The following is a 99,428-nucleotide window of genomic DNA, read 5'->3' on the forward strand; positions in this document are numbered from 1 at the left end:
CGGACTCGGCGCGGAGGCTTATACGGTCGGTTCCCACGAGTTTTACATGGGCTACGGCCTGCAGAACAATAAGCTCATCTGCCTTGACGCCGGCCACTTCCACCCGACCGAAGTCATCTCCGGCAAGCTGTCTTCCCTGTCGCTGTTCGCCGAAGGCATGCTGCTGCACGTGAGCCGTCCGGTTCGCTGGGACAGCGACCATGTCGTCATCCTCGACGACGAGCTGCAAGAGATCGGCAAAGAGCTCGTGCGCGGCGACCTGCTCGGCAAGACGCATATCGGCCTCGACTTCTTCGACGCCAGCATCAACCGCGTCGCAGCCTGGGTCATCGGCACGCGCAACACGATCAAGGCGCTGCTGCAGGCGCTGCTCGAGCCGACGGACGCGCTGCGCAAGGCGGAGCTCGCCGGCGACTTCACGACGCGCCTCGCGCTGACCGAGGAGTACAAGACTTATCCGTTCGGCGCGATCTGGGACTACTACTGCGATACGCAGGGCGTACCGGTCCGCGAGCGTTGGCTCGAAGAGGTCAAGGCGTACGAGCGCGACGTGCTCGCCGCGCGCGGCTGAAGCCGGACAGAGAACGGAGGTAGCTGAAGATGGCCGACATATTGGCTTACGATCTGGGAGCGAGCAGCGGCAGGGCGCTGCTCGGCAGGCTCCGCGGCGGACGGATCGAGACGGAGGAGCTGCACCGCTTCCCCAACGATCCCGTCCAGGTCGGCGGGCGTCTGCATTGGGACATCCTGCGGCTGCTGCACGAGATCAAGCAGGCGCTGCTTAAGGCCAAACAGAGAGGCACGGACATTCAGAGCATCGGCATTGACTCCTGGGGCGTCGACTTCGGGTTCATCGGCTCGGACGGCGAGCTGCTCGGCAATCCGTACCATTACCGCGACGGCCATACGGCGGGCATCATGCCTCGCGTGTTCGCGGAGATCCCCGAGGCCGAGCTGTTCGCGAGGACCGGCATTCAATTTCAGCCGTTCAACACGATCTTCCAGCTGTACGCGATGAAGCAAGCGAATAACCCGCTGCTCCGCGAGGCCCGGCGGATCCTCATGATCCCCGACCTGCTGCGGTACTTCCTGACGGGAGAGCTGCACGGGGAGTTCACCAACGCGACGACGACGCAGCTGTACAATGCCACCGCGAAGGCGTGGGACCGCGAGCTGCTGGCGAAGCTCGATCTGCCCGCGGACTGGTTCGGCCCCGTGCTCTCGCCGGGCGACCAAGCCGGCACACTCAGCGCAGCGGTGACCGAGGAGCTGGGCATGCCCGCGATTCCGGTCTACGCCGTCGCGGAGCATGATACCGGCTCGGCCGTCGTGGCCGTGCCCGCGCTCGAGGAGCACTTCGCCTATCTCAGCTGCGGCACCTGGTCGCTGATCGGCACCGAAGTGACCGAGCCGGTGCTCGCCGACCGCGCGCGCGAGCTGAACTTTACCAACGAAGGCGGCGCCTGCGGCACATATCGCTTCTTGAAGAACATCATGGGACTATGGATCGTCAACGAATCCCGCAGAGCCTGGGAGCGCGAAGGCCATGCCTATTCGTTTCCCGAGTTGGTCGGGATGGCGGAGGCCGCGCCCGCATTCGCCTCCTTCATCGATCCGGACGACGATCTGTTCATGCCGCCGGGCGACATGCCCGGACGCATCGCCGAGTACTGCCGCCGTACGGGGCAGCGGCCGCCTGCCGGCGTCGGAGAGACGATGCGCTGCATCCTCGAGAGCCTCGCGCTCAAGTATCGGTACGCGCTGGAGCGGATCGAGGAGCTGACCGGCCGGACGTACGGCGGGCTCTATATGGTCGGGGGAGGCATCCAGAATACGCTGCTGTGCCGCTGGACGGCGTCGGCGATCGGCAAGCCGGTCTGGGCGGGTCCGGCCGAAGGGAGCGCGATCGGCAACCTCGCCGTCCAGTGGATCGCCTCCGGCGAGCTGGCCGATCTGCGCGAGGCGCGCCGGGTCATCCGCGATTCCTTCGACGTCCTGACCTACGAGCCCGCGGCTGCGGATGCGTGGGAGGACGCCTACGGAAAATTCTTGCGGGCGACATCGCTTTAGACGTAGGATAGGAGGAAAGGAGGACGCCGAATGCTCGTCGCGGAACGTTATGAAAAAATCGTGGAGCTCGTTAACGAACGCGGCAGCATCCGCGTGTCCGAGCTGTCCGAGCTGTGCGGCGTGACGGAGGAGACGATCCGCCGGGACCTCGACCGGCTGGAGCAGGCGGGACGGCTGCGCCGGTCGCACGGCGGCGCCGTCAGCGTCAAGGACCTGGATGCGCACGCGCAGCCGGAGACGCCGTACTCGGAGCGGGAGATCATCCGCGCCGACGACAAGCGGCGGATCGCTCTGGAGGCGATCAAGCTCATCTCGCCCAAGGACCGGATCCTGCTGGACGCCAGCTCCACGACCTGGTACATGGCCCGCGAGATGCCCGACATTCCGCTGACCGTGCTGACCAATTCGATCAAGGTCGCGCTCGAGCTCGCCGGCAAGGAGAAGATCGAGGTCATCTCGACCGGCGGCCAGCTCGCCCGCAGGTCGCTGTCGTACGTCGGTCCGCTCGCCGAGCGCTCGCTCGACGCCTATCACGTCGACAAGCTGTTCCTCTCGTGCAAGGGCGTCCACCTGGAGCGGGGCATCAGCGAGTCCAACGAGCTTCAGGCGCGGATCAAGCACAAGATGATCGGAATGGCCGACCAGGTGCACGTGCTGGCGGACTCGAGCAAGTTCGGCGTGCAGGCGTTCACGCACGTGTCCGATCTGTCCGAGGTGGACCGGATCGTGACCGACCGGCGATTGCCGGGCGAGATCCTGCGCGAGCTGGAGTCGCGGGGCATCCGCGTTAGCACGGCCTGACATGATGCAGCGGCGCAGACTCGTCTGCGCCTTTAGCCACCCTTAACTTGTCTGACAACCTGACATATATCATGGACGCGAGGTGTCTAGCTATGAAGGTCTCATTGTTCATTACCTGCCTCGGAGACGCGATCTATCCGCGCGTCGGCGAGGCGATGGTCCGGGTGCTCTCGCAATACGGGGTATCGCTTGAATTTCCCCGGCTCCAGACCTGCTGCGGCCAGCCTGCCTTCAACAGCGGTTATTGGCAGGAGGCGAGGGCCAGCGCCAAGACGATTCTCGACGCGTTCGAGGACAGCGACTTCGTCATCTCTCCGTCCGGCTCCTGCACGGGCATGATCCATCATTACCCCAAGCTGTTCGAGTCCGATCCGTTCCAGCTCGCGCGGGCGGAGCGGCTGCGGGACAAGTCTTATGAATTCACGCAATTTCTCGTGAACGTACTCGGAGTGACGGACGTCGGCGCCCGTTTTCCGCACAAGGTGACCTATCATCCGTCCTGTCACGGCACGAGGCTGCTCGGCGTCAAGCACGAACCGATGACGCTCATGTCCAACGTCCGGGATCTTGAGTTCGTGCCGCTGCCGTTCGCGGAGGACTGCTGCGGCTTCGGCGGCACATTCGCCGTCAAAATGGCGGATATCTCCGGGGCGATGGTGACGGAGAAGGTCGATCACGTGAAGGAGACGGAGGCGGAGGTGCTCGTCGGACTCGATATGGCCTGCCTCATGAACATCGCGGGCAACCTGCGTTATCGCGGAGAACAGGTGCGCGTGATGCATCTGGCCGAGGTATTGGCGGAAGGGGCGGGACTGGCATGAGCGCGAATAAAGGGAAGTCTTCGGTCAAGGAACGGGCCGAGCTGGCGCTGAACGACGAATTTCTCGTCAAGGCGGTGAAGTTCACGACCGAGCGGCTTCGCAACGGGAAAAAGAATGCATCGGCGGAGCATGGGAACTGGGATGAATGGCGCGAACGGGGACGGCAAATCCGGCTGCATACGATCGCCCATCTCGACTATTATCTGAACCTGTTCGTCGACAATGCGAGAGCGAACGGCGTGCACGTGCACTTCGCCGACAAGGGCGAGGACGCGGTCGCCATCGCGATGGAGATCGCGCAGCGCAAGGCGGCCAAGACGGTCGTCAAGTCGAAGTCGATGGTGTCCGAGGAGCTGCACCTGAACCATGCGCTCGAGCAGATCGGCGTCGAGGCGATCGAGACGGACCTCGGCGAATATATAATCCAGCTGGCAGGCGAGATGCCTTCTCATATCGTCATTCCGGCGATTCACAAGAACCGGTACCAGATCGCGGACCTGCTCTCCGAGGTGGCGGGGGAGCGGCTCGAGGCGGATACGACCGTGCTGGCCGGCTTCGTGCGCAAGAAGCTGCGCGAGAAGTTCCTCGAGGCGGACATCGGCATGACCGGCTGCAACTTCGCTATCGCGGAGACCGGTTCGATGGTGTTGTTTGAGAACGAAGGCAACGCGCGCATGGTTACGACCGTGCCCAAGACGCAGATCACGCTCATGGGCATGGAGCGCATCATCCCTTCGTTCGAGGATCTCGAGGTGATGGCGACGCTGCTGCCGCGCTCTGCGACCGGCCAGAAGCTGACGATGTACATGTCGGCGATCACGGGACCCAAGCGGACGGCCGACGCGGACGGTCCCGAGGAGATGCATATCATCATCGTCGACAACGGACGCTCGCTGCAACTGGGCGATCCCGAGTTCCAGGAGCTGCTCAACTGCATCCGCTGCGGCGCCTGCCTGAATGCCTGTCCGGTCTATCGCCATATCGGCGGACACGCTTACGGCAGCACGTACAGCGGCCCGATCGGCGCGGTGCTCACGCCGGCGCTCAACAAGAACGTCGCCGAGTGGGACGATATCGCCAACGCATCGAGCCTGTGCGGCGCCTGCTACGAGGCTTGTCCGGTCAAGATCCCGCTGCACGATATGCTGATCTATCTGCGGCGCCGCAAGGTAGAGACGGGCAACGGCAAGGCGGTCGAGACGGCGGGCATGAAGGGATTCGCCGCGTTGACGGGATCGAGCGCGGCGATGAAGGCCGCGCTCGCGATCGGCAAGATCGGCCAGCGGCTCGTCGTCCGGGGCGGCGAGATCCGGACCAAGCTCGGCCCGCTCAAGGGCTGGAACAGCTACCGGGTCACGCCGAGTCTGCCCAGACGCTCCTTCCGCGACCGCTGGGAGAAGCTCGATCGCGAGATCGACGCCAAGCGGCCGCCGATGGCGCCGGATATGAAGCGCAGAATGGAACGGATCGTCCAAGAGCGGGAACAAGGAGGCGGCGGACATGGCGGACATTAAGCGGCAGGCAGTTGGCGAGAGTATCGGCGAAGGCAAGACTGCGGCTGGCGCGGCGCAGGCCGGACTCGCGGGCGCCGACGCGGAGCACGCAGCCTGGCTGGCGGAGATGGAGCGCGCGTCCCGGGCCAAGCAGGAGTCGTTCATGAACGGCATCTCCGCCAGGCTGCGCCACCCGCGCATGACGACGAATCCCCAGCAGCCGGCGCGGGGCGCGCCGGACTTCTGGCGGACGTTCGACTGGACGCCGGAGGAGCGGATCGAGCGATTCGAGGCCAATTGGCGCAGCGTAGGCGGACATACCGCGCGCGTCCGGGACCTGGACGAAGCAGGACGCTTCATCGCGGAGCGGGCGCAGGAGCTGAGCGCGCGGATCATCGTCCGGCAGGACCAGGATGAGTTGGCCGCGCTTGGCTTGGAGACGTCCGTGCCCGAGGCCGAGGTCTCGGTCTGGAATTCGGAAGCGGACGTCTCGTGGAAGGCGCGAGCGGCCGAAGCGGACATCGGCGTCGTGCTGGCCGACCAGGCGCTCGCTTATACCGGCACGGTCGTCGTGCGATCAGCGCCGGGCAAAGGCAGGTCGGTGTCCTTGCTGCCGACCGTGCTGTTCATCCTGGTCCCGGCGGAGCGTCTAGGCACGCGTCTCGGCGAAGCGCTCATTCCGATGGACGAGGGCGGCCGCGAGGCGCTGCCGGCCGGCGTCCACTTCATCACGGGACCGAGCCGGTCCTCGGACATCGAGAACGACCTGACGATCGGCGTGCACGGTCCCGGCGTCGTATACGCGCTGATCATCGGCTGAAGCGGATTACGGATGGGAGGCGAGACCGATCGAAGCGAAGCGTCTGACCAAGCGCAACCATTATGAAGAGATCGCGTTGCAGATCCGCCGTCAGATCGAGGACGGCCGGCTGCAGCCCGGCGACAAGCTCCCTTCGACGCGGGAGATCTCCGAGCAGTTCGGCGTCGGCCGCTCCACTACGCGCGAGGCGCTCAGCGCGCTCAAGGCGATGGGGCTCATCGATATCCGCCAGGGCGGCGGCTGCCGGGTGATCTCGGCGCTCCCGGCCGACCAGGCGCAGCGGTCCGCCGGAGCGGCAGTGCCGCCGGAGCTGCTGTCATTGCGCGACGGGCGCAAGACGCTGCTCGAGCTTCTCGAGGTGCGCCAGACGCTCGAGGTATCGATCGCGTCGATCGCCGCGTCCAAGCGGACGCCCGGCGATCTTGCCGCGCTGCGTTCGCTTCAGCTCGAGATGGAACGAGCGATCGGCGACGATATGGAGGGGGAGCGTACCGACCTCCAGTTCCATCTCCTGCTTGCCAAGGCGACGCGCAACGACATCATGATCTCGCTGTTCGCGTCGATCACGGGCCAGATGGAACGTGCGATCCGCGACATCCGCCGCGTGGAGCTTTATGCGAACCGTTCGGTCGCGCGCAGGCTGTTCGAGGAGCACTCGGCGATCCTCGATGCCGTCGCGGAGCAGGAGCCGCTCGCTGCGTCGCTGCGTATGAACGAGCACCTGGCGCACGTGGAGCGGATGCTGCTGCGGCATCTGTAAACTAAAGAAGGTACATTCCCCCTGTAGCTCCGGGGCTATGTACCTTCTTGCTTTTTCTTGCATTCTTAGCAACTCTCTAAGCTCATATTTTGCACCTACAGCCGCATTTCCGGCTGCCTCCGCGGCTCTAAGCTCACATTTTGCGCCTACAACATCAATTCCGGGCGCCTCCGTCGCTCTAGCTCTAAGCTCACATTTTGCGCCTACAGCCGCATTTTCGGCTGTCTCCAATGCTCTGAGCACCAGGCTTCAGCCCAGCAGATAGCCCATCAGCTTCTCCCCGGCAAATGCATACAAGGCCATCATCGGCAGCTTGCCGAGCGCGGTGCCCGCGATGTAAGGCAGCGGACGGATGCCGGCGGCTGCGGCGTACAGATTCACGAGCGGCTGAGGCAGGAAGGGGACGAGCCTGGCGACGAATACGAACCAGAACGGCCTGCGGCCGAGCCTCCCGGCGAACGCCTGCAGCCTGGGACTGCGGGCCAGCCAGCCCTCGGCCGCGTCCGCGAGGAACAGCCTTGCATAGAAGTACATGAGCACGGCCGCAAGCGTCGCGCCGAACCAGCTGATGGCGGCCCCTCCCGGCGCGCCGTACGCGTAGGCGGCAAGGGCGATGAAAAGCTTATAAGGAAGAACGGGAAAAAATGCGAGCGCCACGGCCAGCAGCAGCATCGTCCAGACCGATCCGGACCCGCTTTGCATGAGCGCGAGCAGCTCGTCTTTGTATAACCAAAGTCCGCATACGACAAGGCCGTATATCACGACGGCCCATCCGATTTTTTTCATCGCCGCACCTATAACGTCCGAACCGACGTATCCTCTCCCGATGGCACCGTTCGCCGGCTATATTTCTCCGACAAAATCATAGATTCAGACTACCGCATATCGCGGCCGGACCGCAACCGCCGGATCGGACGGATAAGCTGCCGCCAAGCTGACATCGCGCTTGCTTCCGCCACGGCTGGCGCATATACTATATCCCAATATCAACGCCGGTTGGACCAAGCATAGCCGTTCAGACCGTAGAGGAGCAAGAGGCCGATGACGCTGCAAAAAGGACACCCGAATCTTCGCAAAATGCGTTTGTTCGATACCGAAAACATCCATTCCGGCGAGGACCGCGACGAATACGAAAAGGATTACGCGCGGCTCATCCAATCTCCGTCGTTCAGGCGGCTGCAGGGCAAGTCCCAGGTGTTCGGCGCGGGCAGCGGCGACTACTACAGGACCCGTCTGACGCACTCCATCGAAGTGTCGCAGATCGCCCGGGAAGTCGCGCGAAGACTGGGCAAGCAATACGATTTTCTGGGCAAAAGGGAGCATCCCGGGCTCATGCTGGACCCGGAGGTCGTAGAGGTGGCTGCGCTCGCGCACGATCTCGGCCATCCGCCGTTCGGCCATAAGGGCGAAGAGGTGCTGAATGACGTATTGACGGAGGAGTTCGGCCTGAAGTACGAGGGCAATGCGCAGAATTACCGCATCCTGATGTTCCTCGAGAAGCGCGCGGGCAGCGACAGCGGACTCGACCTGAGCGCGTCGGTGCTGCTCGGCATCAACAAGTACCCGTACAATATCGACGAACCCGGACGGCTGAAGGGCGTCTATCATATGGAATGGGAGGGCATCCGCTACCTGCGCGATCTGTGGGGCATGCCCGAAGGCTGCGCGACGCTCGAGGCCCAGCTCATGGACCTGTGCGACGACATCGCATACTCGACGCACGATCTCGAGGACGGCATCCGCGCCGGGAAGATCCCGATGAGCCGCACGCTGTTCGAGGACGAGCGGATCGTGACCTCGCTCATTCAGGAGATTAATGACGATCCGGGCAACCACAGCATGAACTGGGAGCAGATCGATCTGCGTTCTATGGTTCGGACGGTGCTCAGCAGCTACCTGGAGCAATGGGAGCAGATTTACGTCGAATGCGGGGGCGAGCCCTCGCGGGCGAGACGCGAGATGAAGGCGCGCTGGGTGCGCAAGTTCGCCAACCAGGTCGGCATTCTGGACGATCCTGAGAAGAACTGGAAAAAGGTGACGTTCATCCGGGACGGCGCGCAGGATATCGAGCTGCTGCGGACGATGGAAATTCTCAAGAAGCTGGCTTGGGTGACGCTGATCAAGGATTTCCGCGTGCAGCGCCTGCACAAGCGTAGCGAAGTCATGATCCGAAGGCTGTGGGGCAGCTTTAAGGAGTACGAGACCGGCAAGCTCATCATCCCGCCGGACTGGCTAGAGAGCTTCGAGCAGCACAAGGGGCATTGGCCGTGGGAGCGGCTGGTGGCGGATTACTTGTCGGGCATGACGGACGCGTACGCGGAGAAAGTATACGGCGAGTTTTTCGCCAGCCGTTCGGGCTCGATCTACGAAAGGGATTGACCGCTTGAGCCCGCCGCTTGACCCTGACATTAATGGCAGGGTGTATGCTGGAGTCAACCTGGAGGAAGGGAGGCGCTTGGCATGAAAATCGGCGAGCTGTCGCGCAAGACCGGGGCGAGCATCCGGTCTCTCCGCTATTACGAATCGCAGGGACTGATCTCGCCGCTGCGCGAATCGAACGGCTACCGCGAATATTCGCCGCTGGCCGAGGAGCAGGTGCGCACGATCCGTTTCTATCTGCAGCTGGGGTTGACGACGGAGCAGATCGCAGGCTTTCTGCACTGCGTACTGAGCCGGCCGGAGGCGTTCTGTACCGAGGTCCTGCCGGTATACGAGAGCAAGCTGGCGGACATCGAGGCGCAGATCGCCCAGCTGACGCGCATCCGCGATAATCTCGTCGACCGCATCTCTTCATTCCGGGACGAATCCGAGCATGGCGAAGGAGAGTCGAAGCGAGATGAGAGAAGCGAACGATCTGGATTTTAAAAATGCGGTGAGGCCCTCGGGCGTGACGCTGGTGGACTTCGGAGCGACCTGGTGCCCGCCCTGCAAAGCGCTGCTGCCGGTCATCGAGTCGCTGGCTGCGGAGTATGGCGAGCGGGTATCGATCGTCAAGGTAGATACGGACGAGTCGCCCGAAACGGCGTCGAGCTTCGGCGTGATGTCGAACCCGACCGTCATCTTGTTCAACGACGGGGAGCCGGTGGAGAAGCTCGTCGGACTTCGCCCGATCGAGGTTTACAGAACGGCGTTGAACCGATACGTTTGATTCCGGCAGACGAACGAAAAGCCTTCAAGACCGAGCGATTCGGCTTGAGGGCTATTTGCGCTTGCATGAACGAGAGCCAAGAATCGGTATGATCTTGACATACCCTACGGGGGTATATTATATTATCATTATCAACTTCATTCAGAGGAGGTAGTAATGTTGAATACGACGTTAAAGGTAGAGGGCATGTCGTGCGGGCATTGCGTTAACAGCGTGGAAGGCGCGCTGAAGAAGCTGGGCGCAGAGGCGAAGGTGGATCTGGCGTCAGGGTCGGTCGCCGTGAATTACGATGAAGGCAAGCTCGGTCTCGCGGATATTAAAAGCGCGATCGAGGATCAGGGATACGAGGTCGTTTAGTTTAATGGGATTAATTATGTTTGCCGAGCAGGGAGCCATCCGCCGATGGCTCCCTTTTATATTGGGCAGCGGCAGTAGGGCCCGTTCAGAATCTGCCTCCGAGCTGCTGCTCGGCGATTTGTACGAGCCTTTTGGTGATATTGCCGCCGATCAAGCCGGCTTCGCGCGTCAGCAGATTGCCATAATAGCCGTCCTGCGAGAGCTGGATGCCCAGCTCTTGGGCGATTTCGAATTTCAATTGCTCTAGCGCGGCGCGGCATTCGGGTACGACGAGCTGGTTCCTTCTAGCCATATGTATCACCTCCGTTATTGGAGGTTATTATATCGATTGGCAGTTCCTTCTATACGGGCCGTTTAGGATACGAATTGTTTCACGTGAAGCAACATTTTATGCCATTAATCGACTTCAGGCGTCGTTAAACGCAATTAATGATTCGTATTTCGTTCGTTCATGAAGTGAGCTGGCGGGAAACCCGTCAGTTTTTTGAATATTCGGTGGAAATAAGACAGATCGCGGTAGCCGAGATATTCGGAGATCTCCCCGGCGGTGAGCAGCGACTCCTTCAGCATATAAACGGCGGTCTTCACCCGCACCGCATGCGCGTATTCGCTGATGGTCTGACCGGTAGCTCGCTTAAATAACGCAGCCGCGTGATTGGGCGTGCGGCCGATCGCGTCGCCAAGCTCTTCCTTCGTGATTTTCTCCCGGTAGTGGCCGGCGATATATGCCTTCATCCGTTCGGTCAGCAACAAGGAGGAGGGACTTGGCGGTTCTCTCAGCAACTCGCGGCACCATATGGCAACAAGCTCAAGCAGGATCCCCTCGCAGCGGATGACGGCGTAAGGCGCCTGTTCCTGCCAATCGCCGAGCAACGCCCGCAGCCGGTCGGCCATCCATTCGAAAGGCGCGTATCTCAAGACCCTGGGTACGCCATCATCGAGCAGCGGAAGTCCGACGGCGGTATCGCGTGGCGCGAGACGGGCGACGTACTTTTCATGAAAGGCGTTGGCCGCGTAATCCTCTTCATACGTTGAATGGGACGGCACGTATACAATATCGCCCTTGGAGGCGACGAGGGGCATGCCGTCGACCAGAATTTGCAGCTTGCCGTAGGTAACGACCGCCAGCAGATCGTGAGGCCGAGCATCGTGGTCCGCCTCGGTAAGCGGCAGGCCGCGGTCTTGCCGGAAGCCGGTCAATGCGATTCTGGTCATCGGCAAAGTTTCCTTTCCGATCGTACAATAATACGGTAATCATACTATAATTCATATTCAAGGGACAATTCCACGGCTAATATTAAAAGATAATGTCGAACAGAGGCAATGAAGAGAGGAAGAGCATCTTGAGAAAAACGAAAATCGTATGTACCATGGGACCGTCCTGCGACGCTGCCGAGACGCTGAAAAGAATGATCGGAGCCGGCATGAACGTCGCGCGGCTGAATATGGCGCACGGCGAATTGTCCGACCACAGCGGCCGCATCGCGCGCATCCGCGAGGCGGCGGCGGAGATGAAGGCGCTTGTGCCCGTGCTCATGGATATCAAAGGACCTGAAGTCCGGATCGGCAAGCTGGCGGAGCCGGGCGAACTGAAGGCCGGCGATACGCTCGCGCTGACGACCGAGACGATCGTCGGGGACCTGAAGCGGATCTCGGTGAACTACGGCGAACTGCCGCTCGTCGTGAAGCCGGGCAACCGCATCCTGATCGACGACGGCTTGATCGAACTGACCGTGACCGAGGTGACGGACACCGAGGTGATCACGAGCGTCGTGAACGGCGGCGTCATCAAGTCCAACAAGGGCGTCAACCTGCCCGGCATCAAGACGACGCTTCCCGGCGTCACCGAGCGGGATATCATGCATATCAAGTACGGCGTCGGCGAGAACGTCGACATCATCGCGCCGTCGTTCGTGCGCCGCGCCGAGGACATCCTGCAAATTCGCGGCCTGCTCGAGGAGCTCGGCGCCCCGCACATCCAGATCATCTCCAAGATCGAGAACGCGGAGGGCGTCGAGAACCTCGACGCGATCCTCGAAGTCTCCGACGGCATTATGGTCGCCCGCGGCGATCTCGGCGTCGAGATACCGGTCGAGGAAGTGCCGATGATCCAGCGCCAGATGATCGAGAAATGCAACCGGGCAGGCAAGCCGGTCATCGTCGCCACGCATATGCTGGATTCGATGCAGGTCAACCCGCGGCCGACGCGCGCAGAGGTGAGCGACGTCGCCAATGCGGTCATCCAAGGCGCGGACTCGGTCATGCTGTCGGGAGAGTCCGCGGCCGGCAAGTATCCGGTCGAGTCGGTCGCGACGATGTCGAACATCGCGCTGAAGGCCGAGTCGATGCTCGATTATAAGGAAGAATTCTTGCTGCGCGCGAAGGTTCAGCCGGCTACGACGACCGAGGTCATCAGCCAGGCGGTCGTCAGCTCGTCGCTCGAGCTTGGCGCAGCGGCGATCCTCACGCCGACGGAGAGCGGGTTCACCGCGCGGATGGTGTCCAAGTATCGCCCCAAGGCGCCTGTCATCGCCATCGCGTACGACGAAAAGGCGCTGATGCGGCTCTGCCTGCTATGGGGCGTCGTACCCGTAAAGGGCAGTCAGGAGCTATCCACGGACGATGTGATCGCGGCCGCCGTGCGGCACGGGCGGGACAGCGGCGCGATCGCTTCGGGCGACCACGTCGTCATAACGGCCGGCACGCCGATCGGCAAGTCCGGCACCACCAACTTGATCAAGATCGAGCAAGTTGTTTAAGTTCGTTAATTAACGTACGGAACGGACTTGCGATAAGATAGCGGGATCCAGCGGCATTCGACGCCGCGGATCCCGCTTTCCATTCATACGGCCCCGCGTCATTATGGATATCGCAGCCGCGTATGTTACAATCGGCACCAACGGCACGCGCCGCCGACTCATCAATGGCGAAGGCGAGGGAAGCAAGATGACCTATCGGATCGAAAGGGACTTCCTCGGGGAGAAAGAGGTTCCGCTCGACGCTTATTACGGTATTCAGACGATGCGGGCAGTGGAGAACTTTCCGATCACCGGCATCCCCGTGCATCATGAACTGATCATTGCGCTGGCGCACGTGAAAAAGGCGGCGGCGATCGCGAACGCATCCACCCACATGCTGCCCCGCCCGATCGCGGACGCGATCGTCCAGGCGGCCGACGAGATCATCCTGGGCGGACTGTCCGACCAGTTCATCGTCGACTCGATCCAGGGCGGCGCGGGCACGTCGATCAACATGAACATGAACGAGGTGCTCGCGAACCGGGCGCTGGAGGCGATGGGCAAGGAGAAGGGCGATTACTTCCACTGCAGCCCTAACAATCATGTCAACATGTCGCAGTCGACCAACGACGCGATCCCGACGGCGATCAAGATCGCGGCTTACCAACAGGCGCACCGCCTGCTGGAGACGCTCGAAGCGCTGCAGCGCGGATTCGCGGACAAGGCGTCGAGGTGGGACGGCATCATCAAGATGGGGCGCACGCACCTGCAGGACGCGGTCCCGATCCGGCTGGGCCAGGAATTCGGCGCGTATGCCGCCGTCATCGGCAGGGACGTGTCGCGCATCGGCAGCGCCACCGGCCACCTTCTGACGGTCAACATGGGCGCCACGGCCGTCGGCACCGGCCTGAACGCCAAGCCCGAATACATTGCCGAAGTCGTGCGCCTGATGGCGGAGGATCTCGGCATCGCGCTCGTATCGGCCGACAATCTCGTCGACGCGACGCAGAATACGGACGCTTATACGGAGCTGTCCGCCGCCTTGAAGGTGTGCGCGGTCAATCTATCCAAGATCTGCAACGACATCCGCATGATGGCCTCAGGGCCTCGCGCCGGGCTCGCCGAACTCGCGCTGCCTCCGAGGCAGCCGGGGTCGTCCATCATGCCGGGCAAGGTGAACCCGGTGATGGCCGAGGTCGTGAACCAGACCGCCTTCCAGGTGATCGGCAACGACCATACGATCTGCCTGGCGGCCGAGGCCGGTCAGTTCGAGCTGAACGTCATGGGGCCGGTCATCGCGATGAATCTGCTGCAGTCGCTGCGCATCCTTCGCAATGCCGTCGACGTGTTCATCCAGTTCGCGCTCGAGGGCATGGAAGCGAATATCGAGCGTTGCGAGAAATACGTGCGGGAGAGCTTCGGCATCGTAACCGCGCTCAATCCGCATCTCGGCTACGAGGTCGCGGCCGGCCTCGTCAAGGAAGCGCTCAAGACCGGTCTGCCGATCCGCGATATCATCCTGGAGCGCGGACTCCTGACGCCGGAAGAGATCGACGTCATCCTGGATCCGTACCATATGACGTCGCCGGGCATATCGGGGGAATGGCTGATCGGCAAGGGCGGGGACCCGCAAACTTAACCGGCGACACGATCTGTTCCTATGGGAGGGAAGCGCAATGAATTTACCAAAAAGAACGCTGGGCCGTACCGGACTTGAGGTCACGCCGATCGGATTCGGGTCGATGGAGCTGCGCGGGGATCGCGTATGGAGCGGCAGGCCGGTGGACGACGCCGAGGCGGGACGCGTCCTGAACGAGGTGCTCGACCAGGGCATTAATTTTGTCGATACGGCCTACTCCTACGGCATCGCGGAGTCGATGATCGGCAAGCATATCGCGCATCGGAGAGGCGAATACTTGCTCGCGACCAAGTGCGGACGCGAGGTCATCGACAATGGCGCATATGTCGACACGCCGCACTGCTGGGACCGGCGATTCCTCGCGGAGAGCTTCGACGAGAGCCTGCGGCGGATGAAAACGGATTACGTCGATCTGCTGCAGCTGCACGGACCGATGCCGGAGGAAGCGGAGCGAGAATCGCTAGTCGCGTTTTTACGCGGACTTCAAGAGACGGGCAAGGTGCGCTGGATCGGCATCTCCAGCTTTCTGCCGGCCGCGCCGCATTTCATCCGCTCCGGGGAGTTCGACACGATCCAGATGCCGTATTCGGCGTTGGAGCGCGCGCATGAGGCGCTGATCTCCGAGGCCGCCGCCCAAGGGGCGGGGGTCATCGTACGCGGCGGCGTCGGCAGAGGAGAGCCCGGCGCGGGACTCGGCCAGCAGGATCAGTGGGCCTACTGGGATAAGGCGCGCATGGACGAGCTGCTGGCGGAGGGCGAGAGCCGCACTGGGTTTATGCTCCGCTTCACGCTGAGCCATCCGGCGATTTCCACGATTATCATCGGGACTAAAAATCCGGCTCATCTGCGCGAGAACGTCGCTCAGGCCGGCCGGGGCATGCTGCCGCCAGACGTTTACGAAGAGGCGAAGCGCAGGTTGGCTGCCGTCGGATCCGAAGTCGCGGAGGCCTGATTCGCCATCGCCGCGCAGCCCGCGGGATTATACATACAACCAGAAGGGTAAGGAAGGATCATAGCTATCCATTCTGCCACCTGGGAGTGAATGACCATGCAAAAAACGAATCAAGTGCTGATCGTCGTGACGAACGGCAAACAGTTGGACGGCGGCGTGCTCGCCGGCGTATGGTGGTCGGAAGTCGCGGAGCCGATCGAGGCGTTCGCCGCGCGGGGCTATGAAGTCACGATCGCGAGTCCGAAGGGAGGCGAAGCCCTCGTCGATCCGGCCAGCATGAAGGACGCCGGCGAGAGCGCGGAGCATTCATATAGAAAATGGTTGTCGGACACGATGCCGCTGCGCAAAGCGAAGACGCAGGATTACCAGGCGATTTTCCTCGCTGGCGGCCACGGCGCCATGTTCGATTTTCCGCAAGACGTCCATCTGCAGAATCTGCTGACGGACTTCGTCACGGCCGGCAAGCCGATCGGCGCGGTCTGCCATGGCGTAGCGGGACTGGTCGGCGCCAAGCTCGACACGAGCAATCCGCTTGTCGAGAACAAGACGCTTACCGGGTTTACGAACGCCGAGGAAGCGCAGACGCCGCTCCAAGGGCGGCTGCCGTTCCTGCTGGAGACGAAGCTCAAGGAGCTCGAGGCGAAGTTCGTCGCCGGTCCCGATTATGCCGAGCATGTCGAGGTCGACGGAGGACTCGTGACCGGGCAGAACCCGGCTTCGTCCAGGGCTGCCGCGATAGCGGTCGCCGACCTGATCGCCGCCGGCAAGCCGCTCGAGCATCGCCAAGGACGCGTGCCTGGAGGTGTCGGACAATGAACGGACTGAACGAAAAGCAGTTAAGGCATCTTAAGGAGCTCCTGCTCGCGGAAAAGCACGATATCGACCGTCATTTCCTGCTGGACATCGGCGACGGGGAGACGTCGATCATGGACGACACCGGCGAGCTGTCGTCTTATGACAACCATCCGGCCGACCTCGGGACGGAGACGTTCGAGCGGGAGCGGGATGCCGCCATCGACGACCGGTACAAGGAGCGAAGAGCGGACGTCGAGCGCGCGCTCGCCAAGATGGAGGACGGCACGTACGGCCTCTGCGAGATCAGCGGAGAGCCCATCGGGTACGAACGGCTCGAGGCGCTCCCCGCGGTGCGGTACAGCATCGCGCACGCGCCGGCGGAAGCGATAGCCGATGGAGACTACCGGCCGGTGGAGGAAGACGTGATGACGCCGCCGCCATCGGGCGCCGGCGAGCACCGCCAGCGGCAGGCCGGACGCTTCGACGACGCGGATGCCTGGAAGACGCTGGAGGAATACGGCAACGCTTCGGATACGCGGACGACCGGTACGGATACGAGCGCGGATCGCTGACCGGCGACTGCGCGGATGACATCGACGCGGCGGATGAGAGCATTCTCATCGCGCCGCGTTTGTTTATTTAGCAACAATTGGCGGGGAATGTCGTCTATACACCATAGAGCGATCGAATATTAGACCGTATTTATGGGGTTTGGAGGCTGGAATTTGCAACGGTTAAGAATGATTTTTAAAACGGGGCTGCCGCTGTTCTGCGCTTTACTCGTGTGTCTGCCGTTTATGCAGCAGGCGGGGGCAGCCAAGCCGGCCGACATCTCCGTCTACCTGGACGGAGTGAAGCTGCCGGCGGACGTGCCGCCTTATATCGACCCGAAGCTTGGGTTCACCATGGTGCCGATCCGCACCGTCAGCGAAGGGATGGGGGCCCATATCGGCTGGGATCCCCGGACGCAGTCGGCTACGATTACGAAGGGTCCCGACACGATCATTCTCGAGAGCGGCAAGCGCAATGCCACCGTTAACGGCAGCGCCGTGCCGCTGGATGCGTCCGTTCAGAACAAGTCGGGCCGGATCATGGTGCCGCTGCGCTTCATCGGCGAGAACCTCGGATTGGACCTGGTCTGGGACCCGGTCGCCAGATCCGTCGTCATGCGCACGAAGGACGCGGGCGGAAATGGCGGGGGAGGCGATCAGGATGACGGATCTGCGGACCAAGGGTTGCGCGGCGTCTGGATATCTTCCGTCTTTAATCTCGATTGGCCGTCGACGGCGTCCTCGGGCAACGAAGTCAAGCAAAAGGCGGAGTACGTGACGATGCTGGACCAATTTCAGCGGATGGGCCTGAATGCCGTGTTCATGCAGGTACGCCCGGCGTCCGACGCGCTGTATCGCTCGTCGCTCGTACCGTGGTCCAAAGTACTGACGGGCACGCAGGGGCGCGATCCGGGCTATGATCCGCTGCAATTCCTCGTCGAGGAGACGCACAAGCGGGGCATGCAGTTCCACGCCTGGTTTAATCCGTTCCGTGCGAACACGGACACCAATACGTCCAAGCTGGCCGCTAATCACGTCGTCAACCAGCATCCGGAATGGATCGTAACGACGGGCACGATTAAATACATCAATCCGGGCATACCCGAGGCCAGACAGCACATTATCGATGCGATCATGGAGGTCGTGAACGGCTACGATATCGACGGCGTACACCTGGACGATTACTTCTATCCGTCGAGCGGCGTGTTCAGCGACGATGCGACGTTTGCGCTGCATAATCCGGAAGGGATCCTGCTCAAGGCGGATTGGAGGCGCAATAATATTAATGCGTTCGTGCGGGATCTCGGCGCCTCCGTTCATGCCGCCAAGCCCGGCGTATCGCTAGGCATCAGCCCCTTCGGCGTATGGCGCAACCGCTCGGCGGACCCGACCGGCTCCGATACGAAGGCGAGCGTAACGGCCTATGACAGCATGTACGCCGACGTGCGCACGTGGATCAGGCAAGGCTGGATCGACTATGTCGCCCCGCAGATCTACTGGAGCATGTCCTATAGCGCCGCCCGATACGACAAACTCGTAGATTGGTGGTCCGGCGAGGTCGCCGGCACGGAGGTGAAGCTGTACGTCGGCCATGCCGTCTACAAGCTGGGCACCCAGGAGGCCGGCTGGCAATCGGCGGGCGAGATCATTAATCAGCTTAATTACAATGCCGCGCATCCCGAGGTGCAGGGCGACATCTATTACAGCGCTTCCCCGTTGCTCAAGAATCCGCTTGGCATCGCGCAGGCGCTTCAGAATTATTACGGATCCGCCAACAATTAATTCTCCCCGATCCCCCGCGCGCAGGCGCGGGGGATTTATTGGTTAACGGGAGAATGTTACCGGCCCGATGTTAACGGGTAATAAGGGGCATTCGGCGAAAGGAGATCGTTGTCTATGATTGAGATGATAGCCATTAAGCTGACGATCGCGATCGTCGGTCTCTGGGTCATGACGCGCCTGCTCGGCAAAAAGGAGATCTCGCAGCTAACCGCCTTTGATTTCGTGTCCTCGCTGATGCTGAGCGAGCTGGTCGGGAATACGATCTACGATAAGGACGTCAAGCTGGGCCACCTGTTGTTCGCGCTGGCGCTGTGGACGTGCCTGTCCCTTGGACTCGAGAAGCTCAGCCTGTTGTTCCCGCGACTCGGCCGGCTGGCAAGCGGCAAGCCCGACTTAATCATACATAACCGCAAGATCTTGTATGGCGCTATGAGACGCAACAATCTGGATTTCGACCAATTGCACGCGATGCTGCGGCAAAACGGGGTGTTCGCCCTCAGCCAGGTGGAATACGCGGTCCTGGAGACGAACGGCAGTCTGAGCGTCATGCTGACGTCCGACGTCGAGGACGAGACGCGCAAGGATCTGCAGCCGCCTTCCGCCGAGGTCGTACTGCCCGTAGCCCTCATCGTTAACGGACGTATCGACGCCGAAGGCTTGCGCGATCTCGGCAAGGACGGGGGATGGTTGGTCGGAGAGATGCTCAACCAAGGCGTAGAGGATGTCAAAAAGGTGCTGTACGCCGAATGGAGCAACGGCGACGGCCTTCATATTCAGCTCAAAACATGACGGATGGCGGCGAATCCCGACTTGCTTGCCCGGCTTGATGTGAGTTATAATTTTGAAGCCAATTCTATTAAAGAGGAGTATGAAGATGGGAAAAGTATTGATCTTCGGTCACAAAAACCCGGATACGGATACGATCTGCTCCGCGATCGCCTATGCGGATCTTAAGAACAAGCTCGGCGTAGAAGCCGAAGCCGTCCGCCTCGGCAACGTCGCCGCGGAAACCCAGTTCGCTCTCGACAAGTTCGGCGCCAGCGCGCCCCGCCTCGTTGAGTCCGTCGCTTCCGAAGCGAAGCAGGTCATCCTGGTCGACCACAACGAACGCCAGCAGAGCGTCGGCGATATCGATCAGGTTCAAGTGATCGAAGTCATCGACCACCACCGGATCGCCAACTTCGAGACAAGCGCGCCTCTGTACTACCGCGCCGAGCCGGTCGGCTGCACGGCCACGATCCTGAACAAGCTGTACAAGGAAAACGGCGTCGCGATCGACAAGAATATCGCCGGTCTGATGCTCTCCGCCATCATCTCCGATTCCTTGCTTTTCAAGTCGCCGACCTGCACGCAGCAAGACATCGACGCCGCGCGCGAGCTGGCGGAGATCGCCGGCGTGGACGCGGACCAATACGGTCTCGACATGCTTAAGGCGGGCGCTAACCTGATCGACAAGTCCATCGACGAGCTCGTCAGCCTCGACGCCAAGGAATTTTCGATGGGATCGGCCAAGGTCGAGATCGCGCAAGTCAACGCCGTCGACGTGAACGACGTGCTGTCCCGCCAGAGCGAGCTGGAGGACAAGCTGAACGGCATCATCGCCGCCAAGGGCCTCGACCTGTTCCTGTTCGTCGTGACGGACATCCTGAACAACGATTCCGTAGGCGTTGCCCTGGGCAAGTCCGCGTCCGTCGTCGAGCAAGCATACGGCGTTAAGCTGGACGGCAACAAAGCGATCCTGAAGGGCGTCGTCTCCCGCAAGTCGCAGATCGTGCCGGTGCTGACGGACACGTTCAACAAGCAATAATCGAATCGCCTCCGACCCCTGGGTCGCAGGCACGCAAAGAAGCCGCCTTCCGAGGCGGCTTCTTTGCGTCGTTTATGCGGTCCGCCGTAGGCTCAATTAGGCGTCCTGGGGCGTTAGGCCGAAGGCTTCGGCAACGAGACGGTATGAGCGCAGTCGCGCCTCGAAGTCGTGCGTGACGGTGACGATCATCATCTCGTCGATGCCGAGCCGCTCCGACATGTCTTCGAGCTGCCGCTTCACCGCATCGGGCGTGCCGACGATGCGGCGGTGAGCGCCGGCGGCGATGCGCATGCGATCGTATTCGGTATACGGATAAGACTCCGCCGTATCGACGCTCGGGAAGCGATCGAGCAGGCGTCCGCTCTCGAGGGAGAGGAAAAAGAGCTCGGTGCTCGAGGCGAGCCGCCGGGCTTCCTCGTCCGTCTCGGCGCAGATGACGTAGACGGCCGCGAGGAGCTTCGGCGCGTCGTTCAAGGCGGAAGGCTTGAAGCGTTCCTTGTAATGCTGAACCGACACCTCGCTGTCCGGGACGCCGAAAAACTGGGCGTAGCCGTAGGCGGCGCCGATCTCGGCCGCGATCGAAGCGCTGCCGTAGCTCGAGCCGAGCAGCCACAGCTCGGGTACCGTCGGGATGGACGGAGAGGCGGTCAAGCCCTTGAAGCGATGCTGCTCCGGCAGGGCATCGTTCAAGTACCCGATCAGGTCCGCCACCTGCTGCGGATAATTGTCGATGTGGGTCATCTTGCCCTCCTGCAGCGCGCGCGTGGAGATCGGCATGCCGCCGGGGGCGCGTCCGAGACCGACGTCGATGCGGCCGGGATGAAGCGCTTCGAGCACCCGGAAGTTCTCGGCGACCTTGTACGCGCTGTAGTGGGACAGCATGACGCCGCCCGAACCGACCTTGATGCGGCGCGTGTTCGCGGCCAGATGGGCGATGAGCACCTCTGGACTCGACGAGGCGAGCGCGTGGGAGGCATGATGCTCCGCGACCCAATAACGATGGTAGCCGAGGCGGTCCGCCTCGCGGGCCAGTTCGGTCGTCTCGCGCAGCGCGTCGGTCGCCGTGCGGCCTTCGGCGATCTGGGATTGATCCAATATGCTTAATCTCATGGAGCCGTCACCTCTGCAAGCGAATTTGTGCGTTGCTCTTATCTGTGATTTATAATCGCACATTTAATGCGAAAATGCCAGCGCCGATGAAGGCAACGCTTGAAGCCTCGCTCGGTGCGCTGCCGGATGGACTTTTCAAATTCGGTGAACTAATATTATGAAAAGAAAAATGCAGCGCGGCCGACGGCGCCGGCCGCGAATGGGACGGGGTGCGGAGATGAAGCTGACGCTGCAGGATAAGCCGGACGACGCGAGCTGGCAGGAGGCGCTGTCGTTGTACCGCGAGGCCTTCCCGGCCGAAGGACGCAAGCCGGACGCGATCCTGGCGCGCATGTTCGACAAGCGCATCAGCCTGCTGGCCGCCGGCAGGGAAGAAGGCGCGATGAAGGCGATGGCGATCTGCGGCGTCCTGGACAAGCCGAAGCTGCTGCTGATCGATTATCTGGCGGTAAGGGAGCGAGACCGCGGAAAAGGCGCGGGCAAGCGATTCGTATCTCTCATCGCGGATTGGGCCAAGTCGCGGGGACTGGACGGCCTTTTGATCGAGGCCGAGGCCGAGGACACGCCGGAAAATGAAGCGCGCATCCGGTTCTGGGAGAAATGCGGCTTCGTGCGGACGGAATACGTCCACCAATATATATGGGTGCCGGAGCCTTACCGGGCGATGGTGCGTTACTTTGAGCCGGACGGTCGCGGTACGACGGACGGCACCGTGCTTATTCAACATATCAGCGAGTTTCACAGGAGGTCATTCAGATGACGGAGTCCGCATTCGATTCGCTAGACCGGACGTATATCATGAACTGGCTTGAGCGGCTGCTCGCCTGCCCGAGCCCGAGCGGCTATTGCATGGATATCGCCGCGATGCTGCATACGGAGGCGGCAAGGCTCGGGTACGCCAGCGAGACGACGCCCAAGGGCAATGTCATCGTGACCGTAGAGGGGCGGGAGACAGGGCCGGCGATCGGCCTGTCCGCGCATGTGGACACGCTCGGCGCGATGGTGCGCGCGGTCAAAGGCGCGGGCACGCTGCGGATCACGCCGATCGGCGGCTACGCGATGCAGACGGTAGAGGGCGAATACTGCACCGTGCACACGCGCGACGGCCGCAAGTACGAGGGGACCGTGCTGTCCACGAAGACCTCCGTTCACGTTTATCCGGACGCGCGGGAGTGGAAGCGCGAGGAGGAGAACATGGAGATCCGGCTCGACGAGGACGTCCGATCTAGGGAGGACGCGATCGCGCTCGGCATCGCACCAGGGGATTTCGTATCCTGGGAGCCGCGGACCCGGATGTACCCGAACGGCTGGATCAAGTCCCGTCATCTCGACGACAAGGCAAGCGTGGCCGCGCTCTTCGGACTGCTGGAGTGTTTGAAGCGGGAAGGCCGCACGCCGGTCCGGACGCTCAAGCTCGTATTCTCGACCTACGAAGAGGTAGGGCACGGCGCGGCATGGCTGCCGGCCGATATCGAGGAATTCATCGCCGTCGATATGGGTGCGCTAGGCGATGACCTGTCCGCGACGGAGCGCGACGTCTCGATCTGCGCCAAGGACTCCTCGGGGCCTTATGATTACGGGATGACCACGCGGCTCGTCGAGCTGGCCAAGCGCGACGGCATCGCGCATGCGGTCGATATCTATCCGCACTACGGTTCGGATGCGACCGCCGCGCTTCGCGGCGGCAGCAATATCCGCGCCGCGCTCATCGGCCCGGGCGTGCACGCGTCCCACGGCATGGAGCGCACGCATGCGGACGCCATCCTGGGAACGGCAGCGCTTCTGATCGCCTATGTCACGGACGAACGGTAGCCCGAAGGCGGCCGGGCCCGGCCCGGTCGTCGCAGGCATTCGATCGGAAGGGCGCGAACAGCGCCGGACGGAGGCTGTGGGCTTTGGGAGGAGGCTCCTGTCGGCTTCTTATGTCTGGTTCACGGTCCTGCTGCTTGCGAAAATGGCGCTGCTCCGCTACTTGTGCTTCGGCGAGGTCGCTTGGACGCGGCTTGGCTCGGATGCCGCGGCGGTAGCCGTCCTGACGAGCCTAACGGCGCTCGTCCTTCCCGGTCGCGGCCAGACCGCGGCATACTGGCTGCTAAATGCGGTCGTCTCGACGATTTTGTTCGCGTCGACGATCTATTTTGCGCATTTCGGCTCCATGCCGATCTATACCGCGCTGCTGGAGCTGAATCAGGTGCCGCAGGTCCAGGCGAGCGTTCAGTCGACGATGGACCCGATGTTTTACTTGTTTTTTGCCGACCTGCCGGTGCTGGCGCTCCTCGGGCTTTTGCTTCGGCGCGGCAGCCGGACCGTTAGTGACTACTCGCCATCTTACCGCAGAGGGCTGGCCGCCGTTGCGCTCGTCGCATGCGCAGGTATCGCAGCGGCCGGCATCCGCCAAGGACTCGCCATCGACAACGAGCTGGCCGCCGCCGAGAAGCAAGGCTTCCTCGGCTACCAGGTTATCGCCGCGATCAAGGCCGGGCGCGAGTCACGGATGGCATCGGCCGCCGACCTGTCCCAGACCGTCGGCGAGATCAAGTCGCTGCAGGCGGCTTACCCGTATCGCGCCCCCGGGCGTGCAGCAGCCGCGCCAGCGCACTCCGGCGAGGCGAAGGGCATGAACCTCATCGTTCTGCAGCTCGAGGCTTTTCAGAACTTCCCGATCCATCTCAAGATCGGCGGGCAAGAGGTGACGCCCGTCCTGAACGAGCTGGCGGACGGCGCGTATTATTTCCCGCGGGTGTACCAGCAGATCGGCCAGGGCAATACGTCGGACGCCGAATTCATGTCCAACACGTCGATCTATCCGACCGCCAAGATCGCGATGTCGACGGGCTACGGTGACCGGGCGCTGCCGAGTCTGCCCCGTTTGCTCCAACGGAGCGGCTACAAGGCGTACACGTTCCATGTCAACGACGTAAAGTTCTGGGACCGGAACCGGTTGTATCCGGCCTTGAACTTCGATCGGTATTTCGACAAGCCCTATTACAACAACGACCATTTCAACGATTTTGGCGCCTCGGACGAAGAGCTGTACCGCTTCGGCATCGAAGAACTGGCGAAGACAAGCGAAGAGGGAACTCCTTTCTACGCCCAATTCGTCACCGCGTCCAGCCACTTTCCGTTCAAGGTGCCGGCGGATCGGCAGAGGCTGCAGGTGCCAGAAGGGCTGCAGGACACGCAGCTCGGCGATTATCTGATCGCGGTTAACTATACGGACTATGCGATCGGTCAGCTCATTGAAGGTCTTAGGTCGAAGGGCATGTGGGAGAATACGGTGCTCGCCGTCTATGGGGACCACTACGGCCTGCAGCCGGACGATAACGATCCGGCTTGGGTGAGCGAAGCGCTGGGCATCAAGTACGATTCTCGCGTATCGAGATTGAACATCCCGTTTATCGTGCGCGTCCCGAATCAGCAAGGAGGCGTACGCGTAGAGCGGACCGGCGGCCAGCTGGACATGATGCCCACGATCGCCAACCTGCTCGGCGTGAAACCGGGGGACGCGGGTATCGTCCCCTTCGGCCAGGATCTGCTGAACGTCGACCGCAATATCGTCGGCAGCCGGTATTACCTGCCGACGGGCTCATTCTTCAATGACGAGGTGCTGTACATGCCGGGGACGGGCTTCGATGACGGTACGGCGATCTCCCTGGCTACGCTCGAACCGGTGAAGGATCTGTCGCCGTACCGCGGCGACTACGACTACATCATGAAGCTGATGGGACTGTCCGATCGCTATGTCCGGCTGCTGCCGAAGCGATAGGACGCCGTCCTGGCAGGCAGAATTAAAAGAAAGGCAGCTTGATGGACTTGCGGTAGATTGGATACAGCCACTTGACGCCGAGCGAAGTGAGCGTGTCCGCGACCAGGTGCGAGGCATAGCCCGCAGCGGCGACGACGGCGATGCCGGGAATGGCGCGCTCGGCCTCCAGCTCGCGGCCAAGCCAGTACCACAGGGCCAGGGCCCACACCGTATGCGTCATGCCCCGGTGCTTGAGCCAGGGCGCCCAGGCCGTATAGGCGCCCAGCCCGATCAGCCAGATCGAGCCGTTCTGAGCGCCGGCGACGGCCAGGCCGATGCCGACGAGGGAGACGAGTCCGTTGCGGATGGTGCCCGAGGAGACCGACATGAGTACGAGCATGAGCGGAATGCCGATCCAGGCGAGCAAGGCGGGCACGTGCTGGCCCGTCGCGTACAAGTACAAAGCGGCTGCGGCCGCGATCAATCCGCCTCCTAGCGCGCCGCGGTGAATCGAGCGGGATAGGCCTGTGAGCTTGGCGCTCAGCATATTGGTACCGTCGAGATCCGGCGCGAGCGCCGACAGTCCCGCCGCGGCGATATAAGCCGCGGATTGGACGGGGCCGGGCTGGTGATAGACCGCCGCGGCCGCGCCGATGACGAGGCCGATGACGAGATGGGTGGAGCCTTTCATGAATAAGTACCTCCGTCCGGCAGCATGCCGTAGTCGAATTGGAAAATAATGCGAACATTTGTTTGTCTATTATACCTTCGCTGCGCGTATTCCACAACCTCGAGATAACGATATAATGGAAGGCGAGGTGAACGAGATGGCCAAAAAAAAATCGGGGCCGCCGCGCACGCCCCGGCACCGGCAAGAGGAACCCGCATCGCCGCAGCAGACGCTGAAGGACCTGCTGAACGCCGATACGCTGCAGAAGCTGAAGGAGCGGTCGGACGCGATGAAGGAGGACGAGCGCAAGCGCGCCGAAGACAAGCGGGCGGCCGAAGCCGCGGCTAAAAAGGCGGAAGAGAAGCGTCTAGAGAGCGACTTCGGGCATCTGTTGGACAATAGCCGGCTCGACTGGAAGTCGTTCAAACGCTGATGCCGCGCCGCGCAAAAGGGACCGAACGCCGCGATGGCGGCGTTCGGTCCCTTTTTATGCGTGATATCGTCGTTACTCATAAGTCAGCGTGTCGATCATCGTGCCTACCGTATCCTGGAACTTGTCTACGCTGCCCGGCTCGGCCGTATACGTGACGATGTAGGCTTTATCATTCTCGATAATCGCGGCTTGCTGCCAATGCAGATCGTACTGGCCTTGTTGACCCGTATATTCGAGGTAGAAGGCATGGTCTTCGTCGGATTGCTCCGAGCTCACGAGCTTGAAGTTCGTGATCATCTTCTCGAGCGCCTTCTGCGTCTCGTCGGCGTACTGCTTGATCGAGCCCGTCGCTGCGCCGCTCAGGTCCTGTACGACCAGCGTCACATTTTCGTTGAATTGATCGCCGCTTCCTTCGGAAGGCGAGAGGAACGCGGCGTTTACGCCCTGGACGTCGGTCTGCACGGTCCAGTCCTTCGGATACTGGATGCTGTATCCCTTGTCCGCATCCGAGAAGAGCTCGTAGCCGTCCTTGAGTCCGGCTGCAGGCGATGCGCCGGCAGAAGCGCCGGCTTCAGGACTCGGGCTGGCGCTCGGACTTGCGGACGGACTGGCGCTCGGGCTCGCGGCTACGGACGCGCTCGGGCTCGCGCTAACCGTTGCCGTCGCTCCGGCGGATGCCGAAGCGCCACCGTTAGCGTTGCCGTCGTCGCTTCCGCAAGCGGCCAGCAGCAGCGCAAGCCCGAGCGGCGCGGACCACTTGAGCGGCGATTTGAATGGAAGGGTTTGATTTTGCTTCTTTTGGATCGTCATGATTTCTCTCTCTCCCTTTGTGTTTCCATTTAAATGATGGCAGCGGAAAAGCGTCGCCTTGTTGAATGTACACAGCAATGTGTTTTCGGAAACGCAAATGGCAAAATTAAGGTAAACTTTAGTTGAAAAGCCCGCAAGAAATAGGCACGACGGCCGTATCTATCGAACCGTCCTAGCGTATAATTTCTTTGCTTGAATCCCCTTTTCCATGGTAATGTACAATCATAACGCGCATATGCGGACGGACGTTTATTTAGAGAGAACGAGGGGGAACGGCGCTTTGGGCGACATGTTCAACAACGCCATCGACTGGCTGCTTGAGACGACGAACCTCCAAGGCTTTTATTTGCTGCTGCTCACCGTGCCTTTGGCGATCATACAGGGCTTTTTCGGCATCTTTCCTTTTTCCACGTTGATTTTCCTGCAAATATCCGCGCTCGGACTCGTCAACGGCCTGATCACGAGCTGGCTGGTAGGGATCGTGGCGTCGCTGGTGGTTTATTACGCATGCAAATATTTGTTCGCGGACTGGTTCGACCGCAAGATGAAGGCGAAGGCCGGCCGCTACGAGAAATGGCAGGGTTACTTTATGAAATATGGCGTATGGTCGATCATCTTCCTGCGCACGCTGCCGATCATGCCGAATAACGTCATCTCGTTTATGGCCTCGCTGTCCAAGATCTCGCATCGGTCGTACATGGTATCTTCGCTCGTCGGCGTCATGTCCCATATCTGGCTGTTCGGTATCGTCAGCTCGTCGATATTATTTCCCGAGACCGACCTCGGGCTGCTTATCGGTTCGTACTTATTGTTTTGCGTGGTTCTGACGGCCCTCTTCGTCGCGCAGCTGCTGCGCGAGCGCAGAAGAGAAAGAGGCGTATGAACGGCCACCGCCGCGAAGGAGCGACAGCCGCTTGAAGAAATTTAAAAAGTTTTATATAGAAGTGACGAGCGTATGCAATCTGTCCTGCTCGTTCTGTCCGCCGACCGAGCGCAAGGCGAAGTTTATTCGGGTCGAGGACTTCGCCCATACGCTCGATCAGGTCAAGCCGTTTACGGACCATATTTATCTGCACGTCAAAGGTGAACCGATGCTTCATCCGAAGCTCGATCAGTTGATGGACCTGAGCCACGAGAAAGGGTTCAAGGTGAACCTCACGACCAACGGCACGCTGCTGCACAAGGCCGGTCCCAAGCTGCTCGGCAAGCCGGCGCTCCGGCAGATCAATTTCTCGCTGCACAGCGAGGGTCCGCATATGGAGGAGTCCAACAAGGCGGAATACGTGCTGGGCATCCTGGCGTTCGCCAAGGAATCGGTGCGTACCGGCGGCGTCACGATCTCGCTGAGGCTGTGGAACCTGGAGATGGACAACGCGGAAAATGCGGCGCGCAGCCGCAACCGGGACATCCTCGCGCTGCTCGAGCGGGAATTCGGACTCGACCGTCCGATCGAGGAGAGCTGGGAGCGAGGCAAGGGGATGAAACTGGCCGAGAGAATCTACCTGAACCAGGACCACGAGTTCAAGTGGCCGGACCTGGCGGAGCCCGAGGACGAAGGCAGAGGCTTCTGCCACGGGCTGCGCAATCAGGCCGGCGTCCTGTCCGACGGCACGGTGATTCCTTGCTGCCTGGACGGCGAGGGCGTCATCAATCTCGGCAATATCCACGAGCGGCCGTTCGCCGACATTATCGAAGGTGATCGCGCGAAGCGCATGTACGATGGCTTCTCCCGGCGCGAAGTCGTCGAGGAGCTGTGCCGGAAATGCGGTTACCGGCAGCGGTTCGGTCTCCACAACGGAGCATAACGTTTTTAAAACCTCTCTTTCGGAACGTTCCGGAGAGAGGTTTTTTCGTATGCGATCTTTGTTTGCGTTTTTTATTAAAAACCTAGAATTTCCTTGAACATCGGACAGGGATGCGCCGTCTAATGTTTGAATGTCAAAAACGAAAGAAAATTGTCCGATTGGCGGGACAAGGGGAGGGATGCCGAAGCAGTCGCATAGTCGGATGTTAGACCGAACGCAGCGCTAGTCCTTGACACGCAAGTGACCGCTAGAACGCCGCATGATCAGGCACGCCCGGGCTATTCCGAGCCGGCAACGGCACCATCCCCGGCATCCGGGGAGTTACGCAAGACGGAGTTTGAGTTTTTAAATAATCAACAAGAGCAAGTGTCAAGAGCTGCACAAAGGAGTCCGCTAAGCATGCATACAACTAAATCCGAACCATCCCGCTACATGCCGGGTCTGGACGGTCTGAGAGCGATCGCGGTCATTGCGGTCATCGCTTACCACCTGGACTTCGACTGGGCCCAAGGAGGCCTTTTGGGCGTAGGCGTGTTCTTTGTGCTGTCCGGTTACCTCATTACGGACCAGATCGCTTCCGAGCTGCACCGCGGGGGGCGGCTGGACCTGAAGCGGTTCTGGCTGCGCCGCGCCAGGAGATTGCTGCCCGCCATGCTGCTCGTCATGGCCGCCGTATCGCTGTATCTTCTGTTATTCGACCGTGACCGGCTGCCGCCGCTGGCAGGCGACGTGTGGTCGGCCGTCACTTATACAAGCAATTGGTACTTAATCTATCATCACGTGTCTTACTTCGAGAGCTTCGGACCGCCTTCCCCGTTCGGGCACCTATGGTCGCTCGCGGTCGAGGAGCAGTTCTACTTGCTCTGGCCCTTGCTGCTGCCGGCGATGGCCCTGTTGCTAGGCAGGCGGGGCAAGACTACCCTGGCCGTGCTGATTGCGGCAGCCGCATCGGCCGCCGCGATGGCGATGCTGTACGTGCCCGGCGGCGATCCGAGCCGGATCTACTACGGAACCGATACTCGCGCGTTCGGACTGCTGATCGGCGCGGCGCTCGCGCTGATCTGGCCGAGCGGCCGGCTCTCCGCTGGGCTGCGCGGCCGATATCGCACCGGTCTCGATGCCGTTGGGATCGCCGCGCTGACCGCCGTGCTGCTCATGATGCATGACGCGAACGAGTACGACGGGTTTCTGTACCGAGGCGGACTCGTCCTGCTGTCGCTCTGCTCGGCGGCGCTCGTCGCATCGCTCGCCCATCCTGCGGGCCGTCTCGGAGCGTGGCTCGGCTGCGCGCCGCTGCGCTGGATCGGCAAGCGCTCGTATGGTATCTATCTATGGCACTATCCGGTCATCGTGCTGTCCCAGGGCCAGGTGAACGCGGACGGTCCGCAGCCGTTGCGGATCGCATTCCAGCTGGCGGCGAGCGTCGCGCTCGCCGCGCTTTCTTACCGATATGTGGAAAATCCAATCCGGCACCGCGGACTTGCCGCGGTATGGGAAGGACTCCTCGCAGCGGCGCCGGGACCAGGTCGCTACGCGCGTCCGGGGCGGCCGGGAGCGCCTAGCCGTCAGGCCGCCATATTGTCCGTCGCGGCGCTGATACTGCTGTGCGTATCCTGCACGGGCGGCGCGCAGCCGCTTGCGCAGGGCAGCGCGTCCGGAGGCGGCTCGGCGGTCGTCGATTCCGGCGCGCCCGCTGCCGGCGCCGGCGAATCGTCTTCGACGGATGGCGAAGAAGGCCATGCGCCGGCGGGATACGAGGGCGAGCAGGGACGCCCTGCGACGGATGCTGGCGGAGGCGGCGGCGGCGACGCATCGCCTGGGCCCTCGCAGGCCGCCGGCAAGCCGCCGTCGAATACGTCTACGCCGAACCCGGAGACTACGCCCGAGCCGTCATCCGATACTACGCCGTTGCCGTCATCCGAACCTTCGTCCACGCCATCGTCCGAGCCTTCTCCTACGCCGACGCCCGCTACAACGCCGGGCACCGGCGAGGCTGCCGAGCAAGGGGGGCAAGGAGCGCCGGGCCCTGGCGACGATGGCGCACAAAGCACGGCGCCTCCTGTCAGCGGCGAAGGCATCACCGTGATCGGCGACTCGGTCATGTTGAACGTCAAGCCATTCCTGGAACAACAGCTGCCCGGCATCGTCGTCGACGGCGAAGTCGGCCGGCAGATGCGCGAAGCAATCGCGACGATCGAGTCGCTCAAGGACCAAGGGCGGCTCGGCGACCGGATAGTCGTGGAGTTGGGCACGAACGGCTCGTTTACCAAGAAGCAGCTGAAAAAGCTGCTGGACACGTTGACCGACGCGGACGAAGTCATCCTGATGAATATCCGGGTCCCGCGCAAATGGCAGGATACCGTAAACGATATGCTTAGCGATGTCGGCGCCGATTATCCGAACGTCGCGGTCGGCGACTGGTACGGCGCCAGCGCGGGCCATGACGAATATTTCGGCAAGGACGGCGTCCATATGGGCAAGACCGGCTCCGAGGCATATGCGAAGCTGGTCGCGAACCTGCTCGCGCCGAAGCGTTGAGCGGACCTATATCATGGATTTGGCGTGATTCGACCGTATGCGTAACTGACAGCAACAAGCATCGCCGCGAGTGCCGGGAGGCATGCTGCGGCGATGCTTTTTATTTCATGTGGTCCTTTTCCGGCATATGGACCCCGCATACGCGACGGCGTAGATCATACGCCTTCACTACAAGAGGCGATTCGCCACGGATGGCCCGGACCATCCTCATTGCCTTCGCTACAAAAGGCGTTACGCCCCGGACGGCCCCGGCAAGCTCCATTGCCTTCACTACAAGAGGCGATTCGCCATGGGCGGCCCCGGCAAGCTCCATTGCCTTCACTACAGGAGGCGATTCGCCACGGACGGCCCGGACAAGCCTCATTGCCTTCACTACAAGAGGCGATTCGCCACGGGCGGCCCCGGCAAGTTCCATCGCCTTCACTACAAGAGGCGATTCGCCACGGACGGCCCTGGCAAGCTCCATCGCCTTCACCAGAAGAGGCGATTCGCCACGGACGGCCCCGGCAAGCTCCATCGCCTTCACCAGAAGAGGCGATTCGCCATTAACCGCGAAAGGTGCGGTCCCCAGCTTTCGAACCGATCGCATAACGGCCGCTCCCCAAGGGAAACGGCCGTTTCGAGCGCTTATTTGCCGAGAAAAGCGTTCAGCATCCAGATCGACTTCTGCAGGTCTGCGGTCTGGCCGATGAACAAGTCGGCCGTCGCTTCGTCGCCGGCCGCTTCCGCAGCCTCGATGCCCGCCGCGAGCTCGCCGACAAGTTTGGCATAGTCGGAGACGACCGCGCTCGCCATCTGAACGGCGGATTCGCCGCCTGCCGCTTCTTCCACCGTCGCCAGCGCCAGGCTCTCCTTCAGCGTCGAGACAGGCTTGCCGCCGATGGCGAGCAATCGTTCGGCGACGGCGTCCAGACGGTCCGCCGCGTCCGTGTATAGTTCCTCGAACTTGGCATGCAGCGTAAAGAACTCGGTTCCTTTCACATACCAGTGGAAGTGATGGAGCTTGGTGTAAAGGACGGTCCAGTTGGCGACCTGGCGGTTAAGTACGACGTTCAGCTGTTCGGTTTGTTTGGTTGCGCTCATTTGGAATCCCTCCATTATTATATTTAGACTTAATCTAAGTTCTGGAATGATAATATCACATTGCATAACCGCCCTGCATGAAGATTAGATGAAGAACCGAGAAGCCGGGACTGTTAATCCAGCTTTTGAACCGTATCGCCGCAAGTGCTATTCTTGGAAGTATGGTTGTTTAACATTCATTTTATGAGGAGCGATGCCAATTGAGCGTACGCAAGCATCTATGGATCGGCGGCGCCGATCGGGAGACCCGATCGTACGTCCCGCTAACGGCTCCTTATGACGGCGGTACGCTGGCCGAGATCGCGAACGCGGAGCCTGCTGACGTGGAATTGGCGATTGTGGCTGCGGCGGATGCCGCCTCTGTCATGCGGGCGCTGCCCGCGCACAGGCGCTCGGCGATTCTGGAGCGGCTGTCGGACCTGCTGACCGAGCGTAGGGAGGAGGCGGCTCGCATCGTCGCCCAGGAAGCGGCCAAGCCGCTAAAGGCAGCCTATGCGGAGATCGACCGGACGGCTGCGACATACAAGTTCGCGGCTGAGGAGGCGAAGAGGCTCCACGGAGAGACGGTGCCGATGGATGCGGCGCCAGGCGGCGAAGGCCGCGTCGCCTACACCAAGCGGGAGCCGATCGGCGTCGTGGGCGCGATCACCCCCTTCAACTTCCCGATGAACCTCGTCGCCCACAAGGTCGGGCCGGCGCTCGCCGCGGGCAATGCCGTCGTGCTGAAGCCCGCGACGCAGACGCCGCTGTCTGCGTTTTATATTGCGGAGCTGCTGCATGAAGCCGGCCTCCCCGCGGGGGCGCTTAACGTCGTGACGGGCGACGGCAAGCGCGTCGGCGAGCAGATCGTGGCCGATCCGCGCATCGGGGCCGTTTCGTTCACCGGCAGCGCCGCGGTCGGCGCCTCGATTCGCGCGCAGGCGGGACTGAAGCGGGTCACGCTGGAGCTCGGCTCGAACAGCGCCGTCATCGTGGACGACGACGCGGATCTTGATGCCGTCGCCCGCCGCTGCGCGGAAGGCGCGTTCGGCTATCAGGGCCAGGTGTGCATCTCGCTACAGCGTATCTACGCGATGGCGTCCGTCGCGGACGCGCTCGCCGCCCGGATTGCGGAGGCCGCGTCAAGGCTGGTGGTCGGCGATCCGCTGGATCCGCGTACGGACCTGTCCGCGATGATCGCGCCGCGAGAGGCATCGCGTGCGTCCGCGTGGATCGACGATGCCGTCCGGCGCGGCGCGACGCTGCTCGCGGGCGGCCCCGCGCATGGCGCGGTGCTGCCGCCGTCGGTGCTCACCGGCGTGCCGGACGATGCCGAGCTGTCGAGGAGAGAGGCGTTCGCGCCCGTCGTACTCGTGAACAAGGTGGATTCGATCGCGGAGGCCATCGCGCGCGCGAACGATTCCAGCTACGGGCTGCAGGTCGGCATCTATACGAACCGCCTGGATGTCGCCTTACGGGCGACTGAGGAACTCGCGGCCGGCACGGTGCTCGTGAACGACATCCCGACTTTCAGGCTGGATCATATGCCATACGGCGGCGTCAAGGAGAGCGGGCTCGGCCGCGAGGGCGTCCGGTATGCGATCGAGGCGCTCACCGAGCTGAAGCTCGTCATCTGGCGTTCGGCGATCAAATAGGACGATCGGGGAGGGTGCCGGGCGTGCACTATTTACGTAAATACGTTTCGAAATACGGACTGCTCTTTACCCTGTCGCTGTCGCTCGTCGCGCTCGAAGGCATCTGCGACCTGCTCCTGCCGACGCTGATGTCGCATATGATCGACCGCGGCGTCTTGAGCCGCGATCTGGACGTCGTCGCTAAGTACGGGATGTGGATGCTGGCCGTCACGGCGGCAGGCGCGCTGTCCGCGCTCGGACGCAACGTCGTGTCAAGCCGGGTGTCCCAGCGGTTCGGGGCAGATCTGCGCGGCGACCTGTTCCGCAGGATTCAGTATTTGTCGCTGGGAGACGCGGACCGCTTCGACCGCGCATCGCTCGTCACGCGGCTCACCAACGACGTAACCCAGGTGCAGAACTTCGCCAACGGCATGATGCGCATTTTCGCCAAGGCGCCGCTGCTGTGCATCGGAGGGTTAATCATGGCCGTGCGTCTCAACCCGCAGCTGTCGCTCGTATTCGTCGTCGCCGTGCCGATCGTCATTTTACTCATTCTCCTGAATATGCGCGTCGGATTTCCTCTATTCCTCAAGGTGCAGTCGGCGCTCGACAGGCTCAACGGCTCGATGCGGGAGTATTTGTCCGGCGTGCGGTCGGTCAAGGCATTCAACCGCTTCGACTATGAGGCCGACAAGTTCGAAGCGATCAACGGCGAATACCAGGCCCGCTCCGTTACGACGCTTCGTGCGATGTCGGGCTTCGGTCCGGCGATCATGCTCGTCGTGAATCTCGGGGTCGTCGCCATCATCTGGCTAGGCGGCATCCGCGTGGACGAGGGGCGGATGCAGGTAGGCAACATCATCGCATTCGTCAACTATATGACGCAGATTCTTTTCTCGCTGATGACGATCTCGTGGGTGTTCAACATGTTCATCCGCGCGCGGGCTTCGAGCGGGAGGATCGCAGAGGTGCTGGAGCTGCCCGAAGGAGAGTCCGCGCCAGGGCGAGCGACGGCGACTGCCGAGACCCGCGCCGGCGCGCCTGCGGCCATAGCGGGCGCTGCGCCCGGCTCACTGCCGGATCAGCAGGATGCCGCGCCTAGCGTTTCTTTTGATGACGTCGGATTCTCATACGACGGTCAGTCAGGCGAGCGCGCGCTGCGCGGCGTGACGCTGTCCTGCGAACCCGGCGAGACGCTCGCCGTCGTAGGCTCGACCGGATCGGGCAAGACGACGCTCGTGAGTCTCGTGCTGCGGCTCTATGATCAGACCGAGGGAGTCATCCGCATCGGCGGCGTCGACCACCGGCAGATGGACGTGTCGGCGCTGCGCGCGATCGTGGCGGTCGTGCCGCAGCGAACGGTGCTCTTCTCCGGCACGATCGCGGACAATCTGCGTTGGGGCGACGAATCGGCGACGCAAGCCGAGCTGGAGGCCGCGGCCGCCGCCGCGAGCGCCCACGACTTTATCTTGGCGCTGCCGGACGGCTACGACACGATGCTGGGACAGAGCGGCGTTAACCTGTCCGGCGGCCAGAAGCAGCGGCTGTCCATTGCCCGCGCCTTGATCCGCAAGCCCCGGATCCTCATCTTGGACGACTGTACGAGCGCGCTGGACGCCGTCACCGAGAGCAAGGTCAAGGCTGCGCTCAAGGCTTACGGTGCGAAGCTCACCTGCCTGCTCATCGCCCAGCGCGTCTCCTCGGTCGTCGACGCCGATCGCATCGCCGTGCTGGACGACGGCGAGGTAGTCGGTCTCGGCACGCATGCCGAGCTGCTGCGCGGCTGCGAGGTCTACCGCGACATCTGCCGCTCGCAGTTCGGAGAGGAGGCGATACCCCATGCCTCTGGCATCTGAGCGAGACGCCGCCAAGCCGTCGGCCCCCCCGGCAGCGGCGCGGGGGCCGGTAGTCGCCGGCGGTCGGGGCCGCGGGCCCGTCCAGAAGCCCAAGGCGTTCGGCGCCACCGTGCGGCGGCTCCTCTCTTATCTCGGTGAGGAGCGGGGACGCCTTGCGGTCGTATTCCTGTTCGTCCTAGCCGGGGCCGGCGCCTCGCTCGCCGGTCCGTATCTGATCGGTCTGGCCGTCGACGCGATGGAAGGCGAGGGGGGCGTCGCGTTCGGGACGCTGCATACGCTGATCTTCCTGCTGGCGGCGGCTTACGCGATGGACGCTTCGCTCGGCTTCGTGCAGAGCTGGCTTATGGCCGGCGTCTCCCAACGGGCGGTGCGCAAGCTGCGCGGCGCGCTGTTCGCCAAGCTCCACGGATTGCCGCTGTCATACTTCGACACGCGCAGACATGGAGAGATCATGAGCCGGCTGTCCAACGACATCGACAACGTGAGCACCAGCCTGTCGCAGACGGTCGTACAGCTCATGGCCGGCGGCGTGGCCATCCTAGGCTCCCTCGTCATGATGCTCGTCCTGAGCCCGCTATTGACGCTGGCGGGTCTCGTGACCGTGCCGCTCGTATACGTGCTGGCGCGCATCGTCACGCGCCGTACGGGCAAGCTGTTCAAGACGCAGCAGGCGTACCTCGGCAGGCTGAACGGCCAGATCGAGGAGAACGTCACCGGGCTCGCGCTCGTGAAGGCGTTCGGCAGAGAGCGGCGATCCGTCGCCGAATTCGACGAGGTCAACCGGCGCCTGAGCGAGGTCGGGATCAAAGCGCAGATCTGGTCGGGCCTGCTGATGCCGCTGCTCAGCGTCATCAACAACATCGGCTTCGCGACCGTGGCCGTCGTCGGCAGCGTGCTCGCCGTCAAGGGACATATCTCGGTCGGCGTCATCGCCAGCTTCTTGAGCTATTCTCGGCAGTTCGCCCGTCCGCTGAGCGATATCGCCAACGTCTATAACGTGCTGCAGTCCGGCGTAGCCGGAGCCGAGCGCGTATTCGAGGTGCTGGACGAGACGGAGGAAACGAAGGACCGCAAGGGCGCGGCAGAGCTCGCTCCAGGCGCGCTGGACGTCGTTTTCGAGGATGTCTCGTTCGGCTATGATCCAACGAGGCGCATCTTGAAGCACGTCGGATTTACGGCGGAGGCGGGCACGAGCGTGGCGCTCGTCGGGCCGACCGGCGCGGGCAAGACGACGATCGTGCAGCTGCTGAACCGGTTTTACGACGTGACGGATGGCGCTATCCTTATCGCGGGACGCGATATCCGCGAGTATACGCGCAGCAGTCTTCGCAGCGCGTTCGGCGTCGTTTTGCAGGATACGTACTTGTTTTCGGGCACGATCCGCGACAATATCAAGTACGGCAATCCGGGGGCGAGCGACGAGGAGATGGCAGAGGCGGCGAGTCTCGTAGGCGCGGATGCCTTTATCAGGCGACTGCCCAAGCGATACGATACGACGCTCGCCGAGAACGGCGGCAGCCTCAGCCAGGGGCAGAAGCAGCTGCTGGCCATCGCGCGCGTGATGCTCGCGCGTCCGTCGATCCTGATCCTGGACGAGGCGACGAGCAGCATCGATACGCGCACCGAGCTGCAGATTCAGGAGGCGCTGCTGACGGTCATGAAGGGACGCACGAGCTTCGTCATCGCCCACAGGCTCAATACGATCCGGGGCGCCGATCAGATCCTCGTGATCGCGGACGGAGGCATTGCCGAGTCGGGGACGCACGAGGCGTTGATGGCGCGCCGCGGGGCATATTATCGCATGTTCGAGAGCCAGTTCGGAGCCGGGGCGGCGCTTGGCCCGTCGGGCGAAGACGAGGCGTCCGGAACTTGACTCATGCAGCCGTACGGCCTATAGTAGGTCAGTTGACTTTAAACGGGTTCTGAAAGGAAGGCATCGAGATTGACATCGCAAGACGAAGGCAGCAAACTGTTTTTGACGAAGATCTGGAAGTGCAAAAGTTCGGACTGCAAGGCGTGGGTCCGCGAGGAATTCGCGACGGAAGCGCAGAAGTGTCCCATGTGCAAGGGAGATATGCTGCGCACGATGAAGCATCTGCCGGCGCTGGTCAAAAAGGTGAAATCCAAGCCGCGCTGACCGATGGCGTATCGGTTGTCCCCTCCACGGTGTAATAAGCTATAATAGCTTTATTGGCAGCCGCCGCCGTATCGGCGCGCCGCAGAGCCGAGAGAAGGGAGACCGCCGTCATGTCCATACTCGCGAACTTTCCGCTCGTCGCCGCGATCGTCTCCATTCTGTCGGCGCAGGCCGTCAAGGCGCCGATCCAGTTCGTCGGCAGGCGCTCTTGGCAGTCCGGCATGGCCTTCAGCACGGGCGGCATGCCGAGCTCGCACTCCGCCGCCATGGCTGCGCTTGCGACTGCGCTCGGCATCGAGGACGGATTGGATTCCCCCGTATTCGCGGTCGCTGCCGTCGTCGGCATGATCATCATGTTCGACGCCGCCGGCGTCCGCCGCCATGCGGGGCTGCAGGCATCCGTCCTGAACCGCTTTTTGCGCAAAATGCCCGATCTGCACGGCGAACTGCATCCGATCAAGGAATTGAAGGAGCTGCTCGGCCATCGGCCGATCGAGGTGTTCGCGGGCGCGGTGTGGGGAATCGGGATCAGCATCGCCCTCTATTTTTTGTTCTACGCCTAACCATGAACGGCACGAAAAGAGGCTTGGGACGCGAAGCGGGAACGCTTGCGGCCAAGCCTCTTTTCTGCATTCCGATTAAAGCTCGAGTCGTTCTCCGGGCTTCAGCACGGTGCCCTTGATGCCCTTTTGTTCGAGCGCACGGGCGAAGGCGACCGGATCCTGCTTGATCAGCGGCAGCGTGTCGTAGTGAACGGGCACGACGTGCTTGGCGTTCAGCCATTCGGCGGCCGTCAGCGCGTCCCCGGGCCCCATCGTGAAGTGGTCGCCGATCGGAAGGAACGCGAGGTCGATGGCGTGGCGCTCTCCGATCATTTTCATATCCCCGAACAAGCCGGTATCGCCTGCATGCAAGATCGTCCATCCGCCCCAGGTAATGAGGAGGCCGGTCGGCATGCCCATATAGACGATGCGCTGCTCGTCCTGCAGCGGATAGCCGGAACTGTGGAACGCCTGCACCATCTTGACCTTCGCGTAGCCCAGATCGAACGTGCCGCCGATGTTCATGCCGACCGTGTTCTCTACGCCCTGCCATTCGAGGAAGGTCGCCAGTTCAGGCGTGCCGACGACCTGCGCGCCGGTGCGCTTCGCGATGGCGACGGTATCGCCGACATGGTCGCCGTGGCCGTGCGTGAGCAGGATGTGCTCCGCGTCGATCTCGGCGGCGGAAGCCGCGGCCAGCGGATTGCCGGTCAGGAACGGATCGACGAGGAGCGTATGTCCTTCGTGCTCTAGTTTTATGCAGGCATGTCCCAGAAAAGTAACGATCATGCTGAATCCCTTCTTTCCGATAAAAGTGAAGACGGCGTGCGCCAATGCTAAACCTAACCGCGCGGACCTTTGCAGAACGCCAGGCTTAAGGAGCGAGCCCTTTGACCAAAAAAGCGACCGTGGCCTCGCGCTCCGCCGCGTCGTCCCAGCCGGGCGACTCCGCCGCCATCAGCCTCGGTAGAATATAGCCGATCAAGGTCGACGCGATCAGCCGCGCGACCGTCGGTGCCGGCAGCGGCGCGATCTTGCCTTCCCTCTGGAACCGCTCAATGACGACCGTGATGCGCGCCATCACCTGGGTGAGCAGGATGGACTTGAATTGCTCGCGCACCTCGGGATGAAAGGGAAGCTCCTGGGCGATGATGCGGAAGAGACGTTTGTTGCGGCTGACGAAGTCGATTCGGTTGTCGATCATGCGCCTAACGAATTGCTCGAGGCTGTCGTACTCGCCCTCGAGCACGCTGCCGAAGCCGCGAATGACGAAGGGAGCCATCATTCGCATCATCGCCGGGGTGACGATGGAGACGAGCAGGTCCTTTTTCGTGCGGTAGTGCCTGAAGATCGTGCCTTCGGCCACCCCGGCCCGCTGCGCGATCTCGCTCGTGGAGGAGCCGGCATATCCCTTCGCTGCGAACACCTCGATCGCGGCCGCGAGGATTCGGGCCTGCTTCTCCGTTTTTACGGCCGAGCCGTCCAGTCCGGCGCCTTCGCGCAGCAGCTCTTCCATCCAAGGCTCCATCGAGCCGTCATTCGCGTTCATGCGGGTGTCGCTCCTTCGTTCGCTTTAAGCCGGGTCCGCGCGTCGTACGGCAGCGCGCTCATCCTATTTCCATCGTACCATACGATGCGTCGCCGCGCTAAATGGCGCGCTGCTTCCTCAGCGCGACGACGTTCAGCGCGGCGAACGACAGGGAGAAGACGACGAGCACGGCGATGTCGGCCGCGATGCCGCCGAAGCCTTCGCCCCGGATCATAATTCCCCGCAGCGCATCTCCGCCATAGTAGAGCGGCATGAGGTAGGTCAGTTTATGCAGCCAGGGCGACATGCCGTCGAGCGGGAAGAGACCGGAGAAAAACGCCTGCGGCACGATGACGATCGGCACGAACTGGATGATCTGAAACTCGGAGCCCGCAAAGGCCGACAGCAGCGTGCCCAGCGTCAGCGCGGTCAGCGTCAGCAACAGGTTGACGAGCAGGATAAGCCAGATCGACCCGGTCATGTACATGCCCAAGACATATACGGCGAAGCAGGCGATCAGCGCCGCCTGCGCGAGCGCGAAGACGCCGAAGCCGCATAAATAACCGAGCACGACCTCTTGCCGCCTGATCGGCGTCGCCAGCAGCCGTTCCATCGTGCCTGTCGTGCGTTCTCTCAGAAAAGCGACGCCGGCGAGCAGGAAGACGAAGAAAAAGGAGAAAAATCCGATCATGACCGGTCCGAAGGAGTCGAAGGAGGACATGCCGGCCTTCCCATGTAGGTAGGAGATCTCAGGCTGGAGTGCCTGCGATGCGGACTGGCGCTGCAGCGCGGAGACCGCGAGCAGGACCGCGCGGCTGCGCGACGGATCGCTGCCCTCTAACAGCAGGGCGGGCTTGCCGCTTCGCAGCGCCAGCACGGCATCCAGGTCCTGACCGCGCAGGTCCTCCAGCGCTTCGTCCCAGGAACCGTAGTCAACGACGTCCGCCGAAGCCTCAAGGCCGCTGACGATCGCATTCGGCAAGCCGACGGCGCCGATCTTGGGCGGGCTGCCGCTTCCTCCGAAGATGAAGTAGACGAGCGTCAAAATAAATAACGGCGCGACGAACAAGAGCGCAAGCGTACGCTTATCGCGGATAAACTGTCGGCAGATGCGGAGTGTTAAGGCGCGGACTCTCATCGTTTTTCACCTCCGAGCCGGATAAAGGCTTCTTCGATCGTGCTCGCGCCTGACTCGGCTTTGAGTTCGGCGGGGCTGCCGACGGCGGTGAGCGTCCCTTCCCGGATCAGTCCGATCCGGTCGCAGCGGTCGGCCTCGTCCATGACATGCGTCGTGAGCAGGATGGTCGTGCCCCGCTCGCGAAGCGCGAGCAGCGACGACCAGATCGATACCCGGAGCACCGGATCGATGCCGACCGTCGGCTCGTCGAGGATGAGCAGCTCGGGCTCGTGCAGAAGCGCGATAGCGAGCGAGAGCCGGCGTTTCATGCCGCCGGAAAAGCGGGCGACCGGCTTGCCCGCGTCCGAGGACAGGCCGACGGTAGACAGCGCCGCCTCGAGACGCTCGGCCAGACGGGCGCCCGGCAGTTTGAACATGGCGCCGAAAAATTGCAGGTTTTCCTTCGCCGACAGCTCGCCGTACAGCGCGTCCGACTGCGCCATATACCCGATATTGGACAGCAGGGCGAGCGAAGGTACCTGACGGCCGAGCACGCGGATCCGACCGCCTTCCGGCTTGTCAATGCCCGCGATCAGCTTGATCAGCGTCGACTTCCCGGAGCCTGAGGGACCGAGCAGTCCGAACAGCTCGCCGCGGCCGATCCGCAGGTTCACATCCTTCAAAATGGACCGGCCGTCGAAGCTGCGGCCGACACGCTCGAGGTCGATCGCGGGTTCGCCGGCATCGCTCATGCGCCCTCCGCCGTCGCCCATGCCGGAGTTCACTATACGAGTCATGGAATTCACTCCTCATGAGTGAGTGTTTACTCACTTTATTTGATTCCATCATAGCAAATAAGGCAGAGAAGGGGAAGCCCGAATTAGCGCCTCCCGATCGCTGGCCATTATTCGTTATGTTAATATCGTGAACGCGCTCAACGCCTGCCTTGGAGGGTTCGACGCAAGTCCGCGACCCATTGTTCAGGGATCTCCCATGGGATGAAATGCCCGCCATGCTCGTGAACCGTAACGTTTACATGGTTATACCAAGCCGCGCGATCGCCTTCGAGGAAGTTTTGAACGCGGGCGTCCGTTGCGATGCCCGGCGGATTTTCGTAGCCGACGAAGGTGACCCCCGTTGGCGCCTGGATGACGGGCCATCGATCGTGCGATGGCTTCCATGGATAGCGGTTATTGTTCGCATAAATGCGCATGGAGGTTTCGATGGCGTTGTTCGCCCAAAATATCGTAGCGTGCGTAAGGATATCGTCTTTGGAAAACACATTTTCCACGTCGCCCCGGCTGTCGCTCCATCGGGACCAGCGTTCCAGGATCCACGCGAGCATGCCGACCGGCGAGTCGCTAAGTCCGTACGCAAGAGTGCCGGGATCCAATACATGCACCGCGAGGTGCGAGGCAAACCGCCGGTCCAGCTCCAATATCCGCTTTAGGTCGGCCTCCGGCAGATGGTCGGGGATAGGCCGGCCGCCGGACAGATCCCAAGCGCGATCTCCGTTAAACAAGGTTAGCTTTTGCGCGGACCCGATATGAATGGCATATAGGTGTTCGGGGTATTTGTGACCCAATTGTCCGGTTACGAGCGCACCTACGTCGCAGCCCGCCGCAGCATATTTTGTGTATCCGAGCGTTTCAGTCATGAGCTTATGCCACAGATCGGCGATCTTCCAGAAGTTCATGTCCGGATGATCGGGCAGCGGCGCAGAAAAACCGAAGCCGGGAAGCGAGGGGACGATGACGTCGAATGCCTCGGCCGGGTCGCCCCCGAATGCAGCGGGATCCGCAAGCGGATCGACGACCTTGGACCAATGCCAGAACGTCCACGGCCATCCATGCGACAATATCAATGGCGTCGGATTCGGTCCGGCGCCAGCTTTATACATAAAGTGCACGGGAACGCCGTCCACCTTAACCGTGTAGTGACGATAAGCGTTGATCGCTTTTTCCGCATGCCGCCAATCGAATCCGTCCATCCAGTATTCGGCCAATTGCTGGAGTTCTTTTCGTCTTACGCCGTAATATCCATCGTCGTTACCGACGTCCATCGGCCAACGCGTGGCTTTCAGACGGTGTCTAAGATCGGCTAGCGCTGCATCGGGTATTTCGATAGGATGCGGTTCTAGGTTAATTAAGCGCTCTGCCATCCCTGTTCCTCCTTTGATCATCTTAAAATTTGACCGCTTATTAGGTTGCGGATCGGTTGCCTAATTCGGCAAGGCGTTTGATGGCGGATATCGCCAAGGCAATGGATTGCCTTTCTTCCGGCTGGAGTCCTTCCATAAAAGTGGTGAGCAGCAAGATACGATCCTTGCGGCGGGACTCGATGATACGGACGCCCTGTTCGGTAATATGGACTTGCACGACGCGGCCGTCTCCGGGGTCCGGTCTGCGCTCCACAAGACCGTCTTGTTCAAGGCGGGTGACGAGCTGCGTCATGCCCGACTGCGTCAACTGCTCATGGGTCGTCAGTTCCGTGAGCCGCATCGGACTTTTCCGGGACAACGTGTGCAGGACGGACAGCGTCGTAAAGCTTAATTTGTCCTTGGCGGGCAATCGAATGATGATGCGGGTTAATTCTTCGAAAGCAAGGGCGAAATCGGCAACGTCAAAGTCCGTGTTTTGAATTTTTGGTTTCATGCCCTCAATTATATTAACAAATTATATAAATATCAAATATAAATTTTGGCGTAAAAAAAGATGAACCTGCAGGAATCCAGGGTCATCTCAAAAACGAGAGGAAATTGAAAAGGGAGATTGAACGAAAAATAACGCTATGATATAATCAATAGCGCTTCTGTAAATGAAAATAGGAGGTTATTCGGTTTTATTCCCATCTTAATTGTAAGCCGGCAGCTTTGTTTTGTCAAGCCTCGATTTCACTCAACCCAGCTCGTACTGCGAGCAGAAAGCAGGGATCTATGTCAGCAGCTAAGCAACCCCAAGCCAGAACGGCCGGCGGAGACGAATTCTCGCTGAAGGCCATCTTGCCGCCGCTCATGGCGATTATCGTCGGCATGATCATGGTCATCCTGGACAGTACCGTCGTCAACAATGCGATACCCAAGCTCGTGGATTACTTCCATACCGACCTGAAGACGATCCAGTGGACCGTCACCGGCTATACGCTGGCTCTGTCCGCCGTGATCCCGCTCGCGGGCTGGATGACCGATAAATTCGGCGCCAAGCGAATATTCCTGATTACGATCGCCTTGTTCACGATGGGCTCCGTCTTATGCGGCATCGCCCAAACGCCCGAACAACTAATCTTGTATCGCGTCATTCAAGGCTTGGGGGGCGGGATGGTGGCTCCGATCGGGATGGCGATGGTGTTCAAGCTCGCGCCGCCGGAGCGCCGCGGCTCGATCATGGGCGTACTCGGCATCCCGATGCTGATGGCGCCGGCATTCGGACCGGTACTCTCCGGCTGGCTGGTCGATTCCGTCAGCTGGCACTGGATCTTCATCATTAATCTGCCGATCGGCATTCTCGCCATGATCCTCGGGTATAAGTATCTGCCGCGTTCGGACCGGCATGCGGCGCCGCATCTGGACGTCGTAGGCATGTGCCTCGCGCCTGTCGCGTTCGCCATGCTGGCCTATGGCGTGAGCGAGGGCGGCTCCGGCTGGTCCCAGGCTTCGACGATCACGGGCCTTGTCGTCGGCGGCATCGCGCTTATTCTTTTCATCTTCGTGGAGCTCAACCAGAAGCAGCCGCTGCTGGAGCTGAAAGTGTTCAAGTCGTCCGACTTTACGCGCAGCATCGTGCTGACATGGATCGTGCAGCTCGCGCTGTTCGGCGCGATGCTGATCGTGCCGCTCTATTTGCAGGGCGTCATGCATTACTCCGCGCTGGAGACAGGCTGGATTCTGATGCCGCAGGCGCTCTGCGCGGGCATTGCGATGCCGATTAGCGGCCGCCTGTTCGATAAGATCGGCGCGCGACCGCTCGCATTCTCCGGTCTTGCGGTGATATCGGTCTCCCTGTTCGTCTTGTCCGGCATCACGGTGGAGACGCCGTTGTGGACGATTATTCTCTGCATCTGCTTCATCGGTCTGGGCATGGGCTTCTCGATGATGCCGCTCAACACGCATGTGCTCAACACTGCGCCGCGGCACTTGGTCGGCCGGGTCACGCCGCTTACGACGGCTGCGCAGCAGGTTGTCGTCTCTTTTGCAGTCGCCGGTCTAACGGGATATCTGACGTCGCAGATCGCTTCCCATACGGCCGGAGCGCCTGCGGACGCGAATCCGCTGAGCGCTACCGTGGCCGGATATGGTGATACGTTTTTCCTGTCCGCATGCATCGTGACCGCAGGCGTCGCGCTGACGCTTCTGCTTCGCAAGCCGAAGCGGCAGGAGCAAGGCGCCGCCGAAGGCGACATGCCGGACCCGGCGATGACGATGGGGCATTGAGGGGAAATAACGGTTATCGTATATTAAATGCAAAAAGCCTTGGCCGATAGCGGACCAAGGCTTTTTGCTGCATGCCTAACCGATAATTCGGTAGGCGACGAACGCCAAATCTTCGATATCTACGACGTTGTCTCCGTTGATATCCGCGATTCTGGCCGCCGCCCAATCCGGGCTGAGCGGATCCTTTCCATAATGAGTCGATACCTTCACGAAGTCCGCAATGTTGAAGAGCGGGTTATCGTCCATGTTGCCGGTCGCGTCGGTAATGCGATGGGACTCGAAGGCGGCGATCGCTTCGGACAGATCCGTCCGCGCCGCTTGCACCTCCGCCTCGGTCGTGTCGGTCCGATTGAATACGGCCTTAGCCGCATCGATGGCCGACGTCAGCGCGGACTTCAAGCCTGCAAGCGCGGAGCTGAAGAAGGTGCCGGCAGCATTTCCCGCAACCGCCTGGTCGCGAACCGCTTCAGCCTGCGCGATCAACGCGCCGAGCGACGCTTTTCCCGAGAGGACGACTTGCGCCGAGCTACCCGCTAGCGCCGTGATCGCGCCGGATTCCGAAGATGCCGATACGGCAGAAGCCGTGAAGCTCGCCGCACCCGGATCCGCATCCGGCTTCGCCTGGAAGCGCAGCGTCAGGAAGGCATCGTCCGCAGGCAGCGTTCCGGTACCGGTCCTCGCCGACAGAATGCGCAGCTTGCCTGCAGCTTCGTCGTTCGTGACGATGACCGCTTGCTGCTCGTAATCCTTCGCATATCCGGTATAGGAGAACCTGCCCGGATCGTAAGACAGCGTGACATCGACCCCCGCAGCCGATTCGATCTGCTTCAGCGCCAGTTGAACCTCAAACGGCTGGCCCGGTCCCACGGTACTGGCGCTCGGTGTCGCCTTGATCGTCGGTTCGGCTGCCTCATCGGTCTTGACCAAGCCGATCCAGTCCATGTTCATCGGCCCTCTGACGTTCCACATCTTGAGCTGAACCTGGCCCGCGGGCAGGGGGGCGTCGGCGTGGACGGTCAGCGCTTTCCAATATTCCGGCAGCGTTCCGAAGTCGTACGTCGTTTCCGCTTCGGCCGTATAGAATTTATTGCCCAGTTGAATCAGGCGGGCGGGCAGGCCGCTCGTCGCCTCCCACGCGACGTACTTGATGACGATGTCGTAGTTGCCGGCTTCCGGCACGTTCAGATTCCACGTCATATTTTGACCGACGGTCGCCCAATTGCTGACGCCTTTTCCGCCCGACAGCCAGGGCCGCGAGCTATACACATTAAACGTACCGCCGTCGGTATCGACGAAGCTCTCGGCTTCCGCGAACACGTCCAGACTTTCCTTGACGGTATCGTAGTCGCTCGTTGCCGCCGTAGGCGTGATTCCGCCGGCTCCTGCGCTGCGCAGCTTCAACGTGCCGGTGATCTCGGGCAGTATAAACTTCGCGTTTGCCCCGATGAAGAGGACGGGTTGTACGGCTCCCAGCCCTTCGAAGATGAGGCCCGGCGGCGCTTCGACGACCTCGTATAGCGCGGCCGAATTGGTTAAGGCTCCCCAAGCTGCCGTTCCGCCTTTTCCGTCGCCATAGGCGGACAGCGTCACCGACGATGCGACGCCGTCGATCTCGACCGGATAGGAGACCGTTCCCATCGGCGCCGGTGCAGGAATGTCGCCGAGCAGCAGCTGATGCTGGCCGGGCTCGACATTCAGCGTTAAGGCGCTGCCTGCCGTATCCCAATGCACGCCGCGCGTATACACGGCTTCCGTCACGCTGCCGCCCTTGGGCAGGCTGCGGTGCGATTCGTCGAGTACGGTCGTGACGCCGGATTTATGCAGGCTGACCTGCGAGCCCTGCGTTCCCGTAATCGACAGCTCGTCGCCCGACAGCGCGATCGTCGCCGGCTGCGTACTGTCGATCATCGTGACGCCGTTCATGATCATTCGGGTACCGCCGACCAGAAGGATGGAATCGCCCTTGACGGTGGCCGCTATGCCTTCAAACTGTATGCTTCCGGCATCTACGACGCCGCTGTGGGCGGAACGTACATAGACATCCGTACCGTCAGAGAAATGCAGCTTGCGGTACGTTCCGTGATCCTCGGAGACAATGTCCTGCGGCGTAGAACCGACTTTGTAGGGGACATAGGTGGACACCAGCGTCGCATTCTCGGTTTTCGGCGTTTCGAATTTGGCATGAATCCGTTTGACGCCCGCATATTTTTGTCCGGTTGGCAGCCATTCCGTGCCGTTCACGTCCAGGTACTGATCGGTTTTGGATGCTGTCAATCCCGGATAATACAGCCGCATTTTCAAAGCCGCTTTATTTTTGACGATGGTCGCGCCGCTTTGATCCGCGTCGATCGTCAAGCTTTTATCGGCTTGCAGCCAATATTCGAAGCTCGAGCCCCCCGGGGCCCGCGCATCCAGATTATCGACGACGACCATGGCGCCCGGCTTGACGTAGATGACGCTGCGCCTGGCCAGATCGAGTCCGGCTTGGCTGCCGGTGTTATAGGCCTGCGTAGCGTCGCCTACCGCGGCGTCGAAGTCTTTGTTGGTGGCGAAGCCTGTAATTTGCCCCGTCGCCGTCATGTCGAAGATTTTCTGGCCTTGCTTGTTATCATAGGTAATCGCGTTATGGGCAAAGGTTTGCTTGGCGTATTTTTGGAAGTGATCGCTCTCATAATTGTCGTAAAAACCGCCATCGACCGTCAGATCCTCGCCAAACGCTTTGATCATAATGCCGTTCTGATCGGCATGGCTATGATTGTAGCTGCCGAACGGACTGGATTTGAAATAGAACGATACCCGTTTCGGATCGAGCAGACTGGAATGCATGGCGACCGTGCCGATATTTTCGAAGTACTTGGCGGTCGGCATCTCTACTGGCGGACGCGCAGACAAGCTGCTGTCTTCGTACAGGTAAGTGATGAAGTTGGCATAATCGTAGGGGTCCCGCTGCGCATACCACTGCATGACCTCGTTTTGCTGCATCTGCGCGCTTCGCGTTACGCTCGCCGCGACGAATGACCGGGAGATATTCTCGTTGTCGTCCCCGAATGGCCCGTTTTTCTGACCGTAAGGCAGCATGTACATCGGGTACGAAGGTTCATTGCGCAAAAATGCCTTGTTATACAGGCTAAAGCCCGTAGCTGCATACAGGGTATCGATAAACTGTTTGTTGCTCATCGTGGACCATTGCCAGTAGCCTTCGCCATTGCCCCAACTGCCGTCTTCGCCGCCCCAAGGAGGCAATAAATTAATGTAGGCGGGCACGATCAGATTGAACCATTCCTGCGCGTCTTCCGACACGACGGCGTCGTTCACGCTGATCTCGTCATGCAGCAAGGCCGTCGAGATGATGCCCAGGAAGCCGAACACGGTCCAGCCATGCGAGTCGTATGGTTTACTGGAGATCGGTTTGCTGTCGTACAGGACATCGTCCGCAATTATTTTGGCGCGTTTATGCACCATCGTCAACACGTCTTCGCGCTCCGCGGGACTGAGGAGATCATAGATCCAGTCGTAAGCCATCGCGCCCGTGATCGCGATCTCCCGGTGAGCCTGATCGTCTTTTTTATAGTAGGTTGGACTCTCGGTACCCGTGCTCCACGAAGAAATATGCAGCAGCCGCCTTTTGGCGAATTCGCCGTAAGCGGGATCCTGGGTGATCAAGTAAATAAATGCGGCGTCCAGCAATGGATTCGTGATGGCTGACGTCTGATCGAGAATTTTGGGCTTCGGATTTTCAGCCGTAGACAGAACGGGCTCGCCCGGCATCGGCTCCGGATGATTCGCCTCGGCCTCGACTCTTGCTTGCACGCGTCCCTTTACGACATCGAACGTCTTTTTGCCGTCGCCGTCTTTTCTCGCGCGGAAGTCTTCCAGCGTATCCGGCGTCGTCAGAATGCGCGGATGAGCGGCCGGTACGGCATTGAACAGATCTGAAAGGGGCGGCACTGGAAACGGTACGTTGTCCGCGTCGATGCGGAACCGGCGAACATCGCTCCAGGCTGACCAGCCCTCCGTCTTATGGAATCTGACTTTCCAGAAGTAGCTCTGACCGCCTGCGAAAATATGGGGGAAATTATAATAGTTTGCGGCGATATCGCTCTTCTGGTATGAAATCGTCTGGAAGGCGTTGTCCGTAGACACCTGCAATTCGTACGCATCGGCATGATCGATAAAAGGCCAGCCGAAGTCGGGCGGATTCTGCGTCGTTACGAGATGATCGATCGGCTGGAATTTCCTTGTAGTTGCCGGATCCTGTCCGATGGGCCAATCCAGCGAACCTGCGGGGGGAGGCGTAGGCGTCGGGGAAGCCGTAGGGCCAGGCGTCGAACTGGATACCGTCAGCGAGGCCTGATCGAAGTAAATGTCGGCGGTTCCGGCGCCGGAGGTGGACAATTCGATCTGTACGCCGGTGGCCCCGGCCGGAGGCTCGGCGGTTAGCGTCAACGACTCCCATCCGCCGGTTCCTGCGGTTTGCGCTTCAATAAATTGTTGTTCGGTCGCGCCGAGGAAGCGTAGGATCAGACTTCCGCCTCCGGACGCTGCCTTCGCTTTGACGAAAGCCGTATACGACTTGCCGGATACGGTCGGCGCTATCGCGCTTTTTGCGCTGTATGCATCCGCAACGGATGGATCGACGATGCGCAGCGAGTAGTTGCCATGTGCCGAATAGACGGCTCCGTTAACGGTAGCGACGCTAGAGGACGAACCATGATCCGCAAGCGTCCAGCCGTTCGGCTTGGTGCCCGTCACCGCTTCGAAGCTAGGATTCAGGATCAGTTCGGTCGTCTTAAACGATGCGTCATCCACATAGACCGTGCCGATCTGATGGCTGCTCGGGACGACGAGGATCATCTGGACAGTTACCGTATCGGCTGGCGGCGTATCGCTATATTCAAGCGATTGCCATTGCGGACCGGTACCGCTGCTGCCGACGACTTTTTGCGTATTGTCTCCGTTTGCCTTGTAGTATCGGATGATCATGGAGACGCCGCCGACTTCGACTCTTGCTTTAGCGCTGGCATTGTAAGTCGTTCCGGGAGAATAGGGAATCTTGGCGCTTGAGACGCCCGCCGCAAGCGTGCTGGACGTATCCGTGAGCTTGACGCTGTACGTCCCTTCCGATGCTTGATCCGTAACCGACTCGACGGTCACGCCTGCCGGCGTACCTGTCGCATATTTCGACCACCCTGTCGGCAACCCGCCGGACACTTGCTCGAAGCCCGGGTTCGCGAGCAACTCAGGTCCCAGGGCGGCGACGTCGACCTGGGCGCTCGCGTGCCGCGGCGCAAGTAGATTTAAGAACAGGCTTAAACCCATAATCAGGGCCATCGCTGCCGAGATTTTGCTATAACGCATACGGTTATACAAGTTTATCCGCCTCCTGTGTAATGAGATAGCCGATTCGTAAAATGCTTTCGATCGTTCGCCTCCCTTTCATTCGTAAGCTTGAGAACGCTTACAACTCAGCTCTACTCCTACTGCTTCGCCATCTTACCGCTAGGCAGGCGATAGCGTAAATCAGCAGATATTCCGGATTTTCGGACGATTTATGGTTTTTATCGAAAAAAGACCAGCCTCTGAAAAAAGGACCAGTCCGCTAGGCGACGGAGCGTCGCCGAAAATAAGGATGTTTGGCTGCTTTCATTTGCCGGGTAAGGAGGAGTCGAATCAAGAGCAGGAGGGAGGGAAGGCGAAGGCAATCTCTTCGCCGAACGATGAGCGTCGTAAAAACGGAAAAATACGAGCAAAACATAAATATTAGACATCGGACGGGCACGAAAACGCGGGAGGCGCTGCATGAAGCGGAGCCTGCGATCGATAAATTCGCAAAAGCCGGCTACTTGGCTAAAGGAACGGTATACATCCTGATCGGCGTATTGGCGATGTTGACCGCGATCGGGCATCGAAGGGAAACGACGGATACGAAGGGCGCCATCGAGACGATCGGCGCGCAGCCTTTAGGCGGCGTTCTGCTGCTCGTTCTTGCAGCCGGACTGGCCGGATTCGCGGCATGGCGGTTCGTACAGGCCTTCGCTGATCCGGACGGCGAGGGCCGGGGCGGTAAAGGCATGCTGGTGCGCGCCTCTTATTTTGGCGGGGGTATTTTCTACGGGGTACTTACCTATCATGCGGCGAAGACGATCTTTGGCGCCCGGGCGTCTTCGGAAGACAGCGAACAAACGTTGACGGCCGTGCTTCTCCGGCAGCCGCTTGGCGCGGCTATCATTGCGGCAGTCGGCCTCGGCTTTGCCATATACGGAATGATTCAATTCGTCCAAGCGATACGCAATTCCTTTACGGATACATTCAAAATGGATGAAATACAGCCTGCTATGTATCGGCCTCTCGTGGCAGCTGCGAAGTTCGGACTTTGCGCAAGAGGAATCGTATTCGGCCTCATCGGCTATTTCCTCGTACGCACCGCCATTTTTTCCGACCCGGAAGAAACGAAAGGCTTGGACGACGCGCTGGCCGAGCTCGCCAGGCAGCCGCTCGGCCGTTGGCAGCTGGGCGCCGCGGCGCTCGGATTGATCGCGTACGGGCTCTATATGTTCGGATTGGCCCGCTACCGGAAGACGATCGGCAAGCAGCGCGAATCATGAACCGGCGATATCGCGCATAAAACCGGCTCCCGGCGATCAAGCTATCGCTTAGCGCGCATAGGCGCGACAATGAACAGGAGGCGACTATCGATGGCCAAGCCGGATAACCGCGAGGATAACGTCGTTCACTTGCAACAACATATCCAAGATACCGAGGAGAACCTGATCGAAGCGGAGAGCTACTTGAACGAATTCGCTAGCGAGATCAGCGACAAAGAGCGCAGCCAGATCGAAGCGAAAAACGAACGCCGCAAAGACAGCCTCGCCAGCTTCCGCGAGGAAGTCAAGGACGAAGCTGCCCACTCCAAAGAATAAGAACCGCATAGAAACAAGCTAAACCACCGCGAGGTGGTTTTTTCTTTTGCTATTCTTGGGCATTACGTTCGGCGGGGCGATCGTACGCCTCGGCCTCGGAACGCATATATAGCGTCAACCCGGCGATGACACAGGCTCCGCCCGCGAGCTGCCATACGCCGATCGCTTCTCCGAAAAGAAACAGGCCCAGTATGCTCGCGCCGACCGGTTCGGCCAGCACGGACATGGAGATCGTCGCAGGCTTAACATAGCGGAGCAGCCAGTTGAAGATCAGATGGCCTAATACCGTTGGGACGATGGCCAAGCCGGCGAATACGAGCCATTCGCGCGGGGGATAGCCCGTCATGTCCGCACCCGTCGCGACGTTGTACAGGAAGAAGCATACGGCGGTAACGGCGAATACGACCAGACTGTACAGAAAGGAAGGCACCCGCTCCAGAATCCGCTTGGCCAGCAGCATATTGACCGCGACCGCGATCGTGCCGAGCAGGGACAGCAGATCTCCCGTGAGCGCATCCCCGGAGAGCCCCGAATCGCCGGCGCCTACGATCGCGATACCGATCAGCGCGGCGCCGAGTCCGGCGAGCGCTTTGCGCGCGAGCCGGTCCTTGAACAAGAAATAAGCGCCGATCATGACGAACACCGGCTCGAGCGACAGGATCAATGTCGAGCTGGCGATGGAGGTGTAGCTAAGAGACGCCATCCAGAGCAGGAAATGCAGCGCCAGAAAAAAGCCCGCGCCGAGCAGCAGCCACCAGTCGGACGGCTTGATCGCGCGCATGGCGCGAAGCCGCTCGCCTCCTGCGAAAGGCAGCATGAGCGCGAGCGTGAACAGCATGCGCCACATGCCTTGTACGGAAACGGGAGCGTCCGAATAGCGGACGAGAATGGGCGCGAACGATATGGCGATCATGCCGACGAGCAGCGGGATGGCAGGGGCGACAGGCGGTTTTTGCGACAACGGATTCAATGAAGGCACGTTCCTTTCGGCAATTACGCATAAATTAAATCATTTTAATGGCCGGCGGCAGCGTACGCAACTGGAAGTTAAAGCCAGCATCCGCGCCGCTGCGAGCCGCGGATACGGAATCTGGACGTTTGCTATTTCGTGCAGAATATCCATAATTAAAGTATCGGCTTTATCATTCCTCTCATCGGAAGTGATCGCGGCGTGACTTCGTTCCTGCAGTTAAATACGATCTTTATTAGCATGATTATGGAAGCCATCCCGTTCGTATTGATCGGCGTGCTCGTCTCCGGGGTCATACAGACGTTCGTGACGGAGGCTTGGATCGCACGGATCATGCCCCGCAACGTGCTGCTCCGGACCTGCTTCGGGTGCGGCATCGGCGTGTTGTTCCCGTCGTGCGAATGCGGAATCGTGCCGATCACGCGCAGGCTGGTCATGAAGGGGATGCCGCTGAACGCAGGCGTCGCCTTCATGCTCTCCGGCCCGATCGTCAATCCGATCGTCCTGTTCGCGACGTTCATCGCCTTCGGCAACGATTGGCGGATGGTCGGCATCCGCGCCGGGCTCGCGATCGCGGTCGCCTTTTGCGTTTCCCTGACCATCGCTTTGATATTTAAGGACGATCAGCTTCGCCATGCGGGACCGGCCGAATCCGCCGCCGTCGCGCCGGTCGCCGCCGCGCTCGAGCCTGCGCTTGCGACGCCGGGCAGGCCGTCCATCGGCGCGCGGTTGTCGTCCGTCGTATCGCACGGCATCGACGAATTTTTCGACGTCGGCAAATATCTGGTTATCGGCGCTCTTCTGGCGGCCGCGATGCAGACCTATATTCCGACCTCATATCTGCTCGAGCTGGGCAGCGATCCGCTCAAGGCTTCCCTCGTCATGATCGTGCTGGCGTTCGTCATGTCGGTATGCTCGGAGGCGGACGCCTTCATCGCTTCGTCGTTCCGCAGCAGCTTCACGGTCGGATCGCTGTCCGCTTTCATGGTGTTCGGACCGATGATCGACATTAAGAATACGCTCATGCTGCTGAGCGCCTTCCGCACCCGGTTCGTCGTCTCGCTCATCGCGCTCGTCGCCTTGTTCACGCTCGTCGGTTCGCTGCTCGTGGGGAGGTTATTCGGATGATCAGATTCGCGATTTTGTTCGGTCTCGCCTTCATGTTCCTGCTGCTGCATCGAACGGGAGATCTCGACAAGTACATTAACATGAGGTATGCCTATCTGTCGGTCAGCGCGATCGTACTGCTGGCGCTGCTCAGCCTTTATCAGTTCGTCAAGGTATACCGCGCGGAAAAGAAAGCGGAGGAAGCGGCGAGCGCCGCTATAGGCGTATCGGCCGATGGTGAACGGCGTGCCGTCGATGTTGACCATAACCACGATCATGAACATAACCGCGTTCATGACCATAGCCATGACCACGGGCATGGGCACGGGCACGACGCGCATACCCATACCCATGAAGATCATTTTCACGCGCATGGCGATCACGATCATTTCGGCCATCGGCACGGCGGCCGCACTAGATGGCGGCGAGGCTTCACGTACCTGGTGCTTGCCGTACCCATCTTTACCGGCATATTCCTCCCCGTCGCCACGCTCGATTCGAGCTTCGTGAAGGCGAAGGGCTTCTCGTTCCCGGAACTTGACGAGCGCCGCAAGGATGCGGGCTTCCATCAGTTTCTGCGGCCGGATACCAGCGTGTTCTACAGCGCCGAGAACTATGACAGGGTGAAGCAAAAAGACATGACCGACTTTGCCGGCCTTCAGACCGTCGAACTGGACGATACGAACTATTTGAAAGGCATGGAAGTCCTCTATAACTATACCGACGAGTTTATGGATCAAACGATCTCGTTCGAGGGCTTCGCTTACAAAGGGGAAGAGGTGGCCGCATCGTCGTATTTTTTATTCCGCTTCGGATTTATCCATTGCGTCGCGGATTCCGGCGTCTTCGGCATGCTGGTCCAGATGCCTGCGGGCACGCTGCTGTCCAACGACGACTGGCTGCGCGTCAGCGGCAAGCTGACCCGCGAATATTACCAGCCGTTCAAGCAGATGATCCCCGTTCTCAAGGTGAAGGAATGGGAGCGGATCGACAAGCCCGACGATCCCTACGTGTACCGGAATTTCTGAAGAAGAGCGCTTTCGCTTCGCCGCTCGGAATGCTATCATGGTAGCAAGGCAAGGAGATGAGAACATGACAACCGACAACGAACTCAAAGAAGAGCAGCAGAACCCGGACACCGGCGCGAACGGAGCGGACAAGGCCGAAGGCGAAAAGGCCCAGGAGCTGATCGCAGCCGTTCACTGGAACGGCCTTCAGGCACTGAAGATGGAGTTCGGCGAGCAGCAGGTCGAAGGCCAGGTGATGAACCATGAAGTTTACGGTCCGATCTTTACGTATATGGTGAAGTCGCCGGAGGACAAGCCTTACGTGAGCGGATTTTTCCTGCGGGAGATGATCGCGGGCTTCCAGCAGAAGCAGGATCCTTCGCAGTGGTTGTCGTCCTTTTACGTAGATCTGATGAAGTCGCCCGATGGCCGGCTGCTGCCGATGCCGCCCCAGTCGGAGGACGAGGCCAAGGCATTGATCGACAAGATCATCGTGCCGCATTGCGTGAACGCGGTACGCGCGGAGTTCGCGCCCGAGCCGGTGCACGCGGACCTCGAGCTTCATCAGGAGCACGGCCCCGTGGTGGAGGCGGGTTTCCCGTCCATTACGGAGGGGAACAACGTGTGCGCGATGCCGCTTCATTTCCTGATGGCGCATTATCTGCTTAATCGCGATCCCGCCGATCTGTTGATCCAAGGTTTGTACCGCATCCGCGAAGAGCACGGGCTCGATTGATTAGGCGGCATGCCAAGCCGGCGCCCCCTTCGATTAGCGAAGAGGGCGCCTTCTTATTGCGGCCTGCAGCGAGATATCCTGCGCACTCGCGGGCCGTACGGTTCATACGGAAGGGAGAATGTACGTGAACGGCACGATTCAATGGCCCTCGGGCGCAAGGCAGATCGTGGAGGAGAGCGCGCAGGAGGCCGCACCAGCGGGCTTCTCGCTTGCCGCCACCATCGTATTCGGCATCGGACTGGTCATCACCGTGCTGATCGTCGTCTCGATCTACAAGCGGCGAAGGAAATAAAGCGGACGAAGGTCCAACGATTGGCCGAAAGGAGTGGGGGGCATGGAACGAACGACGACGCTGTCGTGCGAGGACAACTGCAAAGGCACCGAAGCCGATCTCGATGCCGTACGCGGCGCGATGCTGGACGGCGAGTCGATCCGGGAGATGGCCGATTGGTTCAAGGCGCTGGGGGATCCGACCCGGGTGCGCATCATCGACGCCCTGACGCACGGCGAGCTGTGCGTGCACGATCTGTCGGTGCTGCTGGACATGGGCCAATCCGCGGTCTCGCACCAGCTCCGCTACTTGCGCGACGTGCGGATGGTCAAGCGCCGCAAGGCAGGCAAGACGGTCTATTACTCGTTGGATGACGACCACATCGGGCAGGTGTTCCAGGTTACGCATGCGCACGTGAAGCACAAGTAACGGCGACACGCGGGTACGACGCCTATGCATACCGAGCCGTCCAAGGGATTATGTATAAGGATAGAAGGTTGGTCGGCCCGGCATGCGACACGCACCGAAAGGCCAAGATTGCATCGCGACGGAGGTATGAGGATGGCGCAGCTCGGCGGGCGTCGGATAAAGCGCGGGTGGGTTGCCGCGCTGCTCTTTTTTTTCGCATGCGCGGGCACCGCTTCGGCGGACGGCGCCGCGGCGCCGACGGCGCGCAGCGAAGCCGCGATCCTCATCGAGCAGCATACGGGCAAGGTCCTCTATGTCAAGAACGGAGAAGAGCGTCTCTACCCCGCCAGCATCGCGAAGATCGCGACGGCGATCATCGCGCTGGAGCATTCGTCCCCCGACGATATCGCGACCGTGTCCAAGGCCGCGCGAGGCGAAGAAGGGACGCGCGTCTATCTTGCCGAAGGCGAGAAGGTCACGATGGAGAAGCTGCTGTACGGCATGATGCTCAACTCGGGCAACGACGCGGCCACCGCGATCGCCGAGCAGATCGACGGTACCAAGGAGAGGTTCGCCGTCCGCATGAACGATTTTATGCGCGAGACGGTCGGGGCCTTCGATTCGAACTTCGTCAATCCGTCCGGGCTGCCGGACCCCGACCAATATACGACGGCCTCGGATATGGCCAAGCTGGCCAGGTACGCGATGGGAAACGAGACGTTCCGACGGATCGTGTCGACGCGCAAGCTTCCTTGGACGGGGCTGGAATGGACGTCCACGCTCGTGAACCACAACCGGCTGCTCTTCGACTACCCTGGCGCGACCGGCATGAAAAACGGGTATACGATCGCTGCGGGCAATACGCTGGTGGGATCGGCGGAGCGCGACGGCATGTCGCTCATCGGCGTCGTGCTGAAGGCCGGCTCCAAGCATATCGCCTACGCGGACATGACGGCGATGTTCGATTACGGATTCGCCAACTATGCCGTCCGGCTCCTCTTCGCCTCAGGGGAACGTTATGAACGGCTGGACGAATCGACGGGGATCTCGAGCGAATGGATCGCGGACGACGCGATCTGGTGCGTCTATCCCAAGGGGGCGGCGCCTGTAATCCATATCGGCTCCGACGGCGTCGTGACCATTGATAGCCAGCTGGGCAGCTATCCGGCAGGACGTCTGTCTCCGGTTAAAAAAGAGGTGACGATCTCCGCCTTCTCCGGACAGGATATCCAACCTGTCGTGCAGGAAGGCAAGGCCCAGGAGCGTAACGGAAGCGGATCTCCTGCGCGAGGCGCGGGTATCGGAGCCGCCTTCCTGCTCGCCGCCGGCGCGATCCTCGCGCTGAGGCTGCGCAGGAACAAGCGCCGCGCTTATCCGCCAGCGCCGTTAGGCCGGCATGACACCGAATAAAACAAAGAGAGCCGGCTAGGCCAGCTCTCCTTCGAGCACGCTGGCCTCCGCGTAGCTGATCGTCTTCCGCAGCGCGTTGGCCATATCCCGCTTGATCTCCCCGCGTTCGTACATCGCCTGAATCTCGTCCCGTTCCACCTGATACGCCCTCAGCTGGATTTCCTGCCGCTGCTTCCGCTGCGTCAATTCGTCCTCCGGGTCTTCTCCCTTGCGCGAGATCGCGCGGATAATCTCCCGATATTGCCCGATGACGTTAAGCGAAGCCTTGCGATTCTCCTTCGCGATCTGCGAGCGAATCGCGCCGATCGCCGCCTGACAGGTCTTGAGCTTCGTCTTCCGTATGATGCTCTTGTCGAATCGCGGCTCCAGCTCCTTCGGTTTAATGATGAACGCGCTCAGTTTCCTTAGCCCTTTGGTCAGCAGCAGGAGCCTCATTCTGGACCGACGGGACAGCGCCTCCTCCAGCGAAGCGAACGAATCGTTGAACCGGTTGGCCACATAATCGGGGATCTCGCCGGCCTTGAACATCCGCGCGATTTCCTTGCGTTCCGCCTGCAGTCCGAGCAGCCTGACCTGATTCTCCGCGATCGCGAGCTCGATGCCCTCGGATTGCTCCTCCTCGTGGAGCGAGAGACGCCGCATCCGGGCTTCGTATTGGGCGATGACCGCGTGCGACGCATGCCGGTTGTCGTCGCTCATCGACTCGGACACGAACCGGAGGGCGGCCTTGATCGTGGAGATTCGCGCCGCGTTCAGCTTTTCCTCCTCGTCGGTCAACTCCGTATCCGCACTGCGCGTGAGGAGGGGAAGGCTGATGCTGGCCACGATCAGGCTGATCAGGATAACGCCGGCGGCCAAGAACAGGATGAGATCCCGTTCAGGGAACGGATCGCCGTTGTTCAGCAGAAGAGGGATCGAAAATGCGCCGGCCAGCGTGACGGCGCCCCGGACGCCCGAGAGGGACGTCAGCACCGACATGCCGAGCCCTTCGCGCATGGTGCGTCCGTTGATCCGGGAGAAGCGGTTTTCCCAGAAAAAGTACACCCACAAAAATCGGATCACGATCAGAGAAACGAAAATGACGGCGATATAACCGACCACGATGCCGTTGTTGATCGGATTCTCGAAAAAGATGACGTTGACGACATCCGGCACTTGAAGACCGAGCAATAAAAAGACGAGACCGTTCAGCACGTACAGAATGACCGACCAGGTGCTCTTGGAGACGATCTGGAGCTTCACCATGCGCGATTCCATGCGGTCCTTCTCCACGGCGTGGACGACGCCGCCCGCGACGACGGCGAGAATCCCGGACAATCCGAGTTCCTCCGCGACGAGATAGATAATGAATGGCGTCAAGATCAATATAAGCATATGTACGGTAACGTCCTCCATGCCCCAGCGGCGAAGGAACAAGCGGAACCGGATGAGAAGCGCGGCTGCCAGCGTGCCGATCAGCAGACCGCCGATCGAGATCAAGAGGAAGCTGCCCGCCGCGTGAATCAGGGAAAACGAGCCCGTGACAGCCGCGGCGATCGCGAACTTGAAGGCAACGAGGCCCGAGGCGTCATTCATGAGCGCTTCGCCTTCAAGGAGCCGCATGATCCGCTTAGGGAGCGCTACGCGTCCCGCCATCGAGGTCACGGCGACCGCATCGGTCGGCGAGAGGATGGCCGCCAGACCGAAGGCGACGGGAAGCGGGATCGACGGGATCATGGCATGGACGATGTAGCCGACGATAAACGTGGTGGCGAACACGAGACCGAGCGCCATGAGCAGAATCGGTACACGGAGCTTCCATAATTCGTCGCGCGGCGTTCGCTGACCGTCGTTGAACAGCAGCGGCGCGATGAAGAGGACGAAAAACAATTCCGGATTAAGGGTCAGATGATGCCCGAGCGGCAGCACCGCCAGCACCATGCCCAGCGCGATCTGCACGAGCGGCAGCGGTACGACGGGCAGCAACCGGTTTAGGACATTCGACAGGGCGATGACCGCGAGCATAAACAATATCATTTCGAAGACTTCCATGCATCCACCCTCCGCGCGCGAAATCGCCCGAATAACCACTAACCTATATTACCCGCAAAAGCGCAAACGGATCAATTTCAAGCACGTCAAAAGGACCGCCAGGCGGGCGGTCCTTAAGCTACATATAAGGCTGATGGTTGAACCTGCGATTATTTCGACTCGCCGTTCAGATAATTGTAGAAGGGCACGTCGGTCCAGAAATCGTAGCGCTCGACGACGACCTTAGGATCGACATCGCGGAATCCCGCGGCCACCGCATCCGACGCGCTGCGAAGCGAGAACGATTGCGCATAATAATGTCCGTGTTCGATCTTGTTGTTCGTGATCTTCTCGTAACCCTGGAGCTCTGTCAGGGAATAATACAGCGGCTGCCACCAAGAACCGTACAGCAGGCCTTGTTGGTCGTCCTCGTTCTTCTTCGCGTAGGCGGACACGATGGCGTCGAACCGCGCTTTGTCCGCGGCGGTCGAGAATTCGAGCGCGAGATCGTATTCCTTGGCGTACTCGATGTAGTTGCCGTTCGCGATCTGCTTGACCGTGTACAGGTCGGACTCGCCCGGCTCGCCCCATTCCTTCAGATAGATGAAGGCCGACGTCTTGGGCTCGAATTGGATCTTGGCTTCGATCCCTTCGCTGCGGAGCAGGCCGATGAGCTGCAAGCCGTGCTTCAGATCGGAGTGCCCGTACACGAGCGAGAGGCTGTCCACGAAGTTGGCTTCGTAACGACTGTCCTTCAGGTTGTAGCCGGTGACGATGTTGCGTTCGAGCGCGGCGTCTACGACGGCTTGCAGCTCCGGAGATTGGATGATATCGGATTGCGTAAATGCATCCTGCAGCTTGGCGTAGATGTCGGCGTCGGACGCATAGCCGAGGAAATGCTTGTACAGTCCTTGTACGCTGAGCGTCTGCCCGATCAGGACCTCGGCCAAATCCCGCGAAGCGCTGCCCTTAAGCTTGATCTCGGCATAGTAGGAAGCAGGGAGCAGGCCGGTATCGATCGCGGCCGCCAGCTCTTGCGACGCCGCGGTACCCAGGGAGGCGGGCTTCAGGTTCACCTTGGCAAGCGCGGCCGCGGTCTTGGCGGCCGGATACGTGTAGGCCAGCTCCTTGAGGCCTGCGGCCTTGACGGCGATCTGAACCGCGTTGATCGCGGAAAGGCGCTGGCCGGCGTTCACGGCATCGCTCGTGATGACGCCGAGCGCATAGAGCGAAGCCGCGTCCGCATACAGCGGATCGTCCGACCGGAGGTCCGTGAAGGTATGGGGCGCCTCGGCGGGAGGCGCCTTCAAGGCGTCCGCGAAGGCAGAGAGGAACTCGCCCTTGGAGATTCCCGCGGTTAGCGCGATGGCGAACTTGTCCTTAAGGAACAGCGCATACTCGGAAGCTGGTACGTCATGAGCGGCGGTCCGCGCGGCGGCAGCCGGCGTCGCGGCCGGCGCCGCCAGCGCGTGAGAACTGCCGGCGAGCGCGGCGGCGACCAGCGCGGCAAGCAGGATCTTGCGGGAGTCGATGGATAGTACGTTCATGTTCATTCTCCTTTGGAATAATATCTGATAAAATATGTAGGAATAATTTGTTTAAAATCGTAGCAATCCCGAGCCCGCTTGTCAATCGGTATTTGAACAATAATCCGGACTGTTTAACGTTACATCCGATCGGGTATGGGATAAAAATCGGATTTTTTTGAATCGAATCGACCCTTGAACGCGTATTATTGAATTAGATCAATTTAGGACAATCCATCTTGGAGCAGGAGGAGACAATCGTACGTGGACACAGAATCTGATTTACGCAGCTGCTCACCGCAGGTCTTAAGCTTGGCAGCCATCGCCGGACGGGCGAATCTCGAAGGAGGTGACTGCAGATGCTAGGACTAAATCTGGTGTGGGTTGCGTTGCTCATTCTGCTTACTGCCTTCTTCGTCGCTACCGAATTCGCCATCATCCGGATCCGTTCGAGCCGCGTAGAACAGATGGTGATGGAGAAGAAGAAAAACGCCCTTGCCGTCCAACGCGTCGTGACGAATCTGGACGGATATCTGTCAGCATGTCAGCTGGGCATCACGATTACCGCGCTGGGACTTGGTTGGCTCGGCGAGCCTACCGTAGAAGCACTGCTGGAACCTTTGTTCCACTCCCTGCATGTCGGGGAGAGCGTCTCTCATGTGCTTTCGTTCATTATCGCGTTTGCGCTCATTACGTATTTGCACGTCGTGCTGGGCGAGCTGGCGCCGAAGACGCTCGCCATTCAGAAGGCCGAAGCGATCTCGCTGTACGTCGCTCCGATCATCGTCTGGTTTTACAAGATCATGTATCCGTTCATCTGGGCGCTCAACGGCTCGGCCAACAGCCTCATCCGCCTGTTCGGCATGAAGCCGGCCAGCGAGCACGAGGAGGCGCACTCGGAGGAGGAGATCAGACTCATCCTGTCGGAGAGCTACGAGAGCGGCAAGATCAACGTGGACGAGCTCGGCTACGTCAACCGCATCTTCCAGTTCGACAGACTCTTGGCCCGGGATATCATGATCCCGCGGACCGACATGGTGTGCCTGCACCGCCATAAGTCTCTCGCAGAGAATCTGGCTACGATCAAGCGGGAGCAGTACACCCGATTCATGGTCGCAGGAGAGAGCAAGGACGACATCATCGGTTTCGTGAATACGAAGCAGTTTTTCTTGAGCTACGACAACAACCCGGACTTCGACTTCGGGGCGTTGCTGCAGCCCGTGCTGTCGGTGCCGGATGCGATGCCGGTCAAGGATCTGCTCATCAGAATGCAGGCCGAGCGCAAGCATATCGCGCTGCTGCACGACGAATACGGCGGTACGGCGGGTCTCGTGACGATCGAGGACATCTTGGAGGAGATCGTCGGCGAGATCCGCGACGAATTCGACGAGGACGAGATCCAGCCGATCGAGGAGATCGGCGCGGACAAGTACCTGGTGGACGGCAAGACGCTTGTCGACGAAGTCGGGCGGCTCTTCGAAGTGCAGCTGCCTAGCGACGAGGTCAACACGATCGGCGGCTGGCTGTTCGCGATGCAGCCCGATTTGCCCAAGAACGTGCCTTGGATCTACGAGGAAGAGGACTTGGCGTTCATCATCCGCGAGAAAGACCGCAACCGCATCCGCAAGCTGGAGATCGCGAGACGGCAAGAGGGACAGGCGCGCCTGTCCTTGGTGGAGAGTTAAATAGCGAAAAGACCCCTTCCGCGCGGAGGGGTTTTTATTTGGCTGTGTAAACTTTGTTGTTGATATTAACCATACATGACTTAACTTTGTTATCATGAACTGCGAAGGTTATAAATTTGTATAAATATGGAGGAAAAACGATGGCAGAAAATAAGTTACTAAGGATGGACAATGTCGGCATCGTCGTAGAATCGCTCGATGAAGCCATCTCTTTCTTCGAGGAGATTGGCTTGAAGCTCGAAGGGCGAGCGACCATCGAAGGGGAATGGGCTGGGCGCGTAACCGGACTGGGTTCGCAGCACGTAGAGATAGCTATGATGGTTACCCCGGACGGCCACAGCCGACTTGAACTGTCGCGATTTCTGACCCCGCCTCCGATATCGGACCACCGAACCGCTCCTGTGAATGCCCTCGGTTATCTACGCGTCATGTTCGCAGTCGAAGACATTGACGAATTGGTATCCAGACTCACTGAGCGCGGTGCTCAGCTCGTTGGGGAAATGGTTCAGTACGAGAACTCGTACCGGCTCTGCTACATTCGTGGATGCGAAGGAATTCTAATCGGTCTGGCGGAACAAATCGGGAATAAATAGTTTATGTTAAATCTCATCGCGGCCTTCAGCAAGCTGCCTTAACGCGGCGGGACTTCGCGAGTACAATTAGCCGCCTTTGCATGAGGCGGTTTTCATATCGAAACGATTAACACAAGGACGTTTGAAATCAGCGCGTTCATGTTTTATTGTTATGGACAGGACCATCTTGAAGAGCCTTGTCAATAAAGATGAATGCGCGCATACGATATGAAAAGCGCCTGTCGCACCGCTTTGTTCCGGAAGGAGAAATGGCTATTGGAAACCGCGCTGGTGGGCAGCTTCATCTCTGCGATGGCTACGGTGCTCGGCGCCGTTCCGATTCTATTCATCAAGCGGCTGTCCGAAAAATGGAAGGACATGCTCGTCGCGTTCACGGCCGGCATCATGGTGTCCGCGTCGATGTTCGGGCTTATCCCGCAGTCGATGAACGAGTCGAACATCGTGCTGATGTCGCTCGGCCTGCTGATCGGCATCGTGTCCCTGGATCTGATCGAGAAAAACATCCCGCACGTCGACGTAGAAAACGGCGCCCGCGTGAGCGGCTTCGACAACAAGGCGCTGCTCGTATTGGTTGCCCTTTTTATACACAATATACCGGAAGGTCTCAGCACGGGCTTCAGCTACGCCAGCGCCAGCGAGGGACTCGGCACGATGGTCGCTGTCGCGATCGGCGCGCAGAACATGCCGGAAGGGCTAGTGCTGGCGGTGTTCCTGCTGCGGTCCAAGGTAGGCAAGCTGAGGCTGCTGGCGCTCGTAACGTTGACGGGACTCATGGAGGTCGTATCCGCGGTCGTCGGTTACTTCACGGCCAGTTACGTGCAATCGCTGATCGGGATCGGGCTCGCCTTCGCGGCGGGCGCCATGCTTTTTATCGCCTACAAGGAACTGATCCCGGAGAGCCACGGTCACGGCTACGAACGCCCTTCGACCTATTCGTTCATTATCGGCCTGCTCGTCATGATCTATATCGCTTATTGGTTCGGATAGGATGGAGGGAGTCGCATGACCTTCGGATGGCCGGGCTACGATCCGGCCGGATACGATCGCAGTCAAACGCTGTTGGAGGCCGCGGGCGAACGGCTTGACAGCCTGCGGGGCGCGCGAATCTGCAGCGTTTATACGGCGTGGGATATCGAGGACGAGCGATGGTGCGCGTCGTCTCCCATCGTATTCGAGCTGGAAGACATGCGTCTGGAGATCGGATTCAAACTTAAATGTCAGATGACGCTTACGTTCGGTGAATTAAGCTTAGAATCCGTTTCCGGAGCCGGGTTCCGCGGACCGGGTCCGTCAGCCGAGCGCCGGCTGCCTTACCAATGGCGGACGGATCGGGCGGAGCTGGCGCCGTTCGTCGGCCGATTCATACTCGGGGCGGACCTGCTCGAGAAAAGGGGCGGCAGGCAAGGCCTACTGGGGATCTGCTTCCGTACGGACGGCGGCGCGTTGGAACTCGTCAACAGGGCCACGACGGGCGGTGCTGAGATTACGATCAATCCGGCCGATTACGACAGGGCGGCGGTCAGACGCGTCATCGCGATCTAGATCCGCCGCTTAGCGTCAGAATCGACTGAACGTCCGGCCGCCGCGCCGGATTTTTTGCGTCCCCTGTCGGAATAAGGCCGTAAGCCAATCGGGCTATCATATATGATATAATAAATGCTTCTGCGTTTTTTGCGGCAATTAACGTTACAAAGTTGGAGGCTACTCAGCTTGAGCAATCGCTATCCGTTTGAAGTCGTCAGCGGCAGACCCTTCGTCGAGCAGGTGGGGGAATGGGTCGCCGACGTTTTTTACGATATATTGCCCGAGGCCGGATTCGAGGTTCGGGACGAACAGATTTATATGGCTTACCAGGTCGAGCGGGCCTATGCGGATAAAAAAACGATATTCGCCGAAGCCGGAGTAGGCACGGGCAAGACGCTCGTGTACCTGCTGTACGCGGTATGTTATGCGCGCTATACCGGCAAGCCGGCCGTCGTCGCATGCGCGGACGAGTCCCTGATCGAGCAGTTGGCCAAGCCGGAGGGAGACCTGGCGAAGCTGGCGCGGCATCTGGACCTCACGGTCGACGCGAGGCTCGGCAAGTCGCAGGACCGGTATCTGTGCCTGCAAAAGCTGGACGACGCGCGGCTCGGATATGCCGATACGGAGCTTTACAAGGACATTTACGAGAGCCTGCCGCCATTCGTCTTGAAGACGGAGGCTCTCCAATCGTTCCACGCCTACGGGGACCGCAAGGAATACCCGGATCTGGACGATGCGCAGTGGGGGCGTATCGGATGGGACAGCTTCCGCGACTGCTTCGTCTGCGACAAGCGCCACCGCTGCGGCATGACGTTGTCTAGAGAGCATTACCGCAAGGCGGCCGACATCGTCATTTGCTCCCACGACTTTTATATGGAGCATGTGTGGACGTACGAGAGCCGCAAGCGGGAGGGGCAGCTGCCGCTGCTCCCGGAGCATAGCTCGGTCGTGTTCGACGAGGGCCATCTCCTGGAATCCGCGGCTCAGAAGGCGCTCACTTACAGGATCAAGCATGCTGCGTTCGAGGAGCTCGTCACGCGGCTGCTCAAGAATGAGATCCGCGAGTCGCTGGCCGTGCAGATCGATCTGGCCATCGAGTACAGCGAGCTGCTGTTCGAGGCGCTGGCTGCGCGAAGCACGAAGGTCGCCGGATCGGACCGCATGGAGATCGCGGCGGACGCCGCGCTGCTCCGAGCGGTATCTCAGCTGGACGTCGTCCTGGAGCGAATCGAAGAAGATCTCGTTTTCGAGAGCGAGCTGTTTAACCTGGACGGCTATCAGCTGCGGATCGTAGAGGAACATTTGGAGATGATGCGGACCGCGCTCGGATTGTTCGCCGGCCCCACGCCGCCGATCTGCTGGACGCACGACAGCCCGACAGGGCTGACGCTCGTAATCATGCCGCGTACCGTACGCGAGGTGCTGGGCGAGCGCGTATTCGCGAAGCCGATGCCGATCGTATTCTCGTCCGCGACGCTGTCGTCGGGCGATTCGTTCGGCTACATCGCGGACAGTCTCGGCGGCGCGAGCTATTTATCGTTCAGCGTGCCTTCTCCGTACGACTATCCGGAGCGCATGAAGGTGACGATCCCGCGGGCGAATCAGGCTTCTATATTAGAAGAAAGCGCAAGAACGTCTTGGAAAACGGAAGCGGCGCTCGCCGCCGTCAAGCGTACGGACGGCGGGGCGCTGATGCTGTTCCCGACGCGAGAGGAGCTGGCTGCGTTTAAAGCGGCTTATGAACGTACCGGCGGCCTCTCGGAGCGGAAATTCCTGTTCGAGGGCGACCGGGAGATCACGGTGCTGATCTCCGAGTTCCAGCGCGACAGAGACAGCGTATTGTGCGCAGTCACGTTATGGGAAGGCTTGGATGTCCCGGGACCGTCGCTATCCGCGGCGATTATGTGGTCCTTGCCTTATCCGCCTGGAGATCCGGTATTCGGCGCGAAGCGCAAGGAGGCGGCAGACCCTTATCAGGAGGTGGACTTGCCCTATATGCTGCTGCGGTTCAGGCAAGGCATTGGCCGGTTGATCCGCTCGCGCGAGGATAGGGGAGAGATCGTCGTGCTGGAGCCCGCGCTGCAGACGGACGAAGCGCTCGCGGCGCACCTTCGGGCGGCGCTCCCGCTAGGCGTCGAACTGGGCTTCGAGTAACGGGCGACATGAGAATGGAGTAATATGAAGTCATTAGAGCGGCCTAAAACGGGCTGCTTTTTTGATATAAAACCGGCTTTCCAATAAGTGAACATGAAATAAGTTATGTAAACAATGCTAGATATTTTCGTTTCCGCATACGTGCTTCCGCATCCTTAAAAAAATGTATAAAAAGCCAATCGTCGAGCGTTTCAGACAAAGGCCGCGTGGGTATATAACCATGTCAGGTGCGTGATGAATCCGCCATATGAAATATGCTCGGATATCCTATCGAAATCAAGGAGGAGCGGAATGGAAGATGCCGCCCATATCTTGCTTGTTGACGACCGTCCGGAAAACCTGATGGCCATCGAAGCGATACTGGCCGGAGAGCCTTACGTCTGCGTGAGGGCGTATTCGGGGATCGAGGCGCTGCGCTGTCTGCTCGAAAAGGAATTCGCAGTGATCGTCATGGACATTCACATGCCGGACATGGACGGGTTCGAGACCGCGGCCATGATCCGCGCCCGCGAGAAATCGCGTGTCGTTCCGATCATATTCGTTTCGCAGGATGCGCACGAGGGCCAATACGATTTCGACGGACATGCCGGCGGAGCCATCGATTATCTGACCAGACCGCTCGCGCCACATATTTTCAGATCTAAGATCGCAGGCTACGTCAGCATGTACGAAACGAACAAAGCGCTCCAAATGCAGAGCGAGCTTCTGCAGCAGCAAACCCGGCAGCTCGAGCGGACGAACCAAGCGCTCGTGCAGGCTAAGGAGACGGCGGAGATCGCGCTTCGGGTCAAGTCCGAATTTCTGGCGGTCATGAGCCATGAGATCCGTACGCCGCTCAACGGCATCATCGGTATGTCGGACCTGTTGCTATCGTCGGATCTGCCCGAGGAATACGCGAGCATGGTCGGCATCATACATACGAGCGGCAACGTACTGCTGTCGGTCATCAATCATATTCTCGATTTCTCTAAGATCGAGTCGGGCAAGATGGAGCTGGAGGAAGCGGAGTTCGATCTCCGGTTATGCCTGATGGAGACGATCGATCTGTTCACCGCCTCGTCGCGGGAGCGCCGGCTGGAGCTCATCGTCGTGCTGGACCCGGAGCTCCCTGCGACGCTCGTCGGGGACAAGAATCGGCTGCGCCAGGTGCTGATTAACATCGTGGGCAATGCCGTGAAGTTCACCCAGGTAGGCGGCGTCTATATATTCGTTAAGCGATTGTCGGAGGCGGACGATTCGTTGATCGTCGAGTTCACCGTCCTGGACACGGGAATCGGCATACCGGCGGACAAGATCGACCTTCTTTTCCACCCTTTCGCGCAGCTCGATACGGCGATGAACCGCAAGTTCGACGGCACGGGCCTCGGGCTGTCGATCAGCAAGTCGCTGGTCGAGCTGATGGGCGGCGAGATCCGAATCGAAGATACCCCCGAACAGGGAGCGATGTTCGTATTCACCATCCGCGCCTTAAGCGGGTCGGCGGCAGCCGGAGACCCGATGCGGCCGGAGGAGCTCGCGGTGCTGCCCGAGAGACCGGATGACGAAGTGCCTTTCGTTCCCGGAGACTTGCGCATCTTAATCGGGGAGCCGTGCCCGATCTACGGCGATCTGCTCGTACATATGCTGGACATGCTCGGGCTTAACGCCACGGTCGCCAAGGATGCGGCGGCGATGCGGGAAGCGCTGCTCGGCAGCGTCTATGATCTGGTGTTCGTGGACGAGGATTTGCTCGCGACGGCCGTGCCGCCTGGAGGCGCCGAGCGGCGCGGACGCACCAAGCGGGAGGCCAGGGAACCGCCATTCGTCGTAGCGCTGCGCTCTCGTGACGAGGAGGCGTCCGCCGGATCCGGCGAAGCGCCGTCAGCCGAAGGTATCGACGAATATATACAGAAACCGATATCCCTGGAGCGTCTTAAGCGATTAATCCGCAACAATTTTAAGTAACCATATTGTGCTTCATGGGGGATGAGGAGACAATGACGGATCGGAATATCGAGCAGCTGGCGGCGGACGGAATGCCGGACAGCGGGGAACTGCTGAATGCGCTCATGGCGTGGAAAAAAGGCAATTTCGCATATCGTATGCCCTATCACTATACGGGCGTGGCCGGCAAGGTCGCGGACACGTTCAACGAGATCATGGACATCCAAGAGTCCATGGTCACGGAGATTCAGCAGCTTGCCCGCGTGGTGGGCAAGGAGGGCAACCTGTCCCGCAGATTCGCGCTTCAGCACCAAGGGGGGGCATGGGACCAGACGGTCGAATCGCTGAACGGGCTGATCGACGATCTCACGCAGCCTACCAGCGCGATGGTCCGCGTGATCAACGCGGTCGCGCAAGGCGATCTGTCGCAGAAGGTGGAGCTCGAATTCGAAGGGAGGCCGCTGACGGGCGAATTCCAACGCACGGCCGCAAACATCAACACGATGGTCGACCAGCTGTCGATGTTCTCGTCCGAGGTCACCCGCGTTGCGCGCGAAGTCGGCACCGAGGGCAAGCTGGGCGGACAGGCCGACGTCAAAGGCGTATCGGGCACATGGAAGGATCTGACCGAGAGCGTCAACAATATGGCGAGCAATCTGACCGATCAGGTGCGCAACATCGCGGCCGTGACGACGGCGGTCGCGAAGGGCGACTTGTCCAAGCAGATTACGGTTAACGCCAAGGGCGAGATTCTCGAGTTGAAAAACACGATCAATACGATGGTCGACCAGCTGTCGATGTTCTCGTCCGAGGTCACGCGCGTGGCGCGCGAGGTCGGCACCGAGGGCAAGCTCGGCGGGCAAGCCGACGTCAAGGGCGTCTCCGGTACATGGCGCGACTTGACCGAGAGCGTTAACTACATGGCTTCGAATTTAACCAATCAGGTGCGCAATATCGCGGTCGTCACGACGGCCGTCGCGAACGGAGATTTATCGAAGCAGATCACGATGGACGTTCAGGGCGAGATCCTCGAGCTGAAGGTCACGATTAACACCATGGTCGGCCAGCTATCGACGTTCGCCTCGGAAGTCACGCGGATGGCGCGCGAGGTCGGCACCGAGGGGATTCTCGGCGGACAAGCGGAGGTCAGCGGCGTCGCGGGCACCTGGCGCGACTTGACCGAGAGCGTTAACTACATGGCTTCGAATCTGACCAATCAGGTACGGAACATCGCGGAAGTCACCACGGCGGTCGCCAAAGGCGACCTGTCGAAGAAGATCACCGTCGACGCGAAGGGCGAGATTCTCGAGCTCAAGAGCACGATCAACACGATGGTCGATCAGCTCGGCAACTTCGCCTCGGAGGTCACGCGCGTGGCGCGCGAGGTTTCCAACGACGGCATCCTCGGCGGCCAGGCGGACGTCAAGGACGTATCCGGCACCTGGAAGGACTTGACCGACAGCGTTAACTTCATGGCGGGCACGCTCACCGACCAGGTGCGCAACATCGCGGAGGTCACGACGGCCGTCGCGAAGGGCGACTTGACCAAGCAAATCACGGTTAATGCGAAGGGCGAGATCCTGGAGCTTAAAAATACGATCAACACGATGGTGGATCAGCTGTCCACGTTCGCATCGGAAGTTACGCGCGTGGCCCGCGAGGTCGGCACCGAAGGGATGCTCGGCGGGCAGGCGCAAGTAAAAGGCGTGGCGGGCACCTGGCGCGATCTGACCGAATCGGTCAACGACATGGCGTCCAACCTGACGGACCAGGTGCGGAACATCGCCGTCGTCACGACGGCTGTCGCCAACGGCGATCTGTCCAAGAAGATCACGGCTGACGTTCAGGGCGAGATCCTCGAGCTGAAAAATACGATCAATACGATGGTGGATCAGCTGTCGACGTTCGCGTCCGAGGTTACGCGGGTGGCGCGGGAGGTCGGCACGGACGGCAAGCTCGGCGGCCAGGCGCAGGTCAAGGGCGTAGGCGGCACGTGGAAGGATCTCACCGAGTCGGTCAACAACATGGCCCGCAACCTGACCGACCAGGTGCGCAACATCGCGGACGTGACCACCGCCGTCGCGCGGGGCGATCTATCCAAGAAGATCACCGTCGACGTCAAGGGCGAGATTCTCGAGCTGAAGAACACGATGAATACGATGGTGGACCAGCTCGGCAACTTCGCGTCCGAAGTCACGAGGGTGGCCCGCGAGGTCGGCACCGAGGGCAAGCTGGGCGTGCAGGCGGACGTCAAGGACGTATCCGGCATGTGGAAGGACTTGACCGACACGGTCAACTACATGGCGAGCAACCTGACGATCCAGATGCGCAACATCGCCGGCGTGACGACGGCGGTCGCGAACGGCGACCTGTCCAAGAAGATCACCGTCGACGTCAAGGGCGAGCTGCTCGAACTGAAGAATACGATCAATACGATGGTGGATCAGCTCAACTCGTTCGCCTCCGAAGTTACGCGCGTGGCGCGGGAGGTCGGCACGGACGGCAAGCTCGGCGGGCAGGCGCAGGTGCGTGGGGTCGGCGGCATCTGGAAGGATCTTACAGACAACGTTAATATCATGGCCGCCAATCTGACCGACCAGGTGCGCGGCATCGCCAAGGTCGTGACCGCGGTCGCGAACGGCAACCTGAAGCTCAAGCTGACCGTGGACGCCAAGGGCGAGATCGCCGAGTTGACCGAGACGATCAACAATATGACCGATACGCTCGCGATCTTCGCCGACCAGGTCACCACCGTATCCCGCGAGGTCGGCGCGGAGGGCAAGCTGGGCGGTCAGGCGAGCGTGCCGGGAGCCGCCGGCACCTGGCGCGACTTGACCGACAACGTTAACTACATGGCGAGCACGCTGACGACGCAGGTGCGCGCGATCACGAACGTCGCCACCGCGGTGACGAACGGGGATCTGTCCCGGACGATCGACGTGGCCGCCGCCGGCGAGGTCGAGACGCTCAAGGACAATATCAACGAGATGATCCGGAACCTCAAGGAGACGACGCGGATCAACACCGAGCAGGACTGGCTCAAGACGAATCTCGCCAAGATCTCCAGGCTCATGCAGGGCCAGCGGGATCTGTACGCGGTCTGCCGCATGATCCTGTCGGAGCTCGCGCCGCTCGTCTCGATGCAGCATGGCGTCTTCTATATGAACGAAGCCGTGAACGGCCACTCCGTCCTGAAGCTGTTCGCCAGCTACGCCTTCCACAACCGCAAGCATCTGGCGAGCGAATTCCGCGCGGGCGAGGGGCTGGTGGGGCAGTGCCTGATCGAGAAGCAGCGCATCCTGCTGACGAACGTGCCGGGCGATTATGTGGTCGTCTCCTCCGCGCTGGGCGAAGCGACGCCGCTCAATATCGTGCTGCTGCCGATCATCTTCGAGGATCAGGTGCTCGCCGTGCTGGAGCTCGCTTCGTTCAGATCGTTCAGCGAGATCGACATCGCGCTGCTGGATCAGCTGACCGACTCGATCGGCATCGTCATCAATACGATGCAGGCGAACCAGCGTACCGAAGAGCTGCTCATCCAGTCCCAGTCGCTCACGGAGGAGCTGCAGAAGCAGCAGCTCGAGCTGCAGAATACGAACGAGGAGCTCGAGGACAAGGCAAAGCTGCTCGTCATTCAGAAGGCCGAGGTGGAGAGCAAGAACAACGAGGTCGAGGTGGCCAGGCGCTTCCTGGAGGAAAAAGCCGAGCAGCTGGCGCTCACGTCGCGCTACAAATCCGAGTTCCTCGCGAACATGTCGCACGAGCTGCGCACGCCGCTCAACTCGCTGCTGCTGCTCGCCGAACAGCTCGCGGACAACCTGGACGGCAATCTCGCGGAGCATCAGGTGAAGTTCGCCAAGACGATCCAGGACTCCGGCCATGAGCTGCTGAACCTGATCAACGATATTCTCGATCTGTCCAAGATCGAATCAGGCACCGTATCGGCGGAGTACAGCGAGCTCAACCTGCGAGAGCTGACCGACGGGCTCGACCGTTCCTTCCGGCATATGGTGGACGAGCGCTTGCTCGCGTTCCGCATCCGGATCGAACCCGAGGTGCCGACACGCATCGTCAGCGATCCGAAGCGTCTTCAGCAGATCCTGAAGAATCTGTTGTCCAACGCCTTCAAGTTCACGGAGAAGGGCGAGATCATGCTCCGGGTACGCAAAGCGACGGAAGGATGGAGCGAAAGCGCGGAGCGTCTCAGCCGCGCCGCGTCGGTGCTGTGCTTCACGGTGAGCGACACGGGCATCGGCATTCCGAAGGACAAGCAGCAGATTATATTCGAGGCGTTCCAGCAGGCGGACGGCAGCACGAACCGGGTATACGGAGGCACCGGCCTCGGCCTCACGATCTCGACCGAGATCGCGGAGATGCTCGGCGGCGAGATCACCTTGTTCAGCGAACCGGGCAGCGGCAGCGTGTTCAACCTATATCTGCCGATCGACGCATGGGACGTTCAGCCGGAGCCCAAGGTCCGGCACGTGCCGGAGGTCATCGACGTCGCGCCGCCTAAGCGCATTCGGCTAACGCCGCCGAGCCAGGGCGAAGAGCTGCGCGACGACCGTGACGACTTGCAGCCCGGCGATTCCGTCTTCCTGATCGTGGAGGACGATCTGAAGTTCTGCGAGATCGTGCAGGACGCGCTCGCGCGCAAGGGCATCAAGACGGTCGTCACGTCGAAGGGGATGCAGGCGCTGGAGCTGGCCAAGCGGTACAACCCGATGGCGATCACGCTCGATCTGCACCTCGGAGACACGGACGGCTGGCTCGTGCTCGAGCATCTCAAGAACGACATGGCGGTCCGCCATATTCCCGTCTGCGTCATTACCGTCGACGAGGACAAGACCGAGCTGCTCCGCAAGGGCGTATACGATTATCTATGCAAGCCCGTCACCAACGACGAACTGGACATCGCGCTCGAGAGCCTTAATTCGTTCGCCACCCGCAGCGACCGGCAGCTGCTCGTCGCCGTGAAGGATCAGGAGCGCAGGCAACAGATCGTGGAGTCGCTCGCGGGAGGCAGGCTCCGGATCACCGCGGTCGATACCGCGCGCAAAGCGCTCAACCAGATCGGCGGGAAGCCGTTCGACTGCGTCGTGACCGACGGAGAGCTCGCGGACATGTCGATCCCGAAGTTCGTGCGCGAGATTCAGAAAAAGTCCGCGGGAAGGCGCATACCGATCGTCGTGGAAGGCGGCATCAAGCTGGCAGGCGAAGAGCAGGAGGAATGGGAAGAGATCCTGAGATCCTCCGTCGTAAAAGAGGCGCGCACGGCCGTACAGCTGATGGACGAGACGACGCTGTTCCTCCATCGCAAGTCGGAAGAACTGCCGGAAGGCTCGCGGGAAGCGCTCGAGCGCATCTATGAGTCCGACGCGGCCATCCAGTCCCGCAAGGTGCTCGTCGTCGACGATGACGTTCGCAACATTTTCGCCTTGACGACGATATTGGAGCGTCATCAGATGACCGTACTTCCCGCGGAGAACGGCCAGGCCGCGATCGACATCCTGGAGCGGACGCCGGATATCAGCATCGTCCTGATGGACATCATGATGCCGGTCATGGACGGCTATGAGACGACGCGCGCGATCCGGGCGAATCCGGCGTTCGCGGATCTGCCGATCATCGCCCTCACCGCCAAGGCGATGAAAGGCGACCGCGAGCTGTGCATCGAGGCAGGCGCCTCCGACTATATCACCAAACCGGTCAACAGCGCGCAGCTGCTCGCGATGATGAGGAGCTGGCTGGACCGAGGGGAAACGCAGTAAGGAGAAGCCATTCCCGTTCATTAAATCAAGCAGGAAAGCATCCGCAGCCATCCGGGCGATGGCGGGGTGCTTTCCTGCTTTTTTGCCGTATGGTATCGCCCGCGACCGTGCCTTGATGCGCAATGAAATCCGCAGCATCAATCGACACATCACGTCACCCGGAACGGAGCCGTGCAGGATTCCGTTGAATGTTCACCCCGGGGAAGGGGGAAGATGCGCTTTCATTCGCTTCGTCGACAAAGGAAATCTAAATATTCGTTGACCGTTTGACATGTTTTTCAAGGGGCCGTCTGTACAATCTATCCTATATTCACGATTCGCTCGTCCTTCAACAATCGAAGAGAGGTGCTGTTATGCGTGGAGATAAGAAGAGATACCCCCTTGTCGTACTGCTCGTCGCGACGCTGTTCGCGACGCTTGGCCTGACCTCGCTCGCTAGCCTGCAAGACGCGGTTCCCGCCGCGATAGCCGCTCCGGCCCTGTCTCCTCTGCCAGCCCCGGCTCCAGCCGATGTACCGCGCCCGCAGTCGGGCGCTGCGATACCGCTCCGTCTGCCGGATCCGATCCCGGCTCCCGCTCCGGCGGATGATGCGTTTCCGCTTGCCTACGAGGATGGTCCATCATCCGTCAACCCCAACGATCTCCCGCCGGATAACCGGAAAAAGCCGCTTAAATTCACGCTGGACGAGGAGCTTCGCGCCAGCGGGAACGGTTCGCTCGCCAACAACGGCGAACCTGACGGAACGCCTGAGGCAGCGCCTAAGCCGCCGGCGGTCGCCCCATACATAGTAACGGCTTATTATCTGAACGTGCGCGCCAATCCGTACAACGGTTCTAAGGTGCTCCGCGTAGTCAAGCAGGGGACGCAGCTCGAAGTCCTGTCGCGGACGGATAAAGGCTGGCTTCGCTTAAAGGACGGCGGGTACGTGCACGGCGGATACGCCGAACCCGCTGGCGAGGCGGCGTCAGGCTCCGCAACCGGCGCTAAGGCGGAGACGCAGCCCCTCCCCGAACCTGCCTCCGAAGGGAAGCCGCCGTCCTCCGCCGCGAGAGAAGGCGCAGTCCAAGCCGCTGATCCTAAGCCGGAATGGACGCCGCAGGAGGCGTCTCCCGACGAAGACGCGGACCCGGCCCGTCCGACGAACCGGGTGCGATCGGACTCGGGACTGACCGAGGCGCATATCGCGAAGCTGTTCAAAGACACTGCGCTCGCCGGGCACGGCATCGAGGACGTGGTGCTCGAGATCGAGGAGAAATACGGCATCAACGCCTTCTTCACGATCGCGGTGATGAAACTCGAGAGCGGCAACGGCAAGAGCAAGCTGTCCCGGACCAAAAACAATCTGTTCGGCCTGAACGCGACGTCCGGAACCGCCAAGGCGTTCAGCTTCAAGACGAAGGCGGATTCGGTCCGCAAGTTCGGACAGCTCCTCTCGGATAAATACGTGGACAAAGGGCTGACGACCGTCGACAAGGTGGCGGCCAAATACTGTCCTGCAAGCTCGAGCTGGGCCGGGAAAGTAATGGGAATCATGAAAAGCGATTTTCGCAAGCTATAATCCTAAGTTATAATATGAAGAGGCTTGAGACTGTCGATCATCCGACAGTCTTTTTGCATAACGACTTCGTTCTACAGGATGTTTCAAAATAAATAGCCTAGGGTATAGACAGTCCGTATAGACTTGAAACAGATCGGCGGACATGCGAAAGGAGATCAACGCAATGTCGAGCTTGCCGCAACTTTTAACCGAAATAGGAGAAAACTGGATACGATCGTCGCGACACGGCATCGGCGTCTCGGATTCCGGCGGTCGCTGGCTGTACGTCAACGACGCGATGTCCCGATTGCTCGGATGCGGAGCGTCGGAAGCGCTTGGAAGGCCGGTAGATTCTTTTCTTTACCCGGACGGACGGGGAGTCTCGGATCTTGCGGGGATCGCGAACGGACTGTCGCAGGATACGCGCTGCGTTAGACTGAAGGACCTGGCGGGCGAACCCGTATGGGTCGATGCGGCGAGCAGCAGGATCGTGCCCGGCGACGGCGGAGAGCCGCTCTCGCTCTGGCAATTTTACGATGCGTCGGACAAAAAGCGGATCGAAGACCGGCTGGAATGGTCGTTGGAGCTGAAGCGGGTCATCGGCGAGAATATCGTAGATCTATATTACATATGCGGCGAGGACGGGAAGATCGTCGAAGCCGGCCCCAATGCGCATGCGCTGCTCGGATTCCAGCCGGGCGAGCTGGCCGGCATGGACGAGCATCTGCTTTTCGACGGGGAGGATCTGGAGCACTACAAGGGGCAGTGCCCCTTGAACGGATCGCTCAAGGAATACCGGCTGAATCACAAGAACGGGAGGACGCTGTGGTTCGAGGCCAGCGTGAAGACGGTTCGCGACAAGAGCGGCCGCTGCTTCAAGCTGTTCATCGGGCGCGAGGTCTCGGGTCGCAAGAAGCACGAGAGCATGTCGGCCGAGGCCGAGCGGATCGCCGCGATCGGCAGCTGGGAGTGGGAGGCGGCGAGCGAGCGCTTCTCCTATTCGACGAATCTGGCGCTGATCTACCAAGATGCGCCCGACCGCGCGGGCGGAGGGCAGTTGAACCTGCTTAATCTGGTCGCGCCAGAGGAGCGCGAAGCCTTCGCGAACCTGGCGAGGGAAGCCGCGAAGGGCGGCGAGCTGAGCTTCGAGTCGCGCGTGCCGCTGCCGGACGGATCGTTCAAGTATCTGCACATCCGCGGAATGGCCCTCTATACGGAGACGGGCGAGCTGGCGGGACTCGTTGGCACGGTGCAGGATATTACGGACCGCAAGCTCGTCGAGCTCAAGCTGCAGGAGAGCGTCGAGCGGTACACGTCCCTCAAGAAGTACAATCACGACGCCGTCATCTCCATCGATCTGCAGGGGCGCGTCATCAACGGCAACCGGGTCGCGCAGGAGCTGACGGGCTACACGACGGCCGAGATGATCGGCAACCCGATCTCCAGATTCACCGGCTGGAAGCAATTTATGCCGCTGAGCGGCGCTGCGAACGCGTCGGATGCGGAGATCCAGCTGAGCGACAAGATCACGCATAAGGACGGCAGCACGCGCGAGGTGCTGACGACACTGGCGCCGATCATCATCCACGGCGACAATGTCGGCTATTATCTGATCATCAAGGATATTACCGAACAGAAGAAGCTCATGATCGAGAAGGAAACCGCCGAATCGACGAACAAGGCAAAAAGCGAATTTCTCGCGATGATGAGCCACGAGATCCGCACGCCGATGAACGGGATCATCGGCATGACCGATCTCCTGCTGGACGGGGACAATCTGACCGACACACAGCGCAGTTACCTCGACGTCGTGCGCAAGAGCGGGGAGACGCTGCTCAATATCATCGGGGAGATTCTCGACTTCTCCAAGATCGATTCGGGAAAAACGGAACTCATCCTGGAGCCGTTCGATATCCGCGCCTGCGTCAGCGAGTCGGTGGACGTGGTCTCCGCCAAAGCGCTGGACAAGGGGCTTAAGATCGAGGTCGCGGTCGATCGCCGCGTGCCCAAGTCGGCGGTAGGCGACGCCAGCCGCCTGAAGCAGGTGCTGATGAACCTGCTCAGCAATGCCGTCAAGTTCACGTCGTCGGGCGGCGTGCACGTATCGGTCGCGCGCGACGGATCGGAGCATGGCAAGGTCGGCTTGAGGTTCACGGTGAAGGATACCGGGATCGGCATTCCGAAGGACAAGGCGTACAGGCTCTTCCAGCCGTTCTATCAGATCAACAATCAGATCACCAGGGAGACGGAAGGGACCGGTCTGGGGCTCGCCATCAGCAAAAAACTCGTGGTCCTGATGGGCGGCGATATCTGGCTCGAGCAGCGGGAGGAGCCGGGCGCGGCCTTCTCGTTCACGGTCGTGCTGGAACCCGCCGAAGACGTCGAGGAAGCGTCCGAGCAGACGCTTGTTACGCAGGAGCAAGACCCCTCGAGGCCGCTGCGTATTCTGGTGGCGGAGGACAACAAGATCAATCAGCTCGTCATGCTCAAGATTCTCGAGAAGCAAGGTCACCGCGTATCGATCGCTTCGCACGGCATCGAAGCCGTGGAAGCGGCCACGCGGGATACGTACGATCTTATTTTCATGGACGTGCAGATGCCGGGCATCGACGGCCTCGAAGCGACCCGGATGATCCGCGACCGGCTGCCCGCGGATGCGTGCCCGGTCATCGTGGCGGTGACGGCCAACGCGCTCAAGGGCGACCGGGAGCGATTCATGGCCGCCGGCATGGACGAGTATATGAGCAAGCCTATTTACACCGGGATTGTGAGAGAGATGATCGGGAAGTTTTTTAACCGCTCCTAAAGATCGCCCGCGGGGCATCCTTTAAAATAAAGGATACTGAAAGAAGAGATTCCATTGACTGAGGTCAGCAAGCTGCCGTTTCACCCCGTGCTGTCTGCATGGTTCGGATCAACGTTCGGGGCGCCCACGGATATCCAGGAGCGGGCATGGGCTTCGATCGGCGCCGGCGCGCATACGCTGATCGCCGCGCCCACCGGCTCCGGGAAGACGCTGGCCGCCCTGCTTCCTTGTCTGGACAGGATCGTCGGCCGCGATGCGGGCGGGGACGCGCGAAGATCTGCCGTGCGCACGTTGTATATTACGCCGCTTAAGGCGCTGAATAACGATATACATCATCACGTGAGCGATTTTGCCAGGCAGCTGGACGCTTGGGCGGCCGAGCACGGCGCGCGTTGGGCGGGCATACGGAGCGAAGTGCGGACCGGAGACACGACCTCGGCCAAGCGGGCATCCATGCTGCGCAATCCGCCGGATCTGCTGGTGACGACGCCCGAGTCGTTTTATTTGCTGCTGACTTCGGTCAAGGGACGGGACATGCTATCCACGGTGGAACAAGTGATCGTCGACGAGATTCACGATCTGGCCGCGGATAAGCGCGGCTCTCATCTGTCGCTCTCGCTGGAGCGACTGGAGGCCTTATGCCCGCATCCCGTACAGCGGATAGGCGTATCTGCGACGCAGAAGCCGCTGTCCAGAGTCGCCCGGTTTCTGGGCGGCTGGCAGGAGGCGCAGCCGGGCGACGCGGACGTCGGCGCGGAAGCTTCCGCGCCGGATGCGATGCGCCCGCGGCCGGTGACGATCGTCGAGAGCGGGATGATCAAGCGTCTGAGCGTGAAGGTCACCGTACCCGAGCCTTCGGCGCCGTCTGCCGGACGCGAAGCGGTATGGAAGCCGCTGCTCGACAGGATCATGCAGGCGATCGAGGGGAGCCGCTCCGTGCTCCTGTTCGTGAACAGCAGGCGGCTATCTGAAAGGCTAGTGCTGCGCCTGAACGACCACGTAGGGTATGAGATGGCGCGCTCCCACCATGGCAGTCTATCCCGCGAGCGCAGACTCGAGGCCGAGCGGCTGCTCAAGAGCGGCGAGCTCCGCTGCATCGTCGCGACCTCGTCGCTCGAGCTCGGCATCGATATCGGCCATATCGATCTGGTCGTCCAGATCGATACGCCGCTGGCCTCCGACCGGGGCATCCAGCGGATCGGACGCGCCGGACATGCCGTCGGCGAGGAGAGCCGCGGGCTCATGATCGTGCGCGCCAAGGCGCTGCTGCCCGAGGCTGCCGTGCTGAGCCGGCTCGTCGCGCGCCGCGAGATCGAGGACATCGTCATCCCCTACGGGCCGATGGACGTCCTCTCTCAGCAGACCGTCGCGATCGTTGCCATGGACGATTGGCAGGCGGACGATCTGCTGCGCCTGGTGCGTCGGAGCGACAGCTATCGGGGCTATGACGAGCGGCGATTCCAAGAGATGCTTAAGGTGCTATCCGGCTTCTATCCCTTTTTCCGTCCGCTGCTCGACTGGGATTCGCGGACCGGGGCTCTGACAGGCAGGCCGGTCGGCAGGGCGGCCGCAGTCCGCGGCGCGGGCACGATCCCCCAGAGCGGCGGATATCCCGTCCATCATATGGACAGCCGGGCGCATCTGGGCGAGCTGGACGAGGAGTTCATTCAGGAGAGCCGGGTCGGCGATGTCTTCCAGCTCGGCGCGGGCTCCTGGATGATCCGCGAGATCAAGAACGACCGCGTCTACGTCGCCGAAGCCGCCAACCGGTTCAGCGAGGTTCCGTTCTGGCGCAACGAAGCGGGAGGGCGCTCGTACGAGCTGGGTCTTAAGATCGGCGCGTTCTGGCGGGAGATCGCCGCGCGGCTCGGTCTTGGGGAAGCGTTCGCGGATCGGAGAGCAGCCGGCGGGGACGTCGCCGGAGAGCGAGAGGCGGACGATACGGTCTCGGCCTGGCTGCAGGACGAATATGGCATGGACGCTGCCGCCGCGGAGGAGCTGATCGGCCACGTGCGCGCTCAGCATCGGGCTTGCGGCGTGCCGACCGACGCGCGGATCGTCGTCGAGCACTATCGGGACGTAATGAACCAGACGCATATGGTCATTCACAACTTTTTCGGCCGCAGCGTCAATCGGGCCTGGCTGCTCGCGCTGCAGCGGCAATTCGAGCTGATCATGCCATATCGGCTGTACGGCAACGCCAAGGACAACGGCATCGAGATCGTGCTGCCGGAGTGGGACGCTTCGTGGCTGCGCATCGTGAGCCAGGTCTCGGCGTCGAACGTCGAGACGCTGCTGTCCGAGGCGGTGACCGGCTCTCCGCTGCTTGCCGTGGCCTTCCGCAAGATCGCGGAGACGTCGCTCCTGCTCTCGCGCAGCTTCACGCGCACTCCGATGTGGCAGAAGCGGCTGCGCAGCGAGGAGCTGCTGAGGAAGGCGCTGCCGTACGGCGCGCAGTTTCCGTATCTCGCGGAGGCGATGCGCGAGGCGCTTCATGAATACTTGAGCTACGGCGATCTGCGCCGCATGCTCGAAGGGATCGAAGAAGGCCGGATCGAAGTCGTCGTGCGCGAGACGCCGTATCCTTCGCCGCTCGCCTCTCAGTTCATGGCCGACTACGTGAACATGCGCATCTACGAGGGGGACGGCCTGGATGAATCGACGCGGAATCAGATTCTACAGATTAACCAGGAGCTGGCCCGAGATCTGTTCGGCGGGAGAGAAGCGGGCGCCGCCGTATCCGACGAGGCGTTCGCCAGCATGGAGGCCAGCCTCGCGTCGCCTGCGCGCGAGCCGGGCGGTCCAGGAGATCTATCGGCGCTGCTCAAGGCGAGAGGAGATCTGACGGCGGCCGAGATCGCCAAGGCTGCCGGCGAACGCAGCCTCGTCTGGCTCCGGCAGCTTCAGGAGAGCGGCGGCGCTGCTGCGCTGCTCATGCCCGGCGACGAGGAGACGCGATATATTGCGGCAGACGAAGCGGACCTGTACGCGCGGTTCCCGCAAGACCCCGCCTCCGTCGTGTTCGTGCTCGGCCGGTATGCGGATCACCGCATGTCCTTCACCGAAGCGGATCTGATGGAGCGCTATCCGGCGCTCGACCGGAGAACGGCAGCCGATGCGGTGAATCTGCTGCTCGACCGGAACATGATCCAGCGGGCTCCGCATGCGGCGGGCGAAGATGAACGTCTCTGGACGAGCGTGCAGGTCGCCTCCAAGCTCGTCCGGTGGTCCGTGCGGCATGCCCGCTCCCTGGCCGAGCCTGCCGACGCGATCCGTTGGTGCAGCCAGATCGCGCTTCTGCAGCATGCGCTGCCGGGCACCCAGATGCAGGGCGCCGAAGGCTTGCTCGCCGCCATCGACAAGCTTCAGGGCATCTTCCTGCCGCTGTCGCATTGGGAGACATTGATTCTGCCCGCGCGCGTGCCGGGCTATCGCAAGGAAGATCTCGACATGCTCTGCGCGACGGGCGAGGTGATCTGGATCGGAAGGCGCGAGGAGGAGGAGCGAGAAGGGAAGGTCGCCTTTTTCCTTGCGGACAACAAGGCGCTCTACGCGCCCTACGCCGAAGCCGCGGTCCGGCAGGAGCCGAAGACGGCCCACCCGCGCCTCGTCCGGCTGATCCGGGAGAGCGGGGCGAGCTTCCTGACGAAGCTCTCCCGCGAGTCGGATATGCTACCCTCGGAGCTGTTGCCCGCGCTCATCGACCTGGCATGGGAGGGCCTCGTCTCGAACGACCAGTTCGCGCCGCTGCGCCTTCATGCCGACGCGGCGAGGTCCAAGCGGCAAGCGCATGGACGAACAGGCTCGGGTCTCGGTCGTTGGTACGCCGTGACGAGCCTGCTCGACGCCGAACGCGAGACGGAGCCGGACGGCGGCTTGCCGGGCGGACGAGAAGCCGGAGGAGGACCGGCGCCGGCGCTCGTATGGACCAAGCATCTGCTGGATACGTACGGCATGGTGAACCGGGAGCTGGTAGCCAGGGTTTCTCCGTATCCTTGGGATGTGCTGGTCCGGGTGCTGCGGCAGCTGGAAGATTGGGGGATGGTCACCCGGGGCGCCTTCATCCGCGGCCTCGATGCCCTGCAGTTCGCTACGCCCGCCTTCAGGGACGCCGTCAAGCGGCCGCCGGTCGCCGGCGAAGGTCAGCTGGCCGTCCTGTCGGCGGCCGATCCGGCCAATCCGTTCGGGCTGATCGCCGAATGGCCAGACGGCGGGAAGGGCGTGTCCTATGCCCGCAAGCCCGGCAACTTCCTGCTGCTGGACGGCGACAAGTGGCTGTATTGGGTGGAGAACAACGGCAAGCGCGTCTTCAGCCTCCAGCCGGAGGCCGACGACCTGAAGACCCGCGGCGAGGCGGAACGGCTGCAAGCCGCTTTTCAGACGATCATCCGCAGGCAGAAGCTGGTCAAGCTCAAGCTGGACGAGTGGAACGGCGCAGCGGCGGCGGAGACGGAGGCGGGGCGCACGCTGTTGTCCGCCGGCGCGGAGAAGCAAATGCGGTCGCTCGTGCTCTGGCTGCGGACGTGAGCGTATAATTAAATAAAATCGAATGTTCATATTTTTAGTATATAATATATATTGGTTTATAAAATGAGACGTGATCCACATCCGGAAGAATGCGTGTCTGCAACCGGATCTTGCTCCTCTAACTGAAAGGTGTGGACGAATGAAAACCGATTATGTCGACGTCCTCGCAAAAATTTCGGATCAATTATACAACTCCGGCATTGACGTGATGCAGACGGCAAGCCGCTTAATCCCGGCCAATACATTCTGCATCGCCAATCTGGACCGCGTCTCCACCGTCGTTCTGAACGCCTTTAACCGCGATAAAGTCATCCTGACGGAAGGCTTGGTCGTCGCCAACGAGGAGTCTTACTGCGCCCTCGTCACGGAAAAGGCGCAGGGTCCGCTCATTATCGAAAATAATATGACGCATCCGCTCACCAAGGACATGCCGGCGACCCAATTCGTCGGAGGCTGTTCCTTCCTCGGAGTGCCGGTGCTTACGCCGAGCGGCCAGATTTTCGGCTCGCTGTGCGCTTTCGACGACCGCTTCTATGCGTTCGAGGAGCGGGACGTCGAGCTGCTGCTGTCGTTGTCCCGGTTCTTCACGAACATGCTCGCGCTCGATGAATCCGTCGAGCAGCTGAAGTCTGCGCAGGCGCAGGCGATATGCGTGCTCGAGGAAAAAGCCAACCTGCTTGCCGTGCTGAGCCACGAGATCCGCAACCCGATGAACGGCGTACTCGGCATGGCCAGCCTGCTGCACTCGACGGCGCTGACGGAGGAGCAGAAAAGCTATGTGGAGGTCATCGAGGAGTGCGGAGAAGGACTGATGGCCATGCTGAACCAGATTCTCGAGCACTCCAAGGTCGAGGCGGGACGCATGCCGGTAGAGACCGGTCCGTTCGATCTGGCCGACTGCGCCGAGCAGGTCATGCAGATGCACGCGTTCGCAGCCGGGAAAAAAGGCATCGTACTGCGGCTCTCCATCGACGACAAGCTGCTCGGGGGATACGAGGGGGACGGCTTGAAGCTTCGGCAGATTCTCGTCAACCTGGTGAGCAATGCGGTCAAGTTCACCGAAACAGGAGAAGTCGTGTTGTCGGTTAGGAAGGAAGACAGGGCGGTATCCGATGGGAAGATATGGCTGTCCTTCAGCGTGAAGGACACGGGGATCGGCATCTCGCCCGAGCGCAAGGACCAGCTGTTCCGTTCGTTCTCCCAAGTTCACGATAAATCGTTCAAGGACAACTATGGCGGCATCGGACTCGGCCTGTCGATCTGCCGACAATACGCCGAGCTGATGGGCGGTACCGTCGAACTCACGGATACCGGCCCGTCCGGCACGTGCTTCACGCTCACCGTTCCTTTATATGCGCTGCACGGCCGTCATGCATCGCACGCAGGCTGAACCGCACGCAAGCGACTGCCGCCTGCGCGCGGTTCTCTACTGTCGACGGCGATCCGCCGCGCCTCGATTATCCCCACTTAATCCCGGTCTTGATGCCCGCGCCATGCCCGGCCGCATGTCCGCCGAGCTGCATGCCTACGCCTTGCGGCCCCAGGTGCGCACCGGCTTCGAGACCTAATCCGTACTTGCCTCCCACATGACCGCCGGCATTAGCCTCCAATCCATCGCCCTTGCTCAGATTGCCTTGGGCATGCAATCCGGCGCCATGCGGGCCTCCGAGCTGGGCGCCGGCCTTTAAGCCGGTTCCTTCGCCTCCGCCGACCTGCGCTCCGGCCTGAATGCCCGCGCCGTACGTTCCGCCCAACTGGCCGCCGATCTTTGCATGGATGCCATGACCGCCGCCGATTCCGCCGCCAGCCTGCAATCCGAGACCATGCTCGCCTCCGACATAGGTGCCGGCATGAACGCCCGCGCCATGGCCGCCCCCATAATAACCTTGCGCATGCATGCCCGCTTGGAGCGGACCGATATGACTCTGCGCCTGGACGCCGGCCTGATGCGCCGGAGCATGCGAGTCCTGCGGCTGGTTAGGCGCGATCGGCATCGGCATCTGCTCTAGACCGGGATACCCTTGGCCCGGCTGATACGGATCGGCATAATACGGACGAGACGCATGGGCGACGGAATAAGGACCGCCCGGATATCCATAATAAGCAGGTGCGACGCCGTTAAAAGGTTGAACGTAACCGTAGCCGAAGCCTTGGCCGTAGGATCCACGTGGGTTGACGTACATAGAGCCCGCCTCCATCTTCTTGTTTTGATGAGATAGCCTATTCCGCTCGCGCCCTGCGTGATACCCGCCCGGGACAAAATGGGCGCATCCGTAGGCAAGCGCCGCCGTACGGGGTATATGGACTTCGAAGGCCTTAATAAGCGCAGCCAAAGAAGGGAGGAGCCGATATGCCAGCATCGCTCGCGGATGTCACGCAATGGCTCGAATCGCAAGTGGGGAAGGTACTGGTCGTATCCAAGCATGAGGATGACGATCTCGATGAAGTCAGAATACGGCTCGAGCGGGTCGAAGGGAGAGGCGAACGCACGGACGCCCTCGACGACTACACCAACAGTCCCGCGCTGCTGCTCCGGGGCCACGGAACCGTCGTCACGGAAGGCAGGGAAGAAGCGCTGCCTACGGACACGTTCGAGATTCCGCTGGAGGGACTCAGCCTGACGGAGACCGCGGACGGGACCGCCCTGCTCGTGACGGAGCGCGCCCGCTATTCGATCAAGGTCGGCGAATGAACATCAAACGCCCGCAACCGAAAAGGCCGCGGGCGTTTTGCCGATTAATGGAGCGGGAAGGCGTTCAATCGCCAGCGTCGATGGCGCTCTTGCCGCCGTAGACAACGATGCCGCCGCCGACGAACATGCAGACGATCAGGATAATCGCATAGACCATTGCCAACACCTCCGAATTTGGTTACCCTTATCGTAACTTACTATTACCCGCTGCGGGTACCGACGAATTCGTGACAAGATCCGCCGGGAGGGGCATAGCGCTCGGCTGCGGCTGTCTTGGCGAATCGCTTCCTTGGAGGGATGGGCATGACCGTCTATATCGCATTGCTGCGTGGCATCAATGTCGGGGGCAACAACAAAGTCAAGATGGCGGAGCTCAAGAGCGCTTGCGAAGAGCTCGGCTTGCGCGACGTGCGAACATACATTCAGAGCGGCAATATCGTGTTTCGTTCGGAGCGCTCCGAATCCGAGCTGCGCGAACTTCTCGAGGAGTTGCTTCGAGGCGGCTTCGGCGTCAAGAAATCGGTGGTGCTGCTGCGTACGAACGCCGAGCTGCAGCGGATTCTAAGCGACTGTCCGTTCACGCAGGCGCAGATCGAGGCCGCGAGCCAGCTGTACGTGCATATGCTGGACAAACCGCTGGATGAGGAGCAAGCCGCGCGGATCGGCGAGCTTGCGGCCGAGGGCGAACAGTGCGTCGTCAGGGGCAGAGAGCTGTATCTGCTCCTCACGCCGGGCATACTCGATTCCGTCTTCGCGATATTATTCCAAAAGATGAAGCTGCCGCTCACCGCCCGCAACTGGAACACGATGAACAAGCTCGGCGAGCTGGCCGCCCAAGCCGAAGTTTGACGGGGCTTATGGCTGCGTCGCGATGACCCGGTCCACGATGCCGTAAGCGACCGCTTCCTCGGCGCTCATGAACGTATCGCGATCCATGTCCTTCTCCACGCGTTCCAGCGGTTGACCGGTGCGTTCGACCGTTATCTGGTTCAGTCGTTCCCGGATAAGCAGAATGCGCTTCGCGCTGATGGCGATATCGCTCGCCTGGCCCTGGACGCCGCCGTGCGGCTGATGGATCATGATCTCGCTGTTCGGCAGCGCGAAGCGCTTGCCCTTCTCGCCGGACAGCAGCAGGATCGCCGCGAACGAAGCGGCCATGCCCGTGCAGATCGTATGCACCTCCGGCTTGATGAACTGCATCGTGTCGTAGATCGCCATCCCGGCCGTCGTAGAGCCGCCCGGACTGTTGATGTACATGCTGATCGGCTTCTCCGGGTCTTCCGCGGCGAGGAACAGCATCTGCGCGACGATCGAGTTGGCCATCATGTCGTCGATCGCGGCGCCGAGAAATACGATGCGGTCTCTCAGCAGGCGCGAGTAGATGTCATACGAACGCTCTCCGCGCGCCGTCTGGTCGATAACATAGGGAATGTAGCCGTTCATGGTTTTGCCTCCCGTTTGCGTGATTGGCGATTCGTCTCGGTAAACGCCGGAAGGCTCGAAGAAGGTACGCGAGGAAAAATGTTTTTTGTTGTTGAAAGGCGCGTATCCTTTTGGTCCGGATGATCGTCTACGTAAGCAAACGGGAGCCGCGTAATCATGCGTTGGCACCTATGGTATGAAACAAAGAGGGAGGGAGGGAATTCCATGATCGATTCAGCCCGAGATGTGCAGCGGTTGACGGCCAGCGTCAACCGGTTCAGTCTATCGCTCGCGCGGTCGCTGCCCGCGGCCGAGGACCTGGCCCAGGAGAGCTGGAGCCGGGCGCTGCCGGCGCTGAGCGGCGGCGGCCATGCCAATCCCGAGGCGCTGCTCCTTCGCGTGGCGAGGAACGTATGGATAGACGGCCTGCGGCGCGACGCGCGCAAGGCGAAGTGGCTGCAGGAGTCGGCATCCGCCGATGTCGTGCACGACCGGCCGCTTCAGGGGATGGAGCTGGCGCCGGTATTCGCGGCGCTGAACGCGCAGCTGCCGAAGCTGCAGCGCACGGTCTTCCTCATGCGCGACGTGCTCGGCTATTCGATCCGGGAGACGGCCGACCGGCTCGGCACGTCCGAGGGCGCCGTCAAGGCCGCGCATCACCGCGCGCGCCGGGCGCTGTCCGGCGTGCGCGAGGCGCTCGCGGGAGAGGACGGACCCGAGCTGCCATCGGACGAGGCCGAGCGGATCGAGGCGCACCTGATGGCCGAAGCCTATGCGCGAGGCGATATCGGCACGCTCGTCGCGCTCGCCAACGGCGAGGCGCGCATGCAGGCGAGGCAGCTGCCGATGCAGGGCGCTGCGCCGCTGGAGAACGGCGATCGCCGACCGGCTGGGCCTACCGTCATGCAGATGAGCGCTGCTTGGCTGGCTGCATAGCGGCGGCGGGGCTGAGCGTCAACCGAAAACCGGACCTTCTCGCCTGAAATAGGCGCGGAGGGGCCGGTTTTTTTCGTTTGAAACCAATCTCGCCTTTTATTCTTAATTTCCCTTAAAGTCATGTCCGACGGATTGACAACCCAAGTGTATGGAGGGCATAATACACTTTAGGTGTATGAACCACTTAGTACACACACTACGAATACAAGGCGAGGCAGAGCGATGGATAATCACGGCGGCTGGATGGAGACGGCGTTCAATACGCGAGATCCGGTATACCTGCAGGTCGTCCGGCTGTTTAAGGAAAGGATCGTCACGGGCCGGCTATCGGCTGGCGAAGCGATTCCGTCTAGGCGGGAGATCGCATCGCTGCTCAAGATGAACCCCAATACCGCCCAGCGAGCATACAAAGAAATGGAGGAACAAGGCTTGATCGTCACGGAGGGCAATTCGCCAAGCCGGATCACGAGAGACGAAGAGGTGCTGCGGCATATCCGCTCGGAGCTGCTGGGCGAGGCGGTCCGGACATTCATAGGCTCGATTCGCAACATGAAGGTGCCGCTGACAGAGATCGTAGAGCTGGTCAAAGGAGAATATGAAGCGGACGTTACGGGTGGGCGGAATAACGGAGGTGGGGACGCATGATCCATATCCAGGACGCGCACAAACGCTATCGCGGGCGCAAGGTGCTCGACGGCGTGACATTCAAAGCTGAGAAAGGTCAGATTACTTGCCTCGTCGGGATGAACGGAGCAGGGAAGTCGACGTTGCTGAAGGCGATCATGGGTCTTGTACCGCTGTCCCGCGGGACCATTAAAGTGGACGGCGTGCAAACGAAACGCGAGCTCTATGAGAAAGTTTCCTTCATCCCGGACCATGCAGCGATGCCCGGCGGTTACCGGCTCGAGGAAGGACTTCAGTTTATGGACGATTATTACGCATCCTGGAACCCCACGCGGGCGGACGAGCTGATGGCCTTTTTCCAGCTGAACGCTAGAGACCGCGTCGGCAATCTGTCCAAGGGAACGGCTGCGAAGTTCGGCCTGGTGCTGGGTCTCGCGGCGGATACCGAGTTCGTGCTGATGGACGAGCCGTTCTCCGGGATCGACGTGTTCAGCAGGGAGATGATCGGAGAAGTGTTCTCGAGCCGGCTCGTCGAGGAACGCGGCGTGCTCGTGACGACCCATGAGATCGGCGAGATCGAATATTTGCTAGACCGCGCTGTGCTGCTGAAGGATGGTAAAGTCGCAAGAGATATCGACTGCGAGCAAGTGCGGGACGAGGATGGGAAGTCGGTGCTGGACGTGATGCGGGAGGTGTATCGGACATGAGCCAGTACTTCAAGCTGCTAGCGCTGGAGGTTCGCAGATTCCGGTATGTATTGGCCGGTATTATGGTGTATACGTTGATTGTGGAGTGCGTGGCCGTAGCGTTAGACATTAATAATCACAGTCGGCTGTTTGAATGGAACAATGACTCAAGACACTCTTTCGCGGAAGTAATACGTAATACGCAGTCGGGATTTCAGCTTGCGATCGTAATCCCCGTAGCCGTACTGCTCGCTTATGCGTTGCTAATCTGGTACCGGGATTGGTTCGGTCGCCATCCGTTTATTTATCGTCAGATGACGATACCCGGGGGACGCGCACCATTATACTTTTCCAAGCTCACCGCTATATTGCTATTTGTATTTTCGATGGTTGCTTGGCAATTGGTGCTTATGTCGGTGCTTAGAATCGAATATGTATGGCTTACTCCGGATGCTATGCAAGAAGCGGTCGATTTTACGGAAGCTATGACATCTAACGAAGTCTTTAATACCTTCCTACTGCCGCCGAGCTTCAAAGCATTTGCTTTAAACTATGGCCTTGGTATCCTCCTAATCCTCATACTATTTACAGGCGTATTGATGGAAAGGAGTTATCGTATCATGGGGATCGTCGCCGGCCTTATTTACGCCGCTCTAAATGTTACCCTACTTATCTTGCCTACTACATTCGGCTTGTACTTGTATTCTTCCGAAATATGGGCCATTTGTCTCATCGTGTTCGGATTGGAGGTTGCGGCAGCACTATGGATAAGTTTAATACTGGTCAGCAAAAAAGTATCGGCTTAAAGCAAAAAAGAATTAGTAGATACATTCTCGTCTGTATATTGACCGCGATTTCAGTCGTCACGTTGAGCGCTCATTATGGATATGATCCGGACGCGCGAATACCCCGGTTTCGACTGGAGACGGCGGAAGGCGACGATGCTATCGGACAATCGATTCAAATTACAGGGAATTATTATATAGGTGCCACAGGGCATTTTATTAAGGTTTTCCCAGAAGGTACGGAATTTAAAGACCGATTGCCATTAGACACCTTTATGCAAGGTTTGTCCTTTCGTGGGTACCGCGCGGGTTTCGAAGGTCTAACCGATGATTTTCCAAGCTTTATGCGAGGAAAAAGTTACGGTGAATTCGATCAAACGCAGGAATGGTTGGCGTATGTAGAGCTATCGAACGCGAAGGGTCGGACCCGCATTAAATTATCTCTATTGAATAAAGCGGCGGGCAAGTCCACTGTGCACTACCTTGAAGCCGGCGGCTGGCCGAAAAACGAAAATATTCTCCTCGAGGACGTACAGGTTGAAGATAAAAACATACACTTTTTGCTGAGGCGCTGGAAACCGGATAGCGCTGGTTATTCGACAAATTCGCAGCTGACCGATTACGTCGTCGATCTCTCCTCCGGCAATATTCTTAATGAAAGAGAAATTGCGATCCCGGGGACCGAGGTATCTTCACAGAGTCATCAGATCAGACTCGTCAAGGACTGGAGCGGTGATACGGCGTCGCCTTATACTTTAATCATTTCTTCTAATGCAGAACCGGAAAAAAGGAGCACGGAGAAATTGCCACAAAATGCCGATCTCCGGCCGGTTCGATCTTATGATTTATTCGCGTATCGGTACGCCGACGGTAAGTTAGAGGCTCTAAATGACCTCTGGCCTAATACCGTCGAAGACGCCGGCAATGCCAACTATTTTTTAAACGGCGACGACCTATATGCCATCCGGGGCGACGCAGGGAGAAAGAACTCGACCTTTTCAACGTTCATCGACGTTAAAGGGATTAATTTGGCGCGTCATGCTCATTTTACCGCCTATTCAATAGGCGCATCGGAGCTCGGCAGTCAGACTATGGGCTCTCCAGTCTTATTTAAAAACGGCTTGATTCATGTAATATTGAACCAAGACAGCCGCCCTATGGTTGCGGTGATAGACGCCGTTACGGGCAAGCTTGTTTATAAAGGCAAGGTCGTGTTAGAAAAATCAGCGAACGATGAAGAGAAAGTGTTTAATAAGACACGACTTGACACTCTGGAGATACGTTCTTGATCCGCCGCATCGACATCCTGCGAAGCTTGGAGCTCGAGGCCTACCGGATGGCGTATTATTTACTCGAAGCGGAAAAGCCGGCTTGCGAAGCGGCCAAACAGGCGCTGCTGGCGCTATACGCATGCAGCGAGCTGCCTGAGCTGTCGCCAGCGGACAGACGCGCGGCGCTGAAGCGTCTGGTCATGCACGCGGCCGTCGCTCGCTTCGCCCGTCGGAAGCTCGAAGCCAATGAAGAAGCGAACAATCAACGCACCGCACGACGTCAATAAAGCAAACAAGGACGTGTCCGAATCCGGACACGTCCTTGTTACCGTCTGCGGCGCGGCCCGATGCTCCTTCGGTGCGATCCGCGCACGGCGGCGTTCTTCCGTGCCGGCGGGATGCGGCCCAGCGCACGGGCATAGCGCATGACTTTGCGATGCGTCGATTGATCCGGCAGATGCCGGAAAAGGTAAGGATCCGGCGACGTATTCAGCTCGATGATCCAAGGCCGCATCTCGCGGTCGAGGCCGATGTCGGCGCCGACCATATTAACCCTGGGATAAGCGCGGGCCAGCGCCTTGGCGGACCTCAGGCCGAGCGCCCGCAGCCGTTCCTCCGCATACTTCGCGCCCGTGTGGCCGAGCTTGGGGCGGAGCAGCCGGCTCAGTGCGACGGGCCTGCCGCCGTTGTGATAGTTCGTAACGACTTTGCCCTTCTGGGCGACCCGCGCGATGACGCCGGTCGGCTCCCAATGTCCCGCCGGATTAATCTGCACCATGACGCGGACGTCGAAGCGCCTGCCGCCCGACTTGAGCAGGTGCACGCCGCGCTGCACGAGATACGGACGGCGCCGCTTCGTGCGGCCGATATGACGGTACAGCGCATCGAGCGTTGCGAAGCGCTTTTTGCTAAGGCCCGCATGACTGCTGTAAGGCCGTGCGGACCCTCGCGCCTTCTCCAACCGCATCACGCCCTGTCCGAACGTGCCGGATACGGGTTTGACGTAGACCATGCCGTACCGCTCCAGCATGCGGGCCAGCGTTTTTTTATTCATTCTTCGCGTCTCGGGGACGTGGGGAGCGACGGCGGGATCCCGCAGCGCCGCGATCGTCTTGGTCCATTTGCTCGTGACATGCATGCCTTTGCGGTTGATCAAAGCGCCTCCTCCTCCAATCGCCATACCATATGCGACTCCCCGCGGCGCCCGACACGGACAAGAGTTGGAAGATTCACGGCCCGCCGGCTTCGGTTAATGAATGATACCGGTTCGATAGCGGATACAATGTGAAGGGGGAGTGCGAGATGCAAACGATATGGAAGGGCGCGGTCAGCTTCGGACTCGTCAACGTTCCGGTCAAGATGTTCACGGCGACGCAGGACAACGATCTGCCGATGCGCATGCTTCACAAGGAGAAGAATGTGCCGATCCAATATCACCGCACCTGTCCGAAGTGCGAGGAAGAGGTCAAGTGGAGCGACATCGTCAAAGGCTACGAGTACGAGCCCGGACATTTCGTCACGTTCGACAAGGAAGAGCTCGAGGAGATCGCGTCCGAGACGTCGCGCGAGATTCGTATCGTGGACTTCGTGGACCTGGAGGAGATCGATCCGATCTATTATCAGAAAACGTATTATCTGGCCCCGGAGAGCAACGGCACCCATGCCTACAATCTGCTCGTCCAGGCGCTGCTCGACACGCGCAAGATCGGGATCGCCAACGTCAGCATCCGCTCGCGCAGCAGTCTCGCCGCCATCCGCATCGTGGACGGCGTCCTGTCGATGTCGACGATGTTCTACGCCGAGGAGATCCGCAGCAAAAAGGAAATTCCGAATCTGCCCGAAGAATCCAAGGCGGACGAGCGTGAACTGGCGATGGCGCGCATGCTGATCGAGCAGCTGTCCGCGAAGTTCGAACCCGAGAAGTACGAGGACGTCTACAAGGAGCGGCTGATGGACGCCATCGAGGACAAGGTCAAGGGCAAGGAAGTGAAGTTCGCGCCGGAAGAGAAGAAGACCAACGTCATCGACCTGATGGAGGCGCTCCGCGCAAGCCTCAAGCAGCCCGGTCCGGCCAAAGCCGGTGCGGACGAGGCGACCGGCAAGGACAAGCCGGACAAGACGGAGACGAAGAAGCCCGCGCGGAAAAAAAGCGCGGCCAAGACGAGCAAGGATGCGGCCAAACCGAAGTCGGGCAAAGCGGACAAATCGGAGGCGCCGGCATCCAAAGCCAGAACCAAAAAAACAGGGAGCTAATCCATGGAGCCGTTCACACCGATGTCGCCCGTCGCGGAGGACCGAATCCCGGCGGGACCGGCATGGATTCATCAGCTGAAATGGGACGGCTATCGCTTGATCGCCGAAGTCCGCGGCGCGGTCCCGAAGCTGTATTCCAAGCGCATGCTGCCGCAAAACGCGTCATACCCCGAGCTGTCCGCGGCGCTGGCGGACAAGCCGGGGGATTACATACTTGACGGCGAAGCCGTCATTCTGGACCCGCGCACCGGCAAGCCGAGCTTTCAGCTCATGCAGCAGCGGGGCAAGCTGCTCGGCGAACGCCAGATCGAGGCGTCGGCGCGGCGCCATCCCGTCCAATTTATCCTGTTCGATCTGCTGCGGGAGGGCGGCGAGGACCTGCGCGGCCGGCCGTACGCCGAGCGCAGGGAGCGGCTGCTGCGCCTGACGCAGAGTTGGGAGGCGCCATTCTACGTCGCCGACGAGTTCGAGGACGGCGACGCGCTGTGGGACTGGGTCGCGGCGAACGGCTGGGAGGGCGTCGTGAGCAAGAAGACCGCCTCCGCCTACAAGGCGGGCAAGGAGCATCATGACTGGATCAAACGCAAGACCGTCCATCATATGGACGTCGAGATCGTCGGCATCATCTGGAAGGAAGGACGCGTCTCCAGTCTGGTCATGCGCAAAGGCGATCTGTATATGGGCCGCGTGTCTTCGGGCTTGAACGATAAGGCGAAAGCGGCGCTCCGCGCGCTGCCCGTCGGCTTGTCCCGCGCGGACTACTGGGACAGCACGCCGGAGGGCCTGCGCGGCGCCGAAGTCAGATGGCTGGTCGCGCCGCTGGCGGGCCGCGTGAGCGGCAGGGAAATGACGGAAGCGGGATTGCTGCGCCATCCCAAGCTGATCGACCTGGAGGGAATCCCGCTATGAGCGTCTCGGATAGCTATACGATCGAAGTCGAAGGCTGCGAGATCAAGGTCACGAACCCCGCCAAGCTGCTGTGGCCGGAGGCCGGCATTCACAAGGCGATGTACTTGCAGAAGCTTGTCGCGTTGTCGCCTTACTTGCTGCCGTATTGCCGGGACCGCTACATGACGTCCATCCGATATCCGGACGGCGCGGGCGGCAAGTCCTTTTACCAGAAGCATGCGCCGGACCCGCTGCCTCCGTACGTACGCACGGCCGTGCGCGAAGAGGTCCGCTATATCGTCGTCGACTCGCTGCCGACCTTGCTGTGGATGGGCAATCTCGCCGCGCTGGAGTTCCATCCGTCCTTCGAGTACGTCGGCGGAGAGGAGCCTGCCGAGTGGGTGCTGGATATCGACCCGAGCGACGCGCTGCGCGGACGGCTGATGGAAGCGATATCGCTCATCGGCGAGGCGCTGGAGGGGATGGGCATCGCCTCGGTACCCAAGACAAGCGGCGCTACGGGCGTGCAGATCGTCGTGCCGATCCTGCCGGGGTACAGCTTCGAGCAGCTCCGCAGGGCAGGGGCATTCGTCGGCAAGTATCTGTCGGAGAAATATCCGAAGCTCTTCACCGTCGAACGTCTCATCCGCAACCGCAAAGATCTGATTTACGTGGACTATGTCCAGCATGCCGCGGGCAAGAGCCTCTCCGCTCCCTATACGCCGCGCGGACGACCCAACGCAACCGTATCAACGCCGCTGACATGGGAAGAAGTGAGAAGGGGCGTCGATCCGGGCGCTTTTACGCTTCTTACGATCGAAGACCGGCTGGCCGAAAAAGGAGATCTGATCGGACAGGCGCCCAAACAATCGCTGGAAGAAATATTACGATTTTTAAAATAAGTGCAAAAACGTGCATCCCAAGCGCACGATTTAGCTATACGCTCCCGATTCTCATGATGTAAAATGTAAGAATCGGGGGGTTCTTCATGGAGATCGGCACAACGTTTTTTACGAGCATCACCATCCTGATTACATTTACGTTTTTATTTAACCTCATTTATAAATACGTGTTCCAGCACACGGCCGGCATCGTCAAGCAGATCGCCATGGTCGTCGGCTTCATCGCGCTCGGCTGGCTCGCGATGAAGTTCGGCATCCGGTACAACGGATCGGCCATCTTCGATCTCAGGAACGTGCCGATTATTTTTGCCACGCTGGTCTTCCGGGACCCTCGGCCGATACTGGCCATCGGCTTCGGCATCGCGCTGGCCCGGTTCGGCGTGAATGGCATGTCGCCCTCGGCTTTTACCGCCTTTTGCAATATTTCCACGCTCGGCATCGTCGGCGCGATCCTCGTCAGCCTGTACCGCAAGCGTCCGCAGTGGGGTTATCCCGCCAAGGCCGCCGTATCGCTGCTCGCGATCAACGCGTTTCAGGTAGCGGGAATTCTCAGCTACGCCGCGGTCGACCGGTTTAATTACCTGACCCGCGTTATGCCGTACACGTTGCCGGCGACGATCGTCCTTGGCACGTTTTTCCTGTTCATCATCCGCGACTTCTTTCTTGACCAACAGCGTGCCGTTCGTCTGAAGGAGACGAACGAAGTCCTGCAGAAGCGGACGGAAGAGCTGCTCGAGACCAAGAAGATGCTCGAGGAAAAGGCCGAGCTTATCTTGCAGGCTTCGAGATACAAGTCGGAATTCATGGCCAATATGTCGCATGAGCTGAAGACGCCCCTCAACAGCGTTATCCTGCTGTCCCAGATGATCGGCGAGAACGCGGACGCGGGACGCACCCAGGACAACCGCAGGTACGCCGAGATCATCCAGGCTTCGGGCGAGCAGCTGCTTCATATGATCAACGACATACTGGACCTGTCCAAGGTCGAAGCAGGCAAGATGGATATCGTCTGGGATATCATCTCGCTCTACGATACGGCCGAACTGCTCTACCGGCAGATGAAGCCGATCGCCGAAGCCAAAGGGATCGAGCTTCGGCTCGAGATCGATCCGGCGGTGCCGCCGACGCTCATGTCCGACGGACAGCGCCTCGGACAGATTCTGCGCAATCTGCTCATGAACGCGATCAAGTTTACGGACAAAGGCTATGTCGCGCTGATCGTCTCGTCGGAACGCGACCCTAACGTTAACAATGCCGGGCATATCGTGTTTACCGTGAAGGACACGGGCGTCGGCATCGAGAAAAGCAAGCAGGAAATGATCTTCGAGGCGTTCCAGCAAGAGGACGGTTCCATTAACCGCCGCTTCGGCGGGACGGGACTGGGACTGTCCATCAGCCTGCAGCTGTCGACGCTGCTCGGCGGTACCTTATCTCTGAATAGCGCGAAGGGGGAAGGGAGCGAGTTCACCTTGAGGCTGCCGCTGAAGGCGGCATACGAAGACCGGTTGTCTGCGCTGCAGACGGCTGCGGCGATCCGGGCAGCGGGCGAGTAATCTGGTCCTAGACTGATTCAACAGCCTCCCGCTCGTCCAAAGTTAGAGTAGACGAAGCGATGGGAGGTATGAGCATGCCTTGGGATAAAGACGATTACCCGGATTCGCTAAAGAACTTCATGGCGCCCGTGCGCAACAAGGCGATCGACATCGCCAACGAGCTGTTGAAGGACGGATACTCCGAACAGCGTGCGATCTCGATCGCCACGGCAAAAGCCAAGGAGTGGGGCGAGGACCACGACAAGCAGATTCGCAAAAAAGGGCATTGATCGCAGTCCGCCGCCGGCTCCGCGCATGCGGCTCGCGGACGACGGGCGCAAAATAAAGGAGCGAACGACCGGCAAGGGTCGCTCGCTCCTTTATTTTGCGCAGCTGGACGCTAATCGCGAAAATGGTCAGAGCTTCAGCCCGCCCATCAGCGGCATGATCGTCTTGATCATGTCCATGCCCATCTTCATGAGGGGCAGCGCCTTCTGCATGAAGCCCATGAGGTCGTCCAAGCCGCCGAGGCCTCCGAGCCCGCCGCCGATACTGATGCCGCCGGCGCTGCTGCCCGCTGCCGCGCCGGCGGCCTCAGTAT

General features: G+C 60.5%; 85 protein-coding genes and 1 pseudogene (1 of these 86 only partly in view). 64 read left to right on the forward strand and 22 right to left on the reverse strand.

All coding sequences use genetic code 11. From position 1 onward, the window contains the following. From rhaA to PQG80_RS03315, 7 genes are all read left to right on the forward strand, one after another. Positions 1–571, forward strand: the 3' portion of a protein-coding gene (gene rhaA / locus PQG80_RS03285) for an L-rhamnose isomerase (RefSeq protein WP_271749696.1). Its footprint begins 692 nt before the window's first position; 571 of the gene's 1,263 nt are visible here — the last part of the coding sequence; the start codon falls outside the window, past its left edge; it ends in the stop codon at positions 569–571. Between the two features lie 29 nt (positions 572–600). Then, complete coding sequence (locus PQG80_RS03290) at positions 601–2,070, forward strand: rhamnulokinase (RefSeq protein WP_271749697.1); 1,470 nt, start codon at positions 601–603, stop codon at positions 2,068–2,070. 30 nt (positions 2,071–2,100) lie between these two features. Then, positions 2,101–2,871: a DeoR/GlpR family DNA-binding transcription regulator gene (locus PQG80_RS03295; RefSeq protein WP_271749698.1), complete on the forward strand. Its 771-nt coding sequence runs from the start codon at positions 2,101–2,103 to the stop codon at positions 2,869–2,871. Between the two features lie 92 nt (positions 2,872–2,963). Continuing rightward, the gene (locus PQG80_RS03300) at positions 2,964–3,692 is read left to right on the forward strand and encodes a (Fe-S)-binding protein (RefSeq protein ID WP_271749699.1); all 729 of its coding nucleotides are present in this window, start codon (positions 2,964–2,966) and stop codon (positions 3,690–3,692) included. After that, complete coding sequence (locus PQG80_RS03305) at positions 3,689–5,206, forward strand: LutB/LldF family L-lactate oxidation iron-sulfur protein (protein WP_271749700.1); 1,518 nt, start codon at positions 3,689–3,691, stop codon at positions 5,204–5,206. Before PQG80_RS03300 ends, PQG80_RS03305 begins: the two co-directional genes overlap by 4 nt. 106 nt (positions 5,207–5,312) lie before the next feature. Further along, positions 5,313–6,005: a LutC/YkgG family protein gene (locus tag PQG80_RS03310; RefSeq protein ID WP_271749928.1), complete on the forward strand. Its 693-nt coding sequence runs from the start codon at positions 5,313–5,315 to the stop codon at positions 6,003–6,005. A gap of 43 nt (positions 6,006–6,048) precedes the next feature. Beyond that, on the forward strand, positions 6,049–6,765 hold the full coding sequence (locus PQG80_RS03315; protein WP_334219805.1) for a FadR/GntR family transcriptional regulator: 717 nt from the start codon (positions 6,049–6,051) through the stop codon (positions 6,763–6,765). 249 nt (positions 6,766–7,014) lie between these two features. On the opposite strand, the gene PQG80_RS03320 is transcribed toward PQG80_RS03315, so the two are convergent. Then, complete coding sequence (locus PQG80_RS03320; protein ID WP_271749701.1) at positions 7,015–7,551, reverse strand: TVP38/TMEM64 family protein; 537 nt, start codon at positions 7,549–7,551, stop codon at positions 7,015–7,017. 255 nt (positions 7,552–7,806) lie between these two features. On the opposite strand from PQG80_RS03320, the gene PQG80_RS03325 reads away from it, so the two are divergent. From PQG80_RS03325 to PQG80_RS03340, 4 genes are all read left to right on the forward strand, one after another. After that, positions 7,807–9,144, forward strand: a complete 1,338-nt coding sequence (locus PQG80_RS03325; protein ID WP_432432709.1) for a deoxyguanosinetriphosphate triphosphohydrolase family protein — start codon at positions 7,807–7,809, stop codon at positions 9,142–9,144. A gap of 81 nt (positions 9,145–9,225) precedes the next feature. Further along, entirely contained in the window at positions 9,226–9,630 is a 405-nt protein-coding gene (locus PQG80_RS03330; protein ID WP_271749702.1) for a MerR family transcriptional regulator, read from the forward strand. Then, entirely contained in the window at positions 9,602–9,913 is a 312-nt protein-coding gene (locus PQG80_RS03335) for a thioredoxin family protein (RefSeq protein WP_271749703.1), read from the forward strand. Before PQG80_RS03330 ends, PQG80_RS03335 begins: the two co-directional genes overlap by 29 nt. Before the next feature lie 156 nt (positions 9,914–10,069). Then, positions 10,070–10,270, forward strand: a complete 201-nt coding sequence (locus PQG80_RS03340) for a cation transporter (protein WP_271749704.1) — start codon at positions 10,070–10,072, stop codon at positions 10,268–10,270. 85 nt (positions 10,271–10,355) lie between these two features. Here the strand turns inward: PQG80_RS03340 and PQG80_RS03345 are convergent, their stop codons facing one another. After that, positions 10,356–10,562 carry an alpha/beta-type small acid-soluble spore protein gene (locus PQG80_RS03345; protein ID WP_271749705.1) on the reverse strand — a complete coding sequence of 69 codons (207 nt, stop codon included), beginning with the start codon at positions 10,560–10,562 and terminating at the stop codon, positions 10,356–10,358. Between the two features lie 134 nt (positions 10,563–10,696). After that, complete coding sequence (locus tag PQG80_RS03350; protein ID WP_271749706.1) at positions 10,697–11,485, reverse strand: helix-turn-helix transcriptional regulator; 789 nt, start codon at positions 11,483–11,485, stop codon at positions 10,697–10,699. A gap of 128 nt (positions 11,486–11,613) precedes the next feature. On the opposite strand from PQG80_RS03350, the gene pyk reads away from it, so the two are divergent. The 8 genes from pyk to PQG80_RS03390 all read left to right on the forward strand — a co-directional run bounded on the left by pyk (position 11,614) and on the right by PQG80_RS03390 (position 20,534). Next, a complete protein-coding gene (gene pyk, locus PQG80_RS03355; RefSeq protein ID WP_271749707.1) occupies positions 11,614–13,029 on the forward strand; it encodes a pyruvate kinase in 1,416 nt (471 codons plus the stop codon). Between the two features lie 187 nt (positions 13,030–13,216). Beyond that, positions 13,217–14,647 carry an aspartate ammonia-lyase gene (gene aspA / locus PQG80_RS03360; RefSeq protein ID WP_271749708.1) on the forward strand — a complete coding sequence of 477 codons (1,431 nt, stop codon included), beginning with the start codon at positions 13,217–13,219 and terminating at the stop codon, positions 14,645–14,647. Between the two features lie 37 nt (positions 14,648–14,684). Next, on the forward strand, positions 14,685–15,599 hold the full coding sequence (locus PQG80_RS03365; protein WP_271749709.1) for an aldo/keto reductase: 915 nt from the start codon (positions 14,685–14,687) through the stop codon (positions 15,597–15,599). A gap of 96 nt (positions 15,600–15,695) precedes the next feature. Further along, positions 15,696–16,415, forward strand: coding sequence for a type 1 glutamine amidotransferase domain-containing protein (locus PQG80_RS03370; protein WP_271749710.1), 720 nt, complete (start codon positions 15,696–15,698; stop codon positions 16,413–16,415). Continuing rightward, positions 16,412–16,966, forward strand: coding sequence for a TraR/DksA C4-type zinc finger protein (locus PQG80_RS03375; protein WP_271749712.1), 555 nt, complete (start codon positions 16,412–16,414; stop codon positions 16,964–16,966). The genes PQG80_RS03370 and PQG80_RS03375 overlap by 4 nt, the downstream gene beginning before the upstream one ends. 168 nt (positions 16,967–17,134) lie before the next feature. Beyond that, the gene (locus PQG80_RS03380; protein WP_432432717.1) at positions 17,135–18,727 is read left to right on the forward strand and encodes a family 10 glycosylhydrolase; all 1,593 of its coding nucleotides are present in this window, start codon (positions 17,135–17,137) and stop codon (positions 18,725–18,727) included. A 114-nt stretch (positions 18,728–18,841) separates the two neighbouring features. Beyond that, positions 18,842–19,516 carry a DUF421 domain-containing protein gene (locus PQG80_RS03385; protein ID WP_271749713.1) on the forward strand — a complete coding sequence of 225 codons (675 nt, stop codon included), beginning with the start codon at positions 18,842–18,844 and terminating at the stop codon, positions 19,514–19,516. Positions 19,517–19,601: 85 nt separating this feature from the next. After that, complete coding sequence (locus PQG80_RS03390; RefSeq protein WP_271749714.1) at positions 19,602–20,534, forward strand: manganese-dependent inorganic pyrophosphatase; 933 nt, start codon at positions 19,602–19,604, stop codon at positions 20,532–20,534. Positions 20,535–20,630: 96 nt separating this feature from the next. Here the strand turns inward: PQG80_RS03390 and PQG80_RS03395 are convergent, their stop codons facing one another. Beyond that, positions 20,631–21,644, reverse strand: a complete 1,014-nt coding sequence (locus PQG80_RS03395) for an LLM class flavin-dependent oxidoreductase (protein WP_271749715.1) — start codon at positions 21,642–21,644, stop codon at positions 20,631–20,633. A gap of 217 nt (positions 21,645–21,861) precedes the next feature. On the opposite strand from PQG80_RS03395, the gene PQG80_RS03400 reads away from it, so the two are divergent. The 3 genes from PQG80_RS03400 (at position 21,862) to PQG80_RS03410 (ending at position 25,410) form a co-directional block, all read left to right on the forward strand. Beyond that, positions 21,862–22,404, forward strand: a complete 543-nt coding sequence (locus tag PQG80_RS03400) for a GNAT family N-acetyltransferase (RefSeq protein ID WP_271749716.1) — start codon at positions 21,862–21,864, stop codon at positions 22,402–22,404. Beyond that, positions 22,401–23,456 carry a M42 family metallopeptidase gene (locus tag PQG80_RS03405; protein WP_271749717.1) on the forward strand — a complete coding sequence of 352 codons (1,056 nt, stop codon included), beginning with the start codon at positions 22,401–22,403 and terminating at the stop codon, positions 23,454–23,456. The genes PQG80_RS03400 and PQG80_RS03405 overlap by 4 nt, the downstream gene beginning before the upstream one ends. A 76-nt stretch (positions 23,457–23,532) precedes the next feature. Next, positions 23,533–25,410 (forward strand): LTA synthase family protein, encoded by a 1,878-nt coding sequence (locus tag PQG80_RS03410; RefSeq protein WP_334219801.1) that lies wholly within the window; start codon positions 23,533–23,535, stop codon positions 25,408–25,410. Between the two features lie 22 nt (positions 25,411–25,432). On the opposite strand, the gene PQG80_RS03415 is transcribed toward PQG80_RS03410, so the two are convergent. Next, positions 25,433–26,080, reverse strand: coding sequence for a metal-dependent hydrolase (locus tag PQG80_RS03415; RefSeq protein WP_271749718.1), 648 nt, complete (start codon positions 26,078–26,080; stop codon positions 25,433–25,435). Positions 26,081–26,216: 136 nt separating this feature from the next. Between PQG80_RS03415 and PQG80_RS03420 the strand changes: the two genes are divergently transcribed. After that, the gene (locus PQG80_RS03420; RefSeq protein WP_271749719.1) at positions 26,217–26,492 is read left to right on the forward strand and encodes a YqkE family protein; all 276 of its coding nucleotides are present in this window, start codon (positions 26,217–26,219) and stop codon (positions 26,490–26,492) included. 72 nt (positions 26,493–26,564) lie between these two features. Here the strand turns inward: PQG80_RS03420 and PQG80_RS03425 are convergent, their stop codons facing one another. Next, positions 26,565–27,302 (reverse strand): PsbP-related protein, encoded by a 738-nt coding sequence (locus PQG80_RS03425; RefSeq protein WP_271749720.1) that lies wholly within the window; start codon positions 27,300–27,302, stop codon positions 26,565–26,567. Between the two features lie 289 nt (positions 27,303–27,591). On the opposite strand from PQG80_RS03425, the gene PQG80_RS03430 reads away from it, so the two are divergent. The 3 genes from PQG80_RS03430 (at position 27,592) to PQG80_RS03440 (ending at position 31,645) form a co-directional block, all read left to right on the forward strand. Next, positions 27,592–28,185 carry a TVP38/TMEM64 family protein gene (locus PQG80_RS03430; RefSeq protein WP_271749933.1) on the forward strand — a complete coding sequence of 198 codons (594 nt, stop codon included), beginning with the start codon at positions 27,592–27,594 and terminating at the stop codon, positions 28,183–28,185. 31 nt (positions 28,186–28,216) lie between these two features. After that, a complete protein-coding gene (locus tag PQG80_RS03435; protein ID WP_271749721.1) occupies positions 28,217–29,107 on the forward strand; it encodes a radical SAM/SPASM domain-containing protein in 891 nt (296 codons plus the stop codon). Between the two features lie 399 nt (positions 29,108–29,506). Further along, complete coding sequence (locus PQG80_RS03440) at positions 29,507–31,645, forward strand: acyltransferase family protein (RefSeq protein WP_271749722.1); 2,139 nt, start codon at positions 29,507–29,509, stop codon at positions 31,643–31,645. Positions 31,646–31,745: 100 nt separating this feature from the next. Here the strand turns inward: PQG80_RS03440 and PQG80_RS03445 are convergent, their stop codons facing one another. Next, entirely contained in the window at positions 31,746–32,234 is a 489-nt protein-coding gene (locus tag PQG80_RS03445; RefSeq protein ID WP_271749723.1) for a hypothetical protein, read from the reverse strand. A gap of 38 nt (positions 32,235–32,272) precedes the next feature. Beyond that, complete coding sequence (locus tag PQG80_RS03450) at positions 32,273–32,728, reverse strand: Dps family protein (protein WP_271749724.1); 456 nt, start codon at positions 32,726–32,728, stop codon at positions 32,273–32,275. Between the two features lie 200 nt (positions 32,729–32,928). Between PQG80_RS03450 and PQG80_RS03455 the strand changes: the two genes are divergently transcribed. The 5 genes from PQG80_RS03455 to PQG80_RS03475 all read left to right on the forward strand — a co-directional run bounded on the left by PQG80_RS03455 (position 32,929) and on the right by PQG80_RS03475 (position 38,897). After that, entirely contained in the window at positions 32,929–34,362 is a 1,434-nt protein-coding gene (locus tag PQG80_RS03455; protein ID WP_271749725.1) for an aldehyde dehydrogenase family protein, read from the forward strand. 23 nt (positions 34,363–34,385) lie between these two features. Continuing rightward, complete coding sequence (locus PQG80_RS03460) at positions 34,386–36,197, forward strand: ABC transporter ATP-binding protein (protein ID WP_271749726.1); 1,812 nt, start codon at positions 34,386–34,388, stop codon at positions 36,195–36,197. Beyond that, on the forward strand, positions 36,181–38,070 hold the full coding sequence (locus PQG80_RS03465; RefSeq protein ID WP_271749728.1) for an ABC transporter ATP-binding protein: 1,890 nt from the start codon (positions 36,181–36,183) through the stop codon (positions 38,068–38,070). Before PQG80_RS03460 ends, PQG80_RS03465 begins: the two co-directional genes overlap by 17 nt. A gap of 69 nt (positions 38,071–38,139) precedes the next feature. Beyond that, entirely contained in the window at positions 38,140–38,334 is a 195-nt protein-coding gene (locus PQG80_RS03470; protein ID WP_271749729.1) for a cold-inducible protein YdjO-related protein, read from the forward strand. Positions 38,335–38,444: 110 nt separating this feature from the next. Beyond that, positions 38,445–38,897 carry a divergent PAP2 family protein gene (locus PQG80_RS03475; RefSeq protein WP_271749730.1) on the forward strand — a complete coding sequence of 151 codons (453 nt, stop codon included), beginning with the start codon at positions 38,445–38,447 and terminating at the stop codon, positions 38,895–38,897. Between the two features lie 75 nt (positions 38,898–38,972). On the opposite strand, the gene PQG80_RS03480 is transcribed toward PQG80_RS03475, so the two are convergent. The 6 genes from PQG80_RS03480 to PQG80_RS03505 form a co-directional block, all read right to left on the reverse strand. Next, on the reverse strand, positions 38,973–39,665 hold the full coding sequence (locus tag PQG80_RS03480) for a metal-dependent hydrolase (protein ID WP_271749731.1): 693 nt from the start codon (positions 39,663–39,665) through the stop codon (positions 38,973–38,975). 85 nt (positions 39,666–39,750) lie between these two features. Beyond that, the gene (locus PQG80_RS03485) at positions 39,751–40,425 is read right to left on the reverse strand and encodes a TetR/AcrR family transcriptional regulator (protein ID WP_271749732.1); all 675 of its coding nucleotides are present in this window, start codon (positions 40,423–40,425) and stop codon (positions 39,751–39,753) included. Positions 40,426–40,522: 97 nt separating this feature from the next. Continuing rightward, positions 40,523–41,542, reverse strand: a complete 1,020-nt coding sequence (locus PQG80_RS03490) for an ABC transporter permease (RefSeq protein ID WP_271749733.1) — start codon at positions 41,540–41,542, stop codon at positions 40,523–40,525. Then, the gene (locus PQG80_RS03495) at positions 41,539–42,273 is read right to left on the reverse strand and encodes an ABC transporter ATP-binding protein (protein ID WP_271749934.1); all 735 of its coding nucleotides are present in this window, start codon (positions 42,271–42,273) and stop codon (positions 41,539–41,541) included. Before PQG80_RS03495 ends, PQG80_RS03490 begins: the two co-directional genes overlap by 4 nt. 182 nt (positions 42,274–42,455) lie before the next feature. Further along, positions 42,456–43,682 carry an epoxide hydrolase family protein gene (locus tag PQG80_RS03500; protein ID WP_271749734.1) on the reverse strand — a complete coding sequence of 409 codons (1,227 nt, stop codon included), beginning with the start codon at positions 43,680–43,682 and terminating at the stop codon, positions 42,456–42,458. 40 nt (positions 43,683–43,722) lie between these two features. Continuing rightward, complete coding sequence (locus PQG80_RS03505) at positions 43,723–44,175, reverse strand: MarR family winged helix-turn-helix transcriptional regulator (RefSeq protein WP_271749735.1); 453 nt, start codon at positions 44,173–44,175, stop codon at positions 43,723–43,725. Positions 44,176–44,456: 281 nt separating this feature from the next. Between PQG80_RS03505 and PQG80_RS03510 the strand changes: the two genes are divergently transcribed. After that, the gene (locus PQG80_RS03510) at positions 44,457–45,950 is read left to right on the forward strand and encodes an MDR family MFS transporter (protein ID WP_271749736.1); all 1,494 of its coding nucleotides are present in this window, start codon (positions 44,457–44,459) and stop codon (positions 45,948–45,950) included. 75 nt (positions 45,951–46,025) lie between these two features. Here PQG80_RS03510 and PQG80_RS03515 read toward each other — a convergent pair whose 3' ends face one another. After that, a complete protein-coding gene (locus tag PQG80_RS03515) occupies positions 46,026–51,320 on the reverse strand; it encodes a DUF4962 domain-containing protein (protein WP_271749737.1) in 5,295 nt (1,764 codons plus the stop codon). A 473-nt stretch (positions 51,321–51,793) separates the two neighbouring features. On the opposite strand from PQG80_RS03515, the gene PQG80_RS03520 reads away from it, so the two are divergent. Then, entirely contained in the window at positions 51,794–52,555 is a 762-nt protein-coding gene (locus tag PQG80_RS03520; RefSeq protein ID WP_271749738.1) for a DUF1206 domain-containing protein, read from the forward strand. A gap of 90 nt (positions 52,556–52,645) precedes the next feature. Next, positions 52,646–52,870 (forward strand): small acid-soluble spore protein Tlp, encoded by a 225-nt coding sequence (tlp, locus tag PQG80_RS03525; RefSeq protein WP_271749739.1) that lies wholly within the window; start codon positions 52,646–52,648, stop codon positions 52,868–52,870. A 49-nt stretch (positions 52,871–52,919) separates the two neighbouring features. Here the strand turns inward: tlp and PQG80_RS03530 are convergent, their stop codons facing one another. Next, positions 52,920–53,840, reverse strand: coding sequence for a DMT family transporter (locus tag PQG80_RS03530; RefSeq protein WP_271749740.1), 921 nt, complete (start codon positions 53,838–53,840; stop codon positions 52,920–52,922). Between the two features lie 174 nt (positions 53,841–54,014). Between PQG80_RS03530 and PQG80_RS03535 the strand changes: the two genes are divergently transcribed. From PQG80_RS03535 to PQG80_RS03560, 6 genes are all read left to right on the forward strand, one after another. Further along, positions 54,015–54,968: a permease gene (locus PQG80_RS03535; RefSeq protein ID WP_271749935.1), complete on the forward strand. Its 954-nt coding sequence runs from the start codon at positions 54,015–54,017 to the stop codon at positions 54,966–54,968. Then, entirely contained in the window at positions 54,965–55,975 is a 1,011-nt protein-coding gene (locus PQG80_RS03540) for a TIGR03943 family putative permease subunit (RefSeq protein WP_271749741.1), read from the forward strand. The genes PQG80_RS03535 and PQG80_RS03540 overlap by 4 nt, the downstream gene beginning before the upstream one ends. A gap of 64 nt (positions 55,976–56,039) precedes the next feature. Next, a complete protein-coding gene (locus tag PQG80_RS03545) occupies positions 56,040–56,690 on the forward strand; it encodes a hypothetical protein (RefSeq protein WP_271749742.1) in 651 nt (216 codons plus the stop codon). Positions 56,691–56,814: 124 nt separating this feature from the next. Further along, a complete protein-coding gene (locus PQG80_RS03550) occupies positions 56,815–56,982 on the forward strand; it encodes a hypothetical protein (RefSeq protein ID WP_271749743.1) in 168 nt (55 codons plus the stop codon). A 42-nt stretch (positions 56,983–57,024) separates the two neighbouring features. Continuing rightward, complete coding sequence (locus PQG80_RS03555; RefSeq protein ID WP_271749744.1) at positions 57,025–57,390, forward strand: ArsR/SmtB family transcription factor; 366 nt, start codon at positions 57,025–57,027, stop codon at positions 57,388–57,390. A 132-nt stretch (positions 57,391–57,522) separates the two neighbouring features. Further along, positions 57,523–58,779: a D-alanyl-D-alanine carboxypeptidase family protein gene (locus PQG80_RS03560; RefSeq protein ID WP_271749745.1), complete on the forward strand. Its 1,257-nt coding sequence runs from the start codon at positions 57,523–57,525 to the stop codon at positions 58,777–58,779. A gap of 15 nt (positions 58,780–58,794) precedes the next feature. Here PQG80_RS03560 and PQG80_RS03565 read toward each other — a convergent pair whose 3' ends face one another. Next, on the reverse strand, positions 58,795–60,810 hold the full coding sequence (locus PQG80_RS03565; RefSeq protein ID WP_271749746.1) for a Na+/H+ antiporter: 2,016 nt from the start codon (positions 60,808–60,810) through the stop codon (positions 58,795–58,797). Between the two features lie 149 nt (positions 60,811–60,959). Continuing rightward, positions 60,960–62,336, reverse strand: coding sequence for a hypothetical protein (locus PQG80_RS03570; protein ID WP_271749747.1), 1,377 nt, complete (start codon positions 62,334–62,336; stop codon positions 60,960–60,962). 338 nt (positions 62,337–62,674) lie between these two features. Between PQG80_RS03570 and PQG80_RS03575 the strand changes: the two genes are divergently transcribed. From PQG80_RS03575 to PQG80_RS03625, 11 genes are all read left to right on the forward strand, one after another. Then, entirely contained in the window at positions 62,675–64,000 is a 1,326-nt protein-coding gene (locus PQG80_RS03575) for a hemolysin family protein (protein WP_271749748.1), read from the forward strand. Between the two features lie 140 nt (positions 64,001–64,140). Then, positions 64,141–64,593 carry a VOC family protein gene (locus PQG80_RS03580; RefSeq protein ID WP_271749749.1) on the forward strand — a complete coding sequence of 151 codons (453 nt, stop codon included), beginning with the start codon at positions 64,141–64,143 and terminating at the stop codon, positions 64,591–64,593. A 255-nt stretch (positions 64,594–64,848) separates the two neighbouring features. After that, complete coding sequence (locus PQG80_RS03585; RefSeq protein ID WP_271749750.1) at positions 64,849–65,580, forward strand: ZIP family metal transporter; 732 nt, start codon at positions 64,849–64,851, stop codon at positions 65,578–65,580. Positions 65,581–65,595: 15 nt separating this feature from the next. Next, entirely contained in the window at positions 65,596–66,135 is a 540-nt protein-coding gene (locus PQG80_RS03590) for a hypothetical protein (RefSeq protein ID WP_271749751.1), read from the forward strand. Positions 66,136–66,249: 114 nt separating this feature from the next. Further along, positions 66,250–68,271 carry an ATP-dependent DNA helicase gene (locus tag PQG80_RS03595; protein ID WP_432432710.1) on the forward strand — a complete coding sequence of 674 codons (2,022 nt, stop codon included), beginning with the start codon at positions 66,250–66,252 and terminating at the stop codon, positions 68,269–68,271. A gap of 291 nt (positions 68,272–68,562) precedes the next feature. Beyond that, positions 68,563–70,215, forward strand: coding sequence for an ATP-binding protein (locus tag PQG80_RS03600; RefSeq protein WP_271749753.1), 1,653 nt, complete (start codon positions 68,563–68,565; stop codon positions 70,213–70,215). Between the two features lie 32 nt (positions 70,216–70,247). Beyond that, the gene (locus PQG80_RS03605; protein ID WP_271749754.1) at positions 70,248–75,965 is read left to right on the forward strand and encodes a HAMP domain-containing protein; all 5,718 of its coding nucleotides are present in this window, start codon (positions 70,248–70,250) and stop codon (positions 75,963–75,965) included. Between the two features lie 353 nt (positions 75,966–76,318). After that, on the forward strand, positions 76,319–77,524 hold the full coding sequence (locus PQG80_RS03610; protein WP_271749755.1) for a glucosaminidase domain-containing protein: 1,206 nt from the start codon (positions 76,319–76,321) through the stop codon (positions 77,522–77,524). Between the two features lie 163 nt (positions 77,525–77,687). Continuing rightward, positions 77,688–80,309, forward strand: coding sequence for a PAS domain-containing hybrid sensor histidine kinase/response regulator (locus PQG80_RS03615; protein WP_271749756.1), 2,622 nt, complete (start codon positions 77,688–77,690; stop codon positions 80,307–80,309). A 54-nt stretch (positions 80,310–80,363) separates the two neighbouring features. After that, the gene (locus PQG80_RS03620; protein WP_271749757.1) at positions 80,364–84,836 is read left to right on the forward strand and encodes a DEAD/DEAH box helicase; all 4,473 of its coding nucleotides are present in this window, start codon (positions 80,364–80,366) and stop codon (positions 84,834–84,836) included. A gap of 139 nt (positions 84,837–84,975) precedes the next feature. Further along, positions 84,976–86,226 (forward strand): GAF domain-containing sensor histidine kinase, encoded by a 1,251-nt coding sequence (locus PQG80_RS03625; protein WP_271749758.1) that lies wholly within the window; start codon positions 84,976–84,978, stop codon positions 86,224–86,226. Between the two features lie 67 nt (positions 86,227–86,293). Here PQG80_RS03625 and PQG80_RS03630 read toward each other — a convergent pair whose 3' ends face one another. After that, positions 86,294–87,019 (reverse strand): hypothetical protein, encoded by a 726-nt coding sequence (locus PQG80_RS03630; RefSeq protein ID WP_271749759.1) that lies wholly within the window; start codon positions 87,017–87,019, stop codon positions 86,294–86,296. A gap of 167 nt (positions 87,020–87,186) precedes the next feature. Here PQG80_RS03630 and ymzB point away from each other — a divergent pair, with 167 nt between their 5' ends. Continuing rightward, positions 87,187–87,528 carry a protein YmzB gene (ymzB, locus tag PQG80_RS03635; protein ID WP_271749760.1) on the forward strand — a complete coding sequence of 114 codons (342 nt, stop codon included), beginning with the start codon at positions 87,187–87,189 and terminating at the stop codon, positions 87,526–87,528. A gap of 303 nt (positions 87,529–87,831) precedes the next feature. Beyond that, positions 87,832–88,377 carry a DUF1697 domain-containing protein gene (locus PQG80_RS03640; protein ID WP_271749761.1) on the forward strand — a complete coding sequence of 182 codons (546 nt, stop codon included), beginning with the start codon at positions 87,832–87,834 and terminating at the stop codon, positions 88,375–88,377. 6 nt (positions 88,378–88,383) lie between these two features. Here PQG80_RS03640 and clpP read toward each other — a convergent pair whose 3' ends face one another. After that, positions 88,384–88,971 (reverse strand): ATP-dependent Clp endopeptidase proteolytic subunit ClpP, encoded by a 588-nt coding sequence (gene clpP / locus PQG80_RS03645; RefSeq protein WP_271749762.1) that lies wholly within the window; start codon positions 88,969–88,971, stop codon positions 88,384–88,386. 204 nt (positions 88,972–89,175) lie between these two features. Between clpP and PQG80_RS03650 the strand changes: the two genes are divergently transcribed. The 6 genes from PQG80_RS03650 (at position 89,176) to PQG80_RS03675 (ending at position 93,539) form a co-directional block, all read left to right on the forward strand. Continuing rightward, complete coding sequence (locus tag PQG80_RS03650; RefSeq protein WP_271749763.1) at positions 89,176–89,886, forward strand: RNA polymerase sigma factor; 711 nt, start codon at positions 89,176–89,178, stop codon at positions 89,884–89,886. A gap of 243 nt (positions 89,887–90,129) precedes the next feature. Then, positions 90,130–90,531, forward strand: a complete 402-nt coding sequence (locus PQG80_RS03655; protein WP_271749936.1) for a GntR family transcriptional regulator — start codon at positions 90,130–90,132, stop codon at positions 90,529–90,531. Next, positions 90,528–91,217 (forward strand): ATP-binding cassette domain-containing protein, encoded by a 690-nt coding sequence (locus PQG80_RS03660; protein WP_271749764.1) that lies wholly within the window; start codon positions 90,528–90,530, stop codon positions 91,215–91,217. The genes PQG80_RS03655 and PQG80_RS03660 overlap by 4 nt, the downstream gene beginning before the upstream one ends. Next, positions 91,214–92,002, forward strand: a complete 789-nt coding sequence (locus tag PQG80_RS03665; RefSeq protein ID WP_271749765.1) for a hypothetical protein — start codon at positions 91,214–91,216, stop codon at positions 92,000–92,002. The genes PQG80_RS03660 and PQG80_RS03665 overlap by 4 nt, the downstream gene beginning before the upstream one ends. After that, positions 91,960–93,270, forward strand: a complete 1,311-nt coding sequence (locus PQG80_RS03670; protein ID WP_271749766.1) for a hypothetical protein — start codon at positions 91,960–91,962, stop codon at positions 93,268–93,270. Before PQG80_RS03665 ends, PQG80_RS03670 begins: the two co-directional genes overlap by 43 nt. Continuing rightward, a complete protein-coding gene (locus PQG80_RS03675; RefSeq protein ID WP_271749767.1) occupies positions 93,267–93,539 on the forward strand; it encodes a hypothetical protein in 273 nt (90 codons plus the stop codon). Before PQG80_RS03670 ends, PQG80_RS03675 begins: the two co-directional genes overlap by 4 nt. A gap of 38 nt (positions 93,540–93,577) precedes the next feature. Here the strand turns inward: PQG80_RS03675 and PQG80_RS03680 are convergent, their stop codons facing one another. Next, positions 93,578–94,408, reverse strand: a complete 831-nt coding sequence (locus PQG80_RS03680; RefSeq protein WP_271749769.1) for a YheC/YheD family protein — start codon at positions 94,406–94,408, stop codon at positions 93,578–93,580. A gap of 146 nt (positions 94,409–94,554) precedes the next feature. Between PQG80_RS03680 and ku the strand changes: the two genes are divergently transcribed. The 5 genes from ku to PQG80_RS03705 all read left to right on the forward strand — a co-directional run bounded on the left by ku (position 94,555) and on the right by PQG80_RS03705 (position 99,117). Further along, positions 94,555–95,505: a non-homologous end joining protein Ku gene (gene ku / locus PQG80_RS03685; RefSeq protein ID WP_271749770.1), complete on the forward strand. Its 951-nt coding sequence runs from the start codon at positions 94,555–94,557 to the stop codon at positions 95,503–95,505. Between the two features lie 3 nt (positions 95,506–95,508). Next, positions 95,509–96,414, forward strand: a complete 906-nt coding sequence (locus PQG80_RS03690) for an ATP-dependent DNA ligase (RefSeq protein WP_271749771.1) — start codon at positions 95,509–95,511, stop codon at positions 96,412–96,414. After that, the gene (ligD, locus tag PQG80_RS03695; protein ID WP_271749772.1) at positions 96,411–97,295 is read left to right on the forward strand and encodes a non-homologous end-joining DNA ligase; all 885 of its coding nucleotides are present in this window, start codon (positions 96,411–96,413) and stop codon (positions 97,293–97,295) included. Before PQG80_RS03690 ends, ligD begins: the two co-directional genes overlap by 4 nt. Before the next feature lie 86 nt (positions 97,296–97,381). Then, complete coding sequence (locus PQG80_RS03700) at positions 97,382–98,848, forward strand: ATP-binding protein (RefSeq protein ID WP_271749773.1); 1,467 nt, start codon at positions 97,382–97,384, stop codon at positions 98,846–98,848. Between the two features lie 74 nt (positions 98,849–98,922). After that, positions 98,923–99,117 (forward strand): DUF2188 domain-containing protein, encoded by a 195-nt coding sequence (locus PQG80_RS03705; protein ID WP_271749774.1) that lies wholly within the window; start codon positions 98,923–98,925, stop codon positions 99,115–99,117. A gap of 126 nt (positions 99,118–99,243) precedes the next feature. Here the strand turns inward: PQG80_RS03705 and PQG80_RS03710 are convergent. Further along, positions 99,244–99,428, reverse strand: a pseudogene (locus tag PQG80_RS03710) (hypothetical protein); the annotation flags it as partial.

This window comes from Cohnella rhizoplanae (assembly GCF_948329515.1).
Lineage (GTDB): Bacteria > Bacillota > Bacilli > Paenibacillales > Paenibacillaceae > Cohnella > Cohnella rhizoplanae.

What these genes read in the sequence shown, in the direction of transcription:
- PQG80_RS03290 (WP_271749697.1), top strand. Translation starts at nt 601, where the DNA reads ATGGCCGACATATTGGCTTACGATCTGGGAGCGAGCAGCGGCAGGGCG.
- PQG80_RS03295 (WP_271749698.1), top strand. Translation starts at nt 2,101, where the DNA reads ATGCTCGTCGCGGAACGTTATGAAAAAATCGTGGAGCTCGTTAACGAA.
- PQG80_RS03300 (WP_271749699.1), top strand. Translation starts at nt 2,964, where the DNA reads ATGAAGGTCTCATTGTTCATTACCTGCCTCGGAGACGCGATCTATCCG.
- PQG80_RS03305 (WP_271749700.1), top strand. Translation starts at nt 3,689, where the DNA reads ATGAGCGCGAATAAAGGGAAGTCTTCGGTCAAGGAACGGGCCGAGCTG.
- PQG80_RS03310 (WP_271749928.1), top strand. Translation starts at nt 5,313, where the DNA reads ATGGAGCGCGCGTCCCGGGCCAAGCAGGAGTCGTTCATGAACGGCATC.
- PQG80_RS03320 (WP_271749701.1), bottom strand. Translation starts at nt 7,551, where the DNA reads ATGAAAAAAATCGGATGGGCCGTCGTGATATACGGCCTTGTCGTATGC.
- PQG80_RS03325 (WP_432432709.1), top strand. Translation starts at nt 7,807, where the DNA reads ATGACGCTGCAAAAAGGACACCCGAATCTTCGCAAAATGCGTTTGTTC.
- PQG80_RS03330 (WP_271749702.1), top strand. Translation starts at nt 9,226, where the DNA reads ATGAAAATCGGCGAGCTGTCGCGCAAGACCGGGGCGAGCATCCGGTCT.
- PQG80_RS03335 (WP_271749703.1), top strand. Translation starts at nt 9,602, where the DNA reads ATGAGAGAAGCGAACGATCTGGATTTTAAAAATGCGGTGAGGCCCTCG.
- PQG80_RS03340 (WP_271749704.1), top strand. Translation starts at nt 10,070, where the DNA reads ATGTTGAATACGACGTTAAAGGTAGAGGGCATGTCGTGCGGGCATTGC.
- PQG80_RS03345 (WP_271749705.1), bottom strand. Translation starts at nt 10,562, where the DNA reads ATGGCTAGAAGGAACCAGCTCGTCGTACCCGAATGCCGCGCCGCGCTA.
- PQG80_RS03350 (WP_271749706.1), bottom strand. Translation starts at nt 11,485, where the DNA reads ATGACCAGAATCGCATTGACCGGCTTCCGGCAAGACCGCGGCCTGCCG.
- aspA (WP_271749708.1), top strand. Translation starts at nt 13,217, where the DNA reads ATGACCTATCGGATCGAAAGGGACTTCCTCGGGGAGAAAGAGGTTCCG.
- PQG80_RS03365 (WP_271749709.1), top strand. Translation starts at nt 14,685, where the DNA reads ATGAATTTACCAAAAAGAACGCTGGGCCGTACCGGACTTGAGGTCACG.
- PQG80_RS03370 (WP_271749710.1), top strand. Translation starts at nt 15,696, where the DNA reads ATGCAAAAAACGAATCAAGTGCTGATCGTCGTGACGAACGGCAAACAG.
- PQG80_RS03375 (WP_271749712.1), top strand. Translation starts at nt 16,412, where the DNA reads ATGAACGGACTGAACGAAAAGCAGTTAAGGCATCTTAAGGAGCTCCTG.
- PQG80_RS03380 (WP_432432717.1), top strand. Translation starts at nt 17,135, where the DNA reads ATGATTTTTAAAACGGGGCTGCCGCTGTTCTGCGCTTTACTCGTGTGT.
- PQG80_RS03385 (WP_271749713.1), top strand. Translation starts at nt 18,842, where the DNA reads ATGATTGAGATGATAGCCATTAAGCTGACGATCGCGATCGTCGGTCTC.
- PQG80_RS03390 (WP_271749714.1), top strand. Translation starts at nt 19,602, where the DNA reads ATGGGAAAAGTATTGATCTTCGGTCACAAAAACCCGGATACGGATACG.
- PQG80_RS03395 (WP_271749715.1), bottom strand. Translation starts at nt 21,644, where the DNA reads ATGAGATTAAGCATATTGGATCAATCCCAGATCGCCGAAGGCCGCACG.
- PQG80_RS03400 (WP_271749716.1), top strand. Translation starts at nt 21,862, where the DNA reads ATGAAGCTGACGCTGCAGGATAAGCCGGACGACGCGAGCTGGCAGGAG.
- PQG80_RS03405 (WP_271749717.1), top strand. Translation starts at nt 22,401, where the DNA reads ATGACGGAGTCCGCATTCGATTCGCTAGACCGGACGTATATCATGAAC.
- PQG80_RS03415 (WP_271749718.1), bottom strand. Translation starts at nt 26,080, where the DNA reads ATGAAAGGCTCCACCCATCTCGTCATCGGCCTCGTCATCGGCGCGGCC.
- PQG80_RS03420 (WP_271749719.1), top strand. Translation starts at nt 26,217, where the DNA reads ATGGCCAAAAAAAAATCGGGGCCGCCGCGCACGCCCCGGCACCGGCAA.
- PQG80_RS03425 (WP_271749720.1), bottom strand. Translation starts at nt 27,302, where the DNA reads ATGACGATCCAAAAGAAGCAAAATCAAACCCTTCCATTCAAATCGCCG.
- PQG80_RS03430 (WP_271749933.1), top strand. Translation starts at nt 27,592, where the DNA reads ATGTTCAACAACGCCATCGACTGGCTGCTTGAGACGACGAACCTCCAA.
- PQG80_RS03440 (WP_271749722.1), top strand. Translation starts at nt 29,507, where the DNA reads ATGCATACAACTAAATCCGAACCATCCCGCTACATGCCGGGTCTGGAC.
- PQG80_RS03445 (WP_271749723.1), bottom strand. Translation starts at nt 32,234, where the DNA reads ATGCGATCGGTTCGAAAGCTGGGGACCGCACCTTTCGCGGTTAATGGC.
- PQG80_RS03450 (WP_271749724.1), bottom strand. Translation starts at nt 32,728, where the DNA reads ATGAGCGCAACCAAACAAACCGAACAGCTGAACGTCGTACTTAACCGC.
- PQG80_RS03465 (WP_271749728.1), top strand. Translation starts at nt 36,181, where the DNA reads ATGCCTCTGGCATCTGAGCGAGACGCCGCCAAGCCGTCGGCCCCCCCG.
- PQG80_RS03475 (WP_271749730.1), top strand. Translation starts at nt 38,445, where the DNA reads ATGTCCATACTCGCGAACTTTCCGCTCGTCGCCGCGATCGTCTCCATT.
- PQG80_RS03480 (WP_271749731.1), bottom strand. Translation starts at nt 39,665, where the DNA reads ATGATCGTTACTTTTCTGGGACATGCCTGCATAAAACTAGAGCACGAA.
- PQG80_RS03485 (WP_271749732.1), bottom strand. Translation starts at nt 40,425, where the DNA reads ATGAACGCGAATGACGGCTCGATGGAGCCTTGGATGGAAGAGCTGCTG.
- PQG80_RS03490 (WP_271749733.1), bottom strand. Translation starts at nt 41,542, where the DNA reads ATGAGAGTCCGCGCCTTAACACTCCGCATCTGCCGACAGTTTATCCGC.
- PQG80_RS03495 (WP_271749934.1), bottom strand. Translation starts at nt 42,273, where the DNA reads ATGAGCGATGCCGGCGAACCCGCGATCGACCTCGAGCGTGTCGGCCGC.
- PQG80_RS03500 (WP_271749734.1), bottom strand. Translation starts at nt 43,682, where the DNA reads ATGGCAGAGCGCTTAATTAACCTAGAACCGCATCCTATCGAAATACCC.
- PQG80_RS03505 (WP_271749735.1), bottom strand. Translation starts at nt 44,175, where the DNA reads ATGAAACCAAAAATTCAAAACACGGACTTTGACGTTGCCGATTTCGCC.
- PQG80_RS03510 (WP_271749736.1), top strand. Translation starts at nt 44,457, where the DNA reads ATGTCAGCAGCTAAGCAACCCCAAGCCAGAACGGCCGGCGGAGACGAA.
- tlp (WP_271749739.1), top strand. Translation starts at nt 52,646, where the DNA reads ATGGCCAAGCCGGATAACCGCGAGGATAACGTCGTTCACTTGCAACAA.
- PQG80_RS03540 (WP_271749741.1), top strand. Translation starts at nt 54,965, where the DNA reads ATGATCAGATTCGCGATTTTGTTCGGTCTCGCCTTCATGTTCCTGCTG.
- PQG80_RS03545 (WP_271749742.1), top strand. Translation starts at nt 56,040, where the DNA reads ATGACAACCGACAACGAACTCAAAGAAGAGCAGCAGAACCCGGACACC.
- PQG80_RS03555 (WP_271749744.1), top strand. Translation starts at nt 57,025, where the DNA reads ATGGAACGAACGACGACGCTGTCGTGCGAGGACAACTGCAAAGGCACC.
- PQG80_RS03560 (WP_271749745.1), top strand. Translation starts at nt 57,523, where the DNA reads ATGGCGCAGCTCGGCGGGCGTCGGATAAAGCGCGGGTGGGTTGCCGCG.
- PQG80_RS03565 (WP_271749746.1), bottom strand. Translation starts at nt 60,810, where the DNA reads ATGGAAGTCTTCGAAATGATATTGTTTATGCTCGCGGTCATCGCCCTG.
- PQG80_RS03570 (WP_271749747.1), bottom strand. Translation starts at nt 62,336, where the DNA reads ATGAACGTACTATCCATCGACTCCCGCAAGATCCTGCTTGCCGCGCTG.
- PQG80_RS03575 (WP_271749748.1), top strand. Translation starts at nt 62,675, where the DNA reads ATGCTAGGACTAAATCTGGTGTGGGTTGCGTTGCTCATTCTGCTTACT.
- PQG80_RS03580 (WP_271749749.1), top strand. Translation starts at nt 64,141, where the DNA reads ATGGCAGAAAATAAGTTACTAAGGATGGACAATGTCGGCATCGTCGTA.
- PQG80_RS03590 (WP_271749751.1), top strand. Translation starts at nt 65,596, where the DNA reads ATGACCTTCGGATGGCCGGGCTACGATCCGGCCGGATACGATCGCAGT.
- PQG80_RS03595 (WP_432432710.1), top strand. Translation starts at nt 66,250, where the DNA reads ATGCTTCTGCGTTTTTTGCGGCAATTAACGTTACAAAGTTGGAGGCTA.
- PQG80_RS03600 (WP_271749753.1), top strand. Translation starts at nt 68,563, where the DNA reads ATGGAAGATGCCGCCCATATCTTGCTTGTTGACGACCGTCCGGAAAAC.
- PQG80_RS03605 (WP_271749754.1), top strand. Translation starts at nt 70,248, where the DNA reads ATGACGGATCGGAATATCGAGCAGCTGGCGGCGGACGGAATGCCGGAC.
- PQG80_RS03610 (WP_271749755.1), top strand. Translation starts at nt 76,319, where the DNA reads ATGCGTGGAGATAAGAAGAGATACCCCCTTGTCGTACTGCTCGTCGCG.
- PQG80_RS03615 (WP_271749756.1), top strand. Translation starts at nt 77,688, where the DNA reads ATGTCGAGCTTGCCGCAACTTTTAACCGAAATAGGAGAAAACTGGATA.
- PQG80_RS03625 (WP_271749758.1), top strand. Translation starts at nt 84,976, where the DNA reads ATGAAAACCGATTATGTCGACGTCCTCGCAAAAATTTCGGATCAATTA.
- PQG80_RS03630 (WP_271749759.1), bottom strand. Translation starts at nt 87,019, where the DNA reads ATGTACGTCAACCCACGTGGATCCTACGGCCAAGGCTTCGGCTACGGT.
- ymzB (WP_271749760.1), top strand. Translation starts at nt 87,187, where the DNA reads ATGCCAGCATCGCTCGCGGATGTCACGCAATGGCTCGAATCGCAAGTG.
- PQG80_RS03640 (WP_271749761.1), top strand. Translation starts at nt 87,832, where the DNA reads ATGACCGTCTATATCGCATTGCTGCGTGGCATCAATGTCGGGGGCAAC.
- clpP (WP_271749762.1), bottom strand. Translation starts at nt 88,971, where the DNA reads ATGAACGGCTACATTCCCTATGTTATCGACCAGACGGCGCGCGGAGAG.
- PQG80_RS03650 (WP_271749763.1), top strand. Translation starts at nt 89,176, where the DNA reads ATGATCGATTCAGCCCGAGATGTGCAGCGGTTGACGGCCAGCGTCAAC.
- PQG80_RS03655 (WP_271749936.1), top strand. Translation starts at nt 90,130, where the DNA reads ATGGAGACGGCGTTCAATACGCGAGATCCGGTATACCTGCAGGTCGTC.
- PQG80_RS03660 (WP_271749764.1), top strand. Translation starts at nt 90,528, where the DNA reads ATGATCCATATCCAGGACGCGCACAAACGCTATCGCGGGCGCAAGGTG.
- PQG80_RS03665 (WP_271749765.1), top strand. Translation starts at nt 91,214, where the DNA reads ATGAGCCAGTACTTCAAGCTGCTAGCGCTGGAGGTTCGCAGATTCCGG.
- PQG80_RS03670 (WP_271749766.1), top strand. Translation starts at nt 91,960, where the DNA reads ATGGATAAGTTTAATACTGGTCAGCAAAAAAGTATCGGCTTAAAGCAA.
- ku (WP_271749770.1), top strand. Translation starts at nt 94,555, where the DNA reads ATGCAAACGATATGGAAGGGCGCGGTCAGCTTCGGACTCGTCAACGTT.
- PQG80_RS03690 (WP_271749771.1), top strand. Translation starts at nt 95,509, where the DNA reads ATGGAGCCGTTCACACCGATGTCGCCCGTCGCGGAGGACCGAATCCCG.
- ligD (WP_271749772.1), top strand. Translation starts at nt 96,411, where the DNA reads ATGAGCGTCTCGGATAGCTATACGATCGAAGTCGAAGGCTGCGAGATC.
- PQG80_RS03700 (WP_271749773.1), top strand. Translation starts at nt 97,382, where the DNA reads ATGGAGATCGGCACAACGTTTTTTACGAGCATCACCATCCTGATTACA.
- PQG80_RS03705 (WP_271749774.1), top strand. Translation starts at nt 98,923, where the DNA reads ATGCCTTGGGATAAAGACGATTACCCGGATTCGCTAAAGAACTTCATG.